The following is a 115,343-nucleotide window of genomic DNA, read 5'->3' on the forward strand; positions in this document are numbered from 1 at the left end:
CACGCGGTACGGGCGGGACTTCGTCACCGACGCCGAGGCGCTGCGGGCCGTCGGGATCCGCGTCGGGCTCATCTTCCACGGCTCCGAGATCCGCGACCCCGAGCTCAACACCCGCCGGACCCCGTACTCGCCGTACACCGACCCGCTCGACCCGCTGACCACGTCACTGCAGACCCAGCGCAACGAGTTGATGCCCAAGGTCGAGGTGTTCATCGAGGGCAAGGTCGGGCCGGTGTTCGTCTCGACGCCGGACCTGCTGCTCGACGTGCCCGGCTCGATCTGGCTGCCCGTGGTCGGCGACCCCGGCGTGTGGCACGCCGAGCCGACCGCGTTCGACCGTGAGCTGCCCGTGGTGCTGCACGTGCCGAGCCGCGCCCGCATCAAGGGCACCGAGGCCGCCGACCGGGTGGGCCTGCTGCTCGAGTCCGAAGGGCTCATCGAGTACCGGCGGTTGGAGAACGTCGTGCCGCAGGAGATGCCGAGCCACGTCAAGGACTGTGACATCGTCCTCGACCAGTTCGCCCTCGGCGCCTACGGGGCCGCCGCGGTCGAGGCGATGTTCGCCGGCCGGATCGTGCTCAGCCACGTCGTCGATGCCGTGCGCGAGCAGGTGCCGGGCTGCCCGATCGTCGAGGCGAACCCCGACACCCTCGAGAACGTCATCCGAGCCCTGGTGGCCGACCGCGACCGAGGCCGCGAGGCCGCCAGGGCCGGCCAGACGTACGCGCACGAGTGGCACGACGGACGCCGGTCGGCCCAGATCCTCACCGAACACCTGCGGTTGCACGGGTAGAGCGGGGAGCAGGTAGAGCGGGAGCCGGGCGGCGCCGCGCCGCTCACCCGTGCGCGCGTCGCCGTGCCTCGATGATCTTGACCGCGGTCGTCATGTCCATCGGCGCCTCGTGGGTCGAGACACGTTTGGCGAGCACCCAGGCCGCCTTGCGCGAGCGGGCGTCGAAGGGGACGACGACGTCGGCCCAGGAGGCGAGCTCCGCGGCCTGCGCCGAGCGCGCTACAGCGATGGCGAAATCCGTGGGTACCCCGTCGGAGCGGACGCCGAGGGCCGACCGCAGCCGCACGCCCAGCGGGGAACTGCTGCTGAGCGCCGACATCGGCGAGGCCAGCGGCTGCGGCAGGCGGCGCGTGATCGGGGTCAGGCGCCGGCTCGCGGCGCGGGTCAGTCGTCGCGTCCGCCAGCGCAGCGCCGCGGTGACCCGGCGAGGGTCGGTCCTCGACAGGTGCGCCGTCGTCCCGACCGGCCCCGGCACCCGCCGTGGCACCGTGACGTTGGGGCGGACCGGTTCGGGCCGGCCCCAGTCCAGCGTCGGGCCGAAGACGAGCTGATCCACCACCGGCAGCGCGACCCTCGGGTGATTCCACGACAGGAGAGCGAGGTCGTCCCCGTGCTCCAGCTGCAACTGCGACCGCCACAGTTCGACGGACGCGACGTTGCGGCCGCGTCCGGTGTCGACCAGCACCACCTTCATCGCTGCGCCTCCTTCGTGTGCGTCTCTGGCTGAGAACCGTTCGAGGCCACCATCTCCCGCAGTGCCCGGACGCGCGGACCCATCTGCAGGTCGCGGGCGTACCGGCGGGCGAAGTCCGCGCAGGCGCGGCGCGTGGCCTCATCCGCGGTACGCGCGGCGTGAGCGGCGCGGATCAGGGCGTCGGCGATCGTGTCGGGGTCGAGATCGTCCACGGCAAACCACAGCGGATACTCGCGCAGGACGTCGGTCGCGGCGTTGCGGGGGTCGTGCACCGACACGATCGGCAGCGCGCTCGCGGCGTACTCGAAGACCTTTCCGCTGGTCACGTACAGCCCCGCGCCGAGGATGAGCAGGCACACGTCGAAGGTGTCGTAGACCTCGCGCACCCGCGCCTTGGGCACCGGCCCTTCGTAGGACAGGCCGTCGTCGTCGTGCTCCTCGACGAGCTTGAGCAGCGCGGGAGCCGGGGTCGAGTAGAACCCCAGGTAGCCCCACAGTTGGGCGCGCGCGTCGGTCATGTCGCCGCCGCGGGAGCGGGCCCGTCGCCAGCCCTCCGCGAACTCCTTCATCGGCACCTTGGAGGAGGCCGTGCCGATGTACCCGAAGGTCAGCGGCCCGGTGGAGGCGTCGGTGCGGGCGGTCGGCGCGAAGTCGGGGTCGTAGCCGTTGGCCACGACATGCATCCGGGGCGCGACCTCCGGGTGGCGCTTCACGTGCCACTCGCGGATCGGGTTGTTGACGAACCAGACCTCGCTCGCGCCCGCCAGCAGGCTCCGCTCGATGCGGTCGGCGCGGCCGCCCTCCTCGTGCAGCAGCCCGCCGTCGAACACATCCAGCATCCAGGCGTCGCGGTAGTCCATGACGAACGGCACGCCGTGTTCGGCGTTGAGGACGGCCGCGGCGCAGAAGTCGACGTTGGGGTTGGCGGTGGCGACGGTCAGGTCGACGGGCCGGCGGGCGTGGATCTCGAGCGCCGCCTCCTCGATGCGCGCCCGCCACGGACCGTATCCGGTCTCGGGAAAGTCCTTCTGGTCCAGGCGGGTCCGCCGCTTGCGCCACTGCCGGGGGCCCACATGCGCAGGGTCGACCAGGAGCGGAGGTCGGTCTCCATCGCGGGCCACTCGAACGGCACCCGCACCACCTCGACGCCGTCCGCCACCTGCTCCTCGAGGGAGGCGTCGACGCCGGTGTACTTCTCGAAGGTCTCCCGGTCGGCCGTGAGGACGGTGACGTCGAAGCCCTCGGCGACGAACGCGTTGACCGTCGCGAGCGCCCGGTACACCCCGCCGCCGCGAGAGGGTGGGAATCCCCACGCCACATAGAGCACGTGCGGAGCCTGCGTCGGCATGTCGGGACCTCCGAGGTCGGCCGGGAGCGAACGGAACCGCGGGGCTGCGGCTCCGGCCACAGTATCGGGGGAGGGCGAGGTCGAACCACGCCGCGCCCCCGCGCGTCGGGCATCCGCGCGTCCCGGGCGTGCGTCGGTGCGCTGCCTCTACGCTGGGCGCGAGCATGTCTTCACCCGTTCCCGCAGGAGGCCGCACGTGACCGTTCGTATCCAGCCCAGCGCAGACGTCTCCGACGACGCGATCATCGGTGAGGGCAGCAGCGTCTGGCACCTCGCGCAGGTGCGTGAGCAGGCCGTGCTCGGCGAGAACTGCATCGTGGGCCGCGGCGCGTACGTCGGCACCGGGGTGCGGATGGGCGACAACTGCAAGCTGCAGAACTATGCGCTGGTCTACGAGCCGGCGGTGCTCGAGGACGGCGTGTTCGTCGGACCGGCGGTGGTGTTCACGAACGACCACTACCCGCGATCGATCAGCCCCGACGGCACCCTCAAGCGCGGCGACGACTGGGAGGCCGTGGGGGTCACGTGCCGTCAGGGATCCTCGATCGGCGCGCGTGCCGTGTGCGTCGCACCCGTGACGATCGGCGCGTGGGCGATGGTCGCCGCGGGCTCGGTGGTGACCAAGGACGTGCCCGATCACGCCCTCGTGGCGGGGGTCCCCGCCCGACGGATCAGGTGGGTCGGACGAGCCGGAGTCCCGCTGGAGGAGGCGGGCGAGGGCACCTACCGTTGCCCCGAGACGGGCGAGACCTACCGAGAAGAAGGCGAGACCCTGACCCGCGAGAACTGACGCACGAGAGCCCACGCCCAAACCGCCGGTTATAGGCGGCGGTTTCGGCGTCGTGGGGGGCGCGGGTTGAGGTGGACGACCGGCTCTCGTGCCTCCACCAGCTCCGGCACCAGGGCGAAGAGTCTCGGGAGGATGAGGTGCCGCACCTCGTTGAGAAGGTCCTCTCCTGAGAAGCGCTCGAGGCGATGACCTGCCGCGATGATGGCGCTCTGACGTGCCTCCTCTCGGGACTGCTCCGACGGATCCTCGTACTTTCCCCGACCGTCGAACTCGACGCAGGCGAATGTGCGGTCATGAGGCGGGCCGAGCGCCCAGCCGAAGTCGGCATGAAACAGGCCCTCGGCAGTGTGGACGGGCATCTGGAGGATCGGCGCAGGCAGGCCGGCCGCCAGCGCGACACAGCGCAGACGAGACTCACCGGGAGATTCGGACCCCGGATCAGCCCGCCGCAGGATGTCGCGCGCTTGTCGACACCCCCGCATGGGACCCAGCTGCGCGAGATACCTCACCCACTCCTCGCGGAGGGCCTCGACCTCGTCGCGGTCGTGAGGCTGATCGCGCCGTCGTGGAGGAAGGCGTAGACGCATGGCGCTGTCGGCCACGGCCAGGGCCCACTCGACCGGGAGTGAGGTGATGCAGTCGATGACCGTGCGGGTGAGGCCGGTGACCAGGACGCCGTCGATCTGTGTGATGTCGTCGTCGCTCAACGGCCGGTGGTGACGGACGATGGTGTCACGCTGACTCTTGGTCTTGAACGTCTGCGTGACGTGAACGACCTCGATCCGGGGCGGCACCCACAGCCCGAGGAGGGCAGCGGCGGTCACATGGCTGAACACGGTCTGTGGGCTGAGCCTGGCGGCATCGGCGACGCACCGGGCTCGCAGCACCGTGGTACTTCTGCGCCAGCCCTCCAGCTCTCGAAGGCGGTGTACGGACAGGTACGCACCGTGTTCGATGCGGACGACTTCTCCGGATCGGTGTTCGGCGAGGAGGTGGAGCGGGTCGTGATCCCGACTCAGCATGACCTCGGAACTGGTCAGATCAAGGGGCGCGGGGACGGTGGAGTCCCCCTCGAGTGAACGCATGACATCGAGATGAATCCATGTCGCAGCCTGTGTGGGCCCCTCGATGACGCGACCTGTTGATAACGCCGAAACCGCCGCCTATAACGGGCGGTTTCGGCGATGGGGAGGGTGCGCGCCGAAACCGCCCGTTATAGGCGGCGGTTTCGGCGAGAAGGCGCGGATCGCCCTCCGCCCGGCTTGCTATGTCGGGAGGCGGGCCGAGGACTGGGCCGGGGTCTTGCGCAGGACGTAGCCCTCGAGGAAGCCCAGGCCCCAGCCGTAGTGCATCGCCATGAAGGCGCCCGGGAGGGACGTCGGGTCGACCGAGCGGTCCGCGCTCGGGGCCTTCGGGTCGACCGGTGCGTCGCCGCGGCCACGCCAGGCGTGGACGCTCGCGGCGGTGACTCCCGCCACGTACGGCAGGTACAACGCCACCGCCGACCTGGGGAATCGCGTCGCCAGCAGCGCGAGCCCGGCCGTTCCGGCCACGGCCACCGGGGCGGCGAGGTGGCGGGCGCGGATGGCCTCGCGACCGTTCTTGCGGACCATCGCCGCCTTGCCCCGGCCGTACCGGCGGTACTGGCGGAACAGGTCCTTGACGCTCTCGCGCACGTGCCAGTAGATGTGCATCTTTGGGTCGAACGCGATGCGGTGACCCCGGCCGAGGATGCGGTGGTCGAAGTCGACGTCCTCGTTGACGAGCAACGCCTCGTCCCACCCGCCGACCGCACGGGCGACCTCGGTGCGGTACACGCCGAACGAGGCGTGGTCGGTCTCGCAGAACTCCTCACCGAAGTGGTTGATGGAGTTGCCGACGCCGAACGGGCTCGACAACGCGAGGGCGACGGCGCGGCCACCGGCACTGCGAGCCACACCGTTGCGGATGCCTCCGACCGCGGCCAACCCGGGATCACGCCGCAGATGCGCGACGGCGCGGGCGAGGTAGTCCGGGCTCACCGACGCGTGGCCGTCGATGCGGGCCACGAACTCCCCACGGGCCGCGGCGAGTCCGATGTTGAGGGCGGCCGGGATGGTGCCGGTGGGGTTGTCCACCAACCGCACCCGCGGGTCACCGGCGGCGAGTCCCGCCACGATCTGCGCGGTCGCATCGACGGACGGCCCGTTCATGACGAGGACCTCGACGTCCACGCCGTGATCGGACTGCGCCAGCGCCGACGCGACGGCCTCGGCGACCGCCGCCTCCTCGTTGAGGACCGGCATCAGCACACTCACCTGCGGGTGGGTCGTCATCGTCTCTCCTCGGATCGCTCGTCGGTCGTCGGTCGTCGGTCGTCGCGCGTCGCGCGTCAGTCGGCCTGTCGTGTCAGATGTCGGCGTTTGCGACGCCTGTCGGGCGGTTCCTCCTCGTCGTCGCCCGTGCCCGCCTCCTGGTATCCCCAGGGGGCCGGCGACCACAGCGTGACCACGATGAACGCGGGCACGATGATCGGCTGGGCCGGGGGCTGCAGCAGGAAGAACTGGGCGAGGAGCGTGGCCGCCAGGGCCCGCTCGTGAGCCCGCATGAACGGCACGACCGCGAGCGCCAGCAGCGCTGCGCCGGCGAAGAATCCGTACTCGTAGAAGACCTTGCCCACCATGGGGGCGATGAGGCCGTCGGTGCCGCTGCCCTCGACGGCCTGACGCGAGGAGCCGGCACCGAACCCGACCCACACCGACCACGGCTCGTGGATCCAGCGCGGCACGAGGTAGAGGTAGGGCTCGAAGCTGCGCATGGCCGCCGAGGAGTTGGTCTCGCCGACCTCGGTGACGCGCTCGACGAACACCTGCCCGATGGCCGTCGGGATCGCGATCGCCGTGACGATGACACCCGGGATGACGTACCGCCGCAGCAGCGAGTACTGGCCGCACAGCAGCATCGCCAGGACGCCGACGCCGATGATGGCGAACCCCGACCCGGCGACCGTGGTGAGGATGCCGAGGAAGAGCCAGACGACCTTCCACACCCGGGCGCGCGTGAGCAGCGCGGTCATGAAGCAGACGCCGAGCGTGAACGACATGAACGACGGCTCGAGCATGATCCAGCCGTTGGACTTGTAGATCGGGCTGTCCCACACGATGGGGTAGCTGATCGCGAAGCCCTCGACGTGCAGCGAGCGCGGCAGGATGTCGAACAGCCAGTCCCGGTAGGCCACCCCCGCCAACTGCGAGAGCAGGAAGACGATGGACAGCGAGCTCAGCCACAGGCCGACGGTGGTGACGGCCTCCATCATGCGCCGGTAGGTCAGCGCCGAGCGGTCGACCATCATGAAGATGACCGGGAACCACATCGTCATCCAGAACAGCCAGCTGTTGACGCTGATGAACGGGCGGTCGACGAAGAGGACCTGGGGAGGACCACCGCGGACGACGCCGCGGCAGCCCCCATCCAGAGGATCATCCGGCGCTTCTCGACCGCGAGGATCCCGAACCGCCACGCCGCGAAACACCACAGCACGGTGATGGGGACGGTGAACGGGATCGAGATTCCCGGGATCGAGATGCGCTGGAAGAGGATGTTCAGGACGAACAGCCAGACGATCCACCGGATCGGGTCGTACCGGCCGGCGACCCCACGGCCGTTCCGGCGTGACGCGCCGCGGCGGTCAGCCGTCGACGACGACGCATACGCGGTCGCCGAACTGGTTGACATGCTCATCGAGCCACTCGAATCGGGTCTTGTGCGGACGGACGAGGACGAGGACCATCGCGTTCTCGTCTCGTGCGGCGCGCTTGAGGATGGCGCTCGTGAGAGGGGTCTGGAGCAGGGTGGCCGTGCGCGGGCGCCCGTTCCCGTTCATCGAGTCCCGGCCGAACGCGGCCAGGTCGTCGGTGACGGCCACCTCGCGACCGCCGGCGTGGAAACCGGCGGCGACGGGTTCGACCAGGCCGCGGACCGCACCTGCCGGAGCACGGACGCCGGTGAGCACGACGCGGTCGATGTCACGGGCCTCCATGCTGATGACGGTGGGCAGCTCGCGGGCCGGCACGAACTCGAGGTCGGGGTAGACGCGACGCATCTCGGTCATCGAGGTCATCTGGCCGCGTCGGCCACCGAACACGAGCGCGAGGGCGCCACCGGCGAGGACTCCGCCGAGCAGACCCATCGCGCCGAGCAGCGCGGTGGAGGGTCCTTCGGCGCCCGCGGCCTCGGCTGCCTGCAGCAGGGAGAGACGGCGGGACTGCATGAGCAGCGTGCCCTGGTGGTCGGCCAGCTGGCCACCGAGGCGGGCGACGCGCTGCTGCTCGGCGTCGGGTTCGGTCAGCGGCTGCTGCTTGATGAGTACGCCGGTGGTGCGGGTGAGTTCGGTGAGCTCGTCGTTGATGCGCGCATTGCTCGCCTCGACCGCGGCGTCGGCGAGGCCGTTGGCCATGCGCGCGGCGGTCTCGGCGTCGCGGTCGGTGGCCTTGATCGACAGGAACGTCGTCTTGACCACCGCGGTGACCTCGGCATTCTCACGCAGGGTCGTCATGTCGGCGCCGGTCTTCTGCGCGGCCGACTCGAAGACGTCACGCGAGGACGCCTCGAGCATCGCGCTCTGCACGGCGTCGGCGACGGCCTGCGGATCGGGATTGGATGTCTGGACGCGCACGAGAGCCTCGGCCGTCTTCGGAGCTGAGATGCCGGCGAGTCCCCCACGACTGCACCGACGAGCCCGAGGACGACAGGGATCCACCACCACCGGCGCAGAGTCGCCGCCAGTGACCGCCCCCACGGGTCACGGTTGTTCTCGGCCGTTGTGGCCACGTTGTCTCCCCTTGTCGAGCGTTCAACACGATCCCGGCGGCCCCCGGCCAGTCGGAATGCCGCTTCAGTCTAGTTGCCGCCCCACATCGGACCAATTCGTCTTGGACGCATGATCAAGAGCGTCGCGTCGCTGGTCACGGCCCCGGTGGCGGTTCTGGCCGTCGATGACGACGGTCCACTCCGCGCACTCTAGGTACGGAGGCTGGACGATGACTGAATGCCGGCCGCCCCGCCGCGTCGCTGCTGCCCGTGGCCAGCGGGTTCGTACCATCGGACGGTGAAGATCCTCCGGCGCCTCAAGGACGGCTCGCTCCTCGGGGTGTCCGGTCGGGACATCACCTACCTCTCCTCCGGGGCGTTGATCTCGCAGATTGTCCTCGTCGTCGGCCAGATCGTGACGGCCCGCCTGTACACCCCCGAGGAGTTCGGGCACTTCGCCGTCGTCCTCGCCTGGGCGAACATCCTGGCGGTGCTCGCCACGCTGCGCTACGAGACCGCGATCCCGTTGGCTGCCACCGACGAGGAGGCCGGCGCCCTGGCCAGGCTGTGTCTCATCACGTCCACGGTGACGTCGCTCGTGGTGATGACGCTCCTGTGGGCGAGCGCCACGTCCGGGGCCGAGCTGATCGCGACGCCCGGGGCGTGGTGGGGAGTTCCGCTGCTGTTGTGGGGAACCGCCGCATTCGCCGCCGTGCGGATGTTCGCGGGCCGCGCGGGCGCCTTCGGCCGCGTCGGTCGCGCCGGTGTGGTGGCCTCGGTCGGGCAGGTCGGGGTCCAGGTCGGTCTGGGCGTGGCCGGGGTGTCCTCGGGCCTCATCGCCGGCCAGGGCGTCGGGCGCGTGCTCAACGCCGCGTGGATCGGGGCCGGTGGGGCGCTCCGCTCCGGCGGATCGCTGCGCCAGGTGGTGACGCGGTGGAAGCGGATGCCGTTGCTCAACACGGTGCCGGCGCTGCTCAACGTCATCTCGGTCGGTGCGGTCGCGCCACTGGTGGCGCGGTGGTTCGGGGTGGCGCTTGCCGGCCAGTTCGGTTTCGCCACACGACTCCTGGCGGCCCCGGCGGTCCTGCTAGGTCAGGCCGTCTCCCAGGTGATGTTCCCCAGGTTGGCGCGGCTGGAGCGCACGAGCGGTGAGGCGGGCGCGCAACTGCGCCGGGCCACCGAGGCGCTCACCCTGGTGTCGCTCCCGGTGTTCTCGGTGGTCTGGCTGCTGGGACCGGAGGCGTTCGCCGTCGTGTTCGGCGAGCAGTGGCGCGAGGCGGGGTTGCTCGCCGCGATCATGGCGCCCTGGCTCGCCGCGAACTTCGTCTCCTCGCCGCTGTCCACCTACGCCACGGTGCGCGATCAACTGGGCCGGATCCTGCTCATCTCCGTCGTCGAGGCGACCGTGCGGCTCGCGGGCCTGTACGCCGGTGTGAGCGCCGGATCCGCCATCGTCGGGATCGCTCTCTATTCGCTTGCGGGGCTGGGGATCTGCGTCGCGTTCACCGGGTGGGTGCTCGCCCTGGGTGGCGTCGGACGCCGCGGCCTGCTGCGTGATCTCGCAGTGCCCCTGGTGATCGCCGCTGCTGCCGCCGCCGTCTCGGTGGGGACGCGGTGGGCCGGAGCCCCGACGTGGGTGGTCGTCGCCGTCGGTGTCGCCGGCGTGCTGGCCGTCAGCGTTCCCTGCGCCCGTCGCGTGCTGCGACTGCTGCCCGGTAGATCGCGCTGAGTCTCGCCGCGACCTCGTCGGCCCCGAACCGGCGCTGCACCTGCGTGCGTCGCTCCGCATCGCTCGAGCCGACCTGCGCCGACGTGCCGGATTCGTCGTCGCCCAGGGCCTGCCGGATGCCGCCCCCCAGATCCTCCGGGGTGCTGTGGGTGACGAGCACCCCGGCGCCGGTGAACCACACGCTCTCGGGGCCGCCGCTGCGGACGGCCACGAACGGCACCCCCGAGGCGAGGCCCTCGATGAGGGTCATGCCGAAGGTCTCCACGGGACTCGCCGAGACGAGCAGGGCAGCTCCGCGCAGCACGCCCGCGACGTCGCTGCGACGCAGATGCCCCGTGAGCACGACCCGCTCATGCACCCCCAGTTCCCGTGCGGTGGTGGTCAACCGGGACGCCTGAGGTCCGTCCCCGACGAGGACGAGGCGGTGGCGCTCGCGCAGGTGCGCCGGGAGGGCCGCGTAGGCGCGTACCAGGGTCTCCATGCCCTTGTGCGGCATGAGCGTGCCGATGCTGACGATGTCGCCGCGTACCGCCGCGTCGGGTGCGCGGAGGGTGAAGTCGGCGGGGAGCACGTTGGGCACGACCTCGACGTCGGTGGCCGGGATCGCCTCGGCCTGCCGGGGGCTCACGGCCACCACCCGCGCCGCGGCGCGGTACACCCGGGCGGCGGTACGCACCTCGCCGGCGGCGAGCTGACCGCGCAGGAACGCGCTGGAGTGCTCGGTGACGACGACCGGGACGTGGGTCTGCGCCCGGGCCGCGTAGCGCACCGCGGCGACCCCGGCGGGAAAGACGTTGTGGGCGTGGACGACCTCGGGGGCCGGGTCGAGCCGGCGCAGGTCACGCATCATAGTGGCGGTGGCCAGGGTTCGACCGACACCGTCGTGGGCCAGGCGGCCGAGGATCCGCCACCGGGCTCCCGTGGAGGCGGACTGCGCGGAATCGGGCAGTGCGGACTCGGGCAGTGCGGACTCGGGCTGCGCGGGGGCGGCGGCGTGTCCCGCAGGACGCCCGAGCCGGCCACGCACCCGGTTGGCGAGGCGGCGCAGCGTGGGCGGTTCGTGGTGGATGACGCACACCTGGTGACCGGACCCGCGCAGGGCCTCGACCTGGTCGCGCACGAACATGGCCCGCTCGGGAGCGCGCCGGGTCGGGTACTCCCCGGTGACGACGGCGACCCGCATCAGCGCCCGCGCCAACCCGTGAGCGGCGTCAGCAACCGGCTGCGCACCCGCCAGAGGACCGGGTGTGACATCGAGGCGAGCGCGATCCGGTCGACCGGGGGCAGATCCGCATGCAGGAGTCGCAGGGTGCGGCCCTCGTGACGCAGCCGTTCGGCCTCCCGTTCGGCCGCGAAGCGGTGCCGGTACTCCTCGGGCAGGACGAACCGCTCGGTGGACAGGAGCGCGTCGTAGGCCGTCATGCGGGCGTGGATGGCACGGTCCATCGCCGCGAACGACTTGTTGCGGGGGTTGGAGTTGCCCGCGTGACGGCGGTAGCGGGTGACGACGTCGGTGGCGTCGACGCGCACCTCGGCGAGCGCGTCGGCGGCGTTGCCCATCCAGATGTCCTCGGAGACCAGGTGTTCGGGCAGGGGCATGACCAGCTCCGCGAGGGCGCGGGTCATGGTGATCGAGCCGCCCGACATGCTGCCTCGGCGACCGCGGGGCACCACCGTCTCGGCCCGCGCGGCAGTGTCGGAGGCCTCGGACGGGCCAGGCCCCGCAGACGCCTCGACCAGCAGCGCCAGTTTGAAGAACCCGACGGCCCGGCTGCGCACGTGCGGCCCGACGGCGCGGACGCGGGCGGCGAGGGAGTCGGGGGGCATGAGGTCGTCGCCGCCGAGGTGGCACAGCAGGTCGCCGGTGCTGTGCGCGTAGGCGAGGTTGAAGGCGGCGTTCTTGCCGAGCGCCTCGCCCGTGCCGAGCAGACGCACCCGCTCGTCGCGGTCGGCGTACTCGCGGGCGATGGTGGCCGTGCGGTCGGTCGACCCGTCGTCGACCAGCAGCAACTCGAACTCGGCGTGCGTCTGCGCCAGCACGCTGTCGAGCATCGCCGCCAGGTGCGCCTCCTCGTCGCGCACCGGCGACATGATCGACACCCGGACGGACGGATCGGGCGGGGGCATCGGCGTGCGGTGCTCGACGAGCAGGCTCATCGTGGGGGCCCCTGGTCGCGGATCCCCGCCCACTCACGGTGCCGGCGGTGGGTCGACAGGATGAAGCGGACGGCCCGTTGGGAGCAGTTGTCGATGGCGTAGTCGGCGGGCAGGACGGCGTCGGTGTGGTGGTCGGGGCCGATGGCCGCCACCGCGTCGCGGATCCCCTCGACGACGCTCACCGGGTCCAGGCCGGTCATGACGATCGCGCCGGTGTCGAGGGCCTCGGGCCGTTCGATGGAGTCGCGCAGCGTCACCGCGGGGAAGCGCAGCAGCGAGGACTCCTCGCTGATCGTGCCGGAGTCCGACAGCACGCACAGGGCGTCCTGCTGCAGGCGCACGTAGTCGATGAACCCGATCGGCGGGTGGAACGTGATGCCCGAGAGGTCGATGTCCTCCGCGCCCGGTCGCGCCGCGAGCAGGTCGAGGCGCTTGCGCGTGCGCGGGTGGGTCGACACGAGCACCGGCACCTCGAAGGTGTCCCGGGCGGCGACCAACGCGCGCAACAGGGCCGACAGGCGTCCGGGGTCGTCGACGTTCTCCTCCCGGTGCGCCGAGACCAGCAGGTACCCGCGCGGATCGAGACCGAGGTCGGTGGCGGCGGTGCTCGCCGCGAACGCCTCGGCGTGGTGGTCGAGCACCTCCTTCATCGGGGAGCCCGTGAGCAGGATGCGGCGGGGGTGCAGCCCCTCGGCCAACAGGTTGCGGCGCGCGTGCTCGGTGTAGACGAGGTTGAAGTCGGCGACGTGGTCGACCAGGCGGCGGTTGGTCTCCTCGGGGACGTTCTCGTCGAAGCAGCGGTTGCCGGCCTCCATGTGGTACACGGGGATGCGCATGCGCTTGGCCATGATCGAGGCGATCGCGGAGTTCGTGTCACCGAGGATGAGCACCGCGTCGGGCCGCTCGGCGGCGAGCACCTGCTCGGATTTGATCAACGTCTCACCGAGCACCCGCCCGAGGCTGGAGGTGTCGACCTCGAGGAAGTGGTCCGGCCGGCGGATGCCCAACTCGTCGAAGAAGATCCCGTTGAGTTCGTAGTCGTAGTTCTGCCCCGTGTGGACCAGGACGTGCTCGCACGTGCGGTCGAGGCGGTTCATGACCCGCGACAGACGGATGATCTCCGGCCGGGTGCCGACGATCGTCATGACCTTGGTCATCGACTACTCCTTCGCTTCGGTCGGGTCGGGCTCTGGGTCGGGCCGGGCTCGTGCAACGCGGCCAGGTCGCGTTCGTACCGCAGGAGCCGGCGTCCTTCGGGGGTGGTCGTCGTCTCGCTCTCCACCCATCCGCATCGACGATAGAAGGCTCGCACGGCGTCGTTGTCGTCGTGGTCCGTCTGCAGATAGGCTCGTCGGGAACCTGCCACCGCGGCGCCGGCGCACCAGCGCTGCTGGAGGGCGGCACCGACGCCCGTTCCCGCGACCGAGGGGTCCACGACGATCGAGGAGAGCAGGGAGAACGACGGGTCGGGGGCGTCACCCCGGTAGGTGAGGCCGCGCACCAGCCGCGGCACCGATCTCGGGGACGTGAGAGCCCCCGAACTCCCGCCAGGGCGAACGCGAGACCACGCCGGCGGAGCAGTCGTCCGTAGAACCCCGCCGGTCGGGTCGTCCCCACCACGACACCCACGGGGCGACCGCTCGCCAGGCGCGCCACGACCGCCACGGCCGTGGGGTCGTCGAGGTGGCCGCGGTAGAACTCGCGCAGGAAGGGCAGGCCGAGGCTGGTGAGGAAGAACCCGGGGAATCCCCGCCGGTGGATCCGCGCCAGCTCGGCGACGTCACTGGTCCGCAGGCCGGTGTAGGTGAGCTCCGGGTTCATGACGCCGCCGACGTGGGGCGATCGCGCCCGGTGAGAACCGGCAGCGGGTAGGTGTCGGGCCGATCGGGGTCGAAGAGTTCGTTGGTCCAGAAGGACGTCACGAGCTCGTCGTCGCCGATGTTCTCGATGGAGTGGGTCCAGTGCGTCGGCATGTCGATCACCGCCGGTTCGTCTCCGGTGACACGGAACTCGAGGACCTCGTCGGAGAGCACACGGCGCAGGCGGATGAGGCCGGTGCCCGAGAGCACCTGGAACCGTTCGATCTTGTGCAGGTGCACGTGGTCGCCGCGGGTGAACCCCGGGTTGGTGCTCGACACGAACGCCTGCCCGGTGCCGCCGTGCACCCGGATGGTCTCCACGAGCGTGCCCCGCTGGTCGGAGCGGGGGACCGGCCGCAGCGGGTAGGCCTGCGGCCACATCGCGGCGCGCAGGGTGTTGAACAGGTGGACGTCGAACTCGCCGGTCAGCGCAGGGATCTCACCGACCGGCGCGTAGATCCGGTGCATGTGCGTGAACCGCTGCGCAACCTCGGAGATCAGCGTCGGCCGTCCCGGTGGGCGGATCGGCTCGGAGCCGCCCGTCGTGCTCACCTCGTCGGTGTCCATCGCGGCCAGCAGGGCCGCGGCGGCGTCCTGCACGTGGAGCAGCGGGAGTTCGCGGTCGCCGACGATCTTCGGGGTACCACCGGTCGCGACGAGGTGGGCGAACGTGGCGACGAAGCTGTTGTAGTGGGGCCGGCCGTGCTCGCCGAACAGACCGGTGAACCGCACCTCGCGCACGGCCGCGCCGGCGCGCTCACCCCAGGCGCGTAGCACGTCGCCCGCGCGGCGTTTGCCCGTCGCGTAGGGGGAGTCGGCGCCCCAGTGTCCTTCGTCGACATAGGTGCTCCCGGCATAGACGACCGTCGGTGTCGCGCGCGCCGCCTCCAGCGCCCGCACGAGCTCCTCGGCGAGGGCGGTGTTGCCGTCGGCGAGATCCGCGTCGTCGCCCCGGTTGTACCCGGCGAGGTGCAGGACGGCGTCGGCGTCGCACAGCAGGTCGGGCAGGGCCTCCCACTGCGCGCGTCCGACGGGGACGACCACGTCGTCGGGCCGGGTCAGCAGCAGCCGGGTGCGGGTGTGCAGGCCGAGGAATCCGTTCGCCCCGGTGACGACGATGCGCATCAGCGGCCCTCCCGGGAGGCGCGGAGCACCTGCACCTCGGGGAGCGTCATCAGCAGGTCGACGGCGCCGTCCACGTCGAGACGCTCGGTGTTCTCCGAGGTGTAGTCGTCCTGGGTGCTCGCCCGCGGATCGCCCTCCTCGAAGTACGGCGCATAGTCCATCGAGCGCGCATCGACCGGCACGCGGAAGTAGTCGCCCTCGTCGACGGCGGTGGCGCGCTCCTCGCGGGACAGCAGGGTCTCGTGCAGCTTCTCGCCGTGGCGGGTGCCGATGATCTGGAGGGGGTGGTCGGGCACGCCCATCACCGTGGCGACCGCACGCGCGAGGGTCTCGACGGTGCTCGCCGGGGCCTTGCGGACGAACAGATCGCCGGGCCGGGCGTGGGTGAAGGCGTACTCCACGAGATCGACCGACTCCGACAACGACATGAGGAAGCGGGTCATCGCCGGATCGGTGATCGTCATGGGCTCCCCGGCGCGGATCTGTTGCACGAACAGCGGGATCACCGACCCGCGCGAGTACATCACGTTGCCGTAGCGCGTGACGCTCACGGTCGTGGACGCCTCGGGGTGGCGGCGGGCGAAGGCCTGCGCGGTCTTCTCCATCAGCGCCTTGCTCATGCCCATGGCGTTGACGGGGTAGACGGCCTTGTCGGTGGAGAGGCACACGAGCCCGCGAACCCCGGCGGCGTGCGCGGCGTCGATGACGTTGCCGCTGCCCACGACGTTGGTCTTGACCGCCTGATCGGGAAAGAACTCACAACTCGGGACCTGTTTGAGGGCCGCCGCGTGGAACGCGAAGTCGGCGCCGACGAACGCCGCGTCGACACTCGCGCGGTCGCGGACGTCGCCGAGGAAGAACCGCAGCCGCGGATCGGCGAAGGCGACACGCATGTCGTGCTGCTTGGCCTCGTCGCGCGAGAGCACGTGAACCGCGGCCACGTCGAGGGCGAGCAGATGCCGGGCCATCGTCGACCCGAACGACCCCGTCCCACCCGTGATCGCGACGGTCGCCCCCGCAGGTGCGTGTGGTCGATCACCGCGAAACCCTCCCGCTCATCGGACGCTCGCACGAGCCGCCTCCAGATGCTCTTCCGCCCGATCCAGCGCGCGGGCCAGACCGAAGTGCCGTTCGTAGTGGCTGCGTGCACCGTGACCGCGGGCAGCGAGCCCGCCACGTCCACTGTTGCACACCAGTCGCATCGCGCCGGTCAGGCCCGCGACGTCGCCCGAGCCCACGGCCCACCCGGCTCCGGAGTCGGCGACCACCTGCCGGATGTCGCCGTCGGCGGCGACGAGGATCGCCTTGCCCGCCGCGAGGGTGGCCTGGGTCTTGCTCGGCATCGTGATGCGGGTCAGTGGCGTGGCGGCCAGGCCGACGAAGCAGACGTCGGCGGCAGCCATGAGCACCGGCATCTGCGACTGGGGGACCCGGCCGGGGACGAGGATCCGCCCGGCGGGCGCCGTCTTCGCGGCCCGCGCGCGCAGTGCCTCCTCGGCGACGCCCGACCCGGCGACGACCACGCGCAGGCGGGGGTCGTCCACCGCGGCGGCGGCGTCGATCAGCGTCTCCAGGCCCTGGGCGTGCCCGAGCGCGCCGGCGTAGAGCACGAGGACGTCCTCCGGTCCGATGCCGAGCCCCTCGCGCCACTGCTCGCCGAGCCGGCGGGTGGCGTCGTCGGCGGGGGAGAACGTCGACTCCTCGGCCCACATCGGCGCGTAGGCGAGCTTGTGCTCCGGGACGCCCCGATCGCGCAGCACGTCGTGGACGCCGGGGGAGATGTAGGTGACCTTGGCCGACGCGGCGTACATCGCCGCACACCAGCGGTGCAGTCCGGCGTCCACGACCCGTCCGATCCCCGGGTGCGACGGCGCGAACCCACCCGCGGTGAGCGTGTCGGGCCACAGGTCGGCGACATGACAGACGAGCGGGATCCCGAGCGCGTGGCGGGCCGCCAGCATGGGCGGGGCGATCGTGATCGGCGAGTAGTTGACCCAGATCGCGTCCGCACCCCGCACCGCCGACAGACCGTTGACCAGCGCGCTGGCGCCGAAGGAGGCGTAGTTCGCCATCCGCCGCGCCGCGCTGCCGTCGTGGCTCGGGTAGAGGGCGACCCGGGTGACGCTCACGCCGTCCTCCACCCGACGCCGGCGGCGCGTCATCGTCCAGCCCTGCGGCAACCGGCCGGTGGGGTAGTTGGGAAACCCGGTGAGCACCGACACCTGATGGCCCCGGGCGGCCAGACCGCGCGCCAGGGTGGCGGGCAGGGCGGCGGGCCCCGGCTCGGGGTCGTACCACTGGGTCAGCAGTCCGATCCGCACGGGCAGCTCCGATGGGTCGAGGGACGGATGCCGGTGACCGGATCGTCGCGGCCGGCTCCCTGCGTGAGTCGCCGCCGCCCGGGCCTCCGACCAGGCACTATCGTAGCCGTGTGAGCGAGAAAGACCTGCCAGTCCCCTTCGCCGCGCCCGACATCGGCGACGCGGAGATCGACGCCGTCGTCGAGGCGATGAGATCCGGATGGCTCACCACGGGCCCGCGGGCCGCGGCGTTCGAGACGGAGTTCGCCGAGTTCCTCGGGGGTGACCTGCACGCGGTGGCGCTCAACTCGGCGACCGCGGGCCTGCACCTCGCGCTCGAGGCCCTGGGCATCGGCCCCGGGGACGAGGTCATCGTCCCCACCTGGACCTTCACCGCCACCGCCGAGGTGGTGCGCTACCTGGGGGCCGACCCCGTCATCGTCGACGTCGACGACGACCTCCTCATCGACCTCGAGGCGACCGAGGCGGCGATCACTCCCCGCACCCGGGCCGTCATGCCCGTCCACCTCGCCGGGATGCCCGTCGAGCGAGGCGCGCTCGCGGCGCTGGCCGAGCGCCACGGCCTGGCCGTCGTCGAGGACGCCGCGCACAGCTTCCCGGCGCGCTCCTCGGGGACGATGGTCGGTGCCGGAGCCAGCGAGGCGGTCGTCTTCAGCTTCTACGCCACCAAGACGATGACCACCGGCGAGGGCGGCATGGTCGTCACCGCCGACCCCGAGCTCGCGCGCCGCATCCGCACCATGCGCCTGCACGGCATCAGCCGGGACGTCTTCGACCGATACTCCACCCCCGGCGCCGGCTGGGCCTACGACGTGGTCGCCCCCGGCTACAAGTACAACCTCACCGACCCCGCCGCGGCCATGGGTCGCGTCCAGCTCCGGCGCGCCGGGGCCATGCGCGATGCCCGCGCGAGTATCGCCGCCCGCTACGACGAGGCATTCGCCGACCTCCCGGTCGACCTCCCGCCCCACGCCCACCGCCCGGATGACGTGCACGCGTGGCATCTCTACGTCCTGCGTCTTCGTCCCGAGGCGCCGATCGACCGCGACACGTTCATCACGCGCCTGGGTGAGGTCGGCATCGGCGCCAGCGTCCACTTCATCCCCCTGCACCGTCATCCGTACTGGGCGCAGACCTACGGGCTGTCCGATGCCGACTACCCGACGGCCGAACGGCACTTCCCGACCGTCGTCAGCCTGCCGCTGTCCTCCGGCCTGAGCCAGGCCCAGGTGGACAAGGTCGTCGCGACGGTACGGACCCTGCTCGGCGGGCGCTGATGCCGGCCACTCCGGGGTATGCGAGGGCCAAGCGCGCCGTCGACGTCGTCGTGTCCGCCGCCGGCCTCGTCGCCACCGGGCCGCTCCTGGGTGTGCTGGCCGCCGCCGTCCGCGTCGACTCCCCCGGGCCGGTCTTCTTCCGGCAGACGCGGGTGGGGTTGGGCGGCGAGGAGTTCCGGATCCACAAGTTCCGCACGATGCACGTCGCGACGGCGGGGAGGCGCGCATCGCCGTCACCGCCTCCGGCGACCCCCGCATCACGCGGACCGGGCGCGTGCTGCGTCGGACCAAGCTGGATGAGTTGCCCCAGCTCATCGACGTGCTGAGCGGCCGCATGAGCCTGGTGGGTCCACGCCCCGAGGTGCCCCAGTACGTCGCCCGCTGGGACCCGGCGATGCGTGCGGAGATCCTGTCCGTGCGGCCCGGCATCACCGATCCGGCGAGTCTGGCCGGCCTGGACGAGGCCACCGAACTGGCCGGGGCGGCCGATCCCGAGGCCTACTACGTCGAGGTCATCCTGCCGCGCAAGCAGGCGATGTACGTCGACTACGTGCGAACGGCGTCGCTGCGCGGTGATCTCCGGTTGGTGCTCGCCACGCTCCGCGCGCTCCTGCCCGGCCTGCCCGCTACTGCGACAACCCGGCCAGTGAGCGCAGGTGCAGGCGCACGGCGTCCGGGTCGGTCTGGGCGGGGTCGTGCAGGCACGACGGGGCGAGGGCAGGCACGTCGACCGACCTGACGAGGTGGTGGGCCGTGGTCCGGCGGTTCTCGGCGCCACCGAACAGGTCTTCCTCGAGCTTCTCGCCCGGCCGCAGCCCCGTGTACACGACCTCGATGTCGTGCCGCCCCGACAGGCGGATGAGCGTGCGCGCGAGATGGTCGATGCGGACCGGCTCGCCCATGTCGAGCACCATGACCTCGCCGTCGTGGCCCATCGACGAGGCCTGCAGGACGAGCTGGCACGCCTCGGGGATGAGCATGAAGTAGCGGGTGACCTCGGGGTGGGTGACCGTGACCGGACCGCCGCGATGGATCTGCTCGGTGAACGCCGGGATGATCGACCCGCGGGAGCCGAGGACGTTGCCGAACCTGACGCTGACGTACGTGCCCTCGTGGTGTTCGCCGTACCAGGCCGTCAGGCACTCACCGATGCGCTTGCTCACCCCGAGGACCGAGGTGGGGTCGGCCGCCTTGTCGGTGGAGATGTTGACGACGGTGGACGCGCCGCACGCGGCCGCCGCGGCGAGCACGTTGGCCGTGCCGATGACGTTCGTCTTCCAGGCCTCTGCCGGGAAGCGTTCGAGCAGGGGCAGGTGCTTGAGCGCCGCCGCATGGAAGACGACGTCCGGACGGGCCTGGGCGAAGACCTCGGCCAGCCGGGGGCGTCGCGCAGATCGGCGAGCACGACGTCGTCGCTGTCGAGCAGGCCGTGACCCACGAGCCCGACCTGCGTCGAGTGCAGACCCGATTCGTCCCGGTCGAGCAGGATGAGCCGCTCGGGGGCGAACCGCGAGATCTGGCGGCACAGTTCGGAGCCGATCGACCCACCGGCGCCCGTGACCAGGACCCGGCGCCCGGCGAGGTGATCGCCGATCATCCCCTCGTCGAGATCGACGGGACGGCGTCCGAGGAAGTCGGCGAAGTCGAGATCCCGCAGGTCGTGGACGCTCGGGGTGCCGACGACCTCGGCGACGTTGGGCAGCACCTTGACGTCGATGCCCAGCGAGGCGGCCGTGGCCGAGATCTCCTCCAGCACCGACGCAGGGGCGCTCGGAGCCGCGAGGACGAGCAACGTCGCGCCCACCTCGCCCGCCACCCGCTCCAGGTCCTCGTGCCCGCCGAGGACCTTGACGCCCTCGATGCGTCGTCGGCGCTTGACCGGGTCGTCGTCGAGGAAAGCGACCGGGGCGACCGGGCTGTCGTCCTCAGCGACCAACATGCGCACCAGGCGGCTGCCGGCACCACCGGCCCCGAACACGAGGGCGGGCCGGCCCTTGCCCGAGACCACCGCCCGCCGCGTCGCGCGGGCACGGACGACGAACCGCAGGGCGAACATCAAGGCCAGGGCCAGCGGTCCGGCCGTGCCGGGGAGGAGCGGGGCACCAGCGGTGGATAGACGATGAGCAACCACACGAGCAGGACGACGGCGGTGACGGCCACGGCGATCGTGAGATCGACGGCCTCCTCGTACGACCCGCGCACCCGCGAGCGGCCGTACAGGCGCAGGACCGCACCCGCGACGAGATGGACGACGACGACGCCCGCCACCGCGATCCACGTGTCGAGCGCGAACACCCGCTCGGGACGGAAGTCGTACCGCAGCCACACCGACGCGAACAACGCGGCGGCCCAGGCGGACGCGTCGAGAGCGGCCCACCGCAGGTCCCGATGTCCCCGCTGCGCGTGCGTGAGCACTCGGCCTCCCAGATTCCCCTCGACACTCATGCGGCGTATGGCGACCCCCGCCACCATGGCTTCGTCCAATATAGGTGCGAACGCGCGCCTGGCCGAGCCGCCAAGCCGCGAACGCGACAGGCCACCACAGGACTTCACGGGTGACTAGCGTTGTCGCCATGCTCGCCGTCTACTGCGAAACCCAGTCCCAGACCGATCCGCTCTCCGGCCTCGTCGTCGGTGAACGCCCCGACCCGGAGCCGCGTGAGGGCTGGGAGGTCGTCACCCTCAAGGCCGCCACGCTCAATCACCACGACCTGTTCTCCCTGCAGGGGATCGGTCTGCCCGCCGATCGGCTGCCGATGATCCTCGGGTGCGACGGCGCCGGCATCGACGCCCAGGGGCGGGAGGTGATCCTGCACAGCGTCATCGCCACGCCCGGATGGTCCGGCGACGAGACGTTCGACCCCAAGCGCTCGCTGTTCTCCGAGGTGGCCCAGGGCACGTTCTCCGAGAAGGTCCTCGTGCCGAGCGCCAACCTCGTGGCCAAGCCCGAGGACATGAGCTGGGCCACCGCCGCCGCGTTGCCGACCGCCTGGCTCACCGCGTACCGGATGCTCTTCACCAACGCCGGGGTGTCGCCGGGCTCGCTCGTGCTGGTCCAGGGCGCGGGCGGCGGGGTCGCCACGGCGCTGATCCAGCTCGGCGCCGCTGCGGGCCTGCGCATGTGGGTGACGAGCCGTGACCCCGAGAAGGGGAGCGTGCCAAGGAGCTCGGCGCCGAGGCGGTGTTCGAGTCGGGAGCCCGCCTGCCCGAGAAGGTCGACGCCGTGATGGACTCCGTCGGCGCGGCCACCTGGTCTCACTCGGTCAACGTGCTGCGACCCGGCGGCACGATCGTCACCTGCGGCGCCACCAGCGGAGACGCCCCCGCCAAGGCCGAACTGACCAAGATCTTCTTCCGCCAGCTACGGGTCATCGGCTCCACCATGGGCAACAAGGCCGAACTCGCCCTGCTGTCGCAGTTCGTGCAGCGTCACGGCCTCGAGCCGGTCGTCGACCTCACCGTGCCGCTCTCGGAGGCCGCGACGGGATTCGAGCGCCTGGCCTCGGGGAGTCCTTCGGCAAGATCGTGCTGACGAACTGACCTCGCAGGACCGGTCTCGACGGGTCCTCAGCGGGGCGCGATGGCCACGGCGCGTCCGCCGACCGTGGCCGTCGCCGTCGTGATGATGCGGTAGGTCGCCGCACCGACGGCCGTGGGCCGGGTGAACGTCGCCCGGCCCGCCGCGTCGGTGCGGGCCGTGGAGATCGTCGACCACGTGCAGGTGGAGGCCACACACGTCTGGTGCTGCAGTGCCGCCGTGGCGCCGGACCACGGACGCAGCGCCGCCGACGCCGCGTCGTACCTGGTCGCCGCCACGGTGACGTTCTCGGGTGCGGCGGTCGCGGTGAGCGTCGACCCGGCCTTGACCACCAACGAGCCCGGGACCACGACCAACTGGCCGTAGTCGGCGTCGTGACCGAACACGGGCACGAGGCGGTGCTTGCCGATCGAGGTCGCGTCGGGGGTGGGCACCGTGAGGGTCCTGGCGCCGTGGCCCGTGAGCGTGAACCGGCCGACCTCGGCACCCGAGGGGCTCACGACCCGCCAGCCGGCCGAGGCGCCCATAGGGCAGGACGCGTCGAGCTTGACCACGACGCTGGTGCTCGGGCCGCTGGTCGTCACCACCGGGGGCACGATCGGTGAGCAGGACTCCCGAGGCCCGGGAGCAGGCTTGATCGCCGGCTTGGCCACACCGGCTGCCGGCGCACCGACCGGCGGAGCGTTCTCGGCGAAGGCCGTCGGGGCCGACAGGGCGAGAGCCGCGGGAGCGAGCACGAGGCACGCGGCCAGGCGTGCGAACGCACGGGAACGGCGCGGGAAGGGGGCGATCACAGGCATGGGAACTCCTCGAAGGGGCGGCGTGGTCACCTTAGCCAGGTCCGCTGACGGTGGGGCGGCCCTTCGTGTCGCTGCGGGCCCTCACCCGTCCTCAGACCGGTGACGCGAGGCGCCCCGGCCCCCTGACAGGTCGGGGTCCGGGGCGCCGTCGTCGGCAGGCGCGTCACCTCCGCGGCGGGTCGAGGACCTCCTGGATCCGCTCGCCGGCGTCCTTGAGGATGGCGATGACCTCGCGCACCTGCGCGGCGCTCGGGAACGGGCCGGGCGGGGACTGATCGCGCTGCTCCTCAGCCGGTTCCGGCTCCTCGACCACCTCGCCCAGGACCTCCTCACCGTCGGGGATCCGCGCGCTCGAGGCCGCGCCGGGAGGCGGCGCGGTGACCGTGGCGTGGGGGTCGGCGGTGTCGGTGGCGGGCTCCGGAGCGGGGTCCGACTCGGTCTTCGGGGCGCCGTCCTGCGGGGAGTTCGGAGCGTTACGCTCTGAGGATGTGACATTGGTCACATCACCGGGATCGGCCGCGTCGGGCGGCCCGAAACCCCATCGTCGCACCGCGCGGGAGATCGCGTCGGCGTCGGGCAGATGCCCCCGCGTCAGGCCGCCGATGAGGCCGTCGAGGTCGAACGGGGGCGGCGTGTCCGCGCCGGCGGTGGGGCCGGCGTGGTCGGTGACGTCGCTCCAGCGCGCCGAGGAGCTCCCGCCCGCTCCTCCGCGCAGGTGAGCCGTCGCGGCCGCGACCTCCGAGCGCAGGTCCTCGGAGCCGGCACGGACCCGGCGACGCATCTCCTCGGCGAGGCGGTCGGCGGAGGCGTCGAGGGAGGACTCGAGCGCGGCGATCTCCTCCTCGCGCGCGCCGGCCTCGGCCCGGCCGGCGTCGGTGAGTCGGTAGAGCGCCTTGCGACCCTCGTCGGTGCGCTCCACCAGGCCCTCCTCCTCCAGTTTGGAAAGGCGCGGGTAGACCGTGCCCGGGCTGGGGAGTACATGCCGGAGAAGCGGTTCTCCAGGTCGCGGATGATGTCGTACCCGTGGCGCGGCCCCTCGCGCAGCAGCGCGAGCAGGTAGAGCCGCAGTTGACCGTGGCCGAAGACACTCATCAGATGCCCGTCCCGGCGTCGGGGCCGCCGGGCCCCCGCCGGTCCTGACCGGGCACGTCGTCCTGGATGTCGCTGGGCGCGCCCCAGGTGTCGCCGATGACCGGCCCGGTGCCGGGGCCGGTGTGGTTGCCGGCGCGGCGCAGGACGACGAGATCGCCGGTGACGGTGCGGGCCTTGACGGCGACGCTGCGGTCGCCGGCGTAGCGGTGGCCACCGCGCTTGCCGTCCTCGAGCAGCGGCTCGCCGTCGACGACGACGTGCCCGGAGGTGGAGGCGACCGAGGCGTCGTAGCCGCTGTCGGCCGGCATCCGCACCGAGACCTCACCCGAGACGGAGTTGGCGGTGACGAGCGAGGGCCCGTGACGCAGGTCGAGGATCGTCCGGCCGGACACGGAGTTGACGCGCGCGGAGCGCAGCACGGCGTCGCGGACGGTGATGTCGCCCGAGACCGTCTTGGCCTTGAGCTCGCCCGAGGGGGAGGCGCAGTCGACGTCACCGCTGACCGTCGTCACGTCGATGCGGCCCGTGGGGTGATCGAGGGTGACGTCGCCGGAGACGGTGTAGACGGTGACCGGGCCGTGCGAACCGCCGGAGAGGACGTCGGCCGAGACCGTGCGCACGGAGACGGCGGTGTCGTCGGGGACCGACAGCGTGAGTCGGACGCGGGGCCGGTTGTGGCTCTCGCCGGCGCCGCCCAGGAACGACTTGAGTGCACCCCAGACCTGACCGTCGGCGTCCTTGAGCTGCTCCAGCTTGAGCGCCCCGCCTGTCGAGGAGGTCGCGAGCGGCGGCCCGGTGAGTTCGTGGACCACGAGGGTCGCCTGCCGAGTGTGCGGTGAGGCGATGACGTCGACCGACCCGCTGACGACGGTCACCGTCACGCTCTTGGGCCGCTCGAAGTCACGGGTGGTGGGGGATTCGATGCGGTCGGTGTTCGGCTGTTCGGTCATCCCGGTTCTCCTGAATCGCGATAGATCGTGTCCTGTCGAAAACACGATATATCGCGTCAGGCGCGAAGGGAATGGGGGTTTCCCCCGATCCGTGGACCGGGGTCAGCCCTCGATCTGCAGCCAGCTCTCCCAGCCGCCGTGGAGCACCAGCCAGGCGAGCAGTCCGTAGCCGGCCTGGCCGGGGTGGCGCTGGTCGCGGGAGGCGCCGAGGTCGCTCAGCCACTGGTCGTGCTCGAGCAGCGGGTAGTAGCAGTCGACGAACGGCACCGAGCGGCGCGCACACACGTCCGCCTGGGCTTCGACGACGATCTCGAGGCGTTCGTTGAGAGAGGGGTCGATGGTGGGCGGCGGGCCGACGACGAAGGGCGCGATGCCGCGAGCGGTAGCGTCGTCGAGGATGTTGGCGAGGTTGAGTCGCGAACGTGCGGTCGTCAGGCCCTCGAAGACGTCGTTCTGGCCGACACCGACGACGAGGCGACGCTCGCGGCGCTCCTGCCAGCGCAGCAGCCCCTCACCCTTCCACCGGTCCAGGACGTCGGCCGAGCACTCGCCGCGGATGCCGAGGTTGTACGTGGAGACGTCGAGGTCGGGGTGGGAGGTGCGCCCCATGACGCGGGAGACCCAGCCGAGACCCTTGGGGTCGCCGTAGCCGGAGACGAACCCGTCGCCGATGAACACGATGCCGACGTCGCGGGGGCCGTCGTGCGCGAAGGAGTCGGCGCTCGGCGTGAAGGTGGTGGGGATGCCGTCGTCCATGGCGTCTTCCACGGGTTCGCCGAGGGAACCGCCGAAGTCGTAGGCGCCGGTGGTGTCGTCAGTGCTCACGGATGTTCAGTCCTCATCGTCGTCGAGTCGGGCCAACCAGGTGGCGAGGCGTTCGATGGGGATCTCGAACTCCGGGTTGAGATCGACGAACGTCCGGAACTGCTCGGCGAGCCAGTCGATCGTGACCTCGTCGTCCCCACGGCGGCTCGCGAGCTCCTCGATGCCGCGGTCGGTGAAGTACACGAGGACCATTCTGCCTCATGCATCCCGCCTGGTCGTTGACCTCCGCCGCGCCGCGCGTGGTGTCGCGCCGCAGCAGGGTGGAGATGCCGGTCGTCGATCGGTCGGCGGCCACGCCACCGACCGATCGACGACGGGGTCACCGACTGAAAGCGCCGTTCATCAGTTCCTCTTGCTCCACCGCGTGGAACTTGCTCGATCCGGTGGACGGTGCGGCCGACTCGGGTCGGGAGACGACGGTGAGTGGGCGGGTCTCTCTGCGCTCGGCGAGGGCGGCGGGGAGGTTGAGTGCCATGAACGGCCAGCCGCCCTGGTTGCGGGGTTCGTCCTGCACCCAGCACAGGTCGGCGTTCGGGTACTCCTTGACGGCGCGGGCGATCTCGTCGGCGGGCAGCGGGTAGAGCTGCTCGACGCGGATGATCGCGATGCGGTCGTCCTCGCGTTCCTTGCGCATGGCCTCGAGGTCGTAGACCACGCGCCCGGAGGCGAGCAGCACCCGGTCGACCTTGTCGGCGGCGGGCTGCTGGCGGTCCACGATCACCGGCTCGAAGGTGCCGTTGGTGAACTCCTCGACGCCGCTCGTGGCCGCCTTGAGGCGCAGCAGCTGCTTGGGCGTGAACACCACCAGCGGGGTGCGCGGGCGGGCGTAGGCCTGGCGGCGCAGCAGGTGGAAGTGGCTGGCCGGCGTGGAGGGCTGGGCGACGGTCATGTTGTCCTGCGCGCACAGCTGCAGGTAGCGCTCGATGCGCGCCGAGCTGTGGTCCGGTCCCTGACCCTCGTAGCCGTGGGGCAGCAGCAGCACGACGGAGCTGCGCTGGTTCCACTTCTGCTCCGAGCTGCTGATGAACTCGTCCACGATCGTCTGGGCGCCGTTGGCGAAGTCGCCGAACTGCGCCTCCCAGCAGACCAGGGCGTCGGGGCGTTCGACGGAGTAGCCGTACTCGAAGCCCATGGCGGCGAACTCCGAGAGCAGCGAGTCGTAGGCCCAGAACCGCGCCTGGTTGCCCAGGTAGAGCAGCGGCGTCCACTCCTCGGCCGTGTCGCGGTCGATGAGGACGGCGTGGCGCTGCGTGAACGTGCCGCGGCGCGAGTCCTGCCCGGCGAGGCGCACCGGTGTGCCCTCGGTGAGCAGCGAGCCGAACGCGAGCAGTTCGCCCATCGCCCAGTCGATCCCGCCGCTGCGCGTCATCTCGGTGCGCTTCTCGAGCATCTTCTGCAGCTTCTTGTGGACGTTGAACCCCTCGGGGTAGTCGGTCCACGCGTCGCCCAGACGGTGCAGGAGTTCGGTGGAGATCGCGGTGGCGACCTGACGGCCCGGCGTGCGGTCGTCCTTCTCCTGCGCCTCGGGCCGTTCCAGGCCCGCGACGTCCTTGCCCGCGGCCTGCTGCTTGCTGGCCTCACGGGTCTCGACGAACACCTGCTCGAGGCGTGACTGGTAGTCGCGCATCGCGTCGGCGGCGTCGTCGGGAGAGATGTCGCCGCGTCCGATGAGCGCCTCGGTGTAGAGCTTTCGCACCGACCGCTTGGCCTCGATGAGGTGGTACATCAGCGGCTGGGTCATCGAGGGGTCGTCGCCCTCGTTGTGGCCGCGGCGGCGGTAGCACACGAGGTCGATGACGACGTCCTTGGCGAACTTCTGCCGGAACTCGTACGCCAGGCGCGCCACGCGGACGACGGCCTCGGGGTCGTCGCCGTTGACGTGGAAGATCGGCGCCTGGATCGTGCGGGCCAGGTCGGAGGAGTACACCGAGCTGCGCGAGGACGCGGGCGCGGTGGTGAAGCCGACCTGGTTGTTGACGATGACGTGGATCGTGCCGCCGGTGCGGTAGCCACGCAACTGCGAGAGCTGCAGCGTCTCCAGGACGACGCCCTGGCCCGCGAAGGCCGCGTCGCCGTGCAGGAGGACGGGCAGCACCGTGAAGGCCTCGCCGTGCAGGTCGAGACGGTCCTGCTTGGCGCGCACGATGCCCTCGAGCACCGGGTTGACCGCCTCGAGGTGACTCGGGTTGGCCGCGAGGTACACGGCGGTCTTGGCGCCGTCCTCGCTGGTGAACTCGCCCTCGGTGCCGAGGTGGTACTTGACGTCGCCGGAGCCCTGCACACTGCGGGGGTCCTGCTTGCCCTCGAACTCGCGGAAGATCTGCCCGTAGCTCTTGCCGGCGATGTTGGCCAGCACGTTGAGCCGGCCGCGGTGCGGCATGCCGATGCACACCTCGTGCAGGCCTTCGTTCGCGGCGGCGACGAGGACCTCGTCCAGCGCCGCGATCGTGGATTCCCCGCCTTCGAGGCTGAACCGCTTCTGACCGACGAACTTGGTCTGCAGGAACGTCTCGAACGCCTCGGCCGCGTTGAGCCGGCGCAGGATTCGCATCTGCTCGTCGCGGCCGATCTTCTCCTGCGGGACCTCGATCTTCTCCTGCATCCAGTGCCGCTGGTCGGGGTCCTGGATGTGCATGTACTCCACGCCGACCGTGCGGCAGTAGGAGTCCTGCAGCACTCCGAGCATCGCGCGCAGCGTGGCCATGGGCTTGCCGCCGAACCCGCCGGTGGGGAACTCGCGGTCGAGGTCCCAGATCGAGAGTCCGTGCGTCGACAGCTGCAGGTCGGGGTGACGGCGCTGGCGGTACTCCAGGGGGTCGGTGTCGGCGAGCAGGTGGCCACGCACGCGGTAGGCGTGGATGAGCTGCTGGACGCGCACCGACTTGCTCAGGTCGTCGTCGTGGCTGGTGGAGACGTCCTGGCTCCACCGGATCGGCTCGTACGGGATGCGCAGCGAGGCGTAGATGTCGTCGTAGAAGCCGTCCTCGCCGAGGAGGTTGCGGTGGATGATCCGCAGGAAGTCACCCGAGGCCGCGCCCTGGATGATGCGGTGGTCGTAGGTGCTCGTCAGCGTCATGATCTTGCTGATGGCCTGACGGTTGAGCGTGTCGGTGCTGGCGCCCTGCCACTCGGCGGGGTACTCCATCGCGCCGACGCCGACGATCGTGCCCTGGCCCTTCATGAGCCGCGGCACGGAGTGCACCGTGCCGATGGTGCCGGGGTTGGTCAGCGAGATCGTCGTGCCCTGGAAGTCCTCGATGGTCAGCTTGTTGTCGCGGGCGCGGCGGACGATGTCCTCGTACGCGCTCCAGAAGCCGAAGAAGTCGAGCTGCTCGGCCGCCTTGATCGAGGGGACGACCAGCGAGCGGGTGCCGTCGGGCTTGGGCAGGTCGATGGCGAGGCCGAAGTTGACGTGCGCGGGCTTGACCACCGAGGGCTTGCCCTCGACGACGTCGAAGCTGGCGTTCATGTCCGGCATCGCCTTGAGGGCCTTGACGATGGCGTACCCGATGAGGTGGGTGAACGACACCTTGCCACCGCGGTTGCGGCGCAGGTGTTCGTTGATGGCGATGCGGTTGTCGATGAGAGCCTTGGCCGGCATCGAGCGGACGCTGGTGGCCGTGGGGATCTCCAGGCTCGCGTCCATGTTCGCCACGATGCGGGCGGCGGGACCGCGTAGCTTGACGACCTCGGACTCGACACTGGCGTCGGAGGTGCGCGCGGCGGGGGTGTCTCGCGATGTCGGCATCTGCCGCGCCATGGGCTCCTCGGACACCGAGTTGGGAGCAGCGGGGCTCGTCTCCTGGCTGCCGGCGCTCGCCGCGCGGGACTCCGCGCCGGTCTCGCCGGCGGTCCGGCGGGCGGGGGTGCCACGGTCGGGGGCGGCCTTGGACGCGGCGTCCTTGGTGGACGTCTTCGAGTCGTTCTTCACGGCACCGCTCTTCTTCTTCGTCTTCGTCGAGTCGTCTCCGGAGCCCTTGGCGCCGTCCTCGGCCCCGTCCTTGGTGCCGGGCGCGGGGGAGTCGGTGGACTTCGCCTCACCGGAGCCTGACGTGCGTGGGGGTGCGGGCGCCGGCTCCTTCGAGGTCACCGGGCGGGCGTTCGACCGAGCGGAGTCGGACCCGGCGGCGGCAGAACCGCCCGGACGCTCCTCACCTCGTGCGCGAGACGGGGTGTACCCGTCGAAGAAATCCCACCAGGCCTCGTCGACCGAATGCTTGTCCTCGAGGTACTGCTCGTACAGCTCGTCGACCAACCATTGGTTCGGTCCGAACGCCGCCATCGGGTCGCTTGTCGAGGGCTTGTCGCTCACGGATATAACGCCTCTTTCGTACGTCGACTATGACGGCTTGGGCCCCGCAACGACCGTCGAGAACCGTGCGTCGACGGACGCGGATACGACATCGGACGCGGCGAGGACGTACGTGACTCAGGGTACATGTGCCCTGGTGCGACGGCGCGGCACGGTGCACCCCGTTTCGCGGACGTCGCCGGGGCGCGAAACTGCAGGCAGCCTCAGGGGTGACGCTCCCCGCGGCCCCCGATGACCGCGGTATATCCCTCCCGGTAGGTGGGGTGGGCGAAGGTGAAGCCGGTCGCTCTCAGTGCGGCCGAGGACAGGCGGCGCCCGGGCGGTTCGGACGTCGTCTCGGGGGCGGGCCGGGCAGGCAGACCCGGCAGGCCGAGCAGGTGACGGACGAAATCGGCCACCTCGCTCGCGCGCGCCGGCTCGGTGTCGGTGCCCAGGAGCAGTGGCGGCGGCGACTCCAACGGCGACTCCGACGACTCCGACGGCGCCGACAGCAGGTGGACGACCGCGGCGGCGGCGTCGTCGCGGTGGATGCGGTTGGTCCAGCGTTCGCGCACCTCACTGGCTTTCACCCGTCCGATGAACGTCGCGCGCCCCGGGCCGTACAGACCCGACAGGCGCAGGACGGTGCCGTGGGGGAGGCGGGCGTGGAAGAGCCGCTCGGCCTCGAGCAGGATCTCGTGCGTCGGTCGGGAGGGGGCGACCGGCGTCGTCTCGTCGACCGGCCCGGTCGTGTCTCCGTAGACGCCGGAGGAGGAGACGAGCACGGCGCGGCGCGGCCTCGCCCCGCGCGCATCCAGGGCGTCCAGGGTGCGCGCGAGGCCGTCGACGTAGGTCCGCCGGTAGGCCTTCGCGTCGCCACCGTCGGCGGTGAGGACGACGGCGAGGAGGTCGTAGGTGCCCTCGGGCAGGTCGGGGCGATCGCGGGTGAGATCGACCGACAGCCCTGCGATCTCCGGCGGCAGCACCTCGATCCGCCGTCGCAGGCCGAGGACGTGTTCGCCGCGCGCCGCCAGACGCAGGGCCACCTCGGTTCCGAGATCGCCGCACCCGGCGACGAGGGCGGTGGGTCGGGGCGTCGGCTCGTCGGGCATGGGGCGAGGTTACGCGGGGAGTCGGGGACGCCCGGCGGGAACGCAGGTCCGTTCGGCCCCTGTCGATCCCGCCCACGAGGGGAGGCCGCGGGCGGGGAGTCCGGGGCGCGGCATAAAGTCGTCCCATGGTCGCTCCGGTCGAGGTCATCGCTCCCAAGGTCCAGTCCGCGATCGCCGAGGCTCTCGGCGAGGAATATCGCGACGTCGACCCCGTGCTGCGACCGAGCCAGTTCGCCGACGTGCAGGTCAACGCCGCGCTGGCGCTCGCCAAGAAGGCGGGTGTGAAGCCGCGCGACCTCGCGGCGAAGATCGTCGAGCATCTCGACCTCTCGGCCGAGTGCGAGGACGTCGAGGTCAGCGGCCCCGGCTTTCTCAACCTCACGTTCAAGAACGAGTGGGTGTCCTCCCTCGTCGGGGATCTGGCCGGCGACGACCGCCTCGGCGTGCCCGTCGAGCAGCGGCAGAACATCCCCATCGACTACTCGGCGCCCAACGTGGCCAAGGAGATGCACGTCGGCCACCTGCGCACGACGATCGTCGGCGACTGCCTGGCGCGCACGCTCGAGCATCTCGGGCACCACGTCATCCGGCAGAACCACGTCGGCGACTGGGGGACGCCGTTCGGGATGCTCGTGGAGCACCTGCTCGAGGTCGGTGAGGACTCCGCCGAGGCGCACCTGGTGCAGACCGACCCCAACGCCTTCTACCAGGCGGCCCGTGGCAAGTTCGACGGCTCACCCGACTTCGCGACCCGCGCCCGCGCCCGCGTGGTCAAGTTGCAGGCCGGGGACCCCGAGACCCTGCGCCTGTGGGGCCGGCTGTACGACCTGTCGAAGTCGTACTTCAACACCGTGTACTCCACCCTCGGCGTGACGCTCACCGACGACGATCTGGCCGGCGAATCCACTTACAACGACGCCCTGCCCGGCATCTGCGCCGACCTCGAGGACAAGGGCATCGCCACCGTGGACGACGGCGCGCTCGTCGTGTTCCTCGACGGCTTCACCGGCCGTGACGACCGGCCCGTGCCGCTGTTCATCCGCAAGTCGGACGGCGGGTACGGCTACGGCACCACCGACATGGCGACCGTCAAGCACCGCGTGGAGACACTCGAGGCCGACCGCATCCTCTACGTCATCGGCGTCACGCAGAGCCTGCATCTGCAGATGGTCTACGAGACCGCCCGTCGCGCCGGCTACCTGCCGGAGTCGGTCGAGGTCGAGCACATCAAGATCGGTTCGGTCCTCGGTGAGGACCGCAAGATCCTCAAGACGCGTTCGGGTGCCCCGTTGCGCTTGATGTTCCTCCTCGACGAGGCCGTTCAGCACGCGCGCGCCTATGTCGACCGGGCCCGGCCCGAACTCTCCGAGGACACCCGCGCCGACCTCGCCCGCCAGGTCGGGATCGGCGCGGTCAAGTACGCCGACCTGTCCGTCGCGCACGACTCGGATTACGTCTTCGACCTCGACCGCATGCTCGCCCTCACCGGCAACACCGGCCCGTACCTGCAGTACGCCGCCGCCCGCATCCGGTCGATCTTCCGCGGCACCGAGACCATCCCCGCGCCGGACGCCTCGGCGATCACGATCACCGAGCCCGCCGAGCGTGACCTCGCGTTGCGCCTGCTCGACTTCGGCTCGATGGTCGCGCAGGTGGGCGCGGTCTACGAGCCGCACCGCCTCTGCACCTACCTCTTCGAACTCGCCCAGAGCTTCTCGGGGTTCTACGAGAACTGCCCGGTGCTCAAGGCGGAGTCCGAAGAGGTCAAGAACTCCCGCCTCGCCCTGTGCGCCCTGACCCTGCAGGTCATGGTCACCGGCCTGGACCTCCTCGGCATCGAGGCGCCCGAACAGATGTGACCTCCTGGGCGAACCGCGGGCACGCCTGAGTTCGGCGGCCTCAGGGCAGGGTGATGCGGGGACCGTTGCCGATGGGTGTGCCGTCGCGTCTGGTCCAGAGGACTCCGTGGATCGGGTGGACGGTGGCGGTGTGGTCGTGTCGGTGGACCACGGTGTGGTGGTGTCGGCAGAGCAGGGCCAGGTGTTTCATGTCGGTCCGTCCGCCGAGTGCCCAGTAGACGATGTGGTGGCCGTCGCACCATTGCGGGGGTATCGAGCATCCGGGGTAGGTGCAGCCCTGATCTCGTTGGTGGAGTGCGGCGCTCTGACCTGGGGTGATGGTGCGGTGGGCTCGGCCCAGGTCGAGGATCTCGCCGTTCGTGCCGAGGACGGTGGGGATGATCTGGGCGTCGCAGGCCAGCATGCCGGCCTCGGTGGGGGTGAGGGTCTGCCCGAACCCGGCGGCGGCGTAGCCGCGGGTGCGGGAGCGCACTCGCGTGCCGGAGCGGACGCTGTTTCGGCTGTCGGTGCCCTCGGCCGTGTCGCTTCCGCGGCCGTCGACGCCACCGGCCTGATCACAGTCGGCGAGGTCGGCAAGGAGGTCGGCGAGGGTCATCGTGATGGTGATGCGTGCTTTGGCGCCGGTGCCGGGCACGTCCGGCCGCGCGGTGGTGGTGAACCCGGCGATGGACAGCAGGGCGTCGGCGCGGCGTTGCCCGCTGCTACGCAGGTCGGGCTCGCCGCCGGCTCCCGGTTGTGGCTTGGACAGGGCATGGAGTGCTGCGGTGAGAGTGGCCTCCGAGGCGGGGTCGAGTTTGAGGGTGGCGGTGCGCATCCCGTCGCGGGTGGTGCGGAAGTCGGTCAACCGGCGGTTCTGGTGGGCGCGGTCGTGCTCCTCCTGCAGGGCGTCGGCGGTGCCGTACTGGCCGATCATCCGCTCTTCGAGGGAGTGCAGCTGGGAGGGCCGGGCGCCTTCGGCGGCCCAGTCGATGAGGATGTCGGCGAGTAAGTCCCAGTGGGGGTGCTCGATCTTCTCCCGGAGGCGTCGGTACACCTTGGCCACCACGGCCGCCGATTCCAGCGGCAACCGGCCGGCCGTCACGGCCTCACGCAGAGCGGCCACGTCGTGCCCGGTGCAGGTCTGGGCGATGTCCTGCAGCTGCCGCGCCATCACGGATGTGACCGGCACCTCGGCGTCGCGGCAGGTCTGCTCCACCCACGCCTTGGTCCGCGGATGATCGGAACCGGCGATCACTCCCCGCGAGGATGCCTCCAACACGATGGCCGCCCGTGCCGCCTCAGCCGCAGCGATCACTCCGGCCGCGGAGGCGGCCAGGCGGTCCAGTTCCTCGGAGCTCACCGCCACCAATCCCGCACCGACCGCCGCGATCGACTCACGCGCGGCGTCGAGCTGCGCGAGCGCCGCGTCACCCGCGGAGGCGGGGATCGGGAAAGGTGCGATGGCCATGCCTGATTCTATCGAACGAGCGTTCTATCCACAGGATGTCCACAGTTGAATACCGTTGCGGCGAAACGGATTTCGCACCCGGCCGCGAGATGTGTGGCGACGGTGAAATGTGTTGTGGCACAGCCATTCTCAACCGCAAGGAAAAGTGTGATGTGCGTCACAGTTCAGGTCGGCTGTGCGCCCATCCGAACGGGGCGCATCGATGGCCGATCAAGAAAGGGCCGGGCGTGGAAGCCCGACCCTTCCTGGAAATTTTTCGGCGCCCCCGGCAGGATTCGAACCTGCGCTCCCGCCTCCGGAGGGCGGTGCTCTATCCCCTGAGCTACGGGGGCCGATCGCGCCGGACCTTCCCGGTTCGGCACCGGTGCAGCCTAGCAGCACATCCAGGCCTGTCTGAATCGGTCCCCCGGAGAGACAGAGCACCCCGGGTGACACCGCCATTCACGTGGCGCGAAGGGCAGGCGAAGCCTCGGGTGCCGGTTCGTAGACTGGCGCGGTGACACCCGAAGAACTCTCCGTCGCCCTGCGGGGCATCCTCACCGAGGCCGTCGATGCCGGTGAGCTGTCCCTGGGCACCTCGATGATCGAGGCGCCGCGGGTGGAGCGACCCAAGAACCGGGATCACGGCGACTGGTCGACCAACGTCGCGCTGCAGCTCGCCAAGAAGGCCGGCATGAACCCGCGCGACCTGGCCGCGGTCGTCGCGGGTCGACTCACGGCGATCGAGGGTGTGGCGGCCGTCGACGTCGCCGGTCCCGGGTTTCTCAACATCACCCTCGAGGCGGCCTCCGCGGGCGGGCTGGCCCGCACCATCGTCGAGGCGGGCCGAGAGTTCGGACGTGGTCGATCCGAAGCCGGCCGGGTGGTCAACCTCGAGTTCATCTCGGCCAACCCCACCGGCCCGCTGCACATCGGTCACACCCGGTGGGCCGCGCTCGGCGACTCCATGCGCCGGCTCCTCGACGCCACCGGCGCGCAGGTCACCTCCGAGTACTACATCAACGACGCCGGCGCGCAGATGGACAAGTACGGGGCGTCCGTACTGGCCCGCGCTCGCGGCCAGGAGCCGCCGGAGGGTGGCTACCCCGGCCCCGACGTGGCCCTCCGGGCTGCGGAGGTCCTCGCCGCGCGCCCGGATCTGCTCGACCTGCCCGAGGACGAGGCCCTCGAGATCGCCCGCGACCTCGGGTGCACCGCGCAGCTCGCCGCGATCAGGTCGACCCTGGACGGCTTCGGCGTCCACTTCGACGTGTGGTTCTCCGAGCGCACGTTGCACGAGGGCGGAGCGGTCGAGAAGGCCATCGCCCGACTGCGGGAACAGGGTCACATCGTCGAGTCCGACGGGGCCATCTGGCTGCGCACGACGACGTTCGGCGACGACAAGGACCGGGTCCTCATCCGCGCCAACGGCGAACCCACGTACTTCGCCTCCGACGCCGCGTACTACCTGAGCAAGAAGGACCGCGGATTCACCGAGAAGATCTACCTCCTCGGCGCCGACCACCACGGGTACATCGGCCGACTCAAGGCCATCGCCGCGTGCGCCGGCGACGACCCCGACGTCAACATCGAGGTGAGGATCGGCCAGCTCGTCGACATCGGCGGCGAGCGCATGGGCAAGCGGCGCGGCAACGCGCTCTACCTCGACGACCTGCTCGAATGGATCGGCACCGACGCCATCCGGTACAGCCTCGCCCGCTATCCCGCCGACAGTCCGCTGTCGCTCGACGGCGAGGAACTGCGCAAGCGCAGCAACGACAACCCCGTGTTCTACGTGCAGTACGCGCACGCCCGCGCGGCCGGTGTCGCGCGACTCGCGGCCGAGGACGGGGTACGGCGCGAGGACGCGTTCGACCCCTCGCTGCTCACCCACCCCACCGAGGCGGCGCTGCTCGCGATCCTCGGCGACTTCCCGCGCGTGGTGGCCCAGGCGGCCCACCTCTACGAGCCGCACCGCGTCGCGCGCTACCTCGAGGGTCTCGCCGCGAGGTTCCACAAGTGGTACGACGAGTGCCGCGTGCGACCGGGTGTGGTCGACGGGCGACTCGAGGAGACCACCGACCTGCACCGCACCCGGCTCTGGCTGAACGACGCCACCCGTCAGGTGCTCGCCAACGGTCTCGACCTGCTCGGCGTGAGCGCGCCCGAGCGGCTCTGACCCGCCCCACCAGACCCACCCGAGAGGACGGCTCATGAACATGCGCGCCCACGAGGCCGGTGCACTCCACGCCGAGGGGTACGGCGGCCCACCGCAATGGCTGCCGCACCCCACCGACGTCAACGCCCTCCTACCGCAGCTCTGGCCCGGCGGGGCCCGCCGCGACGAGGCGGGACACCTCGTCGTCGGGGGAGTGGCCGCCACCCGGATCGCCGAGGAGTTCGGCACCCCCGCCTACGTCGTCGACGAGACCGACTTCCGGCGCCGCGCGCGGGCGTTCCGCGACGACTTCGGCGCGCCCTTCCGCGCCCTGGGTACCGACCTCGACGTCTACTACGCCGGCAAGGCGTTCCTGTGCACGGCCGTCGCCCGGTGGGTCGCCGACGAGGGGCTCTGCCTCGACGTCTGCAGCGGCGGCGAACTGGCCGTGGCCAAGCGGGCCGGGTTTCCCGCGGCGCGCGTCGGCATGCACGGCAACAACAAGTCGAGCGCCGAGATCGAGGACGCGCTCGAGTACGGCGTCGGACGGATCGTCGTCGACTCCTTTGACGAGATCGACCGGGTCGCGGCCATCGCCCGGCGACTCGGCGTGCGCGCCCCCGTGATGGTGCGCGTGACGGTCGGCGTCGAGGCGCACACGCACGAGTACATCGCCACGGCACACGAGGATCAGAAGTTCGGGTTCAGCCTGGCGGGTGGGCAGGCGAGCAAGGCGGTCGCCGAGATCCTCGCCGCGTCGGACGCCCTCGACCTCCTCGGGCTGCACAGCCACATCGGGTCGCAGATCTTCGACACCGCCGGCTTCGAGGTCGCGGCCGGTCGCCTGTTCGACCTGCACGCGCAGGTGGCGGCCGACGGCCACGTCATGCCGGAGATGGACCTCGGCGGCGGTTTCGGCATCGCCTACACCAGCCAGAACACGCCGATGAGCGCCGGCGACCTCGGCACGGGACTCGCGGCCATCGCGGAACGCACGTGCGCGGCGGCCGGGGTCGCGGTGCCGCGACTCTCGATCGAGCCGGGCCGCGCCATCGCCGGGTCGGCGGGGTACACCCTGTACGAGGTCGGCACGGTCAAGGATGTCGAGCTCGGCGGGGGTGCGCGCCGCGCCTACGTCTCGGTCGACGGCGGCATGAGCGACAACGCCCGCACGGCGCTCTACGGCGCCGACTACTCGTGCACGATGGCCGCGCGCGCGAGCGACGCCCCGCCGATGCTCTCCCGGGTCGTCGGCAAGCACTGCGAGAGCGGCGACATCGTCGTCATGGACGAGTTCCTGCCCGCCGACGTCCGGCCGGGCGATCTCATCGCCGTGCCGGGCACGGGTGCGTACTGCCGCGCCCTGTCCAGCCAGTACAACCACGTGCCGCGCCCTCCGGTGGTGGCGGTCCGCGACGGCGAGGCACGCCTCATCGTCCGACGCGAGACGATCGAGGACATCCTCGCCCTGGACGTCGACTGACGGATGCGCATGGGGGAGATGGACGCCTGGTGGGACGCTCCGGGAGAAGATTCCGTCCCGAGCGCGGGTGTCGGGCACGATGGGCGAGGACCGAGCGAAGGAGTGACGAAGTGAACGTCGAGGAGAGCCCGCTGAGGGTCGCCCTGTTGGGATGCGGTGTGGTCGGTGCGTCCGTGGCCCGACTGCTGGTCGAGGGACGCGAGGACTTCACGGCGCGCATCGGGCGCCCGCTGGAGGTCGTGGGCGTGGCGGTGCGTCGCCAGGGTCGCGACCGCTCCGAGACGGGGCTGCCGGCCGAGGTGTTCACCACCGACGCCGACGAACTCGTCACCCGCGCCGACATCGTCGTCGAGGTCATCGGCGGCATCGAGCCGGCGCGTTCGCTCATCCTGCGGGCCTTCGAGCACGGTGCGAGCGTGGTCACCGCCAACAAGGCGCTGCTGGCCGAGGACGGCCCGACACTGTACGAGGCGGCCGCGAAGAACGGCGTCGACCTCTACTACGAGGCCTCGGTCGCGGGCGCGATCCCGCTGCTGCGCCCGCTGCGTGAGTCCCTCGCCGGTGACGACGTCGGCAAGGTCCTGGGCATCGTCAACGGCACGACCAACTACGTCCTCGACAAGATGGACAGCACAGGTCAGGGATTCGCCGAGGCCGTCGAGCAGGCCCAGGCGCTCGGGTACGCCGAGGCCGACCCGACGGCCGACGTCGAGGGATTCGACGCCGCCGCCAAGGCCGCCATCCTCGCCTCGCTCGCCTTCCACACCCGCGTGACGGCGGGTGACGTCTACCGCGAGGGCATCAGCGAGGTCACCGCGTCCGACGTGCGGGCCGCCGCCGAGATGGACTGTGTCGTCAAGCTCCTCGCGATCTGCGAGCGCACCCGCCCCGCCGACGGCGGCGCCGAGGGCGTCTCCGTGCGGGTCCACCCGGCGATGATCCCGCGCAGTCACCCGCTGGCCGGGGTCCGCGAGGCGTTCAACGCCGTGTTCGTCGAGGCCAGCGCGGCGGGGCAGCTCATGTTCTACGGGCCCGGTGCCGGTGGCGACCCGACCGCGTCGGCCGTGCTCGGCGACGTGGTCGCCGTGGCCCGCCATCGCGTCGTCGGCGGTCGTGGCCCGGCCGAGAGCACCTACGCCGACCTGCCGGTGCTGGCGATGGGTCAGGCCCGCACGCGGTACTACCTCAGCCTCGAGGTCGCCGACCGTCCGGGTGTCCTCGCCCAGGTCGCCACGGCGTTCTCCCACCACGGGGTCTCGATCCAGCAGGTGCGTCAGAGCGTGAGCGACGACGACGCCCAGACGACGGCCGAACTCGTCATCGTCACGCACACCGCCACCGACGAGGCCCTGGCCGCGACGGTCGCCGAGATCGCCGACCTCGACATCGTCATCGGCGTCACCTCGGTGATGCGGGTGGAGGGGAGTGAGCGCGATGCCGGTGGGGGCGGCGGTCGATCTCGTCGTCCCCGGCAGCTCCGCCAACCTCGGCCCCGGGTTCGACTCGGTCGGACTCGCGCTCGGCGTCCTCGACTCCTACCGCGCCGTCGTGCGCGAGGCTCCCGGACTGGTCGTGGACCTGGGCGAGGAGTCTCAGGACGTCCCGACGGACGAGCGTCACCTCGTGGTCGCCACGATGTACCGCGCCTGGGACGAGCTCGGGGTGCAGCGGCCCGAGGGCCTGGAACTGGTGTGCCGCAACACGATCCGCATGGGGCGCGGCATGGGGAGTTCGGCCGCAGCGATCGTCGCCGGCGTCGCGCTCGCCTCCGCGCTGGCCCGCCCCGAGGCCCTCGAGGCCCCCGAGGGCAGCCCGATCCCGCTGGACCTCGACTTCGTCAACGACCTCTCGGGGGCTCTCGAGGGACACCCCGACAACGCGTCCGCCAGCGTCTTCGGCGGCGCCACGGTCTCCTACGTCGAGAGCCGCGACGGCGAGCGGTCGCTGCCGCGCGTGCGGACGGTGCGGCTGCCCCTGCATCCGGACATCCGGCCGGTGGTGTTCCTGCCCTCCACCCAGTTGCCGACGGCGACGGCCCGCGCGGTGCTGCCCGCGACGGTCCCGCACGCGGAGGCGGCTCTCAACTCGGCACGCGCCGGGCTGCTCACCTTCGCCCTGACCCAGGACCCGTCGTTGTTGCTGCCCGCCACCACCGAATGGCTGCACCAGGAGCAGCGGCGCGGTGCCTACCCGCAGGCCATGGCCCTGATCGACGCGTTGCGGGCCCGCGGCCACGCCGCGGTCGTGTCGGGCGCGGGGCCGAGTGTGCTGGTCCTCACGACCACACCGGAGCAGGTTCAGGACCCCGACGAGGCCGCCGAAGCGTGGCAGCGGCTCGGTCCTGGCATTCCCGCCGTGGGTGTGCAGGCAGCCCGTGCTACATTGAGGACGTCTCTCGGAGAGCGCACGGCCGCGATCTGATCTGCGCCGGTCGAGTACCGGGCCCGATCGAGCCACCATCTCCGCTCTCGTGGACGCAACACCACCGCCGTACCGGTTTTTCCTCCTCTTCATGCCTCACGTGTGCGAAGGGGACGGTGTACCGCCCGGTCCGGTGGCCCAGACGCCTCGTCGAACGTGTATCGCCTACGCGCTCGCCGCCAGGCACCGACAACCCCCACCTTGACCGCTCGAACGGGCGGGACGAAGGGGAAGGACCCACGTGACCGAAACCACCGAGCTCGCAGGCACGCCCGAACCGGCCAAGCGTCGCGGCCTCACAGCCATGCGTCTCGCCGAACTGCAGGACGTCGCTGCCGGCCTCGGCATCTCCGGTACCGGCAAGATGCGCAAGGGCGACCTCATCGCCGCCATCCGAGAGCGTCAGGGTGGCGCAGCACCGCGTCAGTCCGCGGCCTCCACCCCGGCCTCCGCGCCGGCTCCCGAGCAGTCCGCGAGCAGCGCCCCTGCTCAGGGCGGCGAAGCCGCCGGCATCGAGGCGCCGCAGCGCCCGGCCCGTCGTGGCCGTCGGGTCACCACGCAGGTGACCACCCCCGAGCCGGTCCAGGCCGCGCCGGTCCAGCAGCAGGCCGACGCCGAGACATCCGGTCGGCGCGAGGACCGTCGTGACGAGGCCGGCGAGCCGGCCGCCAGCCGGCGCACGGAGACCCGCGACGACCGCGGTGGGCGCGAGGAGAACCGTGACAGCGGCGCTCGCGACAACCGCGACGAGCGTGGTGGCCGCGACAACCGCGACAACCGCGACAACCGGACTCAGGACGGCAACCGCGACAACCGTGACAACCGCGGTCAGGACGGCAACCGCGACACCAACCGCGACGACCGCGGCGGACGCGACACCTACCGCGACAATGACCGTGGCACCAACCGCGACGACCGTGGCGGCCGCGACAGCAACCGCGACAACCGCGACGACCGTGGTGGTAACCGCGACGACCGGCGCAACAACAACAACGACGACGACGGTCGTGGCGGTCGCCGCCGCAACCGGCAGCGCAGTCGTGACCGCAAGCGTCGCGGCAACCGCGGCCAGGGCGGCGGGTACGACGAGTCGAACGAGGTCGAGCAGCAGATCGCCGCGGACGACGTGCTCGTCCCGGTGGCCGGCCTCCTCGAGCTCGGCGACAACGTCGCGTTCGTGCGCACGAGCGGCTACCTCGCCGGTCCGAACGACGTGTACGTGCCGATGAGCTTCGTCAAGAAGTTCGGCCTCCGTAAGGGTGACGCGGTCACCGGTGCGGTGCGCGCGCTGCGTGAGGGCGAGCAGTTGCCCGCGCGTCAGAAGTTCAACGCGCTGGTGCGTCTCGACACGGTCAACGGCATGTCGCCCGAGGACAGCAAGAAGCGTGTCGAGTTCGGCAAGCTGACGCCGCTGTACCCGCAGCAGCGTCTGCGCCTGGAGACGGCGTCCAACATCCTCACCACGCGCATCATCGACCTGGTGGCGCCGATCGGTAAGGGCCAGCGCGGTCTCATCGTCAGCCCGCCCAAGGCCGGTAAGACGCTGATCCTGCAGGCCATCGCCAACGCCATCTCGGCGAACAACCCCGAGGCCCACCTCATGGTCGTGCTCGTCGACGAGCGCCCGGAGGAGGTCACCGACATGCAGCGCACGGTCAAGGGTGAGGTCATCGCCTCCACCTTCGACCGTCCGGCCGACGACCACACCACGGTCGCGGAGCTGGCCATCGAGCGCGCCAAGCGGCTGGTGGAGATGGGCCACGACGTCGTCGTGCTGCTCGACTCGATCACCCGCCTCGGTCGCGCCTACAACCTCGCGGCTCCCGCGAGCGGCCGCATCATGTCCGGTGGTGTCGACTCGAGCGCGCTGTACCCGCCGAAGAAGTTCTTCGGTGCGGCGCGCAACATCGAGAACGGCGGCTCCCTGACGATCCTCGCCACGGCCCTGGTCGAGACCGGGTCCAAGATGGACGAGGTCATCTTCGAGGAGTTCAAGGGCACCGGAAACATGGAGCTGCGCCTGTCGCGCTCCCTCGCCGACCGGCGCATCTTCCCCGCGGTCGACGTCAACCCCTCGGGGACGCGTCGTGAGGAGATCCTCCTGGCCGCCGAGGAACTCAAGATCATGTGGAAGCTGCGTCGGGTGCTGGCCGCTCTCGACCAGCAGCAGGGCATCGAGCTGCTCATCGACCGACTCAAGAAGTCCAAGAGCAACGCCGAGTTCCTCATGACGATCCAGCAGACGTCGAATATCAAGATGGACGACGACTGACCGGACCTCGGTACCGATCCACGGGCCCGCCACCGCGATTCGTCGGTGGCGGGCCCGCGGTTCCTCTCCTGGGATCTGCCGGCCGGCCGCGGCCACGGACAAGGAGAAGGGCTACCGATGGAGACCCCCAAGCGTGTGCTCGTCGCGGACGACGACGACGACATCCGCGACCTCGTGTCGTTCAAGCTGGGTCAGGCCGGGTACGACGTCGTGGCGGTGGACGACGGCCTGAAGGCGTGGGCGTCGATGACCGAGGAGTTGCCCGCGCTCGCGGTGCTCGACGTGATGATGCCGGGGTTGTCGGGCCTGGACGTGCTGCGCAAGGTGCGTGAGGACGAGCGGACGAGGAACGTCCCGGTCATCCTGCTCACGGCCCGCAGCCGGGAGAACGACGTCGACACCGGGTTCGCCTCGGGCGCCAACGACTACGTCGTCAAGCCGTTCAGCCCGCGTGAGCTGGTCCATCGAGTGAGCACGGTGTTGGGGCGCGGGCGAGGATGACCCTGCAGGCCACGTTGGTCGCGTTGGTCGTCGTCGGGGCCGTGTGCGGGGCTCTGATCGTCGCCACGGTTCTCGCGCGCCTGGAACGCCACCGTCGGTCGCGCGTGCTCGCGCGCCTGACCGCGCCGCACCGCATGCTGCTCCTCGACGTGGCCAGTGGTGAGGACGACGACGGCAGGTCGGCGGCGGCGCTCGCGGATCTGACCGGGCGGGCGTGGGAGGGGATGCGCGGCGCGGTCACCGGCCTGCTGTCCAAGGTGCGCGGGGAGCCCGCGGAGCAGCTCGTGGAGATCCTCGCCGCTCACGGTGACATCGACGCCGCCCGCGTGGGCACCCGCTCCCGCTCGGCGATGGCGCGCGCCCGCAGCGCCCACCTGCTCGGTTCGGCGCGCACCCACGATGCCGTGCCCGACCTGTTGCCGCTGCTCACCGACCGTGCCACCGAGGTGCGTCTGGTCGCCGCCCGCGCCCTCGGTCAGATCGCCGACCCCCGCACGGCGGCACCGTTGTTGCGCTCGGTGATCCCGCCCCAGGGGCGTCGCGCCGGCCCGGTCGGCGTGCCGGCCTGGATCGTCGCCGACGGCCTGCTGGCCATGGGCCCGGCGGTGACCACCGTCGTCGTCGCCGGACTGGGCGATGAGGATCCGCTGGTCAGGGACGTCGCGGCGTCGGTGTCCGCCAACTCGATGATGCCCGCGCTCCTGCCCGTGCTGCGGGCCCGCCTGGCGGTGGAGACCGAACCGACGGTCCGGGCGCAGATCGCCTCCGCACTCGGTCGCCTGGGTCACCCGCAGGACGCGGCGCTGCTCACCGCGCACGCCTCCGCCTCCGTCGACCCCGGGCTGCGGCGCGCCTGCGTCGGGGCGCTCGGTGAACTCGGCGTCCCCGCGGCCGAACCCGTGCTCACCGCGCTGCTGGCCGATGAGGACCGGCGTCTCTCCTCGATCGCCGCCGACGCGCTGATCGCCCTCGGGCCGGTGGGACATCGTGCCCTCGAGGCCGCCGTCGGGCAGGGCGAGGCGGCCGCGCGGGCCGCGCGCGGGGCCCTCGAACTCGCCACCTTGCGGGAGGCGTGATGGTCGCACTCACCGCGGTCTCCACGATCGGCGCCTGGTGGGCGTCGGTCGCCGATGTGCTCCGCGAACCGATGACCGTGCTGCTCGGCGTCATCGGCCCGCCGATGCTCCTCTACTTCTTCGCGATCAACACCTCCTACCTCGTGCTCGTCCTGCTCGCGGCCTCGGAGTTCCTCGCCCACCTGCGACGGTCGGCCTTCTCCGGGCGCGCCGAGGCGGTCTCCAGCCGGCTCGCCCCCGGCGTCAGCCTCATCGTCCCGGCGCACAACGAGTCGGCCGGGATCGTCATGGCCGTGCAGTCGCTGCTGTCGCTGCGTCATCCACGGCACGAGGTCGTCGTCGTCGACGACGGCAGCACCGACGACACCTTCGAGCAGTTGCGCGCGCGGTTCGACCTGGTGGAGGTCGCGCGGGAGGTGCCGCGCGACATCCCCGTCCCCGTGGAGGTGTCCAGCGTCCACGTCCCAGACGACGGGGTGACGCGGCTGGCGGTCATCCGCAAACCGAACTCGGGCAAGACCGACGCGGTCAACACGGGGATCAACGCCGCTGTCGAACCCCTGATCGCGGTGGTCGACGCGGACTCCATCCTCGAACCCGACGCCCTCATCGCCGTGGCCGAACCCTTCGCCGAGGATCCCGTCCGCACCATCGCCACCGGCGGGGTCATCCGCGCGGCCAACGGCTGCACGGTCGTCGACGGGCGCGTCGTCGAGGTCGGGATGCCCCGGCAGTGGGTGGGCCGGATCCAGGTCGTGGAGTACCTGCGCGCGTTCCTGCTCGGCCGCAGCGGATGGTCGAGCATCGACGCGCTCGTCCTCATCAGCGGCGCGTTCGGCATGTTCCGCCGCGACATCCTCGTGGAGATCGGTGGTCTGGACCGCGACTGCATCGGTGAGGACTTCGAGCTCGTCGTGCGCATGCACCGGCACATGCGCGACGCGGGCCGGCCCTACCGGATCCGGTTCGTCGCCGAGCCCATCGCCTGGACGGAGGTCCCCACGTCGTTGCGGGTCCTGCGTTCGCAGCGCCGCCGCTGGCACCGGGGCCTGTACGAGGTGCTCGTCCTGCACGCCGGCATGCTGTTCCGGCCCCGTTACGGCCGCATCGGATTCCTCGCTCTGCCCTGGCTGTGGCTGTTCGAGCTCGTCGTGCCGGTGCTCGAGATCGTCGGCATCACCATCGTCCTGCTCAGCCTCGCCGTCGGCGTGACCAACCTCGAGTTCGCCCTGTTCTTCCTCCTGGTCACCTACGGCTACGCGCTGCTGGTCAACCTCGCGTCGATGACCATCGAGGAACTCTCGTTCCACAAGTACCCCCGGTGGAAGGACCTCGGCGTCGCGATCGTCGCCTCGGTCCTGGAGAACTTCGGGTACCGGCAGCTCAACGTCTGGTGGCGGTGCGAGGGCCTGGTCCAGGGCCTGCGCCGCGGTACGCACGAGTGGGGCACGATGACCCGCGCCGGGTTCGGCGGGACTGCGCCGAGGGGGACCGGGGCGGGGGTGGGTCATGCCTGAGACGCGAGACGCCGCGCCCCGACCGAGGTTCGACAGAGGTGTGGGAACCCCGTCGGTGCGTTTTCGTGTCGTCGTCTTCGCCGTCGTCATGGTGGCGCTCATGCTCGGCATCGCGTTGCCCTCGACGATCAGCGCGGACCGTCAGAGCCGACTCACGTTGCGACTGACCACGACGATCGGCCCGGCACTGGACGCGGGGCTGGGGGCGCGCGCGGCGACCAACGACGCGCACCGGGAGTCGAACCCGACCGAGGGAGGGGACACCCGGGCGGCCGAGGTGTTCGCGGGGGCGGCCCAGGCCGCGTCGCAGGAGATGGCGCACCTGGACGCGATCCTCGCCTCACCCGAGTTCGATGAGGACACCACCGTGCTCTCCTCGGAGATGCTGCCGTTGCAGGCCCGTCACCGTGAGGCCTTCGACGCCTGGTGGGCGTGGGCGGGCGCGGTCCAGGGTCGCCGTCCTACGACGGGGGAGGACGCTGAGGGCGACCGGCTCTACGCGACGTTCCTGCAGGCCAATCAGGCAGTGCTCGACGCGGTCCGCCGCGACCGTGACCAGCTGCGGGAGGCGACGGGGGCCGGCAGCGAACGCACGACGAGGATCGTCGTCGTCACCACGGGGATCGCGGTGCTGCTCGCCCTGGCCGTCACGTGGTGGACGCTGCAGTCGCTGACCCACCCCATCCAGGCCCTGCGCGACACCGTACGACGCCAACGCGAGGGACACCGCACGGCCTGGGCGAGCATCGACCGGGGCGCGCGCGAGGTGCGCGAACTCGCGGCCGACGTCAACGCGCTCACCGCCTCCCACCTCGAACTGCTCGACGATCAGGCCATGCGGTTGGTGTTCGAGCGGGCCGAACGCGACCTCACCCGCGCCCTGCGCGATTCACCGACCCTGCGGACCGCGCTGTTCCTCACCGTCGAGAGCGTCGCCGAGAACCTCGGGGTCGACCACGTCGTGGCGCTCACGCGCGACGAGAGCGGCGAGAACGCCCAGGTCCAGCATTGGCTGGCCGACGACCACACCGGGTGTGTCTCCGGCGACCAGGTGATCCGGGACGCCCTCGAGCTCACCGTCGACCGCATCTGGACCGGCAGCGAGCAGGTGATGCGCATCGACGACCTGGCCGATGCCGACGCCCGGAGCGACCTCTCGCGCTTCGTCGACTCCGGCCTCCTCGCCGATACGGCCGGATGCCTGCTCGTGACCCCGATCGGGGTGCAGGACCGCACGATCGGGGTGCTCGTCGTCCACGAGAGCACACCACGGCGCCCGTGGCGCGATGCCGAGACCGCGTTCCTGGCCGGTGCCGCCGACGCCCTGGCCCGGTTCGTCGTCGCGGGCGAGGTCGAGCTCGAACGCGAGGACTACGTGCGCCAGCTCGAAGAGCTCGACCGGCAGAAGGACACCTTCCTCTCGACGGTGAGCCACGAGTTGCGCACGCCGCTGACGAGCATCGCCGGGTACCTGGAGATGCTGCAGGACGGAGACGCCGGGGAACTCACCGCGCCGCAGGCGAAGATGCTGGAGACCATCGGGCGCAACACCGTGCGCCTGCGCAGCCTCATCGAGGACCTGCTCGTGCTCAACCGGATCCAGAACGCCGCGAGCACCTCGACGCGCGAGCTCGTCGACATGGGGGAGATCGTCCGGCGCGCGGTCGAGGAGCACCAGGCCTCCTCCCATGCCCAGGGGCTCACCCTGCGCAGTTCGGTGAAGGAGCCGGCCGTGGTGTTCGGTGACCGCGGCAACCTCACGCGCGCCGTGTCCAACATCCTCGCCAACGCCGTCAAGTTCACCCCGGCCGGTGGCGAGGTCGACCTGGTCGCCGCCGTCGACGAGCAGACCCGCATCGTGCGGATCGTGTGCTCCGACACCGGGATCGGGATCCCCGACGGCGAATCCCCGCGGATCTCCGAGCGCTTCTTCCGCGGATCCAACGCCTCGACCGCCCAGATCCCCGGCACCGGCCTCGGGCTCGCGATCGTCCGCGGCATCGTCGAGAGCCACGGGGGACGGTTGTCGCTGACCTCGACCGAGAACAGCGGCACGACCGTCTCGGTGTCCCTGCCCGGCGCACCGGAGGCCTGAGGGGCCTCGATTACTCCTCGGTATCTATGGCCGAGTCGGCCCCGTTGGCCAGGTCGGACGTCCTGGACTATCGTCCAGCTCGCGGCGCGCCCGAAGGGGACCGTGCGCGGCCGGGGAGCACGACTGGGGGAGCCATGAACATCGGAGTATTCGGGCCTGCCATGCCCGGGGGCCGGCGACGGATCTGATGATCCTCGCCGCGACGCTGTCGGCGTTGGCGGGACTGCTGTTCCTGCTGTACGTCGTCGCCGTGGTCGCGGGGGTGGCCTACGGCACGATCAGAGGCGGCACCCGCCGCGGGGTGGAGCGCTGAGATGCTGCTGTCCGCCTGGCCCCTCTGGCCTGTCGTCGCCGTCGTCCTCAAGGGTGCATCCATCGCGTTCATCGCGACCGTGCTGCTCCACGGGCTCGTCATGCTGATCCTGTCGCGCCGGGCGGTGCGGCCGCCGGCCGGGCCTGCGCCGACGCCCCGCGTCGTCCTGCTCGTGCCCTGCCTCAACGAGGCGCGGGTGCTCGCGGCGAGCATCGACCGGCTCCTGTGCCTGCCGCACGAGGACCTCGTGGTCGTCATCATCGACGACGGCTCGGACGACGAGACCGCCTCGATCGTCGCCTCCTACGCCCACCCCCAGGTGCGCCTGCTGCGCCGGGTCCTGCCCGAGGCACGGCAGGGCAAGGGTGCTGCCCTCAACGCCGCGGTCGCCTGGCTCGTCGGCTCCGACATCGTCGGCGACCGCTCACCGGCCGACGTCGTCATCGGGGTCGTCGACGCCGACGGCCGCCTCGAGGACGACGTGTTCACCGAGGTGCTGCCGTACTTCGGCGACCCGATGATCGGCGGGGTGCAGACCGGGGTCCGCATCAACAACCGGCACGTCAGCCGACTGGCACGGATGCAGGACATGGAGTTCGTCACCTTCACCGACGTCTACCAGCGGGCGCGGGTGTCGATCGGCAGCGTCGGCCTCGGCGGCAACGGCCAGTTCATGCGCCTGTCCGCGCTGCAGGATCTCGGCGAGCGTCCGTGGTCGGACTCCCTCACCGAGGACCTGGACCTCGGCCTGCGCCTCACCGCCCGCGGGTGGCGCACCGTGTACTGCCCGACGACCGCCGTGCACCAGCAGGGGGTCGTGGAGTTCGGCCGCCTCGTCCGTCAGCGCACGCGGTGGTTCCACGGGCACCTGCAGGCCTGGCGTCTGCTGCCCGAGATCGTCCGCGACGTCCGCGGCGTGGCCCGGTGGGACCTCGTCTACCACGTGACCGCGCCGTACCTGCTGCTCGTGGCCTCGCTGCTCACGGCGTCGTTCGTCCTCGGCCTCCTCGCGCTGGGCCTCGCCGCCGCGAGCGGAGCCCCGTTCCTCGGCTGGTGGGTGGTGATCGCCTACCTGCTCGCGGTCGTCCCGGCGCTGTGCTTCTCCCAGGTCTACCGCGCCCGGGAGCGGGCCGACGGACTCACCCGGCTCGGAGCGATGGGGGTGGCGCACCTCTACGTCCTCTACGGGCTGATGTGGTACCTCGCCGGCTGGCGCGCCGTGGGCCGGATCATCCTGGCCCGCACGGGCTGGGCCAAGACCGCACGGACCGCCGAGACCGCCGTGACGACCCTGCCTCCGGTGGCGGGCGGCACGCTCGAGACGGCGCCGGAACCCTCGGCCGCCGACCTCGCCGACGTGCGGGGAGCCTCCGCGGTGTCGGTGCCCGTCGGCCTCGGCCAGGGACGCGTGGCGGGCGGCCCTCGGGCCCCCTTCCGCTCGGCGGACCGCCCTGGACGGGCACGCTCGTCCACGTCGACCCCGGACCCGGCGTGAGCGGCGCACGTGCGCTGGTCGCGGGCCTCGTGACGGTGTCGTCGATGACCCTCGCGGCGTGCGGCACCGGCGGTCAGGGATCCGCAGACTGGCGAGAGGGCGAGCAGCGCGGCCCGTGGACCCTGGTGTTCGACGGCTACGGGAAGGCGAGCGGTGACGCGGATCGGGTGCGCCTCGGCCCGCGGGTGGCCGCGGATCACGACGTCACGCACGGCGCGCTCGCCGTGGACGCCACCGCCCCGGCCGATGTGCGGATGGCCGGCACCGTGACCACGGTCGAGCAACTGCGTGAGGGCACCCCCAACCCGTGGGAGGTCGGGTGGATGCTCTGGCGCTACACCGACCCCGACCACTTCTACGCCCTCGCGGTGAAACCCAACGGGTGGGAGCTGTCCAAGCAGGACCCGGCCTACCCGGGCAAGCAACGGTTCCTGGCCTCCGGGGACACCCCGGTCCATCCGACCGGGCGCGGCTATCGCGTCGAGATCGTCGCGGTCGGACCCACGATGACCGTCCGCGTCGACGACACCGTCCTGGCCACCGTCACCGACGGCGAGCGGCCCTACCTCACCGGCGGGGTGGGGCTGTACACCGAGGACGCCGTCGTCGACTTCACACGGGTCCGCACCGAGCGGGCCGCCGCACTTCCGGCCTGGGCGAGCGTGCCCGTGCCGGCATCGACCGGGTCCGGCCGCGGGGGAGCGTCCGGACCCACGGGCACGGGGAGCACATCATGACGAAGATCAAGGCGTCCTCGATCATCACCCTGGCGTTTCTCGCCGCGGTCGCGACGACCGGGGCGGGGATCTACCAGGCCGAGCGCACGGCGTACCTGGCCAGCCAACACGCACCGCCGCAGCAGTACGCCACGGCCGTCGACGCGTGGGCGCAGCAGGGGGTGGCCACCCCGGCGGCACGCGAGGACACCACCCGGGAGGGCCAGGCGCTCACCTTCGGACCGACCTCGGGCACCCGGACCCTCGTCCTCTACGGCACGGGTGGTGCCTACGCCGCGGAGTCCGAGCTGTCGGCGACCTCGGCCGCCCAGCTCGCCACGCACTTCGGGCCGGTCACCACCCTGCCCCTGCGCTCCTACACACCGGGCCTGCTCGATCGGTACGACGCGTTGCTCTACGTGGGCGTCTCCTACGAGCCGACACTGCCGGCGGGCCTGGCCGACGACATCGTCACCGGCGATGCCCAGGTGGTCTGGGCCGGGTCGAACGTGCAGGGCCTGGCCGGCTCGAGCGAGGGCGGGACGCAGGAGGACGCGCGTCGCCGGTTCGTCGCGAAGTACGGGTGGGACGCGAGCGCCTCCAAGGTGGCCACCACCGACCTCGTGGAGAAGGTGCGGTACAAGCAGACCGATCTGCTGCGGGCCTCACCGGGCGGGCAGGGGACGCTGATCGCGCCGCACATCCTCGACGCCGAGGCGGTCGACGTCCTCGCCGAGGGCGTCTGCACCGACACCTGCCGCACGCCCGATCACTCCGGCGACGGCACGGTGCCGTGGGCCATCCGCTCGGGCAACCTCACCTACGTGGGGGAGTCACCCTTCCGGTTCCCCGTCGAGAACGGTCACCACCTCGCCTACGCCGACCTTCTGTACGCGGCGCTCGGTGACGACGTCGAGCCGGTGCGTCAGGCGGCGGTGCGGCTGGAGGACGTCAGCCCGAACTCCGACCCGGCGCGGATCCGGCAGTTCGCCGAATACCTGCACGGCGAGGGGGTGCCGTTCCAGATCGCCGTCGTCCCGAACTTCGTCGACCGTCCCGGCACCACCCTGGGCGGCCGCCCGCGCAACCTCACGCTCGCCGACACCCCCGACCTCGTCGAGGCGCTGCGGTACGCACAGAGCAAGGGCGCGACGCTCATCCAGCACGGCACCACCCACCAGTACGACTCCGTGGCCAACCCGTACGCGGGCGCGACCGGCGACGACTTCGAGTTCTACCGCGCGGCCTGCGTCGACTCCGACCAGGGCGCGGGGCGCGCGCAACGGACCTACCGCGCCTGCGAGAAGGACACCGACGTCGCCCTCGTCGGCCCCATCGGGCAGGACGACGCGCAGACGTGGGCGACCCGCATCGCCGGTGGCCGTGCGCTCTTCGGGGCAGCCGGGCTCGAGGCTCCCGCGATCTTCGAGACGCCGCACTACGCCGCCAGCACAGAGGCCTACCGAGGCATGCGGCGCGTCTACGACACCCGTTACGAACGAGGCATGTTCACCGACGGGCTGCTCAGCGGCACCGCCGGGACGGGGGCCGAGGCCGACCAGATCTTCCCCTACCGTGTGATCGACGTGCACGGCTCGGTGATCCTGCCCGAGAACCTCGGCAGCGTGGCGCCGGAGTCCTACAGCGGGCACGCGCAGCGCTCGCCGGAGGAGATCGTCGAGGCCGCCCGGACCAACCTCGTCGTGCGTGAGTCGACGGCGAGCTTCTTCTACCACCCCTTCCTCCCCTGGAGGGCCTGCAGCGGATCGTCGAGGGAATCAAGGCCGAGGGCTACACGTTCGTGAGAGCGTCGGATCTTCGGTAGAGCGCCCGCCCGCGAGTTGGACGAACGCCGGGGGATTTGACAGGATGGAGCGTTGGCTGCCGGTTCACGCACCGGAGGCACGCCGCGAGGCGTCCTCCACGATCGATCCCGAACGAGTCGGAACGATCGCCGCGACCCGGCGGACCCCAGGACCCGAGGAGAAGCCCGTGCAGAAGAACATCCACCCCGAGTACGTCGAGACGACCGTGACGTGCACCTGCGGTAACGAGTTCGTCACCCGCAGCACCGCCACGAGCGGCCGCATCAGCGCCGACGTCTGCAGCCAGTGCCACCCGTTCTACACGGGCAAGCAGAAGATCCTCGACACCGGTGGTCGCGTGGCCCGCTTCCAGCAGCGCTACGGCAAGAAGTAGCTCGCTCGCGAACGCCGACCTCCCTCTTCGGGAGGTCGGCGTTCTGCTGTCTGTGCCCCCGTCCGCCCGCTCGTCCCGTCGAGGTGACCCATGACCCCCATCGACCCGGCCCTGACCGCGTCGGCCCAGCCGATGCTCGCCGAACATGCGGAGTGCGAGGCCCGGCTGTCCGACCCCGAGGTGCTGGCCGATCCGTCGCTGGTGCGCACGGTGAACAAGCGGTACGCCGCCCTCGGGCCGACCGTGGCCGCCTACCGGGCCCTGGTCACCGCGGACGAGGACCTGCAGGCCGCCACCGAACTGGCCGGTGACGACGCGGAGTTCGCCGAGGAGGTTCCGGCGTTGGAGGCGACGCGGGACGAGGCGGCCGACAGGCTGCGCATCCTGCTCCTGCCGCGCGATCCCGACGACGACCGCGACGTCATCCTCGAGGTCAAGGCGGGGGAGGGCGGTGAGGAGTCCGCCCTGTTCGCGGGCGACCTCGTGCGCATGTACCTGCGCTACGCCGAGCGGCGCGGCTGGTCGGCCCAGATCATCGACGCGACCGAGTCCGACCTCGGCGGCTACAAGGACGTCAAGGTCGCCGTCAAGGCCAAGGGCGTCGCCGCGCCGGGTGAGGCCCCCTGGGCGCGACTGAAGTACGAGGGCGGCGTGCACCGCGTGCAACGCGTGCCCGTCACCGAGAGCCAGGGCCGCATCCACACCTCCGCGGCCGGAGTGCTCGTGCTGCCGGAGGTCGAGGACGAGACCGAGGTCGAGATCAACCCCAACGACCTGCGCATCGACGTCTACCGCAGCTCCGGCCCCGGCGGGCAGTCGGTCAACACCACCGACTCCGCGGTGCGCATCACCCACCTGCCCACCGGCATCGTCGTCTCCTGTCAGAACGAGAAGTCCCAGCTGCAGAACAAGGAGGCCGCGCTGCGCGTGCTGCGCGCCCGCCTGCTGCAGGCCGCCCGCGACGAGGCCGAGGCCGAGGCGTCGGCCGCCCGCCGCAGCCAGGTGCGCACCGTCGACCGCAGCGAGCGCATCCGCACCTACAACTTTCCCGAGAACCGCATCGCCGATCACCGCACCGGCTTCAAGGCCTACAACCTCGACACCGTCCTCGACGGTGACCTCGACCCCGTCGTCGGATCGGCGCTGGCCGCCGACGAGGTGGCGCGCATGGCGAGCCTGGCCGGCGAGTCCTGATGGCGACCGAGGCCGACCTGCGCGAGGTCGTGCGGCAGGCCACCGCGCGCCTGAGCACCGCCGGGGTGGCCACGCCGCGCGTCGACGCCTGCGCGCTGCTCGCGTTCGTGCTCGAGGTCGAGGTCGGTGAGCTCGAACGGCGGATCGTCCTCGGCCACGGGCTGCCGGTCGACCTCGCCGCCCGGTTCGCGGCGCTGCTGGAGCGCCGCTGCGCCCGTGAGCCGCTGCAGCACCTCACCGGCCGCGCGGGGTTCCGCCGACTCGACCTCGCCGTCGGCCCGGGGGTGTTCGTCCCCCGGCCCGAGACCGAGGTGGTCGCCGGCCTCGCGATCGAGGAGCTGACCCGCCGTGACGCCGGTGAGCGCCTCGTCGCGGTCGACCTGTGCACCGGCTCGGGAGCGATCGCGCTCGCGCTGGCCGACGAGGTGCCCGGCGTCGAGGTCCACGCGGTCGAGGTCTCCGAGGCGGCCCTGGTGTGGACGCGCCGCAACATCGAGGAGACGGGTCTGCCGGTCGCCCTCCACGCCGACGACGTCACCGGCCGGCTCGACACCCTCGCCGACCTGCGCGGACGCGTCGCCGTCGTCGTCAGCAACCCGCCGTACATCCCGCCCGACGCCGTGCCTATCGACGTCGAGGTGGCCGGGCACGACCCGCACGAGGCCCTCTACGGCGGCGGCCGCGACGGACTCGACGTGCCGCGCGCCGTCGTCGCGGCGGCCGCGGCTCTGCTCGTCCCCGGCGGCCTGCTCGTCATGGAACACGCCGACGTCCAGTCCGGGACGCTGACCGACCTCCTGAGCGCCGATGACGCCTGGCAGGACGTCGCGGCGCACACCGACCTGACCGGCCGGCCACGCGCGGTCGCCGCCCGGCGCACGGCGATCCGCACACCCGGCTCATAGACTCACCACCATGAGCCCCGTCATCAGCACGAGCGACGACGACGGACGCGAGAAGGGCATCCGGGCCGCGGTCGACGCCGTCCGCGACGGTCGCCTCGTCGTCATCCCCACCGACACCGTCTACGGAGTCGGCGCCGACGCCTTCGACGAGGCGGCCGTCGCCGCCCTCCTGGAGGCCAAGGGGCGCGGCCGTGAGATGCCGCCCCCGGTCCTCGTGCCGAGCCCGCGCACCATCGACGGACTCGCCGTCGACGTCCCCGAGTACGCCCGCCGGCTCATCAGCCGGTTCTGGCCCGGAGCCCTGACGGTCGTCGTGCGCGCCCAGGCCTCGCTCATGTGGGACCTCGGGGAGACCAACGGCACCGTCGCGGTCCGCATGCCCGATCAGCAACTCGCGCTCGCGGTGCTCGCCGAGACCGGCCCCATGGCCGTGACCAGCGCCAACCGCACCGGCGAGCCGCCCGCCCGCACGATCACCGAGGCCGCCAGCCAGCTCGGCGCGAGCGTGACGGTCTACCTCGACGACGGCCCCGTCGGCGACAGCGAGGCCTCGACCATCGTCGACTGCACCGGCGACGCGCCGGTCATCCTGCGCCGCGGCGCGATCGAGGAGTCCGACATCCTCGCGGCGATCGCCGAGCCTGAGCAGGATCCCGAGGATCCGGCCGAGGGCATCGACGCCACCGGTGGCGCCACCGCCGTCGATCCCGCCGCCCCCACCCGTCGACCTGCGACGGAGGACTGAGCCCCCAGCCATGCGCGAGTACCTGCTCGTCTTCGTCGTCGCGGCCGCGGTGACGTATGCCCTCACTCCCGGGGTGCGTGCGCTCGCCGTGCGGATCGGCGCGATGACGGCCGTGCGGGCGCGCGACGTGCACACCGTGCCCGTCCCGCGGCTCGGGGAGTGGCCATGCTCTTCGGGTTCCTCGCCGCCATGGCGCTCGCGACCCGGCTGGAACACCTCTCGCAGATCTTCGACGGGCCCGAGATCCTCGGCATCGCCATCGGCGCTGCGATCGTCACCCTGGTCGGGGCCATCGACGACGTCCGCGAACTCGACTGGCTCACCAAGCTCGCCGGCCAGATCATCGCCGCCGGCGCCATGGCGGCCATGGGTGTGCAGTTGCTCTCACTGCCGCTGTTCGGCGTCACCGTGCTGCCGGCGCCCGTCCTCATGGCGATCACCATCGTCATCGTCGTGGTGACGATCAACGCCGTGAACTTCATCGACGGCCTCGACGGCCTGGCCGCCGGCATCGTCGCGATCGCCTCGCTGGCGTTCTTCCTCTACGCCTATCAGCTCTCGTTCCAGTACAACCCGCCGAACGTGTTCTCGACGGCGACGTTCGTCACCGCGGCCCTGCTCGGCTGCTGCGTGGGGTTCCTGCCGCACAACTTCAACCCGGCACGCCTCTTCATGGGCGACGCCGGCGCGCTGCTGCTCGGTCTGCTGCTGTCGGCGGCGACGATCTCGATGATGGGCAGCGCCGACCCCGCGGTGCAGGCCGGGCCGAACGCCACGGTCGCCATCGTCCTGCCGATCGCGCTCCCGCTGGCGATCATGTCGATCCCGCTGCTCGACATGACCCTCGCCGTCGTGCGCCGCACCCGCCGCGGGCAGCGCCCCTGGCACCCTGACGCCCAACACCTCCAGCACCGCATGATGCAACTCGGCCACTCCCACCGCGGGGCCGTGCTCCTGCTCTACCTGTGGGCGGCGATCATCGCCTTCGGCGCCACCTCCTTCGCCTTCGTCTCCGGACCGCTGCCCCTCTTCGTCATCGCCGTCGGCGTCGTCGCGGCGCTGGTCCTCACCGCGCGACTGCCGAAATGGCTCCGACGTGGACGCCTGTGATAGTTTCGGCATGCCGTCCTGCGCGAAGGCGCCAGACCTCTGCGATCACCCTTCACGGTGAACGTCGCTGGTCCCGGTCCTAGCCCGCGGCCCCCTGCCGGTCTTCCGCAGGCCGCGCCTGTCCCGCCCGCTTCCGACCGAGGTAGGTCACGCTGAAGCCCCTTTCGCCGAGCGACGCCACGCCTTCGCGCGACGCCGCGTCAGGGCAGTGGCGACCTCTTCTCGTCGGTGGTCTGCTCCCGTGCCTCGCGAGCGCCCCCGTGGTGGCCGGCCTCGCCTACTGGCTCGGCGGAACGGCCACCCTCCTCAGCGCCCTCTTCGGTCTGGCACTGGCGACCGTCTTCTTCGTCGTCGGACTCGCGGCCCTGCGCCTCGTCCTCGCGAGCGCGCTCTCGATGCAGATGATCGGCGCCCTCGCGGTCTACGCCGCCCAGGTGCTCGTCCTCTTCGCACTGCTCGACGTGCTCGCCTCCGTCACCGGACTCCAGGGCCGCCCCTTCGCCCTAGGTGCCCTCGTCGGCGTCATCGCCTGGCAGACGGGGCAGGTGTTCGTCCTCATGCGACGCCGCACCCTGGTCTACTCCGGCCCCATGCCCGGCGAGACCTCTGTGACCGACACCACGCAGGACGCCGCGCCGACGTCGCGACCCGCCGAGAAGCTCCTGCACGGGGGCGCCCGATGAGCCGCAACCCGCACGTGTCCGCATCCCCGATCCGCGCCGATCAGGGCCGCCGTGGCAACAGCGTCGACACCGACGCGGCCGTCGGTGTGACTTCTTACCTGCTCGCCGGGCCGCTCGCCTTCGGCGGGATCGGATATGGTCTGGACCGGTGGCTCGGGACACAGGTTCTCGTCGCCGTCGGCATCCTCGTAGGCCTGGCCGTGTCCCTGTACATCGTGTGGCTTCGATACGGTGCCGGTGGGGACGACGACCGCACGACGACATCGTCCTTCGCTCCGGGCGCCTCGCGCGGATCCCGCCACGAGCACGCCCCGACAGCTTCGACAACCCACGAGGAGAGCCAGTGACCGCCACGATGGTGATGGCAGCAATCGGCGGAAGGGTCACCGCCGCCGGTGGAGAGGGTGGCTACACGCCGCCGTCCCCGGACGACTTCTGGCTGCCTCTCTTCGGTAGTGGCGCGTTCGCCTTCACCCGGCCCATGGCCATCTACCTCGTCAGCGCGATCGCGGTGGCCGGCCTGCTGTGGTGGACCACCAGGAACGCGGCCGTCGTGCCGACCAAGCGGCAGTGGTACGTCGAGCAGCTCTACGACTTCGTCCGCAACTCCATCGGCCGCGACATGATCGGCAGCGCCCACTTCCGGCGCTTCACGCCGCTGCTGTTCACGTTGTTCACGTTCATCCTGCTGAACAACCTCATGGGCGTCATCCCGTTCTTCCAGAACCCGCCGTTCGCGCGCATCGGTTTCGCGATCGCCCTCGTGATGGTCGTCTACCTCGTCTACCACTGGGTCGGTCTGCAGAAGCACGGCCTCGTGGGCTACTTCAAGCACATGATCCCCCCGGGTCTGCCCGGCTTCATCGCGCCGTTCGTCTTCCTGGTGGAGTTCATCACCTACTTCATCACCCGCCCGCTGACGCTCACCCTCCGTCTCTTCGGAAACATGCTCGCGGGTCACATGGTGCTGGTGTTGTTCATCCTGGGCGGTGAGTACCTGCTCCTCCACGGTGACGGGTTCGTCAAACTCGCGGGTGTCGCCTCCTTCGGCGGTGCCGCGCTGATGACCGTCTTCGAAATGCTGATCCAGACCCTGCAGGCCTACGTGTTCACGCTGCTCACGGCCTCCTACATCGGTACCGCCGTCGCGGACGACCACTGATCTTTTCCGACCACAACTTCACAACCCGCTCGCCGGGGGCGCCGCTCCCGGGAACGACCAACGAAAAGGAACCCATCACCATGACCGGCTCCCTGTCCGTCGTCGGCTACGGCATCTCCACGCTCGGCCCGGCCATCGCCATCGGCCTGATCTTCGCGGCCCTCATCAACGGCATCGCGCGTCAGCCCGAGGCCCGCAGCGTCCTCCAGCCGCAGGCCATCCTCGGCTTCGCCGTGGCCGAGGCGCTCGCCATCCTGGGCTTCGTCCTCGTCTTCATCTTCAACTGACCGGCCAGTTCCGGTACTCAACGAGAACCCCGGCGCCACCTCAGTGGTGCCGGACCGGCCCGGTACTAGGAGAACCCAGTGCACCTCAGCCCGACGCACGTCGTCGCTCTCGCCCCCGCCGTGGGTGGCGGGGGTGGTAACGACGGCCAAGGAATGCCGATCCTCCCTCACACCGGTGAGTGGATCTTCGGCCTCATCATCTTCCTCCTGCTGCTCGCGTTCGTGTGGAAGAAGGTCGTGCCCAACCTCGAGCGTGCCTACGAGGCCCGCGCCGAGGCGATCGAGGGCGACATGTCTCGGGCGGAGCGAGCGCTGGCCGAGGCGGAGTCCACGAAGCGCCAGTACGAGCAGGCGCTGACCGAGGCCCGCACCGAGGCCGCGCACATCCGAGAGGAAGCGCGCGAGCAGGGTGCGAGCATCATCGCGGAGATGCGCGGCGAGGCACAGTCCGAGGCCGCACGCATCACCGAGTCGGCGCACAAGCAGATCGAGGCCGAGCGTCAGCAGGCCATGTCGAGTCTGCGCGGCGAGATGGGTCGCCTGTCGACCGACCTCGCGAGCCGCATCGTCGGGGAGTCCCTGCACGACGAGGCCCGTCAGAAGGGCATCGTCGAGCGGTTCCTCTCCGAGCTCGAGGCCGGAGAGGTGCGTCGGGAGTCCCTCGCGGGCACCGAGGGGGCGAGCGTTGATGGAAGGCCCCTCGCGCGGATCCTGGGTCGCCGCCGATGAGGTGCTCGCCGAGGTCCTCCCGGACGTCGACGCCCGCAACCTCGCGGGTGAGCTGTTCGCCATCGGTGAGGCCGTCGACGGCAACGCCAAGTTGCGTCGCTCGCTGGCCGACCCTTCACGCGACGCGGGGCCCAAGCGGGCCATGGTGCGGACGCTCTTCGACTCGCGGGTGTCCCCGCAGGCCGTGAGGGTGCTCGAGACCGTGGCCTCCGGACGCTGGCGCACCGACCGTGACATGGTCGACGCCCTCGAGCGCCTGGGTGTGGACGCCGTCCTCGCCGCTGCGGAGAAGGACGGGGTCCTCGACCAGGTCGAGGACGAGCTGTTCCGGTTCGAGCGACTCGTCGCGGCCGACCACGAGCTGTCCACGGCGATCTCGCGGCGCGAGGTCGACCCGCAGCGTCGGGCGCAACTGGTCGTCGACCTGCTCGCCGGTCGGGCCCTGCCCGACACCGTCTGGCTGGCCCAGCGTCCCGTTCTGCACCCGCGCGGTCGCAAGTACTCGGCGGCCATCTGGGCGCAGTTGAAGATCGCGGCCAAGCGTCGGGAGCAGATCACGGCCATCGTCACCAGCGCGGTCGAGCTCGACGCCGGTCAGCGCGACCGGCTGGCGGCGGGTCTGACCAAGCTCTACGGACGCAACGTGTTCGTCACCGTGGTCGTCGACCCCGACGTGCTCGGTGGGCTCCGTGTCCGCATCGGCGATGAGGTCATCGACGGCACCGTGCGGCGCCGCCTCGAGGACGTCCGCCGTTCCATGGGCACCGCCTGACGGCTTCGCCCACCCCCGGCGGCGGTTCCGACACCGCCGTCCCCAAGACAGACCCAGCAGTTGACCGCTTCTCACCCGGCCCCCGCCGGAGGAGCTGACAGGAGAGAGACAGACGATGGCGGAGCTTACGATCCGTCCGGAGGAGATCCGGGACGCACTGGACTCCTTCGTTCAGTCCTACGAGCCCGACGCGGCCACCCGTGAAGAGGTCGGCCGGGTCACCGATGCCGGCGACGGCATCGCCCACGTCGAGGGGCTTCCTCGGCCATGGCGAACGAACTGCTGGAGTTCGAGGACGGCACCCTCGGCCTCGCGCTCAACCTCGACGTGCACGAGATCGGCGTCATCGTCCTCGGCGACTTCGCCGGTATCGAGGAGGGCCAGACGGTCAAGCGCACAGGCGAGGTCCTCTCGGTCCCCGTCGGCGACGCCTTCATGGGTCGCGTGGTCAACCCCCTCGGTCAGCCGATCGACGGCCTGGGCGAGATCAAGAGCGAAGGGGTGCGTGAGCTCGAGCTCCAGGCCCCCAACGTCATGGCCCGCAAGTCGGTCCACGAGCCGATGCAGACCGGCATCAAGGCCGTCGACTCGATGATCCCGATCGGCCGTGGCCAGCGTCAGCTCATCATCGGTGACCGCCAGACGGGCAAGACCACCGTCGCGGTCGACACGATCCTCAACCAGCGGCAGAACTGGGAGTCCGGCGACCCGGACAAGCAGGTGCGCTGCATCTACGTGGCGATCGGTCAGAAGGGTTCGACCATCGCCTCCGTGCGCGGCACCCTCGAAGAGGCCGGCGCCATGGAGTACACGACGATCGTCGCGGCCCCGGCCTCCGACGCCGCCGGCTTCAAGTACCTCGCGCCCTACACCGGCTCGGCCATCGGCCAGCACTGGATGTACCAGGGCAAGCACGTCCTCATCGTCTTCGACGACCTGTCCAAGCAGGCCGAGGCCTACCGCGCCGTGTCGCTGCTGCTGCGCCGCCCGCCGGGCCGCGAGGCCTACCCGGGTGACGTGTTCTACCTGCACAGCCGCCTGCTCGAGCGTTGCGCCAAGCTGTCCGACGACATGGGCCACGGCTCGATGACCGGTCTGCCGATCATCGAGACCAAGGCCGGTGACGTGTCGGCGTACATCCCGACCAACGTCATCTCGATCACCGACGGCCAGATCTACCTGCAGGCCGACCTGTTCAACTCCAACGTCCGCCCGGCGATCGACGTGGGTGTGTCGGTCTCCCGTGTCGGTGGTTCGGCGCAGATCAAGGCGATGAAGGAGGTCTCCGGCCGGTTGAAGCTCGACCTCGCGCAGTTCCGCGCTATGGAGGCCTTCGCCATGTTCGCCTCCGACCTCGACGCCGCCTCGCGGGCCCAGCTCGCCCGCGGTGCACGCCTGGTCGAACTGCTCAAGCAGCCGCAGTCCTCCCCGCTGCCGGTGGAGGAGCAGGTCGTGGCGGTGTGGGCCGGCACCACCGGCAAGCTCGACGACGTGGAGGTCTCCGACGTCAGGCGTTTCGAGGCCGAGTTCCTCGACGAGGTGCGCCGCAGCCACAGCGGCATCCTCGACGCGATCCGCGAGAGCAAGAAGCTCGAGGACGAGACGAAGAACGCGATGGAGGAGGCCATGGAGTCCTTCAAGCGCACCTTCCGCTCCGGTGACGGCGGCATCAGCCCCGGTCCGGACGAGGACAACGGCGCGGCCGAGGACGACGAGATGGACCAGGAGCAGATCGTCCGTCGTCGCTGACGCGACATAGGGGCCGACCGGACCGGCATCCCCGGCCCGGTCGACCCCGACGGAGGACGGCGGATCGTCGCCGGCAGCACCACACCGAGAGCCAGACGAGAACGAGGAGAGGCGGAAAGCTATGGGAGCGCAGATCCGGGTCTACCGGCAGCGCATCCGCTCCGTCAGCGCGATCAAGAAGATCACCCGAGCGATGGAGCTCATGGCGGCCTCGCGGGTCGTCAAGGCGAGGCAGCGGGTCGACCAGACCTCGCCGTACTCGACGGCCCTCACCCGGGCGCTCTCGGCCGTCGCGTCGCATGCCGACATCGAGCACCCCATCCTCACCGAGGCCGAGAACCCGCGTCGCGCGGCCGTCGTCATCATGACGAGCAACCGCGGTCTCGCCGGCGCGTACGCGTCCTCGGTGCTCAAGGAGAGCGAGCGGCTCATCGAGCGGCTGCGCGAGGAGGGCAAGGAGGTCGTCCCGCTCCTGGTGGGTCGCAAGGCGATCCGCTACTACTCCTTCCGCAAGCGTGACTTCGCCGACTCCTGGGAGGAGTCGACCGACGCCCCGCCGTACGAGATGGCCAAGGAGATCAGCGACGCCGTCCTGGGCGCGTTCCTCGATCAGGAGGAGGACGGCTCCGGCGTCGACGAGGTCCACGTCGTCTACACCAAGTTCAAGACGATGGTGACCCAGGAGCCGCAGAACCTCCGTCTGCTGCCCATCAAGGTGGTCGACGCCGCGGACGCCACCGGTGACGCCAAGGACTCCGGCGACGCCCACGGGCCGATGCCGCTGTACGAGTTCGAGCCCAGCCCCGAGGAGGTGCTGGACGCGATCCTGCCGCAGTACGTCTCGCACCGGATCTACAACTGCCTCCTCCAGGCGGCGGCCTCCGAGCTCGCGGCACGTCAGCGCGCGATGAAGTCCGCGACGGACAACGCCGACGACCTCATCAAGACCTACACCCGGCTGGCCAACGAGGCGCGCCAGGCCGAGATCACCCAAGAGATCAGCGAGATCGTGGGCGGCGCCAACGCCCTCGCGGACTCCAAGTAAGAGAGAGCAGGGAGTACGCACCGTATGTCTACTTCGTTCGTCGAGCCGACGACCGCTTCGCAGGCCCAGCCCGGCGCCGGTCGTCTCAGCCGCATCATCGGTCCCGTCGTCGACGTCGAGTTCCCCGCGGACGCGATGCCCGACCAGTACAACCTCCTCTTCACCGAGGTGACCCTGGGTGGCGAGAAGAAGCGCATCAACCTCGAGGTCGCCCAGCACATCGGTGACAACCTGGTCCGCGCGATCTCGCTGCAGCCCACCGACGGTCTCGTGCGCGGGCAGACCGTGACCGACACGGGCGGCCCCATCACGGTGCCGGTCGGCGACGTCACGCTCGGTCACGTCTTCAACGCGACCGGTGACTGCCTCGACCTGGCGCACTCGGGGGAGACCCTCGAGGTCAACGAGCGGTGGGGCATCCATCGCCCGTCGCCGGCGTTCGACCAGCTCGAGTCCAAGACGACGATGTTCGAGACCGGCATCAAGGTCATCGACCTGCTCACCCCGTACGTGCAGGGTGGAAAGATCGGCCTGTTCGGCGGCGCCGGCGTGGGCAAGACCGTGCTCATCCAGGAGATGATCGCGCGAGTCGCCCGCGACCACGGTGGTGTGTCGGTGTTCGCCGGTGTCGGCGAGCGCACCCGTGAGGGCAACGACCTCATCGTCGAGATGGAGGAGGCCGGCGTCCTCGGCCAGACCGCGCTGGTCTTCGGTCAGATGGACGAGCCGCCGGGCACCCGACTTCGCGTGGCCCTGTCGGCGCTGACGATGGCGGAGTACTTCCGCGACGTGCAGAAGCAGGACGTGCTGCTGTTCATCGACAACATCTTCCGGTTCACCCAGGCGGGTTCGGAGGTGTCGACGCTGCTCGGCCGCATGCCGTCCGCGGTGGGTTACCAGCCGACCCTGGCCGACGAGATGGGCGTTCTGCAGGAGCGCATCACCTCCACGCGTGGTCACTCGATCACCTCGATGCAGGCGATCTACGTGCCGGCCGACGACTACACCGACCCGGCCCCGGCGACGACCTTCGCCCACCTCGACGCGACGACCGAGCTCAGCCGTGAGATCGCCTCGCTGGGTATCTACCCCGCGGTGGACCCCTTGACCTCCACGAGCCGCATCCTCGACCCGCGCTACATCAGCCGTGAGCACTACGACACGGCCGTGCGCGTCAAGGGGATCCTGCAGCGCAACAAGGAACTGCAGGACATCATCGCGATCCTCGGTATCGACGAGTTGTCCGAAGAGGACAAGATCCTCGTCAACCGCGCGCGTCGCATCCAGCGCTTCCTGTCCCAGAACACCTACGTGGCCAAGCAGTTCACCGGTCTCGAGGGCTCCACGGTGCCGCTCGTGGACACCATCGAGGCCTTCACCAAGATCTGCGACGGCGAGTACGACCACGTGCCCGAGCAGGCGTTCTTCATGTGCGGTGGTCTCGACGATGTCGAGCGTCAGGCCGCGGAGCTGGAGAAGTGACGAAGGCGTTGAGGCTCGACAAGTAGCCTCGACCGGCGCCGAAAGGGCGGTCATCCCCATGGGGTGACCGCCCTTCTGCGTGTCGCCTGACCAGGGAATTCACTTGGTATCACCGGGTCTTCACGGGGCGGGCGTTCGTCGGGGCGTGCGGGCACCGTATTCTGGGAAGGATCACCGTGGTCCCGTACCCCTGCGGTGACCGGAGCTCGCCAGTGTTGTCGTGCTCGACACGATCTCGAGCCACCCCTTCAGGAGTCCCCGATGTCCTTCGCCCGCCGACCGCATGAGCGTTCCCGGCGTCTCGCCGTCCGTCGTAGGCGTCCCGCGGTCAAGGCTGCCGGTGTCCAGGTCGAGCACTGGGAGGCGGATCCGCTGCTGAACCACCTGCGTGAGACCGTCACCCAGGCGCCGGAGGCCGAGCCGGCGGTGGCGATCGGGTCGATCAACCTCGATCATCTGCACCACTTCGGTGAGGGGCGCATCGAGTTGGAGAACCAGCCCGAGGAGAGCGGCGTCGACTGGATCATGCTCGCCGACGGTGCGCCGATCGCGGGCCGGGCCTCGCGGGCGACGAACCTCGAGTGGCCGCGGCTCACGGGCGCCGACCTGTTGCCGGACATCCTGGCGCTGGCCGAGGAGCAGAAGCTGATCGTCGGGTTCCTCGGGGGCACACCCGAATCCCACGAGAACCTGCGTCCGGTGCTGGCGGAGCGCTACCCGGGATTGCCGCCGGCGAAGTTCTGGGCGCCGGAGCGTGACCAGGTGGACTCGGTGGAGGGCTCGGAGCAACTCGCCGAGGAGATCAGGCTGGCCGGGGTCGACGTGCTCAACGTGGCGTTGGGCAAGCCCCGGCAGGAGATCTGGATCCACCACTACGGCGACGCGACGGGTGCGCGACTGTTGTTGGCGTTCGGCGCGTCGGCGGACTTCCTCGCGGGCAAGGTCTCGCGGGCGCCGGAGTGGGTGCAGGAGCGGGGACTCGAATGGGCCTACCGCCTGGCGCAGGAGCCCACGCGCCTCGCCCGCCGGTACCTGGTCCAGGCGCCTCCGGCCTGGCTGAAGTGGCGCCGGGCGCGTCGCGTGCGCTGAGGAGCGCGGGCGGCGTCGTACCCTGCTGTGGCGAGGATCGGCATCCGATTCTCGGCCGGATCGGCGGCGGGAACTCCGCGTCCCGCCGCCACGTTCACCACGACATCGTCGGACGACCCGAGAGGCCCCGTGTTCATCCCGCCTGACCCATCAGACCCCTGTAGACGGATCTCGCCCCGCACCGCTCCGGCGCATCGGCGCCCGGGTTCTCCCGTGATCTGCCCGCGTTCGTCGAAGGCGGGTGACACGTCGGCATGACCCCCGTCGTCTCACTGCTCGTCGGCGTCGTCGTCGTGCTGCTCATCACGGCCGCGACCGGCTACTTCGTGGCGCAGGAGTTCGCCTACATGGCCGTGGACCGCTCCCGGCTCGCGAGTCGCGCCCGCCAGGGTGACGCGGCCGCAGAACGCACGCTGGCCATCACCAAGCGGACCTCGTTCATGCTGTCGGGTGCGCAGCTCGGGATCACCGTGACCGGTCTGCTCGTCGGATACGTCGCCGAGCCCCTCATCGGTCAGGCGTTCGCGCAGTTGGCCGGGGGGTCGATGTCGACGGCGCTGGCCGTGACCCTCGGCGGTGTCCTCGCCCTCGCGTTCTCGACCCTGGTCCAGATGCTGTTCGGCGAGCTGGTGCCCAAGAACTACGCCATCGCGGAGGCCGATCGGGTCGCGCGGTGGCTGTCGCGGTCCACGCGCATCTATCTGGCGGTCCTCGGCCCGGTCATCTGGGTCTTCGACAAGGCGGCCGAGGGGTTCCTGCGCCTGCTGCGGATCGAACCCGTGCACGACGTCGAGCACGCGGCGACGGCCCGCGACCTCGAACACGTGGTGGCCGAGTCCCGCGCCAGCGGTGATCTGTCGCCGGAGCTGTCCACGCTGCTCGACCGCATCCTCGACTTTCCCGAACGTCCCGTCGAGCACGCCATGGTTCCGCGGTCCAGGGTCGACACCCTGCGCGACACCCTCACCGTGGCCGAGGTACGGCACGAGATGGCCACCGGCCACACCCGCTATCCGGTGCTGAACGAGGACGAGGACGTCATCGGTGTCGTCGACCTGGCCGCCGTGCTCGACGAGCCGGCGGACTCGCTCACGCCGGTCACGCAGATCCTCGAGCCGGCGCTCATCCTCACCCCCTTCATGACCCTTCCGGACGCGTTGCACCGCCTGCAGGAGAACGACCAGGAACTCGCCTGTGTCATCGACGAGTACGGCGGGTTCGCCGGCATCCTCACCGTCGAGGACCTCGCCGAGGAGGTCGTCGGCGAACTCACCGACGAGCACGACCCGGACGAGCCTGACTACGAGCCGCGTCCGGACGACGGCGTGTGGGTCATGGCCGGCGACGTGCACGTCGACGAGGTCGAACGCGCCCTCGACGTCGATCTGCCCGAGGGCGACTACGAGACGGTCTCGGGACTCGCGCTGGACACCCACGGCGGGTTGCCGGGGGAGGGGAGACCATCGCGGTGGAGCTGCCGATGGACCCTGCCGACCTCGTGCTCGACGAGACGCCCGACCCGCGCATGCTCTACATCCAGGTGCTCGACGTGGACAACCACGTGCCCTCCCGGGTCCGCCTGACCCTCGACGAGCCACCGGGTGACGACGTCGTCGCCGACCGGCGTGACGACGAGGAGGGCCGATGAACGGGACCACCGTGACGCTCGTGACGATCGGTCTCATCGTCGCCAGTGCGTTCTTCGTCGCCATCGAGTTCGCCCTCATCGCCGCCAAGCGGCATCGGCTCGAGGATCTCGCCGCCACGTCCCCGGCGGCGCGTGCGGCGCTGCGCAACGCCTCGGAGCTCAGCCTGCTGCTGGCCGGGTCGCAGCTCGGCATCACCCTGTGCACGCTGGCCCTGGGTGCCGTCACCAAACCGGCCGTGCACCACGCGCTCACACCGTTGCTCGTCTCGACGGGTCTGCCCGCGGCCGTGTCCGACGTGGTGGCGTTCGTGCTCGCCCTCGTGATCGTGACCTTCCTGCACCTGGTCATCGGTGAGATGGCGCCGAAGTCCTGGGCGATCGCCCACCCGGAGAAGTCGGCGGTCATGCTGTCCCTGCCCATGCGCGGCTTCATGCTCGTGGCGCGCCCGTTGCTACGCGTGTTGAACCACACGGCCAACGTCATCGTCGCGCGTCTGGGCACCACGCCGGTGGACGAGCTCGCCGGGGGTCAGGACGTCGCCGGCCTGCGGCAGCTCGTCGAGCACTCCGCGCAGGCGGGCACCCTGGACGCCGGCTACCGCGCCACGATCGAGCACGCCCTGGACCTGCGCGAACGGACGCTGACCGAGCTCGTCTCGCCCGGGCGAGGACTGACGTCGGTCGATGCCGGCGCCGACTTCGGCGACGTCCAGCAGGAGGCCCGCCGCAGCGGGCACCGGCGCATCCTCGTGCGTGACGGCGACCTCGTGACGGGCGTGGTGCATGTGCGGGACACCCTCGGTGAGGCGCCGCTGTCCACACCGGTGACGGCCGTCGCCCAGCCGGTCCTCGAGTTGGAGGCCACGACCCCGCTGCACGAGGCGTTCGCCGCCATGCGGGAGGGGCGTCGTCAGCTCGCCGTGGTGCGTCAGGGAGCCGAGCAGATCGGTGTCGTGACGTTGAGCGACATCCTGCCCGGGCTCCTGCCGCCCGCGTCGGAGGCTGCCGTCTCCTGACCGACGTATACGACGAGGTGAGGACGGGACTCAGGCGACGCGCCTGACGTGCCGATGGGGATGGTGCCGCCTAGGAAGACGCGGTAGTTCGTACCCGCCAAGGAAGGCTCTCTGCCACGATGTCTCGTCGTCTCACCGCACTCACGTGCGGCCTTGCTGTCCTGCCCGTTTTCGTCTCCGGTGCCGTCATCGCCGAAGCCGCTCCCCGCTCGACGGTGGGGACCGTCTCGGTGTCGGCTGCCACAAAGCCGGCCAAGAAGGTCGTCAAGAAGTCCACCAAGAAGACGCCTGCCAAGAAGACGCCCCCCAAGAAGGTCGTCAAGAAGGTCGTCAAGAAGGCTCCGGCCACCAAGAAGCCTGCCCCCAAGAAGGCCCCGGCGAAGAAGGCTCCGGCTCCGGCCAAGGCCGTCTTCACCTCGCGCGTGGTCGCCGGCCCCGCCGACGTCACCGATCGCGCGGGACGCACGTGGACCAGGCGACCGGCGACCCTCGGCTCGTGGAGGTCGAGCACGATCGATGCCGGCGTCGACATCGCCCGCACGAGCGACGACGTGCTGTACCGCAAGACGGCGCCGGGAGTCCGGTGGCATCGCGTCGAGGTCCCGGCCAAGGCCACCTACAAGGTCCGGATGCTGTTCGCCGAGAGCTACTTCTCCGCTCCCGGTCAGCGCGTGTTCGACGTGCGCGCCGAAGGGCGTCTGATGCGCGGCGGCATCGACATCGTCAAGGCGGTCGGCAAGCACGCGGCTCATGACGTGACGTTCACCGTCCCGGTGTCCGACGGACGCCTGGACATCGAGTTCGTCGCGAAGACGGACACGGCGATCGTGTCGGCCATCGAGGTCGTCTCGACGGCGCCCGTGGCCAAGCCCGCGGCCCCGCAGCCCAAGGTCGCGGTGTCGAAGGACAGCTTCTACCACTCCGACATCAGCAAGGCGCCGCTCGCCACCAACTCGAAGGAGGCGTCCGCCCACCTGCTGCGGCAGGTGACGGACAACTGGGGCGGCATCGCGGCGTTCAACGCGTACCGGTACAACAACTCCTTCTACGAGGTGCCGGCCACCCAGCGCAAGGTGCGTGTCAACTTCTACGACTGCCAGCGCAAGGGGCACGTCCCCGGCGGTCTCTACGACGGCGCCAAGCACTTCGTCGACGTGCCGATCCCGCCCCACGCGGTGCCGGCGACCGGCACCGACAAGCAGCTGACGATCTACGACCGCAGCGCCGACAAGCTCTGGGACTTCTGGGTCACCGAGAAGTCGGCGGACGGCTCGTGGCGGGCGTGCTGGGGAGGCCGCATCGACGACGTGTCGAAGAACCAGGGCATCTTCCCGGCTCCCTACGGCGCCACCGCCGCCGGGCTGGCCATGACTCCCGGCGTCATCTCCATCGACGAGTTCCGGCGCGGACGCATCGATCACGCGATGTACCTCGCGATCATCGAACCGGCCAAGTGGGCCAACTTCTCCTGGCCGGCCAACCGGACCGACGGTCACTCCGCCGACCCGAACGCCCTCATGGAGGGCCAGCGGATCCGTCTGGACCCCACCCTCGACCTGTCGCGCATCGCGATGACCCCGGTGGCGCGCATGATCGCCGAGGCCGCGCAGAAGTACGGCTTCGTCGTCACCGACCGCGCCGGTGCGGTGGCCGTGGTCACCGAGTCCGGCAACGCCGAGAAGGCCCGCACGGGCGTGAACCCGTGGGACGGCATGCTCGCCGGTCCCGACTACCAGGCGATGCAGGGCTTCCCCTGGGAGCACATCCAGGTCCTGCCGAAGGACTACGGCAAACCGCGTCGCTGACACGGCCCGTCATCGGTCGACCTCCGACCTCCGACCTCCGTCGACCTCACCCCGTGGTCCGCGGGAGCTCAGCCTCCCGCGGACCACGGCGCCTGCGGGCGCGTCCACCTGCCCTCGCGCCCACCCACGTGGAACACCTGCCCTGCGCGCAGGCACCTGCCTCCTGATGTGCCGCGCATCCCCGCGTCGTCCCGACGCTCCCACCTGCCACGAAACGAGAACTCGCCATGCCTTCGACCACTCCGCCGGGCCGCCCAGGCCCGTTCCACGCCTCGCCCGCCCACTCCTCGCGGCGCAGCGCCCGCCTGCGGCTGCTCATCCTGGGGACCCTCACCGTCCTGCTCGCCGCGATGCTCACCCCGTTGACCATCGCATCGGCGGCCGGCGCCCCGTTCGTGTCCCGGATGACCGCGCGGTGGATGCCCTTCACGGACTCCACGGGTACCCGCTGGGACGCCCGTTCGTGGTCCCTGGGCAGTGACAAGTCGACGCTGGCGCTGCAGAACGCCGACATCATCGGCACCGACCGCAAAGAGCTGTACCAGGTCGGGGCCTTCGCGGTGAAGGGCTACCGCCTGGCCGTGCCGCAGGCCGGCTCGTACTCGGTGCGCCTGCTCATGGCCGAGGGGTACTGGACCGCCCCCGGCAAGCGCGTGTTCGACGTGTATGCCGAGAACCTGCCGGCGGCCAAGGACATCGACATCTTCCGGTCGGTGGGCAAGGGCGCGGCCTTCGACGTGCAGTTCGTGGTCGCCGTCACCGACGGCGCGCTCGACCTGCGGTTCGACTCCAAGGTCGACCACGCGCTGATCACGGCCATCGAGGTGACCCAGGTGCCCGACGAGCCGGTGCCGCCCAAGGAGGTGCAGACCTTCGCCTACCGCATGACCGCGGCCTCGACCGAGCTCGTCGACGCGGCCGGTCACACGTGGAAGCGCCGTGGCCCGGGCTTCGGGTCCTCGAAGCTCAACACGCGCCTGGTCGGCAAGGAGGTCGCGGGGACCGAGGACGACAACCTGTACCAGTACAACGCCTACGGGATGAAGGGGATGCTCGTGCCGGTGCCGGCGACCGCCACCTACCGCGTGCGCCTGCTCTTCGCCGAGGGGTACTGGACCGAGCCCGGCAAGCGCGTCGTCGACGTCCGCGCCGAGGGTCGCGTGGTGGCCAGTGGTGTCGACGCCGTCGCGGCGGCGGGCCCGGCGACCGCCCACGACGTCGTGTTCGACACGCGGGTCGACGACGGCATGCTCACCCTCGACTTCGTCAGCCTCACCGACCAGCCCATGGTCGCGGGGATCGAGGTCACCTCTACCGACCCGGCCGCGGCGACGAGCCTTCCCTCGGCCTCGCTCATCCCGCTGGGCTCGACGAGCGTCTTCCACCAGGACCTCACCAACGCCCCGGTCGTCGAGGGGTCGTCGGCCATCATGACCCGCCTGCGCGCCGCCATCGCCGGTGAGTGGGGATTCAACGCCGCCGTCAATGCGTATCAGTACAACTCGGCGTTCTACACCGCCACCCCGAGCACCCCGCGTCACACCGTGGCCTTCTACGACTGCCAGAACAAGGGCTGGACGCCGAACGGCCTGTTCGACGGCCCGCAGTACTTCGTCGACGTCCCGATCCCCAACGGCGCCGTGCCCGCCACCGGCACCGACTCCCAGATGGGCATCTACGACCCGAGCACCGATCAGCTGTGGGAGTTCTGGGTCATGCGCCGCACCGCGACCGGCGGCTGGGAGTCCTGCTGGGGCGGTCGCGTCGACGACGTCTCGACCTCCGACGGCACCTTTCCCGAGCCGTTCGGTGTGTCCGCCTCCGGCCTGGTCATGGCCGGCGGGGTCGTCAGCATCCAGGAGGCCGCGCGCGGCGAGATCGACCACGCCCTCTACCTCACGGTCACCGAGGCCAAGGCGCTGCTGTTCAGCCACCCCGCCAACCGCACCGACGGCCGCAGCGAGGGCGACGACATCCTCGTCGAGGGTCAGCGGCTGCGCCTGGACCCCTCGCTCGACGTGCGCACCCTCGGCCTGACGCCGTTCGGTGAGGCCGTGGCGCGGGCGGCGCAGAAGTACGGCTTCATCGTCTCCGACCTGGGCGGCACGGTGTCGATCGCGACCGAGTCCGGTCGCCCCGACGAGCGCCGCACCGGCCTCAACCCGTGGGAGATCCTGCTCGGTGGCCCGTCCTACGACGCGCTCTCGAAGTTCCCCTGGGACCGCGTGGAGGTCATGCCGATCGACTACGGGAAGCCCTGAGGCCGGTGAGGAACCGGGCCATCGCCGGCCCGGTCACCTCCGGCACGAACTCCGCGAGCACGGTCTCGCGCCCGGCCCGGCCCATCTCGATGCGCCGGGCCGGGTCGCGTGCGAGGTCGGTCAGGGCGTCCGCCAGCAAGTCGGCGCGCCCGGGCGGCACGACCCTGCCGTGCACGCCGTCGGTCACCATCTCGGTGACGGCGGCGATCTGCGTCGTGACGACGGGGATGCCGGTGGCCATGGCCTCCATGAGGACGACCGGCAGACCCTCGGAGAAGCTGGGGAGCACGAACACGTCGCTGTCGCGGTAGAGGTCGGGCAGGTGGTCCTGACCCACGGGACCGACGAGCTCGACCTGGGAGGTGAGTCCGGTCTCGGCGATGGTCGCAGCGAGGCTGTCGTGCAGGTGCCCAGCGCCGACGATGCGCGTGTGGGTGGGCACCCCTGCGTCCGCCAGGCGCCGCAGCGCGTCGAGGAGGACGGGGAGCCCTTCTCCGGCACGAGGCGACCCACGTAGAGCAGCCGCAGTGGTCGATCCGGGCTCTCGGGAGCCGCGGCGGCGTCGCCCGTCTGCGGCGTCGGGTGGTAGCGGCCGGCGTCGACGCTCATCCGCACGACGTCGAGCTTGCCCCAGTGCTCGGGCTCGACGAAGCGCATGAGCTGGCTGCGGCAGAAGTCGGAGATGCACGAGACCCCGTCGGCCGAGCGCACCTTGGCCGGGAGGTCGAAGGCGTCGACGGCCTCGAACTCCGTGGGGCCGTGCATGGTGAACGACCACCGCCAGTCCGAGTCCGGCCCGTCCTCGGTGCGGCCGAGGTGGGTGACGAGGCGGGCGACGTCGCAGGCCACGTTGGCGAAGTGGGCGTGCACGTGGGTGATCCCACGCTCACGCAGGCGTTCGTAGAGCAGCACCGCCTCGGCGAGGTAGAACAACTGCCACGTGCGGCCCTTGGGCGTGCGCGGCCCGGAGGCGAGCGCGCGCCGGAGTCCGGCGGCCAGGACCCGCGGATTGCGGCGGGCCAGGCGCGCGTGCGCCTCCGCCCAGGTCGAGAGCGACGAGCCCCGCAGGGTCGGCGTCGTCTCCGCGTCCTCGAGCATCGCCGCGGACTTGAGATCCTCCGGGGGACAGGGCCGCACGCTGAAGGTGGCCACGTCCACGCCCGCCGCGCGGACCGCCCGCACCTCGCGTTCGATGAAGGTGTGCGACAGGGCGGGGTACTGGCTCGTCAGGTAGGCGACGGTCATGCCGATCTCCTCGTGCGTCGATGCGATGGCGTGGGCGGTCAGCTCCGGGTGGAGTCGTCCCGCTCCCAGGTGGTGGCGGCGCGGCCCTGGCGGGAGGCGCGGGCGCGGGCCAAGAGGGTGACGCCGAGGTAGACGGCGACGTCGGGCAGCGACCGGGGGTTGCGGCGGAGGAGGTCGAGCAGCGCGCGTCCGGTGGAGGAGGTGGTGGCTGAGAACCGGTCCTCGACGCTGTGCGCCGCGAGCCCGGCGTTGCCCTTGGCCACGCGCACGCGCACGGCCAGCAGGCTGCGCAGGGTGCGCGGCGCCGACACGGTGAACGTCCCGCCGGTGATCGCGCGCTCGTCGTGGGTGAACAGGCGCTGGACGTAGAGGTCGTCGGCGACGAGGTCGGGAAAGTGGTCGAACCGCTCCCGGCCCGCGCGGGAGAGGCCGTACACCCCGAGCCCGACGAGTCCGTCCTTGACGTAGGGGAGTTCGGTGAACACCCGGTAGAACGCCTTGACCGGCGCCGAGGACCGGTCGAGGTCGAACCGGATCTGCGGCGCCGCGACGACGGCCTCGGGCACCGACAGCACCCGCACCAGGGCCGGCACCGCGTCGGCGGACATCTCGATGTCGGCGTCGAGGTAGATGCGCGGGTGGGCCGTGGCGGCCTCGTCGCCCTCGTTGAGCGCGAGGGACTTCGAGCCGGTGGGGATGTCCAGCACGATGACCCCGTCGTAGCCGCGCGCGATCTCGGCGGTGCGGTCGTGGCAGCCGTTGGCGGCGACCACGACCTCGATGCGGGGGAGGAGCCGGGACGGGTGTACGGGTGCAGGACCTGCAGGCACCGGTCGATGACGCGTTCCTCGTTGTACGCGGGCACGATCACCGCGGCGTCGAGGTCATGACCGGTGGCGCGGGAGGACTCGTTCACGACGTGTGGCTCCTTCCAGGGAGGTTCGCCGCCAGCCTAGTGGCGGTTGGGTGCGTCCACCTCCGCCCCTAGACTGAGACGCGTGTTGTCCCAGGCCTTCTCACGTCCCCTCCGCACGGCTCGTACGTCATGAACCCCGCCCGCACCGATCCCGGGCGCCGGGCTTGGACCCTGGCGCAGGGATGGAGTCAGTACCGGGCGTTGCTCGCCGGCGACCTGCCGCGTAACCCCTACCCCTGGTGGCGGATCACCCTGGCCGTGCTGCGCGCCGGTCAGGTGCTCTACCGCTGCAAGGGGCCGGCGGCCTTCGTGCTGCGCCGGGTCGTCGGAGTCGCCGACGCGGTCTGGCTGCGGGGACTCATGGGCGCCGAGATCCCCACGATGGTGTGGTTCGGGCCGGCGCTGCGGCTGCCCCACGCGGGGCGCGGCCTCATGATCCACTCCACCTGCAGCATCGGCAGCGGCGTCACCCTGTACCACCGCGTCTCCCTCGGCGTCCGCGACGGGCGTCCCGGCCCCACCATCGGCGACGACGTCGAGGTCGGAGCCGGCGCGGCCATCCTCGGCCCGGTGCACGTGGCGCAAGGGTGCAAGGTCGGCGCCAACGCCGTGCTGGCCACCGACACCGAGCCGGGCCTGACCTACATCGGCATCCCGGCCACGGCCGCGGCGGGACGTCCGTGAGCGCGCAGGAGCCGCGTGACGTGCCGAGTCGTCGGCGCGCAGGGACCATCATCGGCGCGGCGCTGCTGGTGCTCATCCTCGTGTTGTCGCTGATGACGACGCTGCTCACGCCCGATCCGGAGCCCGAGCCGCCGCAGCCGACACCGCAGCCCACAGCCGGCCAGCTCGGCGCCTACCCGCAGTTCGGGGAGCAGGACGTCTTCGACGTCGACCTCACCGGCGCGCCGGTCCACTCGAACTCCGAGGCGATGATCCGCAACCTGCGCTCGCAGATCGAGCCGCACTACGGCGGCATCGCCGGGCTCAACACGACGCAGTACAACCCGGTGCTGTACGTCGTCGACGGATCGACGCCGCGGGTCGACGTCGAGTTCGACGACTGCCAGCAGAAGGGCCACACGCCCCCGGGGCTCATGGACGGCAAGAAGCAGTTCCTCGACGTCCCGATCCCCGAGAGCGCGAAGACCTCCGTCGGAACGGACTCGACGATCACCCTCTGGTCGCCGTCGACCGACCAGCTCTGGGAGTTCTGGGTGATGAAGCAGACCGGCGGTGGCGGGTGGTCGGCGTGTTGGGGCGGACGCATCGACCAGGTGTCGCAGTCGCCCGGGTACTTCGAGGCGCCGTACGGGGTCAGCGCCTCGGGGCTGGTGACCACCGGCTCGATGATCACCATCGAGGAGGCCCGCGCCGGCCGGATCGACCACGCGATGGGGATGGCGCTCATCGCACCGGCCCAGTGGGACCGGTTCTGGTACCCAGCCCAGCGCAGCGACGGCACCGACGCCTCTTCGGACGCCATCCCCGAAGGGGCGCGACTGCGGCTCGACCCGTCCGTGGACGTCGAATCGCTGGACATGACCCCGCTCGGCAAGGCCATCGCGCGAGCGGCGCAGAAGCACGGGTTCGTCGTGGTCGACACCGCCGGTGCCGTGGCCGTCATGGCCGAGAGCGGTCAACCGTGGAAGCAGCAGACCGGCACGGACCCGTGGGAGGAGATCCTCGGCGGCGTCCCCCACTACAAGCAGCTCGAGAACTTCCCCTGGGATCGCGTCCAGGTCATCGGCCAGGACTACGGCAAACCCGGCTGACCTCAAACAGCAGGCGACGACGAGACAGGCCGAGCGTGCGCGGCTGTCTCAGACGTCGCGTGCTGTTTCAGGTGGTCAGCGGTGGCGGAGGACCGTGGCGGGGGATCCGGCGACGATCGACCCCGCCGGGATCTCGCCCTTGACCGTCGAGTTCGCCGCGATCACGCAGCCGTCGCCGATGCGTGCGCCCGGCAGGATCACCGCACCCGCGCCGATCCACACGTCGTCGCCGATGACGACCCCGTCGCCGGTCCACGGCTGATCGACGATCGGGGTGCCCGGGGCGGTGCCGTGATTGCTCCCGACGATCGTGATGTGCTGGCTGACTAGGCAGTGACGCCCGATGCGGATGGGCGCGCCGGCGCACCGGATGTTGTTGAACTCCCCGATGTACGTGCGTTCCCCGACCTCGAGCAGGGCGCCGTTCAACCCGCCGCCGTCGGTGACGAACAGCGCCGTCGGCCCGAGCACCGAGACATCGGCGGCGAGGCGCGCCCTGGACGCGTCTCCGGCGAAGGTGACGGTGCCGGCGACGAAGGCGCCGGGGTTGGCACGACGCAGGCGTTCGCGGGGGAGGATCCCGTCACGCAGCGAGCGGGCGAAGTCCTTGAGCGGCATGACTCACTCCTGGCCGGGCGAGGCGGGCGGTGGTGACGGTGGCGGTGTGGACGGCGATCGCGACGGGAACGCCCAGAGCAACCCCGCCAGGGTGAAGACGACGAAGGTCGGGAAGGGGTAGGGGATGGGGCTCGTCATCGCCGGGACGAACCAGATCAACCCTGCGGCCATGGTCGCGGTGCGCCAGTCCTCGGCCTCCGGGTCGCGGCGTCGGCGGCAGATGGCCGCCACCGGACCGGCCAGCAGGATGCCGATGAACAGCAGTGCCGCGGGTACGCCGAGCTCGGCGGCGCGGCTGAGGAGGACGTTGTGGACCTCGATGTTGACCGTGGTCACGGGGTAGTCCTCGGCCTGCCGGACCCAGTCCGGTCCCACCTCGACGAACTGCGCCCAGCCGACCCCGGTGACCGGGTCGTCGGCGATGGCGCGCACGGCGGCGACGTTGGAGTTCTGCCGGTCGTCGAGGGAGCGAGAGGTGGATCCGCGCTCGAGGATGTTGTCGGCGACGTCGGGCACGGCGGCCAGGCCGACGACGGCGAGCAGGGCCCCCGCGATCACCATGAGCGGCACCCACTGCCACAGCGCGCGGCGGGTGGCGACGACGGCGATCGCCGCGAGCGCCACGCCGAGCCACACCGATCGGGTGAGGGAGAGCACGGAGGCGGCGACGGCGAGCGGGCCGACGACGAGCCCGAGGACGCGCCACGCGCGCCGGTCGAGCCGGGCGAGCAGGAACGCGGCGACGGCACACAGCGCGAGCGCCATCCCGTTGGCCTCGCCCGAGACGAACGGACCGCCGGCGCGGGCCGCCTGGTCGCTCAGGGTCGGGACGTTCTCGAAGACGGCGATGTACCGCGGGAAGAGCAGCCCGGTCAGACCGGCCGTCTCGAGGAACGCCGTGATCGTCAGGTAGACGCCGAGCAGCGTGAGCCCGCGCAGGAACAGGAGCCGTTCGAGTGCGCCCCGCAGGAACATCGGTGCGGTCGCGAACAAGAGGAACGGCATCGCCACCCGGTCGAGGACGGCGTAGATCGCGTTGGTGTCCAGGGCGTCGTGCAGGATCATCGACGCCCCGGCCCACGTCGTGAACAGCAGCATCGCGGCGTGGAGCAGGCGCGGCCGCGGACGGGGGATCCTCGGGTCGAGCAGCAGCAGGATGAGGCCACCGGCGAACAGCAGCCGGTCGGGGCCCAGCGGCAGGCCCATGTCGCTCCAGCGGCCCGAGAACACGTTGAGCAGCAGGGCCGCGAGCAGGACGTAGAACGCGAACGGCACGTCGCGCACCGACCGCGGCGGGGCCGACGTGCCGACCCGCCCGTCCGCACCCGTCAGGGGCGCGGCGGGGTCGCCGGAGGTGATCGGGCGGCTCATCGGCGACCTCACCCGTGGGTCGTCGCGTCCTCGGCGCGGCGGCGGGAGGACGCCGTGCGGCGACGGTCGAGCAGGACCGCCACCAGCAGTCCGAGCAGGCCGCCCGCGCCCAGGCCGATGAGGCCGTAGCGCATCATCGCCGAGCGGGTCGGGTCGCCCGTGCTCGCGGCCGGGGCGACGACCTCGAGCGTGCTGTTGCCGGCGGCGTCCACGAAGAGGCGCCGGTACAGGTCGCCGGCCGCGTCCTGACGCAACTGCACCTGCGCGAGTTCGGTCTGCGCGGCCTGGAGCTGCTCGCTCGCGGTCTCGCGTGCGGCGGCGGCCGTGGCGCGGCCGTAGGCCCGTTCGGCGTCCTGCACCGCGGCGCGCGCCTCGGCGACCTGGGGAGCGAGGTCCTGGAACTGCTTGTAGGCCGCCTCGGGGTCGTGGCCCGAGCGGGCCTCGGCGACGGTCGACATCAGCGTGTCGGCGATCTGCTTTGCCCCGGCGGTGGCGCTCTGCTCGTCGCCGGCGGTCACCTCGATGCGGATGACGGCGGAGTCGGGGATGGGGGAGGCGGTCACGCCACCCACGCCGGAGGGTGCCCAGGCGCCGTCGGTGGCGCGGTTCTGGACCCAGCGGGCGTAGTCGGCGGCGAGTTCGCGCGCCCCGACGGGGTATCCGGCCACCGTGTAGGCGTTGCTGTTGGCGGGCACGACCGCGACGCGCGTCTCGGCCATGTGCTTGGTGGGCAGAGCCATCGCCGTCGCGATGCCGAGCGCGAGGCCCAGCGCCATGCAGACGGCGACGAGAACGGGGTGTCGCAGGACCGACGTCAACGGTCCGACGGGCTCGCCGTGCTCGGAACGGGCAGACACAGACTTCTCCTCGGGGAGGGGGCACAAGGGGGCGTCGATCGACGCAGGACGGTGATCGATGCAGAGGTGTTTTCCCCCGACCCTACTCCCGACCGGGGGTGCTGAGCACGTCGCGGGCGGCGTGCCGGCCACTGCCACGGGCGGATTCGCTCGTGGTCCGGTCGGTGGGGCTCGCGGGCGAAGGGCCGGTGCGGCCTCTAGCATGTGGGCCGTGCATCGACCCCGTCACCGCCGCGACTCGCCCGGAGGTCGCTCATGAGCGACGACCGGCACCCCCTCCCGGATCCGGACGAGGAGTCGGTCTCTGCCGCCTCCACCCCGCCGCCGGCGGCCGGTGCCTCGCGGGGGTCGGCCCGCACCCTGGTGAGCGGAACGTCCTGGAGCGCGCTGTCGCAGGTCATCCCGCTTGTCATCAACCTCGCGATGACGCCCTACATCATCCACGGGCTCGGGGACGCCCGGTACAGCATCTTCCTCATCATCAGCTCGATCACCATGCTGCTCAGCCAGTTCGACGGCGGGATCGGGCAGTCGGCGATGCGGTACTTCACGATCTACGCCGGGCGCGACGACCGGGTGTCCACGACCCGCCTGCTGTTCTCCGTCTCGGCGGTGATCGCCGTGTTCGGGGCCGTCATCACGGTGCTCGTCGTCGCCTTCTCCCCGCAGATCCTCACGTTCTTCCGCCTCGAGGACGCGTTCGTCGCCGAGGCGACGGTGCTGCTCATCAGCCTGACCGCGGTGGTCGCGTTCCTGCTCCTGCGCAATCTCTACAACGCGGTCGTGTCGGCGCGGCACCAGTTCAAAGTGCTCTCGATCGCCGTCGTCGCGGGGCACGTGGTCTACGCGATCGGTCTGGTGCTCACGGTCGAGAACGGGTGGGGCCTGTACGGGGTCGCGGTGACGATGATCCTGCAGCAGGTGGTGGGCACGGTGATCACGGTGCCGATCGGTCTGCGCTACCTCACCCGTGACGGCCTGGGCCTCATCACGCGGGCGGAGGCGGCCGACTTCGCCCGCTACGCCTGGAAGGTGCAGGTGGCCGGGATCGCCACGATCCTCGCGGCGCAGAAGGATCAACTCGTCGCGGGGCGGGTGCTCTCGGCCCAGCAGTCCGGGCCGTTCGGTCAGGGCACCAACTTCGCCAACCAGTTGAAGATGGTGCCGCTCAACGCCCTGGCACCCATCCAGGCCCTCATCGGGTCCGAGATCGGGGCCGTCGGCGCCGAGGCCTCGCGTCCGAAGGTCGAACGGTTGCAACACCTCTGGGTCGTCTTTGTGGCCGGATGGTGTGCGGTCGGCATCCCCGCCACGATCGTGGGCGTGCGCGCCTGGCTGCCCGAGAGCTTCGCGCTCACCGGCAGCGTGGCCGCGATCCTGCTCGCGGGGCACTTCTTCACCCTCGTATGCATCGTCGCGCGCACCTGGGCACTCACCCTGGGGCACGCCGAGGTGGCCATGCACCAGAGCGTCGTCACGCTCGCGGCCAACGTCGGTCTGAGCATCGCGCTGTGGTTCGTGTGGGGGATCATGGGCGTCGTCGTCGGCACCTCCCTCGGCGCGGCGGTCGGTGCGGTCTACCTCTCGGTCCACACCCGGCGGGTCGTGCCGACGCGCATCCGGTGGTTCATGCGCGATGTGCCCTACTGGCAGGCGGCGGTGGCCGCGGCGGTCACCCTCGGCCTCGAGCTGGCGGTCGAGCCCTTCCTGCCGGACGGCGCGATCGGGCTCGCCGCCGCGGGACTCGTCGCGGTGCCGGGTGCGGTCTTCTACGTGCTCACGACGCTGGGGATCCGCGGGTCCAAGGAGGCCGTCGCGATGGTGCGCCGTCGCTGAGCGGTCACGAGCCGAGCGTCAGGATCGTGCCCCGATGGCCGCGGCGCTCTTGCGGGCGGCGCGGGCCATCATGCGGGTGATGAACCGCACCTCGGCCACCGTCATCTGCCGCGGGCGCGTCCCCGCGGCCACCGTCGCCACGGCCCGCACGTCGGCGTTGTTGGCGAAGGTCTCCATGAAGTAGTGACGCCCGTGCGCGGCCTCGTCGCGGGGCAGTGAGCGCAGCCGGTCGACGATGCGCGCGTACACCTCGCGGTGCCCGGCGACGACCTTCTCGGCGGAGGAGGAGATGCGGTTGACGTCCTCGTCGTCGCGCCAGTAGTGGACGAGGGCCTCGGGCACGCAGGTGATCGCGAACCGGTCGTTGACGCGGATGTAGAACTCCCAGTCCTGGCACGAGCGCAACGAGGGGTCGGGAATGCCCACGGCCTCGACGACCTCACGCCGCACCATCACGCACGAGAAGGTGCCGATCAGGTTGCCCTGCAACAACTCCGACAGGCGTCTCCCCGCGGCGACCGGGCGGCGTCCCGGCTCGATCCGCCCGTCGGGGTAGCGCAGGTCGTACCAGGTGTAGGACATCCCCGCGCTCGGACCGGCCTCGGTCAACAAGGCGACCTGCTTCTCGATCTTGGTCGGCATCCACAGGTCGTCGGCGTCGAGGAACGCGAGGAACTCCCCACGGCTGGCCTCGATCGCGGTGCGGCGTGCGGCGTTGCCGCCCTGGTTCGTCTCGTGCGAGAGGACCAGCAGCCGCGGGTCGTCGATGGTGGCGAGGGCCTCGGCGGTGCCGTCGCAGGAGAAGTCGTCGACGACGACGACCTCGAGGTCTGCCCACGTCTGGTCGAGTGCGCTGCGCACGGCGGCGACGATGGTGTCGGCACGCTTGTAGGCGGGCATGAGCACGGAGACGCGCGGGTCGCTCATGGGTCGCTCCTGGGGTCGCTTGAGAAGGCCCCCGAATTACGTTGAAATTCAACGTTACTCGTTTTGTGAACCATCCGCATCGTGGACAGATGCCTCAAACACTCGTCCAGGAGAGCGCTCGCCGGCGAGCCCGGCGACCCCCGGCTGTAGGCTGACACCGGCCCGATCGGGCCCCCGCCGCGACGTGTCCACGACGACGTGCACGGATCACGGCATTCCGGCGTCGGCGCCGAATCTCCAGGCACCGCACGCGATCTCCCCGCCCCCGATCCGAAAGGACCGGCATGGTCGACCGCCCGCTCGTCAGCATCGTGATCCCCGTGTACCAGTCCGAACGCACCGTGGGTGCGGCCATCAGCAGCGCCCTCACGCAGACGTACGACAACGTCGAGGTGGTGGTCTGTCTGGACGGCGCCACGGACCGCAGCGGGCCCATCGTCGACGCCCACGGCGACCTCGTCAGGGTCGTGCGTCAGGAGAACCAGGGGCTCTCGGCCGCGCGCAACGCCGCGGTCGCCGCCTCCTCCGGTGAGCTCATCGCGTTGTTGGACGCCGACGACGTGCTGCTGCCGCCCCACGTCGAACGGGCCGTCGACCGCTGGCGGGCGCGACCGGTCGAGAAGGCCTACGTGACGTGCAACGCGTTCACGATGGGCCGCTCCGGCGTCGTCAACCGGCGCACCGTCCTGCCGCGCAAGGCTCCGGCCGCCGACTCCCACCGGCTGGCGCTGCTGCAGCGCAACATCGTCTCGGTGCTGTCGGTCTACCCCAGGGCGATGCACGACGAGGTCGGCGGATTCGACACGCAGATGCGGGTGCTGGAGGACTACGACTTCTGGGTGCGGGCGGCCTTCGCCGGCTGGACCACGCTGTACGAGACCGAACCGACGGCGCTCTACCGGCGCACCGGCACGAGCCTGTCGGCCCAGCGTGAGCGCATGGCCGAGTACGAGCAGCGTCTGCGCGCCACGGTGCGTGAGGAGTTCGCCGACCGGTTGACCCCGCAGGAGCGTGAGTACCTGGCGCGCGCCGAGGGGATGGAGACCCACGACATCCACCTCGAGCGCGGAGATGCCGCGCTGCGTGAGGGGCGCCGCCGGGACGCGGCCCGCGAGTTCGCCGCGGCCTCCGCGCTCGTGCCCTGGGATCGGCCGCTCGCGCTGAAGTCGTCGGCCCTGCGGTACCTGCCGCCGGCCGGCGCGTTCTACGCCTGGCGCGAGCGCGTCCGCGCGGGGGAGACGGCGCGGTCATGACGGCACACGCGGACACCCCGGACACCCATGTCGACCCGCTCGGCTCCTCCCGCGACAAGCGCATCATGAGCACGATGTGGGGCTCCTCGCCGCGGTGGCGACGCCACGTCGACTACTACGTCACCGACCGTTTCGGCACCCCCGGTGACCTCCGCCGTCTCTGGGCCCTCGCGAAGGGCAAGGAGGGGGTCATCCTCCTGGGGTCGGTCACCCGCCGGCACCTCTACCGCGATCTCGTCTTCGCCGGTCTGCTCAAGGCGTTCCGCGCGCCGAGCGAGCGGCCCCGGGTGCTCATCACCGACGCGACGTGGAAGCCGGAGAGCAAGGCCCTCGGCCGGCTCACGGGTCTGCCGCCCCGGTGGTTCGCGCTGCCGACGAGGATCGCCGTCAAGCTCGTCGACGGTGTGCACGTCCGCTACGCGGTGCTGAGTTCGGAAGAGGCCGAGTCGTTTCCGCGCACCTGGGGGTGGACCCCGACCGCGTCGTGTTTACCCCCTTCCCGGCCACGATCGAGCCCGACGTGCCGACCTCGACCGGCGACTACCTCTTCGCGGGCGGCAACTCCATGCGTGACTACGCCCTGCTGGCGGAGGCGGTGCGTGGAACCGGCGTGCGGTGTCGGGTGGCCTCGACGTGGGAGCCGGAGGAGACCTCGGAGGAGATCGAGGTCGGCACCGTCCCCCACGAGGAGTTCGTCGACCTGCTCGCGGGCTGCCGCGCCTCGGTGGTGCCGCTCGAGCGCACCGTCCGCTCGGCGGGTCAGCAGTCCTACCTCAACGCGATGATGCTCGGGAAGCCGGTCATCGTCACCGAGGCGCCCGGCGTGCACGACTACATCGAGGACGGGGTGACCGGCGTCGTCGTGCCGCCCGAGGCGGACGCGCTGCGTGCGGCGATCCTCGACGTCATGGACCCGGCCCGCGCCGAGCACTACGCGCTCATGGGTCGCCGGGCCCGGGAGTGGGTGCTCGCCAACGTCACGCAGGACGTCTACAAGGACGAGGTGCTGCTCGAGGCCATCGGTGTCCCGCCGGAGGACGAGCCCGCCCGGCCCTGATCACCTCCGTGGCGCTCGCCGACCGCGTCGAATCCGCGTTTCGCGAAGATCCATACGCAACAAGGAGATCCGCGTTGCCGTCGGTTGGGCGTGGCGTGAGGCTGCGATGACGTCGATTCCCTACCGTCGTGGCATGGGTCTGTGGGAGTCGACGGTCGGACGGGTCGAGCGAGCATCGGGAGGGCAGCGTTTCGGGTACACCGGGCGGGTGCGGAGCCAGGGTCGGGAGGCCGAGCGGGTGGTGCGCGCTGTGCTCAACCCCTCGTGTCGTCCCGAGGCGGTGCTCGTCCCCACGTACTGGTGGGAGAAGGTCAAGAACTTCGGCGACCTGCTCACCCCTTCCTCCTGCGCGACTTCGGCATCGTGCCGGTGCTCACCCCGCCCGCCGAGGCCGGTCTGATCGGCGTCGGCTCCCTCATCCAGCACCTGCCGACCGACACGACCGCGACCCTCTGGGGGACGGGCCTCATCCACGACGAGCGCGTGGACCTGCCCGGGGCGACGACGCTGGCCCTGCGCGGTGAGATGACGCGCGACCGGCTCGGCTCACCGGCGGTGGAGGCCCTCGGTGACCCCGGACTGCTCATCGCCGACTCGATCCGGCGGACGGGGGCCTCCCACGACGTCGGTGTGGTCGTCCACTACGTCCACGCCGACGACGAGCACCTGCGCGCGATGATCGCCCGGTACTCCGGATCGCTGCTGGTCATCGACGTGGCCCAGAGCCCGGAGGCGGTGGCGCGGCAGGTGGCCTCCTGCCGCGCGATCGTGTCGACGTCGCTGCACGGCGTCATCACCGCGGACTCCCTCGGGGTGCCGGCGACCTGGGTGCGGATGCCGCGGGCGCTCGCCGGCGGGGACTTCAAGTTCCACGACCACGAGACCGTCGTGCGCCCCCCGCGGGGTCGTGGCGTCGACATCGGCGACGTCGCCTCCCTCGAGGAGCTCGTGGCCGGGGCCGTCGCCGCCGACGCCGGCGCCGTCCGGCGGGCCAAGGAGGGGCTGCGGGCCACCGCGCGCCGGATTCCCGAGGTCACCGACTCCCGACGCGTCCGGACCTGGCAGGTACCGGTCGTCGGCCGTGGCCGCCCGGTGCACCCCTACGTCTGACTCCGCCGGTCACTCACCGGCGTGCCCGGCCTCCGGGGAGTGTTCCGGACCAGGCCGACCAGGCGCCCGCCCAGGGCGACGAGGTCGATGGCCGTCGCCGCGAACTTGTCCGGGTCGCGTCTGACCAGCCCGGCCGCCGTGTTGCGCGCCGCCCATCCCGTGCCGACGATCACGTGCTTGACGACGAAGGCGCGGCCGTGGAAGGCGCGGTCGGTCTGTGCGGCGACGACGTTGCTGTTGAAGGCACGGCGCAGGATCACCCCGGTGGCGAGCCGGGAGGCGGGGGTGGGTTCGGTGACGGCGGCCTCGTCGCACCAGGCCAGCGTCCCGCCCTGATCCAGCACCTCGCGGAAGAAGAAGTGGTCCTCCCCACCGGCCGTGCCGAGGTGGACGGGGAACCACGGGTCGCCGATGGCGTCGACGGCGGCGCGCGAGATGCAGATGTTCTGCGCGCCGTTGAGCATCGCGACAGGCCCGGACGGATGACGCCGACGCCCTGCGTAGACGCTGTTGCGCGCGAGCAGCGAGGCGCCCGCGGGGAGTTCGCCCAGGACGGGACCGGCCGTGACATCGGCCCCGAACCGGTCGACCCCGGCCATGAGATGGGCGAACCACCCTGGGGTGACCAGCCCGTCGTCGTCCAACATGATCAGGTGACGCCAGTCCGGGCGCTCGCGGGTGGCCGCGCGGACGAGCTCGTTGCGCACCTCCGAGATGCCCGGGCGGGGCACGGGGACGCAGACGGCGTCGAGTCCGCTGTCGCGCACCACCTCGGCCGCGCGGGTGCCGGCCTCGTTGTCGCCGACGACGATCAGTACGTCCTGCCCGTCGATCTCGGGCGCGAGGGAGTCCAGCAGCCGCGCCAGGAGGAGCGGCCGCCGATACGTCGGAATGCCGATGACGACGGCTGCGCGGTTCATGGTCCCCTCACCTGGCTGACGAACTGCGCTGAGGCACACGAGAATCAGGCAGTTGACTCTCGTCAACCGTAGCGGCGCGAGGGGCAGGACCCGGCGAGGCTGAGGTCAGGACTCGGTCAAGGACGCCGCGGTCGGCGGCGTCGCCGAGTGACGAGTGATCAGTGCGCCGGCCGACCGTCCCATCCCTGCTCGCGGGAGAGGTCGCTGTGGGCGGCGTCGAGGTCGGTGCCGGAGAAGTCCGGGGCGCCGGGCTCACGTCGGGCGCGTCGCGCCAGCTGGTGGGCGAGGTGGTAGCCGACGATGACGGTCACCGTCCCCAGGGCGATGCCGGAGAGCTGGAAGCCCTCGCCGATGTGGAGGCTCACGTCACCGACGCCCATGATGATCCCCGCGGCGAGGGGGACCAGGGTGGCGGGGTGGCCGAACAGCACCTTGTGCTCGACCCAGATCTTCGCGCCGAGCAGGCCGATCATGCCGTAGAGCACGACCGTGATGCCGCCGAGGACGCCGCCGGGGATCGCGGAGACGACGGCCCCGAACTTGGGGGAGAAGCCGAACGCGATCGCCGTGAAGGCCGCGACGACGTAGGCCGCCGTCGAGTACACGCGGGTGGCCGCCATGACGCCGATGTTCTCGGCGTAGGTCGTGGTGGGCGCGCCGCCGACCGAGGTGGCGACGATCGTGGCGATGCCGTCGGCGCCGACGGCGCGGCCCATCATCGGGTCGAGGTCCTCGCCGGTCATCTCACCCACGGCCTTGACGTGCCCGATGTTCTCGGCCACCAGGGCGACGACGATCGGCAGGGCCACCAGGGCGAATCCCAGCTGGAAGGTCGGCAGGTGCCAGCCGGGCACGTCCGCGGTCGTCGCGCCGGGGAAGCCGAACCACGGGGCGGCCGCGACCGCGCTCCAGTCGACGCGCAGGTGCGTGGTCACCTCACCGGCACCCGTGGGGGAGGTGATGGGGCCACCCACCACGTCGGTCAGCCAGGAGAGGGCGTAGCCGAAGATCACGGCCGCGAAGATCGCGATGCGGGAGAGGAATCCGCGCGAGGCCACGCTGACGGTGATGACGAACGCCATGACGGCCAGGGCGACCCACTGGTCCTGCGGCCAGTAGGTCCTCGCCACCACGGGCGCCAGGTTGAAGCCGATGAGCATGATGACGGCGCCGGTGACCGCGGGGGGCATGAGGCGATGCATGAACGTGGCGCCGAGCACGTGGATCGCGATACCGATGAGCAGGAGCGCCACGCCGATGAACAGCAGCGCCCCGGTCTTGTCCGAGGCGGTGCCACCCTGCGTGGCGATGACGCCCGTCACCCCGACGAAGGACGCGGAGGAGCCCAGATAGCTCGGTACACGGCCGGCGGTGAGCACGAGGAAGAGCAGGGTCGCGACACCCGACATCATGATGGCCAGTTGCGGCGAGAGCCCCATGAGCAGCGGAAACACGAAGGTCGCGCCGAACATGGCGACCACGTGCTGCATGCCGAGGCCGACGGTGCGCCCCCAGGAGAGGCGTTCGGACGGGGAGACGACGTCGTCGGGTCCGGCCAGTGCGCCGTCCCGATGCAGGGTCCACAGTTTCACGAGCCCCGAAGGTATCACCGCCACGGACCTCCGCCGTGCGCCCCGAGGGTCGGCACGCGGCATCCGCGTGCGGGGGCCGCCACCGATGCCATGCGGTGTCCCGGCTCCCCGCCCCCGCGTCCGATCTGCGATGGTGGACGCCGTGCCCGAGAACACGCGCACCTGCGGGTAGACTCGCGCCAAACCACACCGTCGAAGGGGTCTTCCAAGTGGGTCAGCTGCACGTCGAGTTCGTCGCCGCGGACGGCAAGGTCTGGGAGGGCGAAGCGAACAAGGTCGTCGCCCGGGCGCTGGAGGGCGACATCGGAATCCTCCCCAGGCACCAGCCCCTGCTCACCGTCCTGCGCGAGGGTGAGGTGCGCATCGACGGCGAGGGTGGCGACCAGACGTTCCACGTCGACGGCGGGTTCCTCTCCGTCGACGACGATCTCGTGACCATCGTGTCGGAGTCCGTCTCCACTCCCGACTCCCGCTCCAGCGCTCAGTCCGCAGCCCGAAACTGAGTCACGACCCGGCGATGGGACTGTTGGCCGCAGAACTCATCCTGGCCGGCATCGTCCTCGCCGCGGTGGCCGCGGTCGTGTTCGTCTACGCCCGCCGGCGCCTCATCGCCCACGACAGCGATGTCGTCACCTGCGGCTTCCGAGCCACGTCCTCCGCGCGGTGGCGTCCGTGTCTGCTGCGCATGTCGACCACGACCCTGCAGATCTACCCGCTGTTCGGATGGACGGCCCTGCCCTCGCACACGTGGCGCCGGCGCACGCTCGACCTCGTGTCCACGACGCCGATCGAGGGGGAGGCCAAGCTGGTCGAGATCCTCGATCACGGACGCCGCGCCGTGCGCGTCTCCACCTCCGGCGTGACCGAGGGCGGATCGCGCATGCAGTTCGACCTCGCCCTCGGACGCTCGCAGTACACGACCCTGCGTTACTGGGTCGAGTCCTCCCCGCCGACCGCCTGGCCCCTGTAGCCCCTCAGGCCTTGCCGCGCGAGGATCGGCTCGACTCCTCGCGGCCACCACCGGGCTTCCACAGCACGTCGCCACCGGCATCGACGTTCGCGACCCGCGCCAGGATGAACAGCAGGTCGGAGAGCCGGTTGAGGTACTTGGCCGTCAGCAGATTGACGCCACCGGGGCGGGCGTGCTCATCGTGCTCACCCGACCCCTCTGCCTGAGTCGCCTCGGCCGTGGCTGCGGCCTCGTCGCCGCCCTTGTCCTTGCCCCGCTTGCGCGGCTCGGCGGGGGCGTCGCCGTAGGCACCCACCGCGGCCCAGGTCGAGCGCTCGGCGCGACGCACGATCGTGCAGGCCAGGTGCAGGTAGGCCGAGCCGGGGGTGCCGCCGGGGAGGATGAACGAGCGCAGCTTCTCGACCTGCTCGTTGTACCGGTCGCAGTCGGCCTCGAGCTCGTCGATCCACTCCGCCTTGACCCGCAGCGGCGGGTACTGAGCGCTCTCCTCACCCACCACGAGCGGGTTGCACAGGTCGGCCCCGACGTCGAAGAGGTCGTTCTGGATGCGGGTGAGCGTCGCGCGGACGTCGTCGGTCAACCCCCGCACGCGACGGCGATGCCGATGGCGGCGTTCGCCTCGTTGGAGTCGGCGTAGGCCGCCAGTCTCGGGTCGGTCTTGGACGTGCGGGAGAAGTCGCCGAGATGGGTGGTTCCGTCGTCGCCGGTTCGGGTGTAGACGCGCGTGATGTTCACCATGCACCGATCTTGTCAGAGCTCACCGTCCCCGCCGCGGGTTACCGTCCACCCATGGGAGAACGTGACAAGCCATGGGTCATGCGGACGTACGCGGGGCACAGCAGCGCCACCGCGAGCAACGCGCTCTACCGGCGCAACCTCGAGAAGGGGCAGACCGGGTTGTCGGTGGCCTTCGACCTGCCGACGCAGACCGGATACGACCCCGACCACGAGCTCTCCCGCGGTGAGGTCGGCAAGGTCGGTGTGCCGATCTCCCACATCGGCGACATGACGGCACTCTTCGGCGGCATCCCACTGGCCGAGATGAACACGTCCATGACCATCAACGCGACCGCCATGTGGCTGTTGTCGATGTATCAGGTCGCCGCGGAGCAGCAGGCGCAGGACGCCGGCCGCGACCCCGCCGAGGACGTCGTCAAGCTCGCGGGCACGACGCAGAACGACATCATCAAGGAGTACCTCTCGCGGGGGACGCACGTGTTCCCGCCGGGGCCCTCGCTGCGCCTGACCGCCGACACCATCGCCTACACCGTCTCGACGATGCCCAAGTGGAACCCCGTCAACATCTGCAGCTACCACCTGCAGGAGGCCGGCGCGACGCCGGTGCAGGAGGTCGCGTTCGCGATGGCGACGGCGATCGAGGTGCTCGACACCGTGCGGGAGCGCGGCGAGGTGCCGCAGGAGCGGTTCGGTGACGTCGTCGCCCGCATCAGCTTCTTCGTCAACGCCGGGGTGCGGTTCGTCGAGGAGATGTGCAAGATGCGCGCCTTCGTCGAGCTCTGGGACGAGCTGACCCGCGAGCGGTACGGCATCGAGGACCCCAGGCACCGGCGCTTCCGATACGGCGTGCAGGTCAACAGCCTGGGCCTCACCGAGACCCAGCCCGAGAACAACGTGCAGCGCATCGTGCTCGAGATGCTGGCCGTCACCCTGAGCAAGAACGCGCGCGCCCGGGCCGTGCAACTCCCGGCGTGGAACGAGGCCCTCGGCCTGCCGCGCCCCTGGGACCAGCAGTGGAGCCTGCGTCTGCAGCAGGTCCTCGCGTTCGAGTCCGACCTGCTCGAGTACGAGGACCTCTTCGACGGCTCGCCGGTGGTCGAGGCCAAGGTGGCCGAGATCGTGGCGGGCGCGAAGGCCGAGATGGCCCGCATCGCGGACATGGGCGGTGCCGTCGCGGCCGTCGAGTCGGGGTACATGAAGGCCGAGCTCGTGGCCTCCCACGCCCTGCGCCGCCAGCGCATCGAGTCCGGTGAGGACGTCGTCGTCGGCATCAACAAGTTCACGAGCACCGAACCGAGCCCGCTGACGGCGGATCTCGACACGGCCATCCAGACGGTCGACCCGGCCGTGGAGCAGGCCGCGTCCGAGGCCGTCCGGGCGTGGCGCGAGCAGCGGGACTCCGACCCCGACAAGAAGGCCGAGGTGGAGGCCGCCCTGGCGGCGTTGCGCGAGGACGCCGCCGACGAGGAGGTCAACCTCATGGAGGCCTCGTTGCGTTGCGCCCGCGCGGGTGTGACGACGGGGGAGTGGGCCCAGGCGTTGCGTGAGGTCTTCGGCGAGTACCGCGCGGCCACCGGTGTCGGGGGCAGCGTGGGTGTCGGCGAGGCGGCCGAGGGCAGCACGCTGGCCCGCGTGCGTGACCTCGTCCGGTCGACCGGTGAGGAGCTGGGCACCCACCTGCGCTTCCTCGTAGGCAAGCCGGGTCTCGACGGTCACTCCAACGGCGCCGAGCAGGTGGCGGTGCGGGCCCGCGACGCCGGGTTCGAGGTCGTCTACCAGGGAATCCGGTTGACCCCCGCGCAGATCGTGCGGGCGGCGGTGGAGGAGGACGTCCACGCGGTCGGCGTGTCCATCCTGTCCGGCTCGCACATGGAGCTCGTGCCCGAGATCCTCGACGGGCTGGAGGCGGCGGGCGCGGGCGACGTGCCGGTCATCGTCGGCGGGATCATCCCCGACTCCGACGCGGCCAAGCTGCGGGCCCTCGGGGTCAGCGAGGTCTTCACGCCCCGCCACCACGACCTCACCACGTCGATCGGTCACATCGTCCAGGTGATCCGCGAACGCCACGGGATGAGCGCGGCCCCGTTGCCCTGACTCCTCCTGCCGGACATTCGTCCGACACGGTACGTTCGCCGCCGTTAGTCTGATGCGGATCCCGCGCGATCGCGGACGGAGAGGTGAGATGGCGTTCTGCTACGTGGTGATGTGTCACACCGATCCGGACGGGGTCCTCCGGCTCGTCCGGCGCATCCGCGACCTGAGCCCGCACAGCCGGATCCTCGTGCGGTACGAGAACCCCCTCTTTCTCGACCCTGCGGTCGTGGAGGCGGAGGGTGCCCAACCGCTGCTGAGCCGGACTCGGGTCGAGTGGGGGCGTTCTCGCTGGTGGAGGCCCAGTTGGAGGCCTTCGCGGTCGCCCGGGCCATGACCGGGTGTGAGTACGTCGCCGTCGTCTCCGGTCAGGACTACCCCGTGCGCGACCTCGCCCGGTGGGAGGCGGAGGTGCGCGAGCGCGACGTCGACGCCCTGCTCGACCCGTTGGTGGATCAGCCCGACGACCACCGCTGGTACTGGAGGGTCCTCCTGCCACCGCCCGCCCTGCGCCCCGACCGGGCGCCGGCGAGGAGAGCGGTGGTCAAGGCCGGATCGTTGCTGACCGACCGGGCGAGGGTCCTCGTCAAACCGGACGAGCCGCGACTGTGGATCGGCACCCGCCTCCGGCGTCACACCCCGCCCGTGCAACCGGTCAAGTGCGGGTACTGGTCCGTCTACGGCCGGCGCGCCATCGACTCGGTCCTGCGGGCCGACCACACGAATCCGGCGCTGCGGGCGTTCTTCGGCCACGTGCGCACCCCGGACGAGTGGTACGTGCCGTCGCTGGTCTGTGCCGACCCCGAGCTGCGCGTCGGCCTCGGGGCCACCTCCGGCAAGCACTTCCCCGACGGTCAGCCGAGCCCGCTGTGGATCGATGCGGCCGTTCTGCACCTGCTGCGTCGCCGGACCGAGGCGCCGTTCGTCCGCAAGATCCCCCGGACGTCGACCCGGCGGTCCTGCGCGAGGCCGACGAGATGGCCGGGCGCACCCGCGCGCAGGTGCACGCCGAGGTCGTCGACCCCTCACTACGCGCCGCCCCCTGGGCGGGGAGATCCGCGCCACGGTCGTCCCGCCGCCCGCGCTCACGACCGGCGACCGGCGGTGAGCGACCTCCAGTGCCCGGCGACGTTCCACGTGCTCGGCCCGGGCGCCTCGAGGCCCGTGGCCGACAGGCTGCTCGACGGAGCCGGCGTCGCCGCCGTCCACGCCGGTGTCGGTGTGCACGGAGCCGGTGTCCATGCCGGCGACGGTGAGTCCACGCACGAACCCCTGGACGAGACCAGGCCGCTCTGGGACGTGTTGGACGAGCTCTCCGACCTCTACCGGGGCTGCCACGTCCTGATTCTGCCGAGCACGGCGACACCCCCGCTGACGAGCACGGACGACGCGGTGACGGTGCGTATCGACGCCGACGGCCGCACCGTCGAACACGCCGCCCCCGACCCCACCTGAGACAGTAAGCGCGGTCTGAGACAGTCGCTCCGGCGCGGCTGTTTCGCCCTCGGCTGCTGTCCGAGGTCAGCCGATCGCGGTCGCTGCGGTGCGGCGCGGGTCGCCGGCGGCCTCGAGGACTCCGTCGGGGTGGCACAGGGTCGCCCCGACACCGCCGAAGTACATCGCGATGCGCTCGTGCTCGACGGTCGGCATGCCGCAGGCGTCGACGGCGGCGAGGATGTCGTCGCCGTTCTCGAACTCCACCCGCGGGTTGCCGTCGTGCTCGTCGAACGCGACGTGCAGCCGTGGCTGGTCGATGGCCGCCTGGATCGACTTGCCGTCGAGGCACACGCCGCCCATGACCTGCATCAGCGCCGTGGTGATCCGGTCGGCGCCCGGGCTGCCGACCGCCAGCGTCGAGCCGTCGTCACGTCGCGCCGTCGAGGGGGCCATGTTGGAGGCCATCCGGGTGCCCGGGGCGAGCGCGTGCAGACCGCGGCGGTTGAGCTCGGGCTCGCCGAGGGCGTTGTTGAGCATGAGTCCGGTGCCGGGGACCGTGACGCCCGAGCCGTACCCCGCCGAGGTCGTGATCGAGCAGGCCAGGCCCGTGCTGTCGATGGTCGAGACGTGGATCGTCTCCGGCGAACTCGTCACCGCGGCCAGTCCCTCGGGGCCGAGTTCGTCCAGCGCCCTGATGAGTTCGTGGCCCGCGACCTCGAGGTCCTCGGCGGCGTCGATGGCGCGGCGCCGGTACTCCAGGACCGTGTGCTGGATGTCGATGACGTCGGAGGCCGCGGTGCGCCCGTCGCGCGTCCGCCGGGCGGAGAGTAGCCGCAACATCGCGGTGAGCACCGGTCCGCCGATCGAGGGGGCGGGGTTGACCGCGACGTCCCAGTCGGTCAGGCGGGTGCGCAGCGGGGGCCGGACGGCGGTGCGGTAGGCCGCGAGGTCGGCGAGGCCGAGCAGGCCGCCGTTGGCGTCCATGTCGTCGGCCAGCACGTGCGCGATCTCGCCGGTGTAGAGCGTGGAGACCCCGTCGCGGGCGATCGTCTCCAGGGAGTTCGCCAGGTCAGCGGATCGCACGACCTCACCGAGCGCCGGGGCCGGGCCGTGCCCGCCCTGCGACATGAACTCACGGGTCTGGGCGTCCCAGGCGAAGAGGTTGTCGCCGCTGTGCCGCAGGTAGAACTCCGACGCCGTCCCGACCGGCCAGCCCTGCCGCGCCACGTAGGCCGCGGGGGTGACGAGCTCACGCCACGGCAGCGTGCCCCAGCGCGTGGAGGCCTCGTCGAGCGCGGCGAACATGCCCGGCGTGGCGACCGACCCGTGACCGCCGTTGACCGTGAACCCGCCGTAGTAGGTCATCCGGAACTCCCGCAGGCCCGTGCCGAACCACTCCTTCGGCCGCCCCCGACCCGGCATCTCGACGTATCCGTCGAGCACCAGCGGGTCCTCACCGGGCGCCCACACGTTGATGTAGGCCCCACCCATGGGGCTGACGATGCCGACCTCGGTGACGCAGGCGACGCAGATCGCGGCGACGGCCGCATCGACCGCGTTCCCCCGAGTTCGGCGACCGCCATCGCGGCCTCCGCCGATTCGGGTGCGGGTGCGGCCACGGCGATCTGCCGTCGAGTCATGCGGGGTTCCTCGCTCTGCGGTGGGCGCGGGGGCAGGCAGGGTTGCTGCCCGGTCGCGCGGTGTGGGTCGGACGGTGGGACGAAAAGGACGACGCCGACATCCGTGAGGAGTCGACGCCCTTGCAGTCTGTCACCGTCGGGCCGCTCGATCAGAACAGGCGTCCGGTGACATCGTCGAGCCCGCGCAGCGCGTCGTAGTCGAGGGTGACGCACCGGATGCCCCGGTCCGTGGCCAACGTGCGCGCCTGGGGCTTGATCTCCTGGGCGGCGAACACACCCTGCACCGGACCGCCGCCGACCAGCAGCGGGTCGCGATTCATGAGTTCGAGGTAGCGCGTGAGCTGTTCGACCCCGTCGATCTCGCCGCGCCGCTTGATCTCGACGGCCACGTGGGCGCCGCCCGCATCGCGGCAGAGGATGTCCACCGGCCCGATGGCGGTCATGTACTCGCGCCGGACCAGGCGGTACCCCTCACCGAGGGTCGTGATGTGCTCGGCCAGCAGCTTCTGCAGGTGCGCCTCCACGCCGTCCTTGACCAGGCCCGGGTCGATGCCGAGCTCATGGCTGGAGTCGTGGTGGATCTCGTGGATGCGCACGCGCAGGCGGTCGTCGCTCTTGGCGTTCTGCACGACCCAGACGGCCTCGACGCCGTCGGCCCGCTCGAGCTCGTCGGGGCCGACCTCGGCCATCGAGCACGGCGGCGACATCCAGTTGAGCGGCTTGTAGGAGCCGCCGTCGCTGTGGACGAGGACCGATCCGTCCGCCTTGACCAGCAGCAACCTGGTCGCGAGCGGGAGATGAGCGGCCAACCGACCCTCGTAATCGACACTGCACTTCGCGATGACCAGACGCACGCCGCACACCCTAGAGCATCCGCTGCTCCCTCCTCGGCGCCGACCACGCATCGCAGGGCCCCCTCTCCGGCCGCGTGTACAAGGCCACACCGTCGTTCGGGCGACGTGGGGCGAGTGCTCTGGAAGACTCCGGACATGGCTCGCGAAATCACGAAGATCGGTGTGATCGGACTCGGCACCATGGGTGCCGGAATCGTCGAAGTATGTGCCCGGAGCGGGTTCGAGGTGGTCGGCGTCGAGATGAACGCCGATGCCGTCGAGCGCGGTCGAGGGCACCTGCAGAACTCGACCTCCCGCGCGGTCTCGCGCGGCAAGATGTCGGAGGAGGACCAACAGGCGCTGCTGGGCCGGGTCACCACCACCGACGACCTGTCCGCCCTGGCCGACTGCGGCCTGGTGATCGAGGCGGTGCCGGAGGTCCTGTCCATCAAGCGCGACGTGTTCGGCAAGGTCGACGACATCGTCGCCGACGACGCCATCCTCGCCACCAACACCTCCAGCCTCTCCGTCACCGACATCGCGACGGCCACCCGGGCGCCGAGCCGTGTCGTCGGCCTGCACTTCTTCAACCCGGCGCCGGTGCAGAAGCTCGTGGAGATCATCGCCACCGTCATCACGGCCCCCGACGTGCTCGAGGACATCCGTGACATCGCGCGCCGGCTCGACAAGGAGCCCGTCGTCGTCGGCGACCAGGCCGGCTTCATCGCCAACCGGCTCCTGCTCGCCTACCTCAACCGCGCCGTGTCGATGTACGAGAACCGGTACGCGAGCCGTGAGGACATCGACGCCGCGATGACGCTCGGCTGCGGGCTGCCGATGGGGCCGCTCGCGCTGCTCGACCTCATCGGGCTCGACGTGGCCTACGCGGTGCTCGACACGATCTACAAGGAGGGCCGCGACAAGTTGCACGCGCCCTCCCCGATGCTCAAGCACATGATCGCCGCGGGCCTGCTCGGGCGAAAGACCGGCCGCGGCTTCTACACCTACGAGAAGCCGGGCTCGGGCAAGGTCGTCGAGGACGGCGCCTCGACCTCGGTCGTGCCCGCCGGTGTCGAACCCCGCCCGACCACCAAGGTCGGCGTCGTCGGCAGCGGCACGATGGCCACCGGCATCGCCGAGGTGTTCGCCAAGTCCGGCTATGAGGTCAAGCTCGTCTCCCGACACGCCGGGCGGGTCGAGCAGGCCTTCGAGGGGCTCAAGAAGAGCCTCGCGAAGGCCGTGCAGCGCGGCAAGCTGACCGACGAGGTCCGCGAGCAGGCCATCGCCAACATCAGCATCAGCACCGCCCTCGACGTCCTCTCCGACGTCGACCTCGTGGTCGAGGCCATTTCTGAGGAGCTCTCGACCAAGCAGGCGATGTTCGAGAACCTCGACGAGATCTGCAAGCCCGGGGCCATCCTCGCCACGACGACGAGTTCACTGCCCGTCATCCAGGTCGCCATGGCCACCAAGCGCCCGGCCGACGTCATCGGCATGCACTTCTTCAACCCGGCCCAGGTCATGAAACTCGTCGAGGTCGTCTCGACGGTGTCGACCTCGACCGACGTCGTGGCCACCGCGCTCGACGTGTGCGAGAAGCTCGGCAAGAGGGCCGTGACCTGCGGAGACCGGTCGGGCTTCATCGTCAACACCCTGCTGTTCCCCTACCTCAACGACGCCATCAAGATGCTCGAGGCGCACTACGCGACGACCGACGACATCGACCTCGCGATGAAGGCCGGGTGTGGGTACCCGATGGGGCCGTTCGAACTGCTCGACACCGTGGGACTCGACGTGTCGCTCGCGATCCAGCGTGAGCTCTACCTGGAGTTCCGCGAGCGCGGCTTCGCCCCGGCGCCCCTGCTGGAGCACCTGGTCAAGGCCGGGTACCTCGGCCGCAAGACCGAGCGCGGGTTCCGCACGCACTGACATCCGCGTCCGGACTCACGCGAGTTCGGGTGGTGTCCGCCGAGACCGCCGCCTGCAGGTGGCGGTCTCGGCGTGTGTGTCGAGGTGTGGTCAGGCGTCGAGGGGGCGGGTGGCCTCGACGAACGCCTCGGACAGCGAGGTCATGCCCGCGCGCAGGCGTTCGGTGGTGGCGGGGAGTTCGCTCCACCCTGGGAAGGCCACGCGGAAGTAGGCCGGGCTGCCGGGGGTGCTCGACTCGACCATCACGTCCATGCTCGTGACGTCGACCAGTGTCGGTTCGCCGAGGTCGGGCACGAGTCCCTTGCGGCCGGCCGGGTCGGCGAACGCGAGCATCGACCAGGGCAGACGCAGGCGCCACTCCATCGGCTGGGCCGGGTCGGGGCGCACGAGCTGCCAGGTGGCCAGGGAGTTGTACGCCGAGCTGCTCGTATCCCAGGTGCCGAGCACGAGCTCGCCGACGCGCAGCATCTCGGCAGGCATCGTGCGCCTGCCGGGGACCTCCAGCGGCGGGGCCATCGTCAGTTGGTGGACGACCCAGCCCCGTGAATTTGCCCGTGGCAGATAGAGCGTCGGCAACCCGTCGAGGCGGGCAGGGTCGAGGGTGCGGCGCACGAACATCGTCACCGTGCTCATCGTGGGCACGAAGTGCAGGGCCACGTCGTACACCGGCCGTCCCGATCCGCCGGGCAGCCGCAGTCCGGCGGCCTCGAAGAGCTTGAACCCGACGTCGACCGGTGAGGTGACCCGCCGCGTGAAGAACAGCGTCATGTAGAGGTAGGACGCGTCGTGGTCGACGGTCACCTTGGTCATCTCGTCCTCGGGCGCGTTGTGCACCACGCGCGCGCCGGCCTTCGCGGGGTCGTGGGCCAGGAGCCCGTACCACTGCGTGCTCGTCAGCGGGTCGTGGAAGAGCGCGCGACGCTCGGGGCGGACCTCCCGCGTGCGGGGCTCGGTCGGAGGCGAGGTGGCCGACCAGTCGTCGGTCCACGAGCGCAGCAACCCGCCGGAGACGCCGATCTCGCGGAACATCACGAGCAGGTCGGCGTTGGTGCGCATGGCGCTCTGCTCGTCGAGGAAGCCGCTGTTGCGCCCCAGCGCGGCGTTGTCGCTGCGGCCGAGCGAGGCGGGCACCCCGAACTCCGTGACGACCAGCGGCAGCCCCTGGTGGTGACCGCGCAGGTCGAGCAGGTAGGCGCGGTAGGGGTCGGCGACGTTGCGGTAGGAGTTCTGGTAGCGCAGGAACTTCGGCGTGAACGGGTAGGCCGCGTACGCGGCGAAGGTGCCGCCGGGCCACGTGGTGAGCACGCCGATGTGGTTGACGTCGATGGAGACCAGGTCGTTGCCCTTGACCGGCTCCTCGGGGTGCTCGAGCGGGTCGGTGGCGGGGTGGTTGGCCGCCGCGATGGGCGCGCTGACCCCCCGCTTGGCCTCGGCCGTGGCGAGTTCGTCCATGCGGGCCGCGATCCACGACTCCGTGGCGCTCGCCTCCGCCGAGGACGTGAAGTAGGTCCCCTTGTACGGGCGGGCGTCGTAGTCGCGGTCGGTGGCCAGCGCGACCCCGGGGATCCAGGGGGAGCCGATGATCCACCCCGCGATCCACGGCGAGACGTCGGCGCTCCAGCGTCCGTTCGGAGCGGACCCGGAGGAGGGAAGCTGCAGGTCACCGTGGATCGCCGCGCTGGTCGCCGCGATCTCGGCGGTCATCGCGGTGCGGGTCGCCGTGCCGAACGGGCGGTCGTCGGTGCCGGGGGAGCTGAGCGCGGGCACCGTGATGCCCTGCAGGAGATAGAGCGGCGCGTCCGGGTTCGCCTGGTTGTGGGCGAGGAGTTCGGTGTACAGCGCCGGCGCCTGCAGCGAGTCGAGGCGGACGACACGGACCCCGACATCGCGCATCATGCCGAACCAGCGGCGGTAGTCCTCGGCGGTCGGGGCGAACTCGCCGGGGAGGTAGCCGGGCAGCGTCGCGGCGAGGCCGACCCCGGCCCAGAAGGTGCGCTCGCCGTCGACGGTGCGCAGCACGAGCTCCTCGCCGCGCTGCATGGAGGTGACCTCGAAATCGCCCATCGTGACGGGCTGCGGGGCCCACGAATCGACGTCGACGGTCGGGGAGGTCGCGGTGCCGGCGGGGGCGGGGGAGTCGGGACTGCGCGTCGGGGCAGCCTCGGGCGGGGTCTGCGTCGTGCACGCGGCGAAGGCGGCCAGCGAACCGGCCGCGAGCCCGCTCACCCGCATGAAGTCGCGGCGTGAGGGACGCGCCCTGTCGGTCATCGATTCCTCCTACGCCGTCGGGCGGCGACCATGTCCGCGGCGGCCACCCCTGCGGAGTGGTCGGACGCTGTTGCGAGAATGTGGCCGTGCCCCGAGCCAATCGCCGTCGCCGTGACCAACGCGGACTCGACCCCGGCCTGTTCGTGCGCGAGTCCCGCGAGCGGCACGCCGGCGAGATCTGGGTGGTGCGGCAGGTGGCCGGACGTGAGCCGGGCCGTCGCTACCTGTGCCCCGGCTGCCAGCAGATGTTCGCCGGTGAGAGCGCCCACGTCGTGGTGTGGCCGGCCGAGGGCCTGGGTGGCGTGACCGACCGGCGTCATTGGCACACGACGTGCTGGCGGGCCCGCGATCGACGTCCGCCGAGGGGCGCCTACCGCTGACGCGCGAGGTCGCACTGCTCACCCCCGGGGCTGTGGTCGAAGTATCAAGTGTCCGTGGCGCCTCGCTCGTCTCGACCTGGACCTGAAACCGGGTACCCGGGCGCTGCGCGGACTCCTGGCCGAGCCTACTACGACCTGCGAGTGCGACCGGGCTCGCCGAGACGCGGCCCCTGACGCCCGCTGCCGGGATCCGCACGAGCGACGGCCCGCCGCCGGTGAGGGCGACGGGCCGCAGGGCTCGGGGCTCGGCCGGGCTCAGATGTTGCGGAACCGGTTGATCGCGTCCAGGTGCGGCTCACGACGTTCGGGCATCGTGACGCCGAGGCCCTCCTCCGGTGCGAGGCAGAGCACCCCGACCTTGCCCTGGTGGGCGTTCTTGTGCACGTCGTAGGCGGCCTGGCCGACCTGGTCCATCGGGTACGTCTTGGACAGGGTCGGGTGGATGAGGCGACGGCGGATGAGGCTGTTGGCCTCCCACGCCTCGCGGTAGTTGGCGAAGTGGCTGGAGACGATCCGCTTGAGGTTCATCCACAGGTAGCGGTTGTCGTACTCGTGCATGTAGCCCGACGTCGAGGCGCACGTGACGATCGTGCCGCCCTTCTTGGTCACGTAGACCGACGCGCCGAACGTCTCACGGCCGGGGTGTTCGAAGACGATGTCGACGTCGTGCCCGCGGGTGAGTTCGCGGATGTCGGAGCCGAGACGCTTCCACTCCTTGGGGTTCTGCTTGGTGCCGTCCTCGTTCCAGAACTTGTACCCCTCGGCGCTGCGGTCGATGACGTGCTCGGCGCCCATGCGGTGGCAGATCTCGGCCTTCTCGGGGCTGGAGACCACGCACACGGGGGTCGCGCCGCCGGCGATGGCCATCTGGGTGGCGTACGACCCGAGACCGCCGGAGGCGCCCCAGATGAGCACGCGGTCGCCGAGCTTCATCGCGGCGCCGTTCTTGCTGATGAGCTGGCGGTACGCGGTGGAGTTGACCAGGCCGGGGAGGCGGCCTCCTCCCACGTGAGGTGCTCGGGCTTGGGCATGAGCTGGTTGGCCTTGACGATGGCGAACTGCGCCAGGCCGCCGAAGTTCGTCTCGAAGCCCCAGATGCGCTGCTCGGGGTCGAGCATCGTGTCGTTGTGGCCCTCATGGTGCTCGAGTTCGACGGAGAGGCAGTGGGCCACGCACTCCTGACCGGGCTTCCACAGGTGCACGCCGGGGCCGGTGCGCAGCACGACGCCCGACAGGTCGGAGCCGACGATGTGGTAGGGCAGGTCGTGCCGCTTGGCGGCCTCCGAGAGGCGGCCGTACCGCTCGAGGAACCCGAACGTGGGGATCGGCTCGAAGATCGAGGTCCACACGGTGTTGTAGTTGACCGAGCTCGCCATGACGGCGACGAGCGCCTCACCCGGCGCCAACTCGGGCAGAGGCACGTGGTCGACGTGGAGGCTCTCGCGAGGATCCTTGTCCTTGCTCGCCCGGCCCTCGAACATGTCGACCTCGTCCTTGCGGACGACGACGGCGTCGAACGAGTCCGGCAGGGTCAGGCCTGCGTACGTCTCCTCGGTCCGATCGCCCGACATGATGGCGTCGAGAATCTCCTGCATGGTGTCTCCTTGAGCTCGTCGTCGAGTGGGGCACCGTGGCGCGAGCGCATGCTCACGCCCCGCCTTTCGTCTGCGTTCACGATCACCGGCGCGGGACCCGGTGTGGAGACCTGCGCCGGGTGAGGTTCATCACCTACACACCTGACAAGCATCTGACCTGCGACGACACGGGCCTGACGCCATGATGTGCGCCGGCCCGTGTCGCTCCAGGAGCGGATGCGAGGGTGCTCAGTGACCCTCGGGGTTGGGCTCGACGAGCTCGACGAGCACGCCGCCCGCGTCCTTGGGGTGGATGAAGTTGATGCGGCTGCCCGCGGTGCCACGCTTGGGCTCGGGGTAGAGCAGGCGCAGGCCGCGCTCCTTCAGCGTCTCGCAGACCTCGTCGATGTTCTCGACCCGGTAGGCCATCTGCTGGATGCCGACGCCGCTCTTGTCGATGAACTTGGCGATGGTCGACTTCTCGTTCAGCGGAGCGAGGAGCTGGATGCAGGAGGAGGAGTCCCCGACCTCCATCATCGCCTCGGCGACGCCCTGCTCCTCGTTGATCTCGCGGTGGGCCATGCGCATCCCGTACTTCTCCTCGTAGAAGGCGATGGCCTCGTCGAGGTCACGGACTGCGATGCCGACGTGATCGATGTGCGTGAAGAGTCCCTGAGTGCTCATGCCTCCAGCCTAGATCCGCACCGCGTTCCCAGGGCGGGAGCGGTGTACCCGGGGACCAACGGCCCCGTCCCGGGCGCCCCGATCAGTGGGGCGCGACTCTGCAGTCCGAAGTCGGCGCGCCCTAGAGTGGGCTGCACTCACCGAGGACTCTCGATGCCATGGAGGCCAGTACATGAACGCTCAAGACCGACCCAGCACCGTCATCGTCGCCGGCGCCCGCACACCGATCGGGCGGCTGCTCGGCTCGCTGTCGGGCTTCAGCGGGGCAGACCTGGGCGGCTTCGCCATCAAGGGAGCCCTGGAGAAGGCGGGGGTCGCCCCCGACAAGGTCGACTACGTGATCATGGGCCAGGTCCTCACCGCCGGCGCGGGGCAGATCCCCGCACGTCAGGCGGCGTCCAAGGCCGGTATCCCGATGAACGTCCCGGCGCTGACCATCAACAAGGTCTGCCTGTCCGGCGTCGACGCCATCGCGCTCGCCGACCAGCTCATCCGCGCCGGTGAGTACGAGATCGTCGTCGCCGGTGGCCAGGAGTCCATGAGCCAGGCCCCGCACATGCTCACCGGTAGCCGCTCGGGCTACAAGTACGGCGACGTGACGATGCGCGACCACATGGCCTACGACGGTCTGTGGGACGCCTTCACCGACCAGGGCATGGGCAACCTCACCGAGGACGCCAACGCCGGCGAGGACGAGATCAGCCGCGAGGACCAGGACGCGTTCTCGGCCCGCAGCCACCAACTCGCCGCCAAGGCGTGGGAGAACGGCGTGTTCGCCGACGAGGTCGTCCCCGTCTCGATCCCGCAGCGCAAGGGCGACCCGATCGAGTTCGCCACCGACGAGGGCATCCGCGCGAGCACCACCGCCGAGAGCCTGGGCAAGCTGCGTCCGGCGTTCAGCAAGGAGGGCACGGTCACCGCAGGCTCCTCCTCGCAGATCAGCGACGGGGCGTGCGCGGTCGTCGTCATGAGCAAGGCCAAGGCCGAGGAACTCGGCCTGGAGTGGCTCGCCGAGATCGGCGCCCACGGGGTCGTCGCCGGGCCGGACTCCACGCTGCAGCGTCAGCCGTCCAACGCGATCCTCGAGGCCTGCCGCAAGGAGGGCATCGAGCCCTCCGACCTCGACGTCGTCGAGATCAACGAGGCCTTCGCGGCCGTCGGTGTCGCCTCCACCCGGGCGCTCGGCATCGACGCCGACAAGGTCAACGTCAACGGTGGCGCGATCGCCATGGGGCACCCGATCGGGATGTCCGGTGCCCGCATCACCCTGCACCTCGCGCACGAGCTCAAGCGCCGCGGCGGCGGCGTCGGGGCCGCCTCCCTGTGTGGTGGTGGCGGTCAGGGCGACGCGCTGATCGTCCGCGTACCGAAGTCCTGATCCACCCCGCCGGCGGGTGGTGTCGTGCCAGGCTGGCATCACCCCACCCGCCGGCGGTCCCACTCCGCCCACGATCAGAAGAGGTAGTTCCAGCATGGCCCGTCAGGTCGATGTCCCTGCACTCGTGGAAGCCGCGCGCCGGGGGCTCCCCGGGCCGTCGCCCGGCTGATCTCGCTGGTCGAGGACGCGCATCCCGCCTTGCGGGAGGTGATGGCCGCGCTGGCACCCCACACGGGTCGGGCGCACATCATCGGCATCACGGGCAGCCCGGGAGTCGGCAAGTCCACCTCGACGAACGCGCTGGTCACGGTCCTGCGCAAGCAGGGCAAGCGGGTCGGCGTGCTGGCCGTGGACCCCAGTTCGCCGTTCTCCGGCGGGGCGCTGCTGGGGGACCGGGTGCGCATGCAGGACCACGCGCTCGACCCCGAGGTCTACATCCGCTCCCTGGCCAGCCGCGGGCACCTGGGCGGGCTGTCGTCGGCGACGCCTCAGGCGATGCGGGTGCTGGACGCGGCCGGCTGCGACGTCGTGCTCGTCGAGACCGTCGGCGTCGGGCAGAGCGAGGTCGAGATCGTCGGGATGGCCGACACGACGATCGTGCTCCTCGCGCCCGGCATGGGTGACGGCATCCAGGCCGCCAAGGCCGGAATCCTCGAGATCGGCGACCTCTTCGTCGTCAACAAGGCCGACCGCGACGGTGCCGACGCCACCGTGCGCGACATCCGGCACATGATCAGCCTCGGCGACCGCACCCAACCCCACCTGTGGCGTCCGCCGGTGCTCAAGACGATGGCCGACCGCATGCACGGTGTCGAGGAGGTCGTCGAGGGCATCGAGAAGCACCTGGCGTGGATGACCGAACACGGTGAGCTGGAACGTCGCCGCCGCGCCCGGGCGGCCGACGAGATCGAGGCCATCGTCCTGGGCGACCTGCGGGCCCGCATGGGTGACCTGCGCGACGGACACAGCATCGACGACCTCGCGGCCTCCGTCGTCGCGGGCGAGACCGACCCCTACCGCGCCTCCGACGAGGTGCTGACCGCGCTGGACGGGACGGCGGGCTCGGCCTGACGCCGATGACCGCAGGGATGAAGGCAGCGTCGGTGTCGCCATGGCAGCACCGACGCTGCTGTCATTCCTGTAGTGATGCCCCTGGCCGCCCAGGGGAGTAGGTGGTCGCCCAGCGCCCTCGGTACTCTGACCTGCATGAAGGCCTCCCGAGTGCTCGCGTTCGACCCCATCCGCCGGGCTGCGGTGTTATGGGAGCGCACCTGGGGGCGGGGTTCGGCGCCGCAGTCGATGGCGGCGGCGACCTCGGTGATGCGGGTGCAGCAACTCCTGCTCGCCCACTTCGACTCGCTGCTCGCGGAGTACGACCTCACGTTCCCCCGGTTCGAGGCGCTGGTCCTGCTCACCTTCAGCCGTGAGGGGCGCCTGCCCATGAGCAAGGTGGGGGAGCGGCTCATGGTCCACCCCACGAGCGCCACCAGCCTCGTCCAACGGCTCGAGTCGCAGGGGTACGTCGAGCGCGTCCCCAACCCCCTGGACGGTCGCGGCACCCTCGCCGTCATCACCCCCGAGGGGCGCGCTGTCGCGGAGTCCGGGATGCATCGGCTCGTCGACGCGGGCTTCGGGCTGGGCAATCTCACCGGCTCCGAGCGCGTCGAACTCTTCCGCCTCCTGGAGAAGGTCCGCATCGGCCACGGTGACGTCGACGAGGCCGGCGACTGACACCGGACGCCTGACACCAGAACTCGCTAGCGTCCGGCGTCAGCGGGTGGGAGGACGATCCTCGCTCGCAGGCCCGTGCGTCCGGTGTGGGGGTCGCCGACGTTGTCGTGCAGGCTGACCTCCCCGCCCTCCCGGCGGACCAGTTCTCGCACGATCGACAGTCCGAGACCGCTGCCGCCGGAGTCTCGTGCGCGCGCCTCGTCCAGGCGGGTGAAACGCTCGAACACCCGCTCACGGTCGGACTCCGCGATCCCCACCCCGTCGTCGCACACCTCGATCGCGACGTGCCCGTCCGCGGGCTGCACCCGCACGTCGACGCGGGTCTCGGCATGGCGCACCGCGTTCTCCAGGAGGTTCACCAGGGCGCGCTCCAGGGCGGAGGCGTCGGCGACGACCGTGGCACCCGAGCCGGATTCGAGCGACACCGGCACCCGGGCGTCGACGAACCTCGCCACCACCCCCGCGGCCAGCTCTACCGGATCCAGAGGCTCGGGCCGGTAGGGCGTCTGCGCCGATCCGGCCCGGGCCAGGAGCAGCAGGTCGTCCACGAGGCGGCTGAGACGCTCGACGTCGGGCAGCAGTTCGGCGGCCAGTTCGTCGTCGGGGTCGAGCCGGGCCGCCACCTCCACCTGCATCCGCAGACTCGCGACGGGACTGCGCAACTCGTGCGCGGCGTCGGCGATGAACCGGCGCCGGCCCGCGGCGGCCTCGTCGAGCCGGTCCAACATGCCGTTGAGCGTCACGGCCAGTGCCCGGATCTCGTCCTGCGCCACCGGCACCGGCAGGCGCGTGCGCTCCCCGGACGACTCCGCCTCGCCCTCACCCCCGGCCCCGATACGTTCGGCCCCGGCGCGCAGGGCGTCGACCGGGCGCAGCGCGGCTCCCACGGCACGCCACGCGAGCACCGCCGCGACGAGCAGGACGAGGGGCACCCCACCCGCGAGGCCCAACCACAGCCCGCGCTGGGTGTCGGCGAGGTCGCCGACGTCGGAGGCGGTGATGACCGTCGCCTGCCGCGAGGCCGGCCCGGCGGGAAGGGCGACGGCCCGCAGCCGCCCGCTCTCCGCGACGCGCCCCGCCGACACCTCGACGGCCTTGCCTCCTCGTGCCGTCGCGAGCTCCGCGGGTGCGAGCAGCGGCGTCAGGCGATCGGCGGCCGGCGAGGCCGACACCACGGCGCCCGTGGGGTCCACGACCTGCACGAGCCGCGCGCCGGAGACCGGCAGCGTCGCCGGCACCCGGTTCTCCGCGACGAGCGTCGCGATCTGCTGGGCGGTCTGTCGCAGCTCGGCGTCCAGAGCCGACCGTTGCATCGTCACGACCAGCGCCGACAGCGCGATCGCGCCCACCAGGAGCACCGCGGCGAGCAGTCCCGTGGTGATCGCCACGATCCGCGCCCGCAGTCCCCGGGCGCGCGTGGTGGTGCGCGACGGCGACGACGTCGCAAGGGAACTCGGCGGCCGCCCCGGCAGGTTGGTCGCGTCAGCCGGCATCGGGGGAGTCCTGCTGTGCCAGCCGGTACCCCAGCCCCCGCACGGTGACGATGCGCTCGCGGCCGATCTTGCGCCGCAGGTGACCGACGAACGCCTCGACCACGTTGGGGTCCGCGCTGGCACCGGCCCAGATGTCGTCCAGCAGACGCTCCTTGCTCACCGGGCGGGGGTGGGCGCGGATGAGGTGCTCGAGCAGGGAGGTCTCCCGGGCGGAGAGGTCGACGGGGGCTCCGTCGCAGGTCACCTCACGGGTACTCGGATCCAGGCTCACCCCGGCGGCGCTGGCCACCACGGGCCGCGGCGCGGGGAGCGGCGCAACAGGGAGCGCAACCGCGCCAGGAGCACGACGAACGAGAACGGTTTGGTGAGGTAGTCGTCCGCGCCGCAGTCGAGCCCGTCGGCCTCGTCGTACTCGCCGTCCTTGGCCGAGATCATCAGCACCGGCACCCAGTTGTCCTCGGCGCGCAGGGTGCGCACGACGTCGTACCCGTTCAGCTGCGGCAGCATGACGTCGAGCAGCACCGCGTCGAACTCCCCGAACCTGGCGGCGTCGAGCCCGGCGCGCCCGTCGCGTGCCACCTCCACGACGAACCCCTCGGCCGTCAGCCCCCGCTTCAACGCCCGCGCCATGCCCGGTTCGTCCTCGACGACCAGCAGACGCATGTGGATCTCCTTCGCGGAGCAGGGGACGGGGCACCCTGGGCGACGAAAGGCGCCCCACCCACGAGCACGACTGCGCTCGAGTCTAGTCGAGGGGCCGGTCGTCCCCGGGGAGCTCGGTGGCCGAGGAGGCCGTGCCCGGCGTCGGGGCGTCGGTCGGCTCGGTCGGTTCCGGGTCGCCCTCGCGGAACAGTTCGTCCATCTCCTCGTTGCTGCGGCGGACGATCCGGTTCATCGCGTCGCTCGCGGCATCGGCGTCGCCGCGTTGGATGGCCGTGGCCACGTCGACGTGATCCTGCAACGCGGCCTGTTGGGGGATGGCGGGCACGAGGCCGTGTCTGGTCCTGCCGGCGAGGATCTCGGTGACCGTGGAGCCGAGCTGGGCGAACATCGGGTTGCCCGAGGCGCGCAGGAGCGCGTCGTGGAACTCCACGTCGATCTCGAGGAAGCGTTCGGGCTCACCCGACATCCCGGCCTCCCAGAGGCGGGCGGCGAGGGCGACGAGCTCGCTGCGGTCCTGGCCGTCGGCCCGTTCGGCGGCGAGGCGGGCGGCCATCGGCTCGACGGCCTCGCGCAGCTCGGTGAGCGCGTGCAACTGATCGAGCCGGTCGCGGCCCGCCAGTCGCCAGCGGATGAGGGTGGGATCGAACAGGCTCCACCCCGAGGCCGCCCGCACGACCGTGCCGACCCGGCGTCGTGACTGGACCAGCCCCATCGACGTCAGCACCCGGATCGCCTCGCGGACCACCGAGCGCGACACCTCGAGCTGCTCGCTGAGCGCGTCGATGGACAGCACCTGCCCGGGGGCGAGGCGTCCGGCCGTGATGTCGAGCCCCAGCGCATCGAGGACGTGCTGGTGGAGATCGCCGCGCGTGTCGGCACTCATGGACTCGACCCCTTTCGACCCGATGTCGGGAACGGCCACAGCATCGCGCATCGTCGTCACGACCGTCAGGGGCTCTAGTGCAGCTTGCCGTGTCCACGGGTCGAATGTCGGCGCATCTCACGGTCGGTCGTAGATGTGACCACCGGAACACTTGATTCGTCTGTTTTATGGACCTAGCATCGCCGCAATGAGCCGACGAGTGTCGGTTCGTCATCGACCGGACACGACGTCGTGCCGGCAGGACACTGGAGGTCCCCACGATGCGTCACTCACTCGCCTGGACCACATCGGTGGCCGTTCTCGCAGCGCTCGGGCTCTCCGCCTGCGGCAACGGGGGCGACGACCAAGGATCCTCCGGAGGGGGTCAACAGGGCGGAACGGTCCGGGTCACCCTCGCCAACCACGTGTGGACCGACAACGTGAAGGCTGCCCTGCCGCAGTTCGAGAAGGAGACCGGCATCAAGGTCGAACTCACCCAGCTCGGTGAGGATCAGCTCTCGGACCAGTACAACGTCAAGCTCAACGCCGGCTCGGACGAGATCGACGTGATGATGTACCGCCCCCTGCAGGAGGGCAGGCAGTTCGCCAAGAACGGCTACCTCGCCGACCTCACCGAGCGCGTGAACGGCGATCAGGCCTTCTCGTGGTCCGACTTCCAGAAGGCCCCGGTCTCGGCGACGACCGCCGAGGGCAAGGTCGTCGGCGTGCCGCTCATCACCGAGCGCGAGGTCCTGTACTACCGCAAGGACCTGCTGCAGAAGACCGGCCTGAAGGTGCCCAAGACCCTCGATGAGCTCAAGAGCGCGGCCGCCAAGATCAAGGCCGACAACCCCGACACCGCAGGCTTCGTCGCGCGCACGGCCCGCACCGCGGCCGTCACCCAGTTCTCCAGCTTCCTCTACAGCTACGGCGGCGACTTCAGCAAGGACGGCAAGGCGGCGGTCAACACCCCCGAGGCCAAGCAGGCGTACGCGATGTACGGCGGTCTCATCAAGGACTCGGGGCCGGCCAACGTCAGCACCGACATGAGCTGGCCCGACGCCATGGCGATCTTCACCCAGGGCAAGGCCGGCTTCTACACCGAGGCCGACTCCCTCTACAAGAACGCGACCGACCCCGCCAAGAGCAAGGTCGCCGAGAACGTCGGGTTCGCGGTGTTCCCCGCCGGTCCGGCCGGGTCGAAGCCGTACAACATCCCCTCCTGGGCCCTCGGCGTCAACGAGGCGAGCAAGAACCAGGACAACGCCTGGGCCTTCGTCAAGTGGGCGACGAGCAAGGAGCAGGTGCTCACGCAGCAGAAAGCCGGAGTGCCCGGCGCGCGTCAGTCGGCGTGGGACGACCCGGCGGGCATCGAGTCCTACCCGGCCGACCTCGCCGAGGCGATCAAGGCGAGCCAGGGCACCGGCGTCGACCACGACCGCCCGCAGGTCGTGCAGGTGGCCAAGGCGCGTGAGATCGTCGGCGCCCCGATCGTCGACGCCATCACCGGCAAGGACTCCGCCGCGGCGGCCGATGCGGCGCAGACCGCGTTCCAGCAGTTCCTCGACGACGAGTTGTGACCGTGCGGTCGTCGGCGGCCCGGTCGTGGGACCAGGGCCGCCGACGAGCCGCGCCCGACCTCGAATCGAGGAGCCAATGACCGACGTGTCGACCACGGCGTCCGCCCCCTGCGGCGCCGACGGCAGCCCTCGGCGCTCTCGCGCTGGGCCAACCGTCACATCAAATGGGTGTTCGCCGCGCCGGCCATGGCGTTCGTGGCCGCGCTCATCGTCTTCCCCCTCGCGTGGACCCTCTACCTGAGCCTCACCGACGCCTCCGGATCGGTGCGCGCCTCGGCAGACTTCATCGGCCTGCGCAACTACGCCCGCATCCTCACCGACACCGAACGCTTCTGGCCGGCGGTGTGGCGCACCGGTCTGTTCACCGGCGTCACGCTCGCCGTGCAGGTCGTGCTCGGGATGTGTGTCGCTCTGCTGCTGTGGCGCCCCTTCCGCGGTGAGCGCTGGGTGCGCGTCGCGGTGCTGTTGCCGCTGGTCGCGACGCCGGTCGCGGTCGGCATGATGTGGCGGTTGATCTTCGACCCGAACATCGGGTTCGCCAACCAGTTGCTCGGGTTCGTCGGCATCCCGCCCCAGCCGTGGCTCGCCGGTCAGACCAGCGCGCTGTGGACCGTCATGCTCATCGACATCTGGCAGTGGACGCCGATGGTGGCGCTGATCCTGCTGGCCGGGTTGACCTCCCTGAGCGACGAACCGCAGGAGGCCGCGCTCATCGACGGCGCCAGCGGCTGGCAGCGGTTCTGGTACATCACGCTGCCGCTCATGATGCCGACGGTCATCGTCGCGGTGCTGCTGCGCGGCATCGACGCCCTCAAGACCTTCGACATCCTCTACGCCACCAAGGGCAAGGGCGGCGGCTCCTTCCACGAGGTCGAGACCCTCAACGTCTACGCCTACGGCTTGAGCTTCGACTACAACGAATACGCCCGTTCCTCGGCCGTGCTCGTCATCTTCTTCCTCATCATCGTGGGGGCCATGTTCGTCCTCACCCGTTCGAAGGCGGACCGGACATGACCACGCGCCGACGTCTGTCACTCCTGCGTGCCCTCGCGATCACGCTGGTCGTCGTCATCCTCGTCGCACCGCTGGGATGGATGGTGCTCGCCTCGCTCAAGACGAACGTCGACATCTACGACGCGAGCAAGGCCTTCGTCTTCACGCCGACGCTGGACAACTACACGACGGTCCTGCAGCAGGCCAACTACTCTCGCTTCATCCTCAACAGCTTCTGGGTGGCCGCCGCGGCGACGTTCCTCTCATTGCTGCTCGGCGTGCCCGCGGCGTACGCGATGTCGCGTTTCGGCATGAAGCGCAGCGCGCTGGTCGTGCTCATGGCGCGCATCATCCCGGGCGTCTCGCTGCTCGTGCCCTGGTACTACGTGTTCTCCAACATGCGCCTCGTCGGCAGCTTCACGGTGCTGATCCTGTCGCACATGTTCGTGTCGCTGCCGCTCATCGTCTACATCCTCATGGGGTTCTTCGACGGGTTGCCGATCGAGCTCGAAGAGGCGGCGATGGTCGACGGGCTCACCCCCATCGGGACGTTCTGGCGCATCTGCCTGCCGCTGGCGATGGGCGGTATCGCGACCGCCTCGATCCTGTCGTTCATCTTCAGTTGGAACAACTTCATGTTCGCGCTGGTGCTCTCGGGGAGGTCGACCAAGACGCTGCCCGTGGCGATCTTCGACTTCGTCGGCTACGCGAGCATCGACTGGGGCGGGCTGATGGCGGCGGCGACGATCGTCACCCTCCCGATCATGGTCATCGCCCTGTTCACGCAGAAATACATCGTCAGCGGTCTGACCGCGGGCGCGACGAAGGGCTGACACACATGACCACCATCGCTTCGGTCGAGACCTTCCTCGTCGCGCCCCGCTGGCTGTTCGTGCGCATCGAGACCGACTCCGGCCTCGTCGGCTGGGGCGAGGCGACGTGCGAGGGACGCTCGGAGACCGTGCGCACGGCCGTCGACCAGCTCGCCGAGCTGATCATCGGCAGGGACGCGCTGCGCATCGAGGACCACTGGCAGGTCCTGACCAAGGGGTCCTTCTACCGGGGCGGCGCGATCCTCGCCAGTGCCGTCGCCGGCATCGACCAGGCGCTGTGGGACATCGCCGGCAAGCACCTGGGAGCTCCGGTCCACCAACTGCTGGGCGGCGCGGTGCGCGACCGGATCCGGGTCTACGCCTGGGTCGGCGGGGACGAGCCCGCCGAGGTCGCCGACGCCATCACCGCCCAGTGCGAGGCGGGGATGACCGCGGTCAAGATGAACGCCAGCGGCCGGATGCGGCCGCTGGCCTCGGTCGGTGAGGTCGACGGTGTCGTCGCCCGCGTGGCCGCGGCGCGTGAGGTCCTCGGCGAGCATCGCGACGTCGCCGTCGACTTCCACGGCCGGTTCACGCTCGCCACCGCGCGCGCCGTGGCCCACCGTCTCGAGGAGTACCGCCCGTTCTTCCTCGAAGAGCCGGTGACCCCCGAGAACTCCCACCTCATCGGACGGTTCGTCGACTCCACCACGCTGCCGGTCTCGACGGGGGAGCGGCTGTACAACCGCCAGGAGTTCCTGCCGGTGCTGCAGGCGGGGATCGCCGTCGCCCAGCCGGACCTCTCCCACGCCGGCGGGATCACGGAGGTGCGCAAGATCGCCGCGCTCGCCGAGACCTTCGACGTGCAACTCGCGCCGCACTGTCCGCTCGGGCCGCTCGCGCTCGCGGCGTCCCTGCAGGTCGGCTTCGCCACCTACAACCACCTCATCCAGGAGCAGAGCATCGGCATCCACTACAACGAGGACGCCGAGGTGCTCGACTACGTGCTCGACACGAGCCCGCTGCAGTTCGTCGACGGGCACATCGAACGGTTCACCGGGCCGGGACTCGGCATCGAGATCGACGAGGCCGCGGTGCGCGCCGCCGACCGGCGTGGGCACGCCTGGCGCGGACCGATCTGGCGGCACACCGACGGCTCGTTCGCGGAGTGGTGACCGTGGCAGGGGACGGCAGCCGGGAGCAGATGTTCCTCGACCTCGTGCGGCGGCACCGGGTCATGGCGATCGTCCGTGGCGACTCCACCGCGGCGGCGCTGGCGACGGGACATGCGCTGCTCGAGGAGGGGATCGCGCTCGTGGAGGTGACGCTGACGACTCCGGGCGCCCTCGACGTCATCGCCGAGCTGGCGCAGGCGCGTCCCTGCGGCACCCTCGTCGGCGCCGGGACGGTGCTCACGACCGGGAACGTCGCCGACGTCCTCTGCGCCGGTGGGGAGTTCGTCGTCACGCCCTGTCCGGCGCCGTCGGTGGAGGCGGCCGCGAAGGCGGGGCTCCCCGTCGCGGCCGGGGCCTACACCACCGGCGAGGCGTACGCGGTGTGGCAGGCAGGGGCGAGCGTGGTCAAGCTCTTCCCCGCCGGAGCCGGTGGCGGTCCCGCCTACCTCAAGGCCCTGCGCGATCCGCTGCCGGACATCGCGTTCATGGCGGTCGGGGGCGTGGGCGCCAAGGACGTCCCGCGGTACATCGAGGCCGGCGCGGTCGGTGTCGGCGTCGGTGGCCCGCTCGTCGGCGACGCCGCGCGCGGCGGCGACCTGATCGCCCTGCGGGAGCGGGCGCGGGCGTTCGTCGCCTCGGTCCGTGACCTCGGAGGGTCGCCGACGTGATCGACCTGGTGACCTTCGGGGAGACGATGGTCTCGTTCCGCACGAGCGGAGCACTGGTCTCCGGTGCGGCATGCACGGCCCACGTGGCGGGCGCAGAGTCCAACGTGGCGATCGCCCTGTCCCGGCTCGGCCACCGGGCCCGGTGGGTCGGCGGGCTGACCGACGACGCGCTCGGTGACCTCGTCGCCGCGACGCTGACGGGCGAGGGGGTCGACGTGGTCCGGGCCGACCCGGTCGGGCGCCCCGCAGGACTCATGCTGCTCCAGCGGCGCACCGCCGACGTGGCACGGGTGGCCTACGCCCGCAAGGACTCCGCCGGGTCGTGCCTGACGGAGGCGCCGGTTCTCGAGGCCCTGGAGCACGGGGCGCGCCGGCTGCACGTCACCGGCATCACCCCCGCGCTGTCGGACACGGCGCGCCAGACGACCCTGACCGTCGTCACGGAGGCGGCGCGGCGCGGCGTCGCCGTGAGCCTCGACGTCAACCACCGCGCGGCCCTCTGGTCGCGGGAGGACGCGCGGGCCGTGCTGACCGAGATCGTGCCCCACGTCGATCTCCTGGTCGCCTCCGCCGACGAACTCGACCTCGTCGGTGAGGACGGGGCGTCGGAGGAGGACCTGATCGCCGACCTGGCCGACCGGGGCTGCGCCGAGGTCCTGCTCAAGCGGGGCGGCGAGGGTGCGACCCTCCACCGCGACGGTCGTCGCCTCGACGCCGCGGCCCGGCCGGTGACCGTCGTCGACGTCGTCGGCGCGGGCGATGCGTGCACCGCGGGCTACCTCAGCGGACGCCTCGACGGCGTGTCCGACGAGGCCTGCCTCGAGAGGGCCATGACGCTCGGCGCCTTCGCGGTCTCCACCGTCGGCGACTGGGAGGGGCTGCCGCGGCGCCACGAGCTCGGGCTGCTGTCCGGGGCCGCCAGCGACGTCACGCGGTAGGACGAGCTGACCGGCGCAAGCAGACGCATCGAGGGTCTCCGGTGATGCCGGAGGCCCTCGATGCGTGTGTGTCTGGTCAGGATCCGCTCTCCCCGGCGCCGGGGTCCGGGTCGGGATCCTCCTGCGGTGTGCCCTGACCAGGGGGCTGCTCCGCACTCACGCTCTGGTCGGGGTCCGGATCCGGGTCGCTGCTCAGCCTGGACTGCTCGGGATCGGTGGGTGACTGGTCCGACATGGCAACTCCTTCGACGTGCGTCATCGGGTTCGGCGACCTCGTGCGCGAAGCCGAGTGCGCCTACGGGCCAGCCTCACACCCGGTGACCGGAT

98 protein-coding genes, 1 tRNA gene and 8 pseudogenes (1 of these 107 running past the window's edge) are annotated in these 115,343 nt (G+C 71.0%); 62 read left to right on the plus strand and 45 right to left on the minus strand.

Annotated elements, in window-relative coordinates; genetic code table 11:
• Positions 1–793, plus strand: partial view of a glycosyltransferase family 4 protein gene (locus QQK49_RS03425; protein ID WP_284302709.1) — the 3' portion only. The gene continues 1,790 nt to the left of window position 1, outside the view; the window shows 793 of its 2,583 coding nt (coding positions 1,791–2,583); the start codon falls outside the window, past its left edge; the stop codon is at positions 791–793.
• Between the two features lie 43 nt (positions 794–836).
• Here the strand turns inward: QQK49_RS03425 and QQK49_RS03430 are convergent, their stop codons facing one another.
• The gene (locus QQK49_RS03430) at positions 837–1,487 is read right to left on the minus strand and encodes a hypothetical protein (protein ID WP_284302710.1); all 651 of its coding nucleotides are present in this window, start codon (positions 1,485–1,487) and stop codon (positions 837–839) included.
• On the minus strand, positions 1,484–2,560 hold the full coding sequence (locus QQK49_RS03435) for a glycosyltransferase family protein (protein WP_284302711.1): 1,077 nt from the start codon (positions 2,558–2,560) through the stop codon (positions 1,484–1,486). Before QQK49_RS03435 ends, QQK49_RS03430 begins: the two co-directional genes overlap by 4 nt.
• 471 nt (positions 2,561–3,031) lie before the next feature.
• Between QQK49_RS03435 and QQK49_RS03440 the strand changes: the two genes are divergently transcribed.
• A complete protein-coding gene (locus QQK49_RS03440) occupies positions 3,032–3,625 on the plus strand; it encodes an acyltransferase (protein ID WP_284302712.1) in 594 nt (197 codons plus the stop codon).
• Positions 3,626–3,654: 29 nt separating this feature from the next.
• Here the strand turns inward: QQK49_RS03440 and QQK49_RS03445 are convergent, their stop codons facing one another.
• The 5 genes from QQK49_RS03445 to QQK49_RS03465 form a co-directional block, all read right to left on the minus strand.
• Positions 3,655–4,710: a hypothetical protein gene (locus tag QQK49_RS03445; RefSeq protein ID WP_284302714.1), complete on the minus strand. Its 1,056-nt coding sequence runs from the start codon at positions 4,708–4,710 to the stop codon at positions 3,655–3,657.
• Between the two features lie 180 nt (positions 4,711–4,890).
• Positions 4,891–5,940 (minus strand): glycosyltransferase, encoded by a 1,050-nt coding sequence (locus tag QQK49_RS03450; protein ID WP_284302715.1) that lies wholly within the window; start codon positions 5,938–5,940, stop codon positions 4,891–4,893.
• Positions 5,941–5,996: 56 nt separating this feature from the next.
• Complete coding sequence (locus QQK49_RS03455; protein ID WP_284302716.1) at positions 5,997–6,983, minus strand: hypothetical protein; 987 nt, start codon at positions 6,981–6,983, stop codon at positions 5,997–5,999.
• Positions 6,980–7,345 carry a hypothetical protein gene (locus QQK49_RS03460; protein WP_284302718.1) on the minus strand — a complete coding sequence of 122 codons (366 nt, stop codon included), beginning with the start codon at positions 7,343–7,345 and terminating at the stop codon, positions 6,980–6,982. Before QQK49_RS03460 ends, QQK49_RS03455 begins: the two co-directional genes overlap by 4 nt.
• Positions 7,293–8,279, minus strand: coding sequence for a hypothetical protein (locus QQK49_RS03465; RefSeq protein ID WP_284302720.1), 987 nt, complete (start codon positions 8,277–8,279; stop codon positions 7,293–7,295). Before QQK49_RS03465 ends, QQK49_RS03460 begins: the two co-directional genes overlap by 53 nt.
• A 432-nt stretch (positions 8,280–8,711) precedes the next feature.
• Between QQK49_RS03465 and QQK49_RS03470 the strand changes: the two genes are divergently transcribed.
• Positions 8,712–10,142 carry a lipopolysaccharide biosynthesis protein gene (locus QQK49_RS03470; protein WP_284302722.1) on the plus strand — a complete coding sequence of 477 codons (1,431 nt, stop codon included), beginning with the start codon at positions 8,712–8,714 and terminating at the stop codon, positions 10,140–10,142.
• On the opposite strand, the gene QQK49_RS03475 is transcribed toward QQK49_RS03470, so the two are convergent.
• From QQK49_RS03475 to QQK49_RS03505, 7 genes are all read right to left on the minus strand, one after another.
• Positions 10,087–11,325 carry a glycosyltransferase gene (locus tag QQK49_RS03475; protein ID WP_284302723.1) on the minus strand — a complete coding sequence of 413 codons (1,239 nt, stop codon included), beginning with the start codon at positions 11,323–11,325 and terminating at the stop codon, positions 10,087–10,089. The genes QQK49_RS03470 and QQK49_RS03475 overlap by 56 nt on opposite strands.
• Entirely contained in the window at positions 11,325–12,299 is a 975-nt protein-coding gene (locus QQK49_RS03480) for a glycosyltransferase family 2 protein (protein ID WP_284302724.1), read from the minus strand. Before QQK49_RS03480 ends, QQK49_RS03475 begins: the two co-directional genes overlap by 1 nt.
• Entirely contained in the window at positions 12,296–13,456 is a 1,161-nt protein-coding gene (wecB, locus tag QQK49_RS03485; protein WP_284302725.1) for a non-hydrolyzing UDP-N-acetylglucosamine 2-epimerase, read from the minus strand. The genes QQK49_RS03480 and wecB overlap by 4 nt, the downstream gene beginning before the upstream one ends.
• Entirely contained in the window at positions 13,453–13,800 is a 348-nt protein-coding gene (locus tag QQK49_RS03490) for a GNAT family N-acetyltransferase (protein ID WP_284302727.1), read from the minus strand. The genes wecB and QQK49_RS03490 overlap by 4 nt, the downstream gene beginning before the upstream one ends.
• Positions 13,801–14,116: 316 nt before the next feature.
• Positions 14,117–15,283, minus strand: coding sequence for a polysaccharide biosynthesis C-terminal domain-containing protein (locus QQK49_RS03495; protein WP_284302728.1), 1,167 nt, complete (start codon positions 15,281–15,283; stop codon positions 14,117–14,119).
• Positions 15,283–16,284, minus strand: a complete 1,002-nt coding sequence (locus QQK49_RS03500) for a polysaccharide biosynthesis protein (RefSeq protein WP_284305812.1) — start codon at positions 16,282–16,284, stop codon at positions 15,283–15,285. Before QQK49_RS03500 ends, QQK49_RS03495 begins: the two co-directional genes overlap by 1 nt.
• Positions 16,285–16,338: 54 nt before the next feature.
• Positions 16,339–17,604: a glycosyltransferase family 4 protein gene (locus QQK49_RS03505; protein ID WP_284302729.1), complete on the minus strand. Its 1,266-nt coding sequence runs from the start codon at positions 17,602–17,604 to the stop codon at positions 16,339–16,341.
• A 110-nt stretch (positions 17,605–17,714) separates the two neighbouring features.
• On the opposite strand from QQK49_RS03505, the gene QQK49_RS03510 reads away from it, so the two are divergent.
• From QQK49_RS03510 to QQK49_RS03520, 3 genes are read left to right on the plus strand one after another with little or no spacing between them, the layout of a single operon-like run.
• The gene (locus tag QQK49_RS03510) at positions 17,715–18,881 is read left to right on the plus strand and encodes a DegT/DnrJ/EryC1/StrS family aminotransferase (RefSeq protein WP_284302731.1); all 1,167 of its coding nucleotides are present in this window, start codon (positions 17,715–17,717) and stop codon (positions 18,879–18,881) included.
• A complete protein-coding gene (locus tag QQK49_RS03515; protein WP_284302732.1) occupies positions 18,881–19,207 on the plus strand; it encodes a sugar transferase in 327 nt (108 codons plus the stop codon). Before QQK49_RS03510 ends, QQK49_RS03515 begins: the two co-directional genes overlap by 1 nt.
• Positions 19,156–19,620 (plus strand): sugar transferase, encoded by a 465-nt coding sequence (locus QQK49_RS03520; RefSeq protein WP_284302733.1) that lies wholly within the window; start codon positions 19,156–19,158, stop codon positions 19,618–19,620. Before QQK49_RS03515 ends, QQK49_RS03520 begins: the two co-directional genes overlap by 52 nt.
• Here the strand turns inward: QQK49_RS03520 and QQK49_RS03525 are convergent.
• The 3 genes and pseudogenes from QQK49_RS03525 to QQK49_RS03535 form a co-directional block, all read right to left on the minus strand.
• The gene (locus QQK49_RS03525) at positions 19,508–20,407 is read right to left on the minus strand and encodes a polysaccharide biosynthesis protein (RefSeq protein ID WP_284302735.1); all 900 of its coding nucleotides are present in this window, start codon (positions 20,405–20,407) and stop codon (positions 19,508–19,510) included. The two genes, QQK49_RS03520 and QQK49_RS03525, sit on opposite strands and share 113 nt — an antisense overlap.
• Positions 20,380–20,937: pseudogene (locus QQK49_RS03530) on the minus strand (nucleoside-diphosphate sugar epimerase/dehydratase); the annotation flags it as partial. The pseudogene QQK49_RS03530 and the gene QQK49_RS03525, both read right to left, overlap by 28 nt.
• Positions 20,937–21,296 carry a hypothetical protein gene (locus QQK49_RS03535; RefSeq protein WP_284302737.1) on the minus strand — a complete coding sequence of 120 codons (360 nt, stop codon included), beginning with the start codon at positions 21,294–21,296 and terminating at the stop codon, positions 20,937–20,939. The pseudogene QQK49_RS03530 and the gene QQK49_RS03535, both read right to left, overlap by 1 nt.
• Before the next feature lie 158 nt (positions 21,297–21,454).
• Here QQK49_RS03535 and QQK49_RS03540 point away from each other — a divergent pair.
• Positions 21,455–22,421 (plus strand): annotated as a pseudogene (locus QQK49_RS03540) (zinc-binding dehydrogenase).
• 27 nt (positions 22,422–22,448) lie between these two features.
• Here QQK49_RS03540 and QQK49_RS03545 read toward each other — a convergent pair.
• The 7 genes and pseudogenes from QQK49_RS03545 to QQK49_RS03575 form a co-directional block, all read right to left on the minus strand.
• A complete protein-coding gene (locus QQK49_RS03545) occupies positions 22,449–23,219 on the minus strand; it encodes a hypothetical protein (protein ID WP_284302738.1) in 771 nt (256 codons plus the stop codon).
• 163 nt (positions 23,220–23,382) lie between these two features.
• Positions 23,383–24,183 (minus strand): annotated as a pseudogene (locus QQK49_RS03550) (PadR family transcriptional regulator); the annotation flags it as partial.
• Between the two features lie 127 nt (positions 24,184–24,310).
• Positions 24,311–25,261 carry a DUF4097 family beta strand repeat-containing protein gene (locus QQK49_RS03555; RefSeq protein ID WP_284302740.1) on the minus strand — a complete coding sequence of 317 codons (951 nt, stop codon included), beginning with the start codon at positions 25,259–25,261 and terminating at the stop codon, positions 24,311–24,313.
• Between the two features lie 102 nt (positions 25,262–25,363).
• The gene (locus QQK49_RS03560; RefSeq protein WP_284302742.1) at positions 25,364–26,086 is read right to left on the minus strand and encodes a GDSL-type esterase/lipase family protein; all 723 of its coding nucleotides are present in this window, start codon (positions 26,084–26,086) and stop codon (positions 25,364–25,366) included.
• Between the two features lie 6 nt (positions 26,087–26,092).
• Positions 26,093–26,269 carry a DUF6104 family protein gene (locus tag QQK49_RS03565; RefSeq protein ID WP_284302743.1) on the minus strand — a complete coding sequence of 59 codons (177 nt, stop codon included), beginning with the start codon at positions 26,267–26,269 and terminating at the stop codon, positions 26,093–26,095.
• 136 nt (positions 26,270–26,405) lie between these two features.
• On the minus strand, positions 26,406–30,368 hold the full coding sequence (locus tag QQK49_RS03570) for a multifunctional oxoglutarate decarboxylase/oxoglutarate dehydrogenase thiamine pyrophosphate-binding subunit/dihydrolipoyllysine-residue succinyltransferase subunit (protein ID WP_431310567.1): 3,963 nt from the start codon (positions 30,366–30,368) through the stop codon (positions 26,406–26,408).
• Positions 30,369–30,601: 233 nt separating this feature from the next.
• A complete protein-coding gene (locus QQK49_RS03575) occupies positions 30,602–31,489 on the minus strand; it encodes an NAD-dependent epimerase/dehydratase family protein (protein ID WP_284302745.1) in 888 nt (295 codons plus the stop codon).
• Positions 31,490–31,614: 125 nt separating this feature from the next.
• On the opposite strand from QQK49_RS03575, the gene argS reads away from it, so the two are divergent.
• The gene (gene argS / locus QQK49_RS03580) at positions 31,615–33,348 is read left to right on the plus strand and encodes an arginine--tRNA ligase (protein ID WP_284302746.1); all 1,734 of its coding nucleotides are present in this window, start codon (positions 31,615–31,617) and stop codon (positions 33,346–33,348) included.
• A gap of 40 nt (positions 33,349–33,388) precedes the next feature.
• Here the strand turns inward: argS and QQK49_RS03585 are convergent, their stop codons facing one another.
• Together QQK49_RS03585 and QQK49_RS03590 are read right to left on the minus strand one after the other, a co-directional pair.
• Entirely contained in the window at positions 33,389–34,795 is a 1,407-nt protein-coding gene (locus tag QQK49_RS03585; protein ID WP_284302747.1) for an HNH endonuclease signature motif containing protein, read from the minus strand.
• 260 nt (positions 34,796–35,055) lie between these two features.
• Positions 35,056–35,127: transfer RNA gene (locus tag QQK49_RS03590), tRNA-Arg, on the minus strand.
• A gap of 164 nt (positions 35,128–35,291) precedes the next feature.
• Here QQK49_RS03590 and QQK49_RS03595 point away from each other — a divergent pair.
• The 32 genes and pseudogenes from QQK49_RS03595 (at position 35,292) to QQK49_RS03750 (ending at position 72,702) form a co-directional block, all read left to right on the plus strand.
• Positions 35,292–36,953 carry an arginine--tRNA ligase gene (locus QQK49_RS03595; protein WP_284302748.1) on the plus strand — a complete coding sequence of 554 codons (1,662 nt, stop codon included), beginning with the start codon at positions 35,292–35,294 and terminating at the stop codon, positions 36,951–36,953.
• A 40-nt stretch (positions 36,954–36,993) separates the two neighbouring features.
• Complete coding sequence (gene lysA / locus QQK49_RS03600; RefSeq protein WP_284305813.1) at positions 36,994–38,415, plus strand: diaminopimelate decarboxylase; 1,422 nt, start codon at positions 36,994–36,996, stop codon at positions 38,413–38,415.
• 110 nt (positions 38,416–38,525) lie between these two features.
• Positions 38,526–39,842: pseudogene (locus tag QQK49_RS03605) on the plus strand (homoserine dehydrogenase); the annotation flags it as partial.
• A gap of 7 nt (positions 39,843–39,849) precedes the next feature.
• A complete protein-coding gene (gene thrB / locus QQK49_RS03610) occupies positions 39,850–40,836 on the plus strand; it encodes a homoserine kinase (protein ID WP_284305814.1) in 987 nt (328 codons plus the stop codon).
• A gap of 241 nt (positions 40,837–41,077) precedes the next feature.
• The gene (gene rho / locus QQK49_RS03615; protein WP_284302749.1) at positions 41,078–43,108 is read left to right on the plus strand and encodes a transcription termination factor Rho; all 2,031 of its coding nucleotides are present in this window, start codon (positions 41,078–41,080) and stop codon (positions 43,106–43,108) included.
• Positions 43,109–43,225: 117 nt separating this feature from the next.
• Positions 43,226–43,609, plus strand: a complete 384-nt coding sequence (locus tag QQK49_RS03620; protein ID WP_284302750.1) for a response regulator transcription factor — start codon at positions 43,226–43,228, stop codon at positions 43,607–43,609.
• Entirely contained in the window at positions 43,606–44,685 is a 1,080-nt protein-coding gene (locus QQK49_RS03625; protein ID WP_284302751.1) for a HEAT repeat domain-containing protein, read from the plus strand. The genes QQK49_RS03620 and QQK49_RS03625 overlap by 4 nt, the downstream gene beginning before the upstream one ends.
• On the plus strand, positions 44,685–46,202 hold the full coding sequence (locus QQK49_RS03630; RefSeq protein ID WP_284302752.1) for a glycosyltransferase family 2 protein: 1,518 nt from the start codon (positions 44,685–44,687) through the stop codon (positions 46,200–46,202). The genes QQK49_RS03625 and QQK49_RS03630 overlap by 1 nt, the downstream gene beginning before the upstream one ends.
• A gap of 55 nt (positions 46,203–46,257) precedes the next feature.
• Positions 46,258–48,297, plus strand: a complete 2,040-nt coding sequence (locus QQK49_RS03635) for a sensor histidine kinase (protein WP_284302753.1) — start codon at positions 46,258–46,260, stop codon at positions 48,295–48,297.
• 187 nt (positions 48,298–48,484) lie between these two features.
• Positions 48,485–48,610, plus strand: a complete 126-nt coding sequence (locus QQK49_RS03640) for a hypothetical protein (protein WP_284302754.1) — start codon at positions 48,485–48,487, stop codon at positions 48,608–48,610.
• A gap of 1 nt (position 48,611) precedes the next feature.
• Positions 48,612–50,105 carry a glycosyltransferase family 2 protein gene (locus tag QQK49_RS03645; RefSeq protein ID WP_284302755.1) on the plus strand — a complete coding sequence of 498 codons (1,494 nt, stop codon included), beginning with the start codon at positions 48,612–48,614 and terminating at the stop codon, positions 50,103–50,105.
• The gene (locus tag QQK49_RS03650; protein ID WP_284302756.1) at positions 50,102–50,842 is read left to right on the plus strand and encodes a calcium-binding protein; all 741 of its coding nucleotides are present in this window, start codon (positions 50,102–50,104) and stop codon (positions 50,840–50,842) included. Before QQK49_RS03645 ends, QQK49_RS03650 begins: the two co-directional genes overlap by 4 nt.
• Positions 50,839–52,626 carry a DUF2334 domain-containing protein gene (locus tag QQK49_RS03655; RefSeq protein WP_284302757.1) on the plus strand — a complete coding sequence of 596 codons (1,788 nt, stop codon included), beginning with the start codon at positions 50,839–50,841 and terminating at the stop codon, positions 52,624–52,626. Before QQK49_RS03650 ends, QQK49_RS03655 begins: the two co-directional genes overlap by 4 nt.
• Positions 52,627–52,813: 187 nt before the next feature.
• On the plus strand, positions 52,814–53,020 hold the full coding sequence (gene rpmE, locus QQK49_RS03660; RefSeq protein ID WP_284302758.1) for a 50S ribosomal protein L31: 207 nt from the start codon (positions 52,814–52,816) through the stop codon (positions 53,018–53,020).
• Positions 53,021–53,110: 90 nt separating this feature from the next.
• The gene (prfA, locus tag QQK49_RS03665) at positions 53,111–54,214 is read left to right on the plus strand and encodes a peptide chain release factor 1 (RefSeq protein ID WP_431310507.1); all 1,104 of its coding nucleotides are present in this window, start codon (positions 53,111–53,113) and stop codon (positions 54,212–54,214) included.
• Positions 54,214–55,119, plus strand: coding sequence for a peptide chain release factor N(5)-glutamine methyltransferase (gene prmC / locus QQK49_RS03670; RefSeq protein ID WP_284302759.1), 906 nt, complete (start codon positions 54,214–54,216; stop codon positions 55,117–55,119). The genes prfA and prmC overlap by 1 nt, the downstream gene beginning before the upstream one ends.
• Before the next feature lie 10 nt (positions 55,120–55,129).
• Entirely contained in the window at positions 55,130–55,864 is a 735-nt protein-coding gene (locus QQK49_RS03675; RefSeq protein WP_284302760.1) for an L-threonylcarbamoyladenylate synthase, read from the plus strand.
• A gap of 165 nt (positions 55,865–56,029) precedes the next feature.
• Positions 56,030–56,974: an MraY family glycosyltransferase gene (locus tag QQK49_RS03680; protein ID WP_348536075.1), complete on the plus strand. Its 945-nt coding sequence runs from the start codon at positions 56,030–56,032 to the stop codon at positions 56,972–56,974.
• Between the two features lie 263 nt (positions 56,975–57,237).
• Entirely contained in the window at positions 57,238–57,657 is a 420-nt protein-coding gene (locus QQK49_RS03685) for a hypothetical protein (RefSeq protein WP_284302761.1), read from the plus strand.
• Positions 57,654–58,004: an AtpZ/AtpI family protein gene (locus QQK49_RS03690; protein WP_284302762.1), complete on the plus strand. Its 351-nt coding sequence runs from the start codon at positions 57,654–57,656 to the stop codon at positions 58,002–58,004. The genes QQK49_RS03685 and QQK49_RS03690 overlap by 4 nt, the downstream gene beginning before the upstream one ends.
• The gene (atpB, locus tag QQK49_RS03695; protein ID WP_348536077.1) at positions 58,001–58,819 is read left to right on the plus strand and encodes a F0F1 ATP synthase subunit A; all 819 of its coding nucleotides are present in this window, start codon (positions 58,001–58,003) and stop codon (positions 58,817–58,819) included. Before QQK49_RS03690 ends, atpB begins: the two co-directional genes overlap by 4 nt.
• 80 nt (positions 58,820–58,899) lie before the next feature.
• Positions 58,900–59,106 carry an ATP synthase subunit c family protein gene (locus QQK49_RS03700; RefSeq protein ID WP_284302763.1) on the plus strand — a complete coding sequence of 69 codons (207 nt, stop codon included), beginning with the start codon at positions 58,900–58,902 and terminating at the stop codon, positions 59,104–59,106.
• 78 nt (positions 59,107–59,184) lie between these two features.
• Positions 59,185–59,835 carry a F0F1 ATP synthase subunit B gene (locus tag QQK49_RS03705; RefSeq protein ID WP_284302764.1) on the plus strand — a complete coding sequence of 217 codons (651 nt, stop codon included), beginning with the start codon at positions 59,185–59,187 and terminating at the stop codon, positions 59,833–59,835.
• Positions 59,795–60,607, plus strand: a complete 813-nt coding sequence (locus QQK49_RS03710; RefSeq protein WP_284302765.1) for a F0F1 ATP synthase subunit delta — start codon at positions 59,795–59,797, stop codon at positions 60,605–60,607. The genes QQK49_RS03705 and QQK49_RS03710 overlap by 41 nt, the downstream gene beginning before the upstream one ends.
• Positions 60,608–60,722: 115 nt before the next feature.
• Positions 60,723–62,356: pseudogene (atpA, locus tag QQK49_RS03715) on the plus strand (F0F1 ATP synthase subunit alpha).
• A gap of 121 nt (positions 62,357–62,477) precedes the next feature.
• Positions 62,478–63,401 carry a F0F1 ATP synthase subunit gamma gene (locus tag QQK49_RS03720; protein ID WP_284302766.1) on the plus strand — a complete coding sequence of 308 codons (924 nt, stop codon included), beginning with the start codon at positions 62,478–62,480 and terminating at the stop codon, positions 63,399–63,401.
• A gap of 24 nt (positions 63,402–63,425) precedes the next feature.
• Entirely contained in the window at positions 63,426–64,883 is a 1,458-nt protein-coding gene (gene atpD / locus QQK49_RS03725) for a F0F1 ATP synthase subunit beta (protein WP_284302767.1), read from the plus strand.
• A gap of 261 nt (positions 64,884–65,144) precedes the next feature.
• Positions 65,145–65,972 (plus strand): WecB/TagA/CpsF family glycosyltransferase, encoded by an 828-nt coding sequence (locus tag QQK49_RS03730; RefSeq protein ID WP_284302768.1) that lies wholly within the window; start codon positions 65,145–65,147, stop codon positions 65,970–65,972.
• Between the two features lie 254 nt (positions 65,973–66,226).
• Positions 66,227–67,555 (plus strand): hemolysin family protein, encoded by a 1,329-nt coding sequence (locus QQK49_RS03735; protein ID WP_348536078.1) that lies wholly within the window; start codon positions 66,227–66,229, stop codon positions 67,553–67,555.
• Positions 67,556–67,616: 61 nt separating this feature from the next.
• Positions 67,617–68,636, plus strand: a complete 1,020-nt coding sequence (locus QQK49_RS03740; protein WP_284302769.1) for a hemolysin family protein — start codon at positions 67,617–67,619, stop codon at positions 68,634–68,636.
• A gap of 119 nt (positions 68,637–68,755) precedes the next feature.
• On the plus strand, positions 68,756–70,441 hold the full coding sequence (locus QQK49_RS03745; RefSeq protein ID WP_284302770.1) for a malectin domain-containing carbohydrate-binding protein: 1,686 nt from the start codon (positions 68,756–68,758) through the stop codon (positions 70,439–70,441).
• 227 nt (positions 70,442–70,668) lie between these two features.
• Positions 70,669–72,702, plus strand: a complete 2,034-nt coding sequence (locus tag QQK49_RS03750; protein WP_284302771.1) for a malectin domain-containing carbohydrate-binding protein — start codon at positions 70,669–70,671, stop codon at positions 72,700–72,702.
• On the opposite strand, the gene QQK49_RS22565 is transcribed toward QQK49_RS03750, so the two are convergent.
• Positions 72,674–73,480: a glycosyltransferase gene (locus tag QQK49_RS22565; RefSeq protein ID WP_348536079.1), complete on the minus strand. Its 807-nt coding sequence runs from the start codon at positions 73,478–73,480 to the stop codon at positions 72,674–72,676. The genes QQK49_RS03750 and QQK49_RS22565 overlap by 29 nt on opposite strands.
• 505 nt (positions 73,481–73,985) lie before the next feature.
• Positions 73,986–74,777 (minus strand): glycosyltransferase, encoded by a 792-nt coding sequence (locus tag QQK49_RS03760; RefSeq protein WP_284302773.1) that lies wholly within the window; start codon positions 74,775–74,777, stop codon positions 73,986–73,988.
• Between the two features lie 215 nt (positions 74,778–74,992).
• Between QQK49_RS03760 and QQK49_RS03765 the strand changes: the two genes are divergently transcribed.
• Together QQK49_RS03765 and QQK49_RS03770 are read left to right on the plus strand one after the other, a co-directional pair.
• Complete coding sequence (locus QQK49_RS03765) at positions 74,993–75,547, plus strand: LbetaH domain-containing protein (protein WP_284302774.1); 555 nt, start codon at positions 74,993–74,995, stop codon at positions 75,545–75,547.
• On the plus strand, positions 75,544–76,638 hold the full coding sequence (locus QQK49_RS03770) for a hypothetical protein (protein WP_284302775.1): 1,095 nt from the start codon (positions 75,544–75,546) through the stop codon (positions 76,636–76,638). Before QQK49_RS03765 ends, QQK49_RS03770 begins: the two co-directional genes overlap by 4 nt.
• Before the next feature lie 75 nt (positions 76,639–76,713).
• Here QQK49_RS03770 and QQK49_RS03775 read toward each other — a convergent pair whose 3' ends face one another.
• Genes QQK49_RS03775 through QQK49_RS03785 form a run of 3 tightly spaced genes read right to left on the minus strand, consistent with a single transcriptional unit; the run spans position 76,714 to position 79,484 of the window.
• The gene (locus QQK49_RS03775) at positions 76,714–77,256 is read right to left on the minus strand and encodes an acyltransferase (protein ID WP_284302776.1); all 543 of its coding nucleotides are present in this window, start codon (positions 77,254–77,256) and stop codon (positions 76,714–76,716) included.
• A 3-nt stretch (positions 77,257–77,259) separates the two neighbouring features.
• Complete coding sequence (locus QQK49_RS03780; protein ID WP_284302777.1) at positions 77,260–78,627, minus strand: O-antigen ligase family protein; 1,368 nt, start codon at positions 78,625–78,627, stop codon at positions 77,260–77,262.
• Between the two features lie 8 nt (positions 78,628–78,635).
• Positions 78,636–79,484 (minus strand): YveK family protein, encoded by an 849-nt coding sequence (locus QQK49_RS03785; RefSeq protein ID WP_284302778.1) that lies wholly within the window; start codon positions 79,482–79,484, stop codon positions 78,636–78,638.
• Between the two features lie 255 nt (positions 79,485–79,739).
• Between QQK49_RS03785 and QQK49_RS03790 the strand changes: the two genes are divergently transcribed.
• The gene (locus tag QQK49_RS03790) at positions 79,740–81,320 is read left to right on the plus strand and encodes an oligosaccharide flippase family protein (RefSeq protein WP_284302779.1); all 1,581 of its coding nucleotides are present in this window, start codon (positions 79,740–79,742) and stop codon (positions 81,318–81,320) included.
• Between the two features lie 18 nt (positions 81,321–81,338).
• On the opposite strand, the gene QQK49_RS03795 is transcribed toward QQK49_RS03790, so the two are convergent.
• The gene (locus QQK49_RS03795) at positions 81,339–82,247 is read right to left on the minus strand and encodes a glycosyltransferase family 2 protein (protein ID WP_284302780.1); all 909 of its coding nucleotides are present in this window, start codon (positions 82,245–82,247) and stop codon (positions 81,339–81,341) included.
• A 284-nt stretch (positions 82,248–82,531) separates the two neighbouring features.
• On the opposite strand from QQK49_RS03795, the gene QQK49_RS03800 reads away from it, so the two are divergent.
• The 4 genes from QQK49_RS03800 (at position 82,532) to QQK49_RS03815 (ending at position 85,667) form a co-directional block, all read left to right on the plus strand.
• A complete protein-coding gene (locus tag QQK49_RS03800) occupies positions 82,532–83,500 on the plus strand; it encodes a glycosyltransferase family 2 protein (protein ID WP_284302781.1) in 969 nt (322 codons plus the stop codon).
• A gap of 484 nt (positions 83,501–83,984) precedes the next feature.
• Positions 83,985–84,557, plus strand: a complete 573-nt coding sequence (locus QQK49_RS03805) for a glycosyltransferase (protein ID WP_284302782.1) — start codon at positions 83,985–83,987, stop codon at positions 84,555–84,557.
• A 133-nt stretch (positions 84,558–84,690) separates the two neighbouring features.
• Positions 84,691–84,957, plus strand: coding sequence for a hypothetical protein (locus tag QQK49_RS03810; RefSeq protein WP_284302783.1), 267 nt, complete (start codon positions 84,691–84,693; stop codon positions 84,955–84,957).
• The gene (locus QQK49_RS03815) at positions 84,927–85,667 is read left to right on the plus strand and encodes a polysaccharide pyruvyl transferase family protein (RefSeq protein ID WP_284302784.1); all 741 of its coding nucleotides are present in this window, start codon (positions 84,927–84,929) and stop codon (positions 85,665–85,667) included. Before QQK49_RS03810 ends, QQK49_RS03815 begins: the two co-directional genes overlap by 31 nt.
• On the opposite strand, the gene QQK49_RS03820 is transcribed toward QQK49_RS03815, so the two are convergent.
• Together QQK49_RS03820 and QQK49_RS03825 are read right to left on the minus strand one after the other, a co-directional pair.
• The gene (locus QQK49_RS03820) at positions 85,658–86,587 is read right to left on the minus strand and encodes a glycosyltransferase family 2 protein (protein ID WP_284302785.1); all 930 of its coding nucleotides are present in this window, start codon (positions 86,585–86,587) and stop codon (positions 85,658–85,660) included. The two genes, QQK49_RS03815 and QQK49_RS03820, sit on opposite strands and share 10 nt — an antisense overlap.
• Before the next feature lie 158 nt (positions 86,588–86,745).
• A complete protein-coding gene (locus tag QQK49_RS03825; protein ID WP_284302786.1) occupies positions 86,746–88,179 on the minus strand; it encodes a uracil-xanthine permease family protein in 1,434 nt (477 codons plus the stop codon).
• A 209-nt stretch (positions 88,180–88,388) separates the two neighbouring features.
• Between QQK49_RS03825 and QQK49_RS03830 the strand changes: the two genes are divergently transcribed.
• Together QQK49_RS03830 and QQK49_RS03835 are read left to right on the plus strand one after the other, a co-directional pair.
• Positions 88,389–88,682 (plus strand): F0F1 ATP synthase subunit epsilon, encoded by a 294-nt coding sequence (locus QQK49_RS03830; protein ID WP_284302787.1) that lies wholly within the window; start codon positions 88,389–88,391, stop codon positions 88,680–88,682.
• A gap of 14 nt (positions 88,683–88,696) precedes the next feature.
• Complete coding sequence (locus QQK49_RS03835) at positions 88,697–89,149, plus strand: DUF2550 family protein (protein WP_284302788.1); 453 nt, start codon at positions 88,697–88,699, stop codon at positions 89,147–89,149.
• A gap of 4 nt (positions 89,150–89,153) precedes the next feature.
• On the opposite strand, the pseudogene QQK49_RS03840 reads toward QQK49_RS03835, so the two are convergent.
• Positions 89,154–89,887, minus strand: a pseudogene (locus tag QQK49_RS03840) (cob(I)yrinic acid a,c-diamide adenosyltransferase).
• Positions 89,888–89,938: 51 nt separating this feature from the next.
• On the opposite strand from QQK49_RS03840, the gene QQK49_RS03845 reads away from it, so the two are divergent.
• Together QQK49_RS03845 and QQK49_RS03850 are read left to right on the plus strand one after the other, a co-directional pair.
• On the plus strand, positions 89,939–91,981 hold the full coding sequence (locus tag QQK49_RS03845) for a protein meaA (RefSeq protein ID WP_284302789.1): 2,043 nt from the start codon (positions 89,939–89,941) through the stop codon (positions 91,979–91,981).
• Between the two features lie 273 nt (positions 91,982–92,254).
• On the plus strand, positions 92,255–93,433 hold the full coding sequence (locus QQK49_RS03850; protein WP_284302790.1) for a hypothetical protein: 1,179 nt from the start codon (positions 92,255–92,257) through the stop codon (positions 93,431–93,433).
• A gap of 66 nt (positions 93,434–93,499) precedes the next feature.
• Here QQK49_RS03850 and QQK49_RS03855 read toward each other — a convergent pair whose 3' ends face one another.
• Positions 93,500–94,948, minus strand: coding sequence for a gamma-glutamyltransferase (locus tag QQK49_RS03855; RefSeq protein WP_284305817.1), 1,449 nt, complete (start codon positions 94,946–94,948; stop codon positions 93,500–93,502).
• Between the two features lie 256 nt (positions 94,949–95,204).
• The gene (gene nucS / locus QQK49_RS03860) at positions 95,205–95,909 is read right to left on the minus strand and encodes an endonuclease NucS (RefSeq protein WP_284302791.1); all 705 of its coding nucleotides are present in this window, start codon (positions 95,907–95,909) and stop codon (positions 95,205–95,207) included.
• Positions 95,910–96,044: 135 nt separating this feature from the next.
• On the opposite strand from nucS, the gene QQK49_RS03865 reads away from it, so the two are divergent.
• Entirely contained in the window at positions 96,045–97,817 is a 1,773-nt protein-coding gene (locus QQK49_RS03865) for a 3-hydroxyacyl-CoA dehydrogenase family protein (RefSeq protein WP_284302792.1), read from the plus strand.
• A 90-nt stretch (positions 97,818–97,907) separates the two neighbouring features.
• Here QQK49_RS03865 and QQK49_RS03870 read toward each other — a convergent pair whose 3' ends face one another.
• On the minus strand, positions 97,908–100,085 hold the full coding sequence (locus QQK49_RS03870) for a hypothetical protein (RefSeq protein WP_284302793.1): 2,178 nt from the start codon (positions 100,083–100,085) through the stop codon (positions 97,908–97,910).
• A gap of 86 nt (positions 100,086–100,171) precedes the next feature.
• Between QQK49_RS03870 and QQK49_RS03875 the strand changes: the two genes are divergently transcribed.
• Positions 100,172–100,465: a hypothetical protein gene (locus tag QQK49_RS03875; protein WP_284302794.1), complete on the plus strand. Its 294-nt coding sequence runs from the start codon at positions 100,172–100,174 to the stop codon at positions 100,463–100,465.
• 255 nt (positions 100,466–100,720) lie between these two features.
• Here QQK49_RS03875 and ccrA read toward each other — a convergent pair.
• Together ccrA and mce are read right to left on the minus strand one after the other, a co-directional pair.
• Positions 100,721–102,060: pseudogene (gene ccrA / locus QQK49_RS03880) on the minus strand (crotonyl-CoA carboxylase/reductase).
• 228 nt (positions 102,061–102,288) lie between these two features.
• Entirely contained in the window at positions 102,289–102,723 is a 435-nt protein-coding gene (mce, locus tag QQK49_RS03885; protein ID WP_284302795.1) for a methylmalonyl-CoA epimerase, read from the minus strand.
• Between the two features lie 172 nt (positions 102,724–102,895).
• On the opposite strand from mce, the gene QQK49_RS03890 reads away from it, so the two are divergent.
• From QQK49_RS03890 to QQK49_RS03900, 3 genes and pseudogenes are all read left to right on the plus strand, one after another.
• On the plus strand, positions 102,896–104,101 hold the full coding sequence (locus QQK49_RS03890) for an acetyl-CoA C-acetyltransferase (RefSeq protein ID WP_284302796.1): 1,206 nt from the start codon (positions 102,896–102,898) through the stop codon (positions 104,099–104,101).
• A 94-nt stretch (positions 104,102–104,195) separates the two neighbouring features.
• Positions 104,196–105,172 (plus strand): annotated as a pseudogene (gene meaB / locus QQK49_RS03895) (methylmalonyl Co-A mutase-associated GTPase MeaB).
• Positions 105,173–105,307: 135 nt separating this feature from the next.
• Positions 105,308–105,832: a MarR family winged helix-turn-helix transcriptional regulator gene (locus QQK49_RS03900; protein ID WP_284302797.1), complete on the plus strand. Its 525-nt coding sequence runs from the start codon at positions 105,308–105,310 to the stop codon at positions 105,830–105,832.
• A 26-nt stretch (positions 105,833–105,858) separates the two neighbouring features.
• Here the strand turns inward: QQK49_RS03900 and QQK49_RS03905 are convergent, their stop codons facing one another.
• The 4 genes from QQK49_RS03905 to QQK49_RS03915 all read right to left on the minus strand — a co-directional run bounded on the left by QQK49_RS03905 (position 105,859) and on the right by QQK49_RS03915 (position 108,871).
• Positions 105,859–107,325, minus strand: a complete 1,467-nt coding sequence (locus QQK49_RS03905) for a sensor histidine kinase (RefSeq protein ID WP_284302798.1) — start codon at positions 107,323–107,325, stop codon at positions 105,859–105,861.
• Positions 107,315–107,596 carry a winged helix-turn-helix domain-containing protein gene (locus QQK49_RS22570; RefSeq protein ID WP_348536081.1) on the minus strand — a complete coding sequence of 94 codons (282 nt, stop codon included), beginning with the start codon at positions 107,594–107,596 and terminating at the stop codon, positions 107,315–107,317. The genes QQK49_RS03905 and QQK49_RS22570 overlap by 11 nt, the downstream gene beginning before the upstream one ends.
• Positions 107,593–107,988, minus strand: a complete 396-nt coding sequence (locus tag QQK49_RS22575) for a response regulator transcription factor (RefSeq protein WP_348536082.1) — start codon at positions 107,986–107,988, stop codon at positions 107,593–107,595. Before QQK49_RS22575 ends, QQK49_RS22570 begins: the two co-directional genes overlap by 4 nt.
• Before the next feature lie 82 nt (positions 107,989–108,070).
• Entirely contained in the window at positions 108,071–108,871 is an 801-nt protein-coding gene (locus tag QQK49_RS03915; protein ID WP_284302799.1) for a FadR/GntR family transcriptional regulator, read from the minus strand.
• 260 nt (positions 108,872–109,131) lie between these two features.
• Between QQK49_RS03915 and QQK49_RS03920 the strand changes: the two genes are divergently transcribed.
• From QQK49_RS03920 to QQK49_RS03945, 6 genes are all read left to right on the plus strand, one after another.
• Complete coding sequence (locus QQK49_RS03920; protein WP_284302800.1) at positions 109,132–110,430, plus strand: ABC transporter substrate-binding protein; 1,299 nt, start codon at positions 109,132–109,134, stop codon at positions 110,428–110,430.
• Positions 110,431–110,598: 168 nt separating this feature from the next.
• Positions 110,599–111,444, plus strand: coding sequence for a carbohydrate ABC transporter permease (locus QQK49_RS03925; RefSeq protein ID WP_284302801.1), 846 nt, complete (start codon positions 110,599–110,601; stop codon positions 111,442–111,444).
• Complete coding sequence (locus QQK49_RS03930) at positions 111,441–112,256, plus strand: carbohydrate ABC transporter permease (RefSeq protein ID WP_284302802.1); 816 nt, start codon at positions 111,441–111,443, stop codon at positions 112,254–112,256. Before QQK49_RS03925 ends, QQK49_RS03930 begins: the two co-directional genes overlap by 4 nt.
• 5 nt (positions 112,257–112,261) lie before the next feature.
• Positions 112,262–113,410 carry a galactonate dehydratase gene (gene dgoD / locus QQK49_RS03935; RefSeq protein ID WP_284302803.1) on the plus strand — a complete coding sequence of 383 codons (1,149 nt, stop codon included), beginning with the start codon at positions 112,262–112,264 and terminating at the stop codon, positions 113,408–113,410.
• A gap of 2 nt (positions 113,411–113,412) precedes the next feature.
• The gene (locus QQK49_RS03940) at positions 113,413–114,078 is read left to right on the plus strand and encodes a bifunctional 4-hydroxy-2-oxoglutarate aldolase/2-dehydro-3-deoxy-phosphogluconate aldolase (RefSeq protein WP_284302804.1); all 666 of its coding nucleotides are present in this window, start codon (positions 113,413–113,415) and stop codon (positions 114,076–114,078) included.
• Positions 114,075–115,016: a sugar kinase gene (locus QQK49_RS03945; protein WP_284302805.1), complete on the plus strand. Its 942-nt coding sequence runs from the start codon at positions 114,075–114,077 to the stop codon at positions 115,014–115,016. Before QQK49_RS03940 ends, QQK49_RS03945 begins: the two co-directional genes overlap by 4 nt.
• Positions 115,017–115,092: 76 nt before the next feature.
• Here the strand turns inward: QQK49_RS03945 and QQK49_RS03950 are convergent, their stop codons facing one another.
• On the minus strand, positions 115,093–115,251 hold the full coding sequence (locus QQK49_RS03950; RefSeq protein WP_284302806.1) for a hypothetical protein: 159 nt from the start codon (positions 115,249–115,251) through the stop codon (positions 115,093–115,095).
• Positions 115,252–115,343 lie beyond the last annotated feature (92 nt).

It is taken from the genome of Mobilicoccus caccae, from assembly GCF_030161635.1.
Classification (GTDB): Bacteria; Actinomycetota; Actinomycetes; order Actinomycetales; family Dermatophilaceae; genus Mobilicoccus; species Mobilicoccus caccae.

Coding starts and splice junctions, on each gene's coding strand:
- QQK49_RS03430 (WP_284302710.1), bottom strand. CDS start 1,487: ATGAAGGTGGTGCTGGTCGACACCGGACGCGGCCGCAACGTCGCGTCC.
- QQK49_RS03445 (WP_284302714.1), bottom strand. CDS start 4,710: ATGCGTTCACTCGAGGGGGACTCCACCGTCCCCGCGCCCCTTGATCTG.
- QQK49_RS03450 (WP_284302715.1), bottom strand. CDS start 5,940: ATGACGACCCACCCGCAGGTGAGTGTGCTGATGCCGGTCCTCAACGAG.
- QQK49_RS03455 (WP_284302716.1), bottom strand. CDS start 6,983: ATGACGATGTGGTTCCCGGTCATCTTCATGATGGTCGACCGCTCGGCG.
- QQK49_RS03460 (WP_284302718.1), bottom strand. CDS start 7,345: ATGAGCATGTCAACCAGTTCGGCGACCGCGTATGCGTCGTCGTCGACG.
- QQK49_RS03475 (WP_284302723.1), bottom strand. CDS start 11,325: ATGCGGGTCGCCGTCGTCACCGGGGAGTACCCGACCCGGCGCGCTCCC.
- QQK49_RS03480 (WP_284302724.1), bottom strand. CDS start 12,299: ATGAGCCTGCTCGTCGAGCACCGCACGCCGATGCCCCCGCCCGATCCG.
- wecB (WP_284302725.1), bottom strand. CDS start 13,456: ATGACCAAGGTCATGACGATCGTCGGCACCCGGCCGGAGATCATCCGT.
- QQK49_RS03495 (WP_284302728.1), bottom strand. CDS start 15,283: ATGCGCATCGTCGTCACCGGGGCGAACGGATTCCTCGGCCTGCACACC.
- QQK49_RS03515 (WP_284302732.1), top strand. CDS start 18,881: ATGCCGGCCACTCCGGGGTATGCGAGGGCCAAGCGCGCCGTCGACGTC.
- QQK49_RS03545 (WP_284302738.1), bottom strand. CDS start 23,219: ATGCCTGTGATCGCCCCCTTCCCGCGCCGTTCCCGTGCGTTCGCACGC.
- QQK49_RS03555 (WP_284302740.1), bottom strand. CDS start 25,261: ATGACCGAACAGCCGAACACCGACCGCATCGAATCCCCCACCACCCGT.
- QQK49_RS03570 (WP_431310567.1), bottom strand. CDS start 30,368: ATGGCGGCGTTCGGACCGAACCAATGGTTGGTCGACGAGCTGTACGAG.
- QQK49_RS03575 (WP_284302745.1), bottom strand. CDS start 31,489: ATGCCCGACGAGCCGACGCCCCGACCCACCGCCCTCGTCGCCGGGTGC.
- argS (WP_284302746.1), top strand. CDS start 31,615: ATGGTCGCTCCGGTCGAGGTCATCGCTCCCAAGGTCCAGTCCGCGATC.
- QQK49_RS03585 (WP_284302747.1), bottom strand. CDS start 34,795: ATGGCCATCGCACCTTTCCCGATCCCCGCCTCCGCGGGTGACGCGGCG.
- lysA (WP_284305813.1), top strand. CDS start 36,994: ATGCGCGCCCACGAGGCCGGTGCACTCCACGCCGAGGGGTACGGCGGC.
- thrB (WP_284305814.1), top strand. CDS start 39,850: ATGCCGGTGGGGGCGGCGGTCGATCTCGTCGTCCCCGGCAGCTCCGCC.
- QQK49_RS03620 (WP_284302750.1), top strand. CDS start 43,226: ATGGAGACCCCCAAGCGTGTGCTCGTCGCGGACGACGACGACGACATC.
- QQK49_RS03625 (WP_284302751.1), top strand. CDS start 43,606: ATGACCCTGCAGGCCACGTTGGTCGCGTTGGTCGTCGTCGGGGCCGTG.
- QQK49_RS03630 (WP_284302752.1), top strand. CDS start 44,685: ATGGTCGCACTCACCGCGGTCTCCACGATCGGCGCCTGGTGGGCGTCG.
- QQK49_RS03640 (WP_284302754.1), top strand. CDS start 48,485: ATGATCCTCGCCGCGACGCTGTCGGCGTTGGCGGGACTGCTGTTCCTG.
- QQK49_RS03645 (WP_284302755.1), top strand. CDS start 48,612: ATGCTGCTGTCCGCCTGGCCCCTCTGGCCTGTCGTCGCCGTCGTCCTC.
- QQK49_RS03655 (WP_284302757.1), top strand. CDS start 50,839: ATGACGAAGATCAAGGCGTCCTCGATCATCACCCTGGCGTTTCTCGCC.
- prfA (WP_431310507.1), top strand. CDS start 53,111: ATGACCCCCATCGACCCGGCCCTGACCGCGTCGGCCCAGCCGATGCTC.
- prmC (WP_284302759.1), top strand. CDS start 54,214: ATGGCGACCGAGGCCGACCTGCGCGAGGTCGTGCGGCAGGCCACCGCG.
- QQK49_RS03675 (WP_284302760.1), top strand. CDS start 55,130: ATGAGCCCCGTCATCAGCACGAGCGACGACGACGGACGCGAGAAGGGC.
- QQK49_RS03680 (WP_348536075.1), top strand. CDS start 56,030: ATGCTCTTCGGGTTCCTCGCCGCCATGGCGCTCGCGACCCGGCTGGAA.
- QQK49_RS03690 (WP_284302762.1), top strand. CDS start 57,654: ATGAGCCGCAACCCGCACGTGTCCGCATCCCCGATCCGCGCCGATCAG.
- QQK49_RS03700 (WP_284302763.1), top strand. CDS start 58,900: ATGACCGGCTCCCTGTCCGTCGTCGGCTACGGCATCTCCACGCTCGGC.
- QQK49_RS03710 (WP_284302765.1), top strand. CDS start 59,795: ATGGAAGGCCCCTCGCGCGGATCCTGGGTCGCCGCCGATGAGGTGCTC.
- QQK49_RS03720 (WP_284302766.1), top strand. CDS start 62,478: ATGGGAGCGCAGATCCGGGTCTACCGGCAGCGCATCCGCTCCGTCAGC.
- atpD (WP_284302767.1), top strand. CDS start 63,426: ATGTCTACTTCGTTCGTCGAGCCGACGACCGCTTCGCAGGCCCAGCCC.
- QQK49_RS03730 (WP_284302768.1), top strand. CDS start 65,145: ATGTCCTTCGCCCGCCGACCGCATGAGCGTTCCCGGCGTCTCGCCGTC.
- QQK49_RS03735 (WP_348536078.1), top strand. CDS start 66,227: ATGACCCCCGTCGTCTCACTGCTCGTCGGCGTCGTCGTCGTGCTGCTC.
- QQK49_RS03740 (WP_284302769.1), top strand. CDS start 67,617: ATGAACGGGACCACCGTGACGCTCGTGACGATCGGTCTCATCGTCGCC.
- QQK49_RS03745 (WP_284302770.1), top strand. CDS start 68,756: ATGTCTCGTCGTCTCACCGCACTCACGTGCGGCCTTGCTGTCCTGCCC.
- QQK49_RS03750 (WP_284302771.1), top strand. CDS start 70,669: ATGCCTTCGACCACTCCGCCGGGCCGCCCAGGCCCGTTCCACGCCTCG.
- QQK49_RS03765 (WP_284302774.1), top strand. CDS start 74,993: ATGAACCCCGCCCGCACCGATCCCGGGCGCCGGGCTTGGACCCTGGCG.
- QQK49_RS03775 (WP_284302776.1), bottom strand. CDS start 77,256: ATGCCGCTCAAGGACTTCGCCCGCTCGCTGCGTGACGGGATCCTCCCC.
- QQK49_RS03780 (WP_284302777.1), bottom strand. CDS start 78,627: ATGAGCCGCCCGATCACCTCCGGCGACCCCGCCGCGCCCCTGACGGGT.
- QQK49_RS03790 (WP_284302779.1), top strand. CDS start 79,740: ATGAGCGACGACCGGCACCCCCTCCCGGATCCGGACGAGGAGTCGGTC.
- QQK49_RS03795 (WP_284302780.1), bottom strand. CDS start 82,247: ATGAGCGACCCGCGCGTCTCCGTGCTCATGCCCGCCTACAAGCGTGCC.
- QQK49_RS03800 (WP_284302781.1), top strand. CDS start 82,532: ATGGTCGACCGCCCGCTCGTCAGCATCGTGATCCCCGTGTACCAGTCC.
- QQK49_RS03810 (WP_284302783.1), top strand. CDS start 84,691: ATGGGTCTGTGGGAGTCGACGGTCGGACGGGTCGAGCGAGCATCGGGA.
- QQK49_RS03820 (WP_284302785.1), bottom strand. CDS start 86,587: ATGAACCGCGCAGCCGTCGTCATCGGCATTCCGACGTATCGGCGGCCG.
- QQK49_RS03835 (WP_284302788.1), top strand. CDS start 88,697: ATGGGACTGTTGGCCGCAGAACTCATCCTGGCCGGCATCGTCCTCGCC.
- QQK49_RS03845 (WP_284302789.1), top strand. CDS start 89,939: ATGGGAGAACGTGACAAGCCATGGGTCATGCGGACGTACGCGGGGCAC.
- QQK49_RS03865 (WP_284302792.1), top strand. CDS start 96,045: ATGGCTCGCGAAATCACGAAGATCGGTGTGATCGGACTCGGCACCATG.
- QQK49_RS03870 (WP_284302793.1), bottom strand. CDS start 100,085: ATGACCGACAGGGCGCGTCCCTCACGCCGCGACTTCATGCGGGTGAGC.
- mce (WP_284302795.1), bottom strand. CDS start 102,723: ATGAGCACTCAGGGACTCTTCACGCACATCGATCACGTCGGCATCGCA.
- QQK49_RS03890 (WP_284302796.1), top strand. CDS start 102,896: ATGAACGCTCAAGACCGACCCAGCACCGTCATCGTCGCCGGCGCCCGC.
- QQK49_RS03900 (WP_284302797.1), top strand. CDS start 105,308: ATGAAGGCCTCCCGAGTGCTCGCGTTCGACCCCATCCGCCGGGCTGCG.
- QQK49_RS03905 (WP_284302798.1), bottom strand. CDS start 107,325: ATGCCGGCTGACGCGACCAACCTGCCGGGGCGGCCGCCGAGTTCCCTT.
- QQK49_RS22575 (WP_348536082.1), bottom strand. CDS start 107,988: ATGCGTCTGCTGGTCGTCGAGGACGAACCGGGCATGGCGCGGGCGTTG.
- QQK49_RS03915 (WP_284302799.1), bottom strand. CDS start 108,871: ATGAGTGCCGACACGCGCGGCGATCTCCACCAGCACGTCCTCGATGCG.
- QQK49_RS03920 (WP_284302800.1), top strand. CDS start 109,132: ATGCGTCACTCACTCGCCTGGACCACATCGGTGGCCGTTCTCGCAGCG.
- QQK49_RS03930 (WP_284302802.1), top strand. CDS start 111,441: ATGACCACGCGCCGACGTCTGTCACTCCTGCGTGCCCTCGCGATCACG.
- dgoD (WP_284302803.1), top strand. CDS start 112,262: ATGACCACCATCGCTTCGGTCGAGACCTTCCTCGTCGCGCCCCGCTGG.
- QQK49_RS03950 (WP_284302806.1), bottom strand. CDS start 115,251: ATGTCGGACCAGTCACCCACCGATCCCGAGCAGTCCAGGCTGAGCAGC.